Genomic DNA, 110,449 nt, shown 5'->3' with positions numbered 1-110,449 from the left:
GGCCACCGACCCGCGGGCGGCGTCGATCGTCGACCGGGTCGACGAGATGCCGCAGGAGCTGCTCGACCGGCTGCACGGCACCGTCCGCTACCTGCGTTCGGTGACCGGGGAGCCGCGGCCAGATCCGGTAGTTCCGTGGTGGGACCCGGGGGCGGACGCGTCCGTCTCGCCGGAGACCGACAGCGTGGTGGTCGCGGGCGCGCGCGTCGCGGCCGGCTCACGCGTGCGGCTCCGGCCGAACCTGCACGGCACCGACGCCCAGGACATGTTCCTCACCGGTTTGGCCGCCACCGTGCGCGCCGTGCTGTCCGATGTGGACGGATCGACGCACGTGGCCGTGACCGTGGACTCCGACCCCGCCGCGGAACTGCAGAACGCGCACGGCCGGTTCCGCTACTTCTCCCCCGACGAGCTGGAGCCGTTATGAGACCTCGCGTGCTGGTGGCCGGCATCGGCAACATCTTCCTCGGCGACGACGGGTTCGGCGTCGAGGTGATCACCCGGCTGGAGCAGGCCGAGCTGCCGGACTGGGTGCAGATCGCCGACTACGGCATCGCCGGCATGCACCTGGCCTACGACCTGCTCGGCGGCTACGACACCACGATCCTGCTCGACGCGACGCCGCACGGCCAGCCGCCCGGCACGTTGTCGCTGATCGAAGCGGACCTGGACGACCTGGCGAAGGCGCCGTCGATCGACGCGCACGGAATGCAGCCCGAGGCCGTGTTCCGGCTGCTGCGGCTGCTCGGCGGCGACGCCGGGCGAGTGCTGATCGTCGGCTGCGAGCCGGGGAACGTGGAGCCCGGCATCGGGCTCTCCGAGGAAGTACAGGCGGCCGTGCCGGCGGCGGTGCGCGCGGTGGCGGAACTGGCGTGGGGCACCGCCTCACGGCTGCCGGACGGACAGAAGACGGAGGTCTGACATGTTCAAGCGATTCCTGCTGTTGCTCGTGCTGGTGGGCGGGGCGGCCTGGTTCGCCCGGCTGGTCGAACCGGACGTCCGGCGGTACCTCGAGATGAGCCGGATGTAGCCGTGTGCCTCGGGATTCCGGGCGAGATCATCGAGATCAGCGAGGAGCGGCCGGACCTCGCGAAAGTCTCGGTCAGTGGGGTGAAGCGGACGATCAACATCGGCCTGCTCACCGACGACCCGCCGGTGCCGGGCGAGTGGATCCTCATCCACGTCGGCTTCGCACTGTCCAAAATAGACGAGGCCGAGGCCGCCGCGGCCATGGAGTTCCTCGAGAGCATCGGGAAGGCCTACGAGGACGAGATCGCCGCCTTGCTCGAATCGCGGATCGAATAGGAGCCAGCTGATGCGTTTCGTCGACGAGTTCCGGGACGCGGACAAGGCGCGCGCGCTGTCCGCGAAGATCACCGCGCTGTGCGAACCGGGGCGCGTGTACAAGTTCATGGAGGTGTGCGGCGGGCACACGCACACCATCTACAAACACGGCCTGGAGGACTACCTGCCCGAGAGCGTGCAGCTGGTGCACGGCCCGGGCTGCCCGGTGTGCGTGATCCCGATGGGCCGGATCGACGACGCCATCCACATCGCCCGCCAGCCCGGGGTGCTGATGACCTCGTTCGGCGACATGATGCGGGTGCCCGGCTCCGGCGGGAACTTCTTCGACTCCAACGCCGAGGGCACCAATATCCGGATGGTCTACTCGCCGCTGGACTCGCTGAAGATCGCGCGGCAGAACCCGGACCTGCGGGTGGTGTTCATGGCCATCGGGTTCGAGACGACCACCCCGTCCACCGCGATGACGCTGCTGCGCGCGGCCTCCGAAGGCCTGGAGAACTTCTCCGTGTTCGCCAACCACGTGACCATCATCCCGGCGATCAAGGCCATCCTCGACTCCCCCGACCTGCGGCTCGACGGCTTCATCGGCCCGGGCCACGTGTCCACGGTGATCGGCTGCCGGCCGTACGAGTTCATCGCGCGCGACTACGGCAAGCCCGTGGTGGTGGCCGGGTTCGAGCCGCTGGACATCCTGCAGTCCATCTACATGCTGATGGTGCAGCTGTCCGAAGGTCGCTCCGAAGTCGAGAACCAGTACTCGCGCGTGGTGCCCTGGGACGGGAACCTGGTGGCGCTCAAGGCGATCAACGAGGTGATGGAGCTCCGGCCGTACTTCGAATGGCGTGGACTCGGCTTCATCACGCACTCGGCGATGCGGGTGCGCGAGAAGTACGCGGCCTTCGACGCCGAGCGGATCTTCGAGGTGCCCGGCATCCGGGTCGCCGACCCCAAGGCGTGCCAGTGCGGCGAAGTGCTCAAGGGCGTGCTGAAACCGTGGGAGTGCAAGGTTTTCGGCACCGCGTGCACCCCGGAGACGCCGATCGGCACCTGCATGGTCTCGCCGGAGGGCGCCTGCGCCGCGTACTACAACTTCGGGCGGTTCAGCCGTAAGCGGGTGCGGGAGGCGAGCCAGGTATGACCACGACCGAGCGGGAACAGCAGGTGCTCGACCGGATCGAGCGTGCCCGGCGACGGCGTGCGAAGGTCCGCGAGGAGCGCATCACGTTGTCACACGGCTCCGGTGGCAAGGCGACGCACACGTTGATCGAGGCGGTGTTCCTCGACGCGTTCCGCAACCCGCTGCTGGAGCCGATGGAGGACGCCGCCGCGCTCACCATCGGCGGGGCGAAGCTGTCGCTGACCACGGATTCGTACGTGGTGTCACCGCTGTTCTTCCCCGGCGGCGACATCGGCGACCTGGCCGTGAACGGCACGGTGAACGACCTCGCCGTCTCCGGCGCGCGGCCGCTGTACCTGACGGCGGGCTTCATCCTCGAAGAGGGCTTCCCCGTCGAGGACCTGCTGAAGATCGTCGAATCGATGAGGTCGGCGGCGCTGGCGGCGGACGTGCAGATCGTCACCGGCGACACGAAGGTGGTGCAGCGCGGGAAGGCCGACGGCGTGTACATCAACACCGCCGGCGTCGGCGTGTCCATCCGGTCCGGGCTCGGCGTCGCCACGGTGAAGCCGGGCGACGCGGTGCTGGTCTCCGGCCCGATCGGCGACCACGGCGTCACCATCATGCTGGCGCGCGGTGAGCTGGACATCGACGCCGACCTGGAGTCGGACACCGCGCCGGTGCACGAACTGGTGGCCGGGCTGCTGGCGTCGGTGCCGGGCGTGCGCGCGATGCGCGACGCGACCCGTGGCGGCGTCGCGACGATCCTCAACGAGGTGGCTCGCTCGGCGGAGGTCGCGGTGGTGATCGACGAGAACGCGATCCCGGTCCGCGAGGAGGTCCGGGGCGCGTCGGAGCTGCTCGGCATCGACCCGCTGTACGTCGCGTGCGAGGGCCGGATCGTGGTCATCGTCGACGGTGCCCAGGCCTCGGACGCGTTGGCGGCGCTGCGTTCGCACCCCTTGGGCGCGGACGCGGCGGTGATCGGCCGGGTCGCCGACGACCCGCCGGGGCTGGTGCTGCTGAACACCGCGTTCGGCGGCACGCGGATCGTCGACATGCTGGTGGGCGATCCGCTGCCGAGGATCTGCTAGATGCACGAGATGTCGATCACCCAGAGCGTTGTCGACGCCGTCGTCTCGCGGCTCGGCGACGTCGCGGTGCGGAGCGTGCGGCTGGAAATCGGGCGGCTGTCCGGCGTGGTGCCGGACAGCGTCCGCTTCTGCTTCGACGTGCTCTGCACGGGAACGGCGCTGGAGGGCGCGGCACTGGAGATCGACGAGCCGCCGGGCCGCGCCGCGTGCCGGGACTGCGGCTGTGAGTTCGGCATCGACTACCCGATCCTGCTCTGCCCCTGCGGCAGCGCGAACGTCGAAGTGCTGGCCGGGCGCCAGCTGCGCATCAAGTCCGTGGAGGTGGCCTGACATGTGCGAAACCTGCGGCTGTTCGGACGACGCGGTCGTCCACCACGAGGGGCACAGCCACACCGTGGTGCTGGAACAGGATGTGCTGGCGAAGAACGACCACCTCGCCGGGCACACCCGGCAACGGCTGCGTGACCAGGACGTGTTCGCGATCAACCTGATGAGCTCACCCGGCGCCGGGAAGACCACGCTGCTGGAACACACCGTGCGCGCGCTGGGCGACGAACTTCCGTTCGCGGTGGTGGAGGGCGACCAGGAGACGCAGCTGGACGCGTCGCGGATCAAGGCGACCGGCGCGCCCGTCGTGCAGATCAACACCGGCGCCGGCTGCCACCTCGACGCGACGATGCTGGACAACGCGCTCGACACGCTCGCCGTCGTGCCCGGGTCGGTGCTGTTCGTGGAGAACGTCGGCAACCTGGTCTGCCCGGCGCTGTTCGACCTCGGCGAGGCCGCGCGGGTGGTGATCCTGTCCGTCACCGAGGGGCCGGGCAAGCCGCTGAAGTACCCGCACATGTTCGCGTCGACGGATCTGGTGCTGCTCAACAAGATCGACCTGCTGCCGTACGTGGACTTCGACGTCGCTGAGTTCAACCACGATCTGGGGCACGTCAACCCCCGCGCCCGGGTCCTGGAGCTGAGCGCTACCCGCGGTGACGGGCTGGACTCGTGGTACTCGTGGCTTCGCGCGCGGCTGCCACTGCGACCTGCCCTAAGCTGATCCCGCCGTCGTTCGCCGGCACTCGGGAGTGGGTGATCACTCGGAAACCCTTGTGGTGCAGGGAATCTATCGTTCGGTCGAGGAGCAGGGCGTTTTGGAAGACGCCGCCGGAGAGGGCTACGGTTTCGGCTGTTCGGAGTTGCTCACAGACGCGGGCGACGACGTCGGCGATGCTGTTGTGGAATCTTGCGGCGATGATCGGTCCCGGGGTTTTGTTCTGCTGGTCCTCTGCGACGGCGCGGATTATGTCTACTGTGGACACTTGGTTTCGGTCGATGCTCACGGGGTAGGTGCCGCGTTCTTCGGGGTCGGCCAGCTGCTCCAGCTCCACGGCGGCCTGGCCCTCGTAGTTCACGCAGTCGCGCACGCCGAGCAGTGCGGCGACGGCGTCGAAAAGCCTGCCTGCGCTGGAGGTCAACGGTGAGTTCAGTCCGCTGCGGGCCATTTTGACGACGTCGTCCCAGTGTTCCTCGTGCCTGGTTTTGAGGTCTTCCGCTGTGATTCCGGCGGCGTCGAGGTGGGCCGCCGCCATGCGCCACGGCTCGCGGACGGCCGCGGCGCCACCCGGCATCGGCACGGTCTGGAGGTGGCCGACGCGCTCGAACCCGGCCAGGTCCGCGAGCAGGAACTCGCCGCCCCAGATCGTGCCGTCGGTGCCGTAACCGGTGCCGTCGAAGGCGACGCCGAGGACCGGGCCGTCCTCGCCGTTGTCGGCCAGGCACGAGGCGATGTGCGCGTGGTGGTGCTGGACGCCGACGTGCTCGACGCCTTCGAGGTCGAGCGCGTACTTCGTGGACAGGTACTCGGGATGCAGGTCGTGCGCGACGACGGCCGGGGTGACGTCGAACAGCTCCCGCCAATGCCGGATGCCCTCGGTGTAGGACTTGAGCGTCTCGTAGTTCTCGAGGTCGCCGATGTGGTGCGAGACGAACGCGTGGTCGTCTTTCGCCAGGCAGAAGGTGTTCTTCAGCTCGGCGCCGCAGCCCAGCACGTGCCGCGGGACTTTCCGGTGGAGCGTGACGGGCTCGGGCGCGTACCCCCGCGAGCGGCGCTGCAGCTGCACGCGCCCGCGGACGGGGCGGACCACGGAGTCGTCGGTGCGGGTGTGGATGGCGCGGTCGTGGGTGAGGAAGGCGTCGGCGATGGTTTTGAGGCGGTTCAGAGCGTCCTCGTCGCGGTAGACGATGGGCTCGTCGGAGACGTTCGCGCTGGTCAGCACGATCGAGCCGCCGAAGTCGCCGAGCAGCAGGTGGTGCAGCGGGGTGTAGGGCAGCAGCACGCCGATTTTTCTGTTCCGAGGCGCGACGGCGGTCGCGAGGGGACCATTCGCGACGCGCGGGAGTAACACGATCGGGCTACGGCGGCTGGTCAGGAGCCGTTCGCCGATTTCGCCCGGCGCCACGACCTTCCGGGCGGCCGCGAGATCGGGGACCATGATCGCAAACGGTTTGTCCTCCCGGTGCTTCCGCCCGCGCAAGGCGGCGACGGCACTTTCGCTTTCCGCGTCTACAGCAAGGTGGTATCCGCCCAGTCCCTTGATCGCCACTACCGCGCCCGCCCGCAGCGCGTCCACTGTGGACTTAAGTGGGGTTGTCCCGTCCGGTTCTCGTCGCTCTTCGTGGAACCACAGCTTCGGCCCGCAGACGGGGCAGCACACCGGCTGTGCATGGAACCGCCGGTCGCCGGGGTCCTCGTACTCCCGTCGGCAGCCGGCGCACATCGGGAAGCCGGCCATGGTCGTGAACGGCCGGTCGTACGGCACGCCGCGCACAATCGTGAAGCGGGGCCCGCAGTTCGTGCAGTTGATGAACGGGTACCGGTACCGTCGATCGCCGGGATCGCGCAGCTCGGCGAGGCAGTCGGCGCAGGTCGCGCTGTCCGCGGAGACGAGCGTTGAGACCTGCCCGCCGGCCGGGCTGTCGACGATGCTGAAGACCGGCTGCACATCGTCGGCCACCGCCATCGGGGTCACCCGCACGTCGTCGACCACCGCCAGTGGTGGCGCCTCTTCCCGCAGCGCGAGGACGAACGCGTCGACGTCCGCCGAGGGCCCCTCCACCTCGGCGAACACCCCGGCCGCGTCGTTGCCGACGAAGCCGGACAGCCGCAGCCGCCGCGCGAGCCCGTGGGCGAAGGGCCGGAACCCCACCCCCTGCACCACCCCGCCCACCCGCACCGCGACCCGCACCCGCCGGTCCATCAGCCCAGTCTGCGCCCCGGCGGCCCAGAGGGGAAGCGGCCGGCACAAACGTGCGACACCACGGGTCCGTTCGATCGACCCTCACCGCCGAGGCGATGCGCCTTGCCCGTCTTCCGGATTCCGTGCTAATTTCGTCGCGCGCCCCGGATGGGCCTACGCATGGAGGTACCGGCTACTCAGCCACCACGGAGTCCGGATTCCCGGATTTTCCCGCAATCGTTGTCACCCCAAGGGTTTCCCGGGTTTCAGCGCGCTCTCCTCCATGTAGGGAAGAAACATATGGATCTCATCACCACTTTTCGCGAGCATCCCGAGCGGATGCCGGGCCTGGCCGTACTGACCACCACTGGCGCGAAAACGGGGCTACGCCGGGAAAGTCTGCTCGGCTATCTCGAATTCGACGGCACTGGCGTGGTCGTCGCGTCCGCTGCCGGAGCGGCGCGGAACCCGGATTGGTTCCACAACATTCGCAGCAATCCGCGTGTCACGGTCGAAACCGGCGACACCACGTACGACGCGTACGCGGGCATCCCACCGGCTCCGGAACGCGACAACCTCTTCGCGCGTGTCGTCGAGGCCGCGCCCGGGTACGCCGAATACCAGGCGAAGGCCACCCGCGTGATTCCCGTGGTCGTCCTCCACCGGCTCGACCGGGTGAAGGGCATGGGCGACTGGCTCGTCGAGGTCCACCGCTGGCTGCGTGACGAGCTGAATTCCCTGCGCGCACAGGCCATCGACGGTGCGGTGAGGCTTTCGCCACCGGACCTGCGCGCGCATTGCGCCGGCTTCTGCACCGCGCTGGCCCGCCACCACGGTGGCGAGGACGCCGCCACCTTCCCGATGCTCGCCGAGCGTTTCCCGGCCCTCGCAGCGGAACTGGCCGAGCTCACGGCGCAACACACCACCGTGGCCCGTATCCAGCGGGAGCTGCGGGCGGCCGTCGACGTCGCCGAGCTGGACCGTCTGGCCGCCGAGCTGGACGCTCACTTCGCCCACGAGGAGCGCACCGTGGTGACGGCCCTCAACGCGATCGCCGACGCCCCGCCCGGCTGACCACAGTGGACTCCCTAACGGTGGCAGGTCGCGCCGCGGATCGATTGGGGCGCGCTCTTGTAGACGCTCTGGCTGTCGGTGGCCTGCACCTCGAAGCAGTACCGGCGCAGTGGGTCGACCTGAACGGTGAGCGTGTGCAGCCGCTGGGCGAGGATCGCGCGGTTCGGCTCGCCCTCGGGCGCGACGATCACCGCGTAGTCGACGCTGTCGGAACTGCTGCTCCAGCTGAGCGTGACCTGGTTGCCGTGGTCGGCGGGCTCGGCCAGCTCCAGGGTGACCGCGGTGGGCGCGCCGGACGGCGGCGCGGGCGGCGGGGTCCGCGCCACCGTGGTGAGGTCGTCCGATCCACCACCGAGCAGCAGCACCAGCCCGGCCGCGACCACGCACACCGCGACCAGCCCGCCGACGACCACATCCCAGCGCACCCGCCGCTTCCGCTCCGCCGGCTCCGCAACCGTCGACCCCCCAGGCAAACCCGGCCCGGACGGCAACTCCGCAACAACCGAAGCCGGCAACTCAACCGGCGCCGATTCGTCAAACCCCTCCGCCACGGGTCCTTCCGGCGCGCCGAAATCGTCGAACTCGCCTTCCCACGCCCCCGGCTCACCCACAACCGACGCCCCGGCCCCGTCCGGCGCGGCCGGTTGAAGATCCGGCACCCCGGGAACCGGCGCGCTGGGGTGGTGAGGCTCCGAATAGCCACTCGCCCCGCCCGGCCCGCTCGGTGCAAGAGAACCACCGCCCCAGACCGCGGCCCCACCACCAGAGCCTGGTACTCCAGCGGGCGAGCTGCCTGCCCCAGCCCCAGCGACGGCCCCGCGAGAAGCCCCTCCCTCAGCAGCGGACGCGGTCGCGGTGTCCGGCGCAACATCGGACCCGGGCACCGCGCCCGCACCACCGTGCGGGAACGGCGCATGAACGGGCGCGGGACCAGCACCGGGCGCAGGCGCAGGACCAGCCGCGGGGGCCGCGCCAGGCGCAGGCTCCGGTACGGAACCAGGGCCAGGAACCGGACCGGCAGCAGCTCCGGACACAGGCACGGGGCCCGCGGCCGCGCCAGACTGGGTCTCGCCTACGGAACCAGGGCCAGGAACCGACACAGCACCAAAACCGGACACCGACCCGGAACCAGCGCCAGGGACCGGAGCCTCAGCAGCACCAGAACCAGAGACCGGGGCAACGCCAGGCACGGACGCCGGTACTGAACCGGCCGCAGGGACCGGACCGGCAGCAGCGCCGGGTACAGGCGCGGGACTGGCCGCAGGGACAGCGGCCTCGCCAGGATCGGCCTCCGGTACGGAACCAGCCGCAGAGATCAGGGCAGCAGCAGCACTAGAACCAGGCACGAAACCAGCCGCAGGGACCGGAGCAGCGCCAGACACAGACGCCGGCACGAAACCAGCCCCAGGCACCGGGCCAGCGCCAGGCTCGGGCTCCGGTACGGAACCAGCCGCAGGGAGCGGGGCAGAGCCAGGCGCAGACGCCGGTACCGGACCGGCCCCAGGCACCGGGGCAGAGCCAGGCTCGGGCTCCGGTACGGAACTAGCCGCAGGGACCGGGGCAGCACCAGACACAGACGCCGGTACGAAACCAGCCCCAGGCTTGGGCTCCGGTGCGGAACCGGCCGCAGGGACCGGAGCGGCAGCAACGCCGGGCCCGGGCTCCGGGGCGGAACTGGGTGCAGGGGCAGGACCAGGAGCGGGCACTGGCCCAGGAGCGGCGGCAGCCTGGGCAGGAGCTGGTGGATAAATGGGGGCAGGGCCAGGAGCGGGCGCATAAACGGGCACAGGAGCAGGCGCGAGGCCAGGCCCAGCAGCGGGAGCGGGCGCGAGGCTAAGCGGGGGTGCAGGGGCAGGCGCGGAGCCAGGCGCAGCAGCGGAAGCGGGCGCGAGGCCAGACGCGGAGCCAGGCGCAGCAGCGGAAGCAGGCGCAGAGCCAGGCGCAGGCTCGGAGCCAGACGCAGGCTCGGAGCCAGACGCAGGCTCGGAGCCAGACGCAGGCTCGGAGCCAGACGCAGGCGCATAAACAGGCGCAGGCTCGGAGCCAGACGCAGGCGCATAAACAGGCGCAGGCACGTAGCCAGGCGCAGGCTCGGAGCCAGACGCAGGCGCATAAACAGGCGCAGGCACGTAGCCAGGCGCAGGCACAGCCAACCGCGGAATCATCGCTGACAGTTGGTCCACCACCCAGGCCGCGCTGGCAGGTCGGTGGGCCGGGTCCGGGGCCAGTAGGCGTCCGACCACTGTGGACAGTTCCGTCGGCACGCCGGGTTGGTGGATGGCGGGGACGGGAGTGCGCAGGACGCGGAGCACGCGTTCACCCACTGGCTCACCGAGTTGGCCTGGCAGGGGGTGGCGGCCGGTGAGGGCGACGTGCAGGAGGGCGCCCAGGCCGTACAAATCCGTGCGCTCGTCGAGGGTTTCCGTGCGGAGTGTTTCCGGTGCTAGGTAGTCCAGCACCTGCACCGGGTCGCGGGGGAAGGCGAGGCGGAGGGCGACGCCGAAGTCCGACAGGACCGGTTGGCCCGAGGTTCGGAACAGGACGTTCGAGGGGGTCACGCCGCCGTGGACGACGCCGGCTGCGTGGGCGCCGGCGAGGGCCGTTGCCAGTGCGTGGCCCAGCACCACGGTGTCGGACGGGGTGAGCTGGCCGACGCGGGGCAGGAGCGTCGCCAGCGACTGGGCGCACAGTTCCATCCGCAGCACGTGCCGGCCGTCGGGCAACTGTTCTACGGCGTCCACCGGCAGCACCGACGGGACGCCGCGCAGGCGGGTTCGTTCGCGCTCCACCGCGGACAGCGTCACCCGGTCGAATCGGGACGGGAACACCTTCAGCGCCACCGGGACGCCGTGGTCGAGGCCCGCGTACGTGGTCGCGATCGGGCCGGGGCCGACCAGGGCCCAGTCGCCGCCGGGCAAGGTTGTCGCCACCGCGGTCACCGCCCCGTCCGCTCGCCGCACGCCGCCGAGTCGCCCCACACGCCTGACCTCCGTGTCCGCTAGCTGCCGACCCCGTTCCACCACCGGCGCCGTGCCCCCATCGTAGGAGAGGTCCGAGCCACCCGCGCTCGTCCCGGCAGGTTGCTGCCGCCGCGGCGCCCCTTGCGAAAGGAAGACCCGCATGCCCACCATCGGCCTAGTCCGGGTCACCGTGGCGGCCCCGGCCCGCCGCGTCGATCTGACCCTGCCCGAACGGTCCCCGATCGCCGAACTGCTGCCCGGCCTGCTCCAGCACGCCGGGGAACACCTGGCCGACCAAGGCGTGCCGAACGGCGGCTGGGTGCTCCGCCGCCCCGACGGCACCGTGCTCGGCGGCGCGAGCACGCTGGCCACCCACCGGGTGCTCGACGGCGAGGTGCTCAACCTCGTCCCGGCCCGCACCGAGTGGCCCGAGCTGGAGTACGACGACCTCGTCGCCGCGATCGCCGCCGGCGCCGAACGCGCCAGCAGCGCGTGGGACCCGCGGCACACCCGGCGGGCCGGGCTCGTGGCGGGCGCCGTCGGCGCGCTGCTGGCGCTGGTCGCGGTGGCGTTCGCCGGACCGCCGTGGCCCGGGCCCGCCGCGTGGGCGCTCGGCGCCGCGCTGCTGTTGCTGATCGCGGGAACGGCGCTGGCCAGGGCCATGGGAGACGCCGGCGCCGGGTCGGTGCTCGCCGCGGCAGCGCTGCCCTTCGCGTTCGCCGGCGGCGGCCTGCTGTTCGCCGGTGACCGGCCGTTGACCGGGCTCGGCGCGCCGCAGCTGATCGCGGCCGGGGCGGCGCTGCTGCTGGCCGCCGTGCTCGGCCTGCTCGGCGTCGTCGACCGGCCGGCGTTGTTCATCGCCGGCTCGACCAGCGGGCTGCTGGCCGTGCTCGGCGGCTGGCTCGCGACGATGGACACGTTCGGCACCACCGGCGCCGCGGCGGTCATCGCGGGGAGCGCGCTCGCCTTCTCGCCGCTGCTCGCGCCCCTGTCGATCCGGGCCGCGCGGATGCCGATCCCGGTGCTCCCGCGTGGCACCGCCGACCTGCTCCGCGACGAGCCGATGCCTTCGCGCGCCGCGGTGTACGCCACCGTCGTCCGCGCGGACGGCCTGCTCACCGGGCTGGTGTGCGGCGCGGTCATCGCGGCCGTGCCATCGCTGGTCCTGCTGGTCCGCGACGGCGGCACCTCCGCGCTGGTACTGGCCATCCTGCTCACCGTGGGCTTCACCCTGCGCGCGCGGCTGCACCCCGTGCTCGCCCAACGGGTCGCCTGGCTGCTCGCCGCCGGATCCGGGGCGACGGCGCTGGCACTCGGCCCCCTGCTCGCCGCCGGTCCGCTGACCGTGGCCGGTCCAGTCCTGTTCGGACTGTCCACTTTGATCGTCGTGATCGGACTGCGGCGCAGCACCCAGCCCTCGAGTCCACGCTGGGGCCGTTACGCCGAGCTGCTCGAGATGGCGCTGGTGCTGGCCGTGGTGCCCGTGGTGTGCGCGGTGCTCGGGCTGTACGGCTACCTGCGCGGGCTGGGCGGCTGACATGGCGACCTCGCGCGATCGGCTCCAAGCCCACCAATTCCTCTTGCAGCGCACGGTTTCCGCGCTGGTGACCCGGGAGACCGACCCCGAACAGCCACCCTTCCGGCTGCCCGCGGGCGCCGCCGTCGCCGGGGTCGTGCTCGCCGTCATCGGGCTCGCCGCGGCGGGGGTGTACGGCCTGCTCTCCCCCGGCGGCGACCACAGCTGGCAGGACGGCAAGTCGGTGATCGTCGAGAAGGAGACCGGCACGCGATTCGTCTACCTCAACGGGAAGCTCGACCCGGTGACGAACTACGCGTCCGCGCTGCTCGCCCTCGGCAGCCACGCGGCGACGACCTCGGTCTCGGCGAACTCCCTGATCGGCGTCCCCCGCGGGCCGCGGATCGGCATCCAGGACGCGCCGGACGCGCTGCCCGCGCCCGGCCAGGTGCTGCGCGACGGCTGGACGCTGTGCTCCCAGCCGGGCACCGACCTCACCGGCGCCACGACGTACCGCTCGGCGTTGCTGGTCGGGCACCAGGCACCCGGCGGCACCCCGCTCGGGGACCGCGCGCTGCTCGTGCAGACCCCGGAAACCGGCGACGAGTACCTGGTGGCCGGCGGCCACCGGCACAAGATCGCCGCCGCGGACGCGGTCACGGTCGAGCTGGCGCTCGGCTCGGCCCCGCGCACGCGGGTCGGGGCCGCGGTGGTCGACGTGCTGCCCGTCGGCGCCCCGCTCACCCCGATCGCGGTGCCGGACGCCGGGAAGCCGTCCCACGCGGTGCCCGGCCGCCCGGACCTGCTCGCCGGGCAGCTGCTGACCATGGAGAACCAGTACTACCTCGCCGAAACCGGGCAGCTGCGGCCGATCACCCCGCTGGAGTACGAGATCCAGCGCGCGTACCGGCCGACGACCGGTGCCTACGGCGGCGCCGAGCCGTTCCCGGTACGGCTGAGCCCGATCGAGGTGAGCGGCGCGTCGGTGGCCGCCCGCCCGGCGGCCACCGACGAAGACCCGCCCGCGGCCCGGCCGGTGTTCGCGGCCGGCTCGGACCGCGTCTGCCTGACGTTCGCCCCGGGCGCGTCCGTCCCGAGTGCGAGCGTCGGCGACGAGCTGCCGCCGCCCGCGAACACCACTCCCGGCCGGACTCCGGGCGGGGTCGCGCTGGCCGACCAGGTGCTCGTGCCGCCGGGGACGGCGGCGGTGGTCGAGGTGATGCCGAGCGACCAGGCCCCGGCCGGCACCTATGCCGTGGTCACGGACCTGGGCCGGGCGTACCCGCTGAGCAGCCCGGACCTGCTCGACTCACTCGGCTACCGCGGCATCGCGCCGGTGCGGATCCCCGCCGGGCTGATGGCCCGGGTGCCGCAGGGGCCTGGTCTGGACCACGCTTCGGCGATGCGGCAATGGTGACGCCGAATCAGTAACCCCAGCCGCAGTCGGTGCCGCTCCAGCCGCCATCACGGGCCGGAGCGGCGTCCGGCTGCGTCCCGTGCCCAAAGGTTTTCCCGCCAAGGGCAAGAAAAAGCTCGTGAGTGTTCAGGACGGTCAGAACCGTCCTGAACACTCACGAGCCATTGGGGCCGGGTCAGCGAGCCAGACGACGCGGCGGAGCGGGCGGTTCGAGCGCCGGGGCGCTCTTGTCGCCGACCACCCAGAGGTCCTCGTCGAGCAGCTCGACCGTGGTCGGGTCGTCCGCGCGGTCACGGCGGACCGTGCGGGCGAGCGGCGCGAACGCCGCCGGGTCGGTCCGGCCCGCTTTGCCGCGCAGGGAGGCGGGCAGGCCGGGCGGGGTCGTGCGACGGGGGCCCCGGCCCGGCGCGGGCCGTTGCAGGGCACCGGATCCGGGCGTGCCACCGGCGGCACCGGCGCCGGCCCCGCCGAGGCCGGACATCGGCGCCATCGGCATCCCGCTGCCGCCGCCACCGCCGTTCGACGGCGGGGCCGGCTCGGCCTCGGGGACCGTCGGCGCCTGCCCGGCAGTGGTCGGCGTGACCTGCTGAGCCACCGGGAAAGCCGCCTGCGGCAACGGTTTCGGCCCGCCGCCGCCCAGCCGGACGCCGGGCACCGCGGCCCCGCCGAAGCCGCGGCCGCCACCGCCGCCCAGACCGCCGAGCCCGCCCAGCGGCATCGAGAACCCCGCGGGCAACGACGGTGGCGGCGCGGACGGCAGCGGCGCCAGCGGGGGAAGCGTCGGCGGCGCGATCGGGGCCACGCTGCCGCCCAGCCCGGACAGCGACGGGTCGCCGCTCAGGCCCGGGTCCTGCTGCGACCCGTCGCCGCCCGCCGCCGCGTCGCCGCCGGAAGCGGATGCCGACGCCTGGTCGCCCGAAGCCGAAGACGCGGAACTCGCGCCGCTGTCACCGCCGCCGCTCGAAGCGCTCGCCGACTGCCCGCCACCGGAGGACGACCCGCCGGCGGAACCACCGCCGCCGGAGCTGCCGGTCGGCCCGCTCCACGCGTTGCCCTGGGCGCTCGAAACCGCCTGGGTGGCGGTGCCGAACTGCTGGGCGAGCTGGTCCATCAGCCCGCCGGCCTGCTGCTGCAGCATCGGCATCAGCAGCGCCGCCACCAACGGGTTGGCCTGCACCATCGCGACCAGCTGGTCGATCTGCTGGCCGGTGCTGGTGATCGCCGACGAGAGGCTGGTGAGCTGGCTGACGGTCTGGCTGATCCCGGCCGTCCACGAATCGATGTCCGCCTTGCTCTGCGCGCCGCGCTGCTGCAGTTGCGCGCCGGCCTGGTCGGTCCAGTCCGGCTCCAGCGCCTGGAGCTGGCCCTGCAGCGAGGAAGACGCGCCGCTGAGCTTGGTCCCGGCGTCCTGCCACATCTGTGCCGCCTGCGAGGCCACCTGAGCCAGCGGCTTGGTGGCGTTCATGATCTGGACCTGCTGGGGGAACTGCATCCCGGTGTAGCTCATCAGTTACCTCCCACGGACGGGAACAGCAACGACGGGTGCAACGGGGCCGAGGACTTCAGCGGAGACAGGTTCTGCGTCTTCGCGATGGTCTGCTGCCCCGACTGGTCGGCGTTCAGGTAGTCGTCGGCGGAGGCGCGGGCGATCCCGGCGTACGCGCCGAAACCCTGCTGCACCTGTTCCATGAACTGCTGGAGTTTCTGCGCGGACGCCTCTTCCGCCTGCGCGAAGGCGGTGCCTTCCTGCATGCCCCCGCCCGCCGCGGCCCCGCCCTGCCGGTTGAGCCCGCCCGAGTCCATCTGCGGGCTGAACCTCATCATCGACTCGCTGAGCCCGCTGATTCCTTCTGCCATTTTTCGCCTCCTACTGTGCTGTTAGTAGCTGGATTCCGCGGTCACTTCGCGTCACTCGCGCGGCGGCAGCCAGGCCAGCTGAAGCAGCCGGGCACCCTCACGACGGGTGATCAGCCTGCCGCGTCCTGGCGGCAGGGACTCGGGTTTGAGCCCACCGAGCAGCGGGCCCTCCTCTCGGTCGCCCGACAGCATCAGCCCGGGCGAGCCGACGTCGCGCACACGCGCGAGGAACTGTTCGAACAACGCGCGTCCGGCGCCGCCCGAGCGACGGGTCAGCACCACGTGCAGCCCGATGTCGCGGCCCTGCGCCAAGTACTCCATCAGCGGCAGGAACGGGTTCTCCATCACCGACGCGACCAGGTCGTAGTCGTCGACGAGCACGAACAGCTCCGGTCCCTGCCACCAGCTCCGCGCGCGCAGCTGCTCCGGGGTGACGTCCGGGCCCGGCAGCCGCTCGGCCATCGCCCGCGCCGCGTCGTTCATCAGCCGCGTGGTGGTGGCCAGATCCGTGCCGTAGCCGAGCAGGTGGTCCGGGCCGACTTCGCCGAGCAGCCCGCGACGGTGGTCCACCAGGAGCACGCGCGCCTGGTCCGGGGTGTAGGAGTCGGTGATCCGCCGGGCCAGCGTGCGCAGGAACGCCGTCTTGCCGGAGTCGGCGTCGCCGAGCAGCAGCAGGTGCGCGTCCGCGGAGAAATCGAGCTGAACCGGCGCCAGGTCCTTCTCCGCGATACCGATCGAAAGCCGGTGGGCGGCCGGATCGTCGCGGGGCGGAAGGGCTTCGAAGGCGAGCTTCGCCGGGAGCAGCCGGACGTTCGGCGCGGGCTCGCCCGGCCACGCCTCGGCCACCGCGGTGACCATTGTGGACACTCCGCGCGGCAGGTCGTCGACGGTCTCGAGGCCGTCGATCCGCGGCAGCGCCATCAGCAGCTGGTGCCCGGTGCTGGTGATGCCGCGCCCGGGCGAGTTCTCCGGCACGTTCAGCGCGCTCATCCGGTCGACCATGGTGTCCACCGGATCGCCGAGCCGCAGCTCGATGCGGCTGCCGAACAGGTCGCGCACGGTCGGGCGGATGTCGAACGAACGCGAGCAGGACGCCAGGATGTGCACGCCGTAGGCCAGCCCGCGGGCGGCGATCGCGCCGATCACGTCCTCCAGGTCCTCGTAGTCCTTGCGCAGCGTGGGCCAGCCGTCGACCACCAGGAACACGTCGCCGTACGGGTCGTCGTCCGGGCGCAGCTCGCGGTAGGCGGCCATCCCGTCGACCTCGTCCTCGGCGAACCGGCGCTCCCGCTCGGCGAGCACGGTGGACACCTCGGCGACCGTGCGCCGGACCGCGCCGGCGCTCTGGCGGCCCGCGACCCCGCCGACGTGCGGCAGCCCGCGCAGCGACGCGAGCCCGCCGCCGCCGAAGTCCAGGCAGTAGAACTGCACTTCACGCGGGGTGTGGGTGAGCGAAAGGGAGGTGATCACGGCCCGCAGCGCGGTGCTCTTGCCCGAGCGCGGCGCCCCGGTGATGACCAGGTGCCCGGCCGCCGCGGACAGGTCCAGCACCAGCGGGTCGCGCCGCTGGTCCAGCGGCCGGTCGACGACCCCCGCGACCGCCTTGAGGCTGCCCCGCAGGCCGGCGTCGCCCGCCTGGAGGCCGCGGACCGGGTCCACCACGGCCGGCCCGAGCAGACCGTCCACAGTGGAGGGCTCGGCCAGCGGCGGCAGCCAGATCCGGTGGGCGGGCACCCCGCGGCCGGCGAACCGGTCGACCAGGATGTCCATCAGGCTCTCGCCGATCGCCTCGTCCGGGTCGTCGGCCGGGCGGACCTGCTCGTCCTCCTCGACCGGCGGCGCGACGTACGCGGTGGAGTAGGCCTGCATGCCGGGCAGCCGGTCCGGGCCGGTGCCGCCGACGACCGCGCCCGCGGTGTGCACGCCGGAGACGTAGGCCGAGCGGAACCGGACCATCGGCTCGTCGCCGAACTTCAGGAAGCCGTGCCCGGGTGCGCGGGGCAGGGTGAACGCGTCGGTCACGCCCAGCACCACGCGGCTGTCGATCTCGGAGAACGTCCGGAGGCCGATGCGGTAGGACAGGTGCGTGTCGAGCCCGCGCAGGCGGCCCTCTTCCAGCCGTTGCGAGGCGAGCAGCAGGTGCACGCCGAGCGACCGGCCGACGCGGCCGATCTGGACGAACATGTCGATGAAGTCCGGCCGGGCCGAGAGCAGCTCGCTGAACTCGTCGCACACCACCAGCAGCGTCGGGACCTCCGGCAGCGGGGCGCCGGAGTTGCGGGCCTTTTCGTAGTCGCGCAGGGACGAGAAGTTCCCGGCCGCGCGCAGGAGCTCCTGACGCCGGATCAGCTCGCCGTTGATCGCCTCGGTCATCCGGTCGACCAGCGGCAGCTCCTCGGCGAGGTTGGTGATCACCGCGCTGGTGTGCGGCAGCTTGTCCAGCCGGGTGAACGTCGCGCCGCCCTTGAAGTCGATCAGCGCGAAGTTGAGCGTGTTCGGCGAGTGGGTGATCGCCAGCGCGAGGACCAGGGTGCGCAGCAGCTCGCTCTTGCCGGAGCCGGTGGCGCCGATCAGCAGCCCGTGCGGGCCCATCCCGTCCTGCGCGGACTCCTTGAGGTCCAGCTCGATCGGGGTGCCGTCGGGCCGGATGCCGAACTTGACGCGCAGCCGGTCGCGGCTCGGCCGCGGCAGCCAGGTGTCGGCCGGGTCGAAGGCGAACGGGTCGCCGAGGTCCAGCAGCCCGTCCAGGCCGAGTTCGGCGCTCAACGGCTGCTCACCGCGGGAAGCGGCGGTGAGCCGCAGCGGGGCCAGCTGCCGGGCCAGCGCCTCGGCCGTCGGCAACGGCAGCTGATCGGCCTGGCCCAGCTCGGTCTCTTCGAGGCCGGCGAGGTTGGTCAGCGTGCCGTCGGGCCCGACGTCCAGCACCAGCGTGGTCGGCTCCGGGGTGTTCGGCGGCACGGTGGTGAGGTCGACCATGGTGACGCCCTCGACGCCGCCGACGGTCATCAGGTGGTCCGAGCCGGCGAACGAGCCGCCGTCGAGCACCACCACCAGGTGCGGCCCGGACACCCGCGACGAGGACATCGGGTCGAACCGCGGCCGGTTCGCGAGCACGTCCTCCAGCATCACCTCGAGCGTGGTGATCGCGGTGGCGACCAGCCGCAACGGGCCGACGGCGTCGGTCCGCTCGGGGTGCAGCGCGTGCGGCAGCCACTTGACCCACTCCCAGTCGGGCAGCCGCTCCGGCGCCACGCAGACCGCGAACCGCAGGTCGTCCGGCGACTGGAGGGTGGCCAGCTGCGCGAGCATCGCCCGCACCAGTCCGACCGCCCGCTCCTGGTCACCGCCGAGGTGGACCCGGGCGAAGCCGTCGATCGCGAGCGCGAGCGGCAGCCCGTCGATGGCCGAGTAGGTGGTGATGAATCGGCGCAAAGCCAAGGCGGACAACGGTTCCAGCTGTTCCAGCGGCTTCGTGTCGGGCGCGACGAGCGGAGTGGCCAGGCTCTGCCGGCCCAGCCCGATCCGGACCGCGCCGAAATCGGGGTCGGTCCGGCGGCGCTCCCACAGCCGGTGGCTCGCCGCGACCGACCAGAGCGCGTCGGGCTCGGGGTGCAGGTACCACAGGGCGTCGCTCTGGCGCCGGGCCGTGCGGGCGACGCGCATGCGGTGCTGGGCCAGCTCGCGCAGGTACATCCGACGCGCGTAACCCATTTCCCGCTTGGACGCGCCGCCGCCGTTGAGGAACGACAGCAGCAGCATGCCGACGATCGCGACCCCGAAGAGCCCGAACACCACGTACCGCATGGTGTTGTTGCCGCCGCCGAAGCTGCCGGAGCCGCTGAACAACAGCACCATCGCGCCCATCATGGCCACCATCGGCAGCACGGTGAGCACCTGCGTCCACCCGCGCCCCGGCGCGGCCGGCAGCTCCGGCGGCGCGTCCAGCACCAGTTCGCCCGACGGCATCTCCGGGGCCGGACGCCGGGCCGGCCTGCGCACCACGACTGTCGCCACGTCTGCCTCCTGAAAAGGGTCTCCCGGCGAATCATCACCGCCGGTCCGGGCCGTCGGGCGGTGGTGGCAGGAACAGGCCTCGGCCGCCCCGGGCCCCCGGGCGCGGGCCTAGCTTCGGATCGCGGGCACCGACTGCCGGTGCACCCATTCCAGTGGGATTCAGTGGGAAAGGAGCAAGCCCCATGCCGAACGGCGACCAGCTTCACGGCGTCACAGAAAGCCTCCAGCGCGGCGCGCAGATGGCAGGCACGGTGTCCACGAACATCCAGTCGCACCAGGCCGCGCTGCGGCCGACCGTGGAAGCGCTCAAGGGCCAGTGGGAAGGCACCGCGCGCCCGGCGTTCGACGCCGCGCACGCGAACTGGGAGCAGGGCATCACCCGGCTCACCGCGGCGCTGAACCACCTCGGCGAGAACACGAAGTACTCGTCCAACACCTACGACATGGCCGACCAGGCCAGCGCGTCCGGCCTGCACGCGGCCGGCGGGATGTCCCCGTTCGGTGGCGCGCTCAACTCGGCGGGAGCCTGACATGCTGATCAAGGGCAACTTCGGCCAGCTCGACTCGCTGGCCTCGCAGATCATGGGCACGGTCGGCAAGGTGCAGCAGGAGATGGACACCTGGCGCACCGCGTCCGGCGCCACCGCCAACGACTGGCTGGACCAGGCCGGCGGCCAGTTCACCGAGGTGAACCAGGCCTGGCAGCAGGTCTCGACCGCCCAGCAGGACATGCTGACCGCGCTGCGCGGCGGCGTGGTCAAGGCCAACGGCGAGCTGCAGCAGGCACTGTCGGCGGCCAAGGCCCGCGTGGGCAGCGTGACCATCTAGTCCTTTATGGACACACGGGAAACGGGCTCCTCGCCACGGCGGGGGGCCCGCTTCCCGTGCCGGGTGGCAGGAGGGTGCCAACGGCGGGACCGGTCCCCTCGAGCGTCACGACAATGGCGCGGACAAGCTGTCGCCTCAAGGAAAACAGGTGCCCCTGATGAACCCGGTGATGATCGACTGGCTGAGCGTCGTACTCGGGCCGATCGGCTGCATTCTGCTGGTGGTCGCCCTGGTCAAGACCCGCTCGGCGACGAAGGCCGGAGCTCCGGTCCCCCCGTGGGCCAAGGTCGCGCAGGGCGTGGGCATCGCACTGGTGCTGGTGCTCGCGCTCCTGCACCTGATCGGGACCGACTGAAGGCTCAGGACGGCGGGCGCTCCACCGCGGGCGGCGGGAACAGGAACATCTGCTCCGGCGGCTCCTCCCGCGTGGCGGTGACCAGCCGCGGCGCGGACCGTCCGGCGCGCCAGCGGCGGCCGCGGCCACGGCGGGCGACCAGCGCGAAGACCAGGGCGAGCACCAGCACCAGCAGCAGCACCCCGGCGAGGAGTTCGGCCTTGGCACCGGCCCGCGCCCACCAGCTGTGCTCCCGCTCGGCGGCGAGGTCGACCACCTGCGGCGCGACGGCGGGCAGCACCGCGGGTGCCCCGGTCAGGCCCTCGGTCACGGCGCGGTACGGGTCGACGACGCCGGCACCGTATTCCTGGCTGCCCGCCCCACCACGGGCCATACTCGCGGTGGCGATCAGCCGCGCTGCCACCTGCGGCGCGGTCAAGCCCGGCCACGCGGCCCGCACCAGCGCCGCCGTGCCAGCGACGAACGGGGCCGCGAAGCTGGTGCCCTCCCAGTAGTCGTGCCCGGCGACGCGGGTCGCCGCGACCACGCTCTTGCCCGGCGCCATCAGGTCGACGTACGGGCCGATCTGCGAGCTGTCGTCCCGCGCGCCCGCGATGTCGATCGAGCCGACGCCCAGCACCCCGTCGTAGCCGGCCGGGAACGAGGCGGTCCCCGCGGCGTTCTGCTCGCGGTTGCCCACCGCCGCGACGATCAGCGCGTCCTTCGACTCCGCGTAACCGACCGCGTCACGCACCGGGGGCAGGTCGCTGTAGCCCGAGAGCGACAGGTTGATCACCTTGGCGCCCTGGTCGGCGGCGTAACGGATGCCCTTGCCGACGGCCTCGGGGTCGATCGGCTGCGGCTCGCCGCTGTCGTTGAGCGAACGGTCGGTGACCCGCACCGGCAGGATCCGCGCGCCCGGCGCGATCCCGGCGAAACCCACTCCGGCCACCGGGTCGGCCGCGATGATCGAGGCGACCGCCGTGCCGTGGGACACGCAGTCGTAGTTCCCCGGCAGGTCCCCGGCGTAGAAGAAGTCCCGGCCGGGCAGCACCTTGCCCGGCGCGCTCAGCTGCGGGTGGTCCGAGTCGACGCCGGAGTCGACGACCGCGACCAGCACCCCGGCGCCGGTGCTGTGCGGCCACACCCGTTTCGGGTCGAGCAGCTGCTGCGCCCACGGCTGCTGGACGATCACGTTGTGCGCGGGGTCGGCGTTGCTGCAGGCGCCGGCCGGTGGCGCCGCCGCCCGCGCGGGCGACGTCGTCAAGGCCAGCAGCGCCGGGACCAGCGCGAGCAGGGCGACGATTCGTTTCATAGTCCCGTGATGGTCCCCCGGCCATCACGGCGGTGGCCGCCGCTGGCCGGAAGCGGTCAAGGCGGCCTCGTCCACGCCACCGTCGGCGGCCGCGGCGACCTCTTGGACCTCGAACTGGACCGTGTCGTGACGGCCGCCGGCGGCGAATGCGTGTACCTCGACACCGACGCGATGCAGGGCCGGCTCCAGCGGATCGCCCAGGCCGGGCAGCAGCTCACGGCCGCCTGGCAGGGCAGCGGGCCGGCGATCGCGGCCGATCGGATTCCCGGTCGCCACCAACAGCTTTCGGAGGTCGGCCAGAGCTGCGCCCAGGACTACGTGCGGCGCGATGCCCAAGGCGCCGAGATAAGGGGGCGCGCTGATGCCGGTCGCCGAACCACCCGCCACCAACGGATTCTGGCCGCAGGTCAAGGCGATCTCCGGCTGGCCGGAGACGAACGAGGACGCCGTCACGCGGCTCGCCGCAGCCTGGGCCAAGGGCTTCACCGCCGCGGGACAGACCGACAGCAGCGGCGTGGCCACCGCCTGGGCCGACCCGGCCGGCGCCGCCTTCGGCGCGAAAGTCGGCAAGCTGGGCCAGGTCGGGGCCGCGCTCGGGCAGACGATGCAGCAGATGGCGACCGCCGTCACCGTGTTCGCCACCGAAGTGGCGGCCACGAAGAACAACATCGTCCAGGCGGTCACGCCGAACATCAGCGTGTACGCGTCCTTTGCGACATTGCCCCGCGGCGCAGGCCAGGTAACGGCCCAGAGCCTCGTCCAGCAGGTCGGCGCCGACGTCAAGGGCCTGATCGACCAGGCCGCCGCGCGCGTCGGGGCCACTGCCGTCGGCAAGTCGCAGGGTCCCTGGGCTCAGCCTGGCGCCGACGGTGTGGGACTGGGTCGGGCTCGGCGGTGAGTTCGCCGGCGGGTACGGCGCGGCGAAGGTGATCGGAGTCGGGGTCAAGGAAGCCGCGGGGGCGGCGGCCGCGGGCCACATCCCCTACAACGGCGGGCAAGGCGGGCTCAACCGTGGCATCGAAGCGGCCAACAAGGAGGGCGCGGCGATCGCCCCGGCCTGGGAGGAATCCGGCTCGGGCCTGGCGAACCGGCTGGACAAGAGCGAGGAGTGGGGCCAGAGCGCCGCCGCGGCCGGTCAGGGCGCTGCCGGCGTGGTGCCCCAGATCCCCACGATCATCGAGCAGACCGGGGGCAACACCTCCGACGACAGCAAGAACCTGGCCACCACCGGCAGCATCTACGACCTGTTGGGCAAGGCGCGCTGAGCCCGGCGGTCCAGCTCCGCGAGCACCGGGTCGAAGGCGAGGTCGGCGTCCTCGGTGGCCGCGCGCACCGTCTCCAAGATCTGTGCGGCCAGCGCCTCCGGGTCACGGCCGCGAAGCGCGCGCGGGTCGAGCCACAGCTCCCGCAGGCTGCGGTCGCGGCGGACGGTCGCGCTGACGAACCGGTCTTCCGACTCGGCGACGCCCTCGACTCCGGCGAGATCGTGAGCGAGTCTCCTTCGCCACCAAGGGTTTCAGGCCGGGCTGGCACGTTCCGGTCAGCCCGGCCCGTGGCGCCGGCAGAACCGCCAGACTGGTGGCAAACGACCCGGGGAGACCATTGTGGACGGACAACTGCGGTACCGCGAACTCACTTCGGCACTAAGGGAAATCCGCGACGCCCTGACCGAGGTCCGGGGCATCGCGGATTCGCCGGACGGGCTGATCAGGGCGACCACCGACGGCCACGGCCGGCTGCTGGAACTCGAGCTCGACCCGCGGATCTACCGCTCCAGCGACTCCCAGGCCCTGACCACGGCGATCGCCGACACCGTGCACGCGGCGGCCGAAGCGGCGGAGGCCGAGATCGCGCGCATCGGGGGCAAGCTGCTCACGCCGTCGACCGGCTGCTGAGGGACCCGGTCAACGACGCTGCCGCACCGTGCCGACAAACGCCTCGAAGTCCTTGATCAGCACGGGAAACCGGTCCTCGGTCGCGGTGAGCACGATCCGCAGGACCGCGCCCGGCAGGGGCCGGAAGACCTGGGACTGCACGAGCCGGTACCGTGCCCCGTCGATCTCGGCGGTCAGCCGGACCTGCTGCACCAGGCCTTCCCGGCCGTCGGGGTCTTCGAGGACGTCACGCCCGTCGGTCACCACGTCCGTCGCGGCTGCCTCCAGGTCACGCAGGACGTCGTCGGCCACGTCGGCCGGCCGGCGCCCGGCCGGCTCCTCCTCACCGCCGACGGTGATGTTCGTGGTGAAGCCCGAGCCCCGGGTGGCCGCGTCGAGCAGCACCGCCGAGCCCTCCGGCGCGCCGACCGTGTCGGCGGCCACCTGCACCCAGCCGGTCGGCACGGTGAACTCCAACGGCACAGTCGTACTCATCTCAGGGTCTCCTCTGCTAGAAGCCGCCGGCCAGGCGCTTACCGTAGTTGCCGATCGATTCCTCGGCCTGGCTTATCGACTTGCCGACCTCCGCCGGGTCCACCGCGATGTCGAAGCCGCCGCCGCCACCGGGTCCCGCGGTCAGGTTCCCACCGCCGCCGAAGTGGTACTTGCCGTCCTCGCCCTTCCCGATCCCCCACTCCGCCTTGGCGCCGATGCCGGCCGAGCCTTCGACGTAACCGCCGACGGTGACCCCGCCGTAGGAGGCCTGGCCCCGTGCGGTGACCTTGCCACCCAGCAGCACGTCGGCCTTGACCTGGGCGCCCTGGAGGCTGACATTCCCGCCGGCGCTGCCCTTGAGCCCGTAGAAGCCGTCGACCTTGCCACCGAGGGCGACCGGTCCCGCCGTCCCGGCGAGGGCGAGGTTCCCGCTGACCCCGGCCCCGGCCTCAGCCTTGGCGTACAGGCCCTTCTGGGTGTTGGCCCCGGCCGAAACCGACCCGTTGGCGCCGGTGGTCAGCTCCCACGAGCCCGTGCCGCCCAGCACCTGGCCCTGACCGGTGGCCTTCTCCAGATTGGCCTCGCCCTTGTAGCTGAACTCCTTGCCGTCCTTGGCTATCGACGGCTTCGCGGACGCGTTCAGCCCCTGGACCTTGACCTTCTGCAGCTCGCCCGCCTCCTTGTCCACCGCCGTCCGGATGGAGGAGGAGACGTTCAGGGCGAACGCGGACTTCAGCCAGTCGTAGGGCAGGGAGGCGTAGATCCCCGAGTTGGACTGGATGGTCTGGACGATCTCGTTCTTCGTGTTCATCAACGCGGTCGCGTACGTGTCCACCAGCATGCCGACCGTCTGCAGCTTGTCCGGCAGGCCGGCGACCTGCTGCGCGTGCGCGCTGATCTTGCCCGCCGCGGCGGCGCCCGCCGGGTCGGCCCACGCCGTGGTGACCGTCTGCCCGACCTGGCCGAGCGTGGTGCCCGCGGTGGCCATCTTCTCCCCGGCCTGGGCCCAGGTCAGGCCCAGCTGCCAGGCGGTCTCCTCGTTGTCCTTCGGCCAGCCGTCGTACCAGCCCTTCGCGGCGACGTACAACGGATCGGTGGGTTCGGCGACCGGCATCTGTCTCCCCCTCGACTCAGTGGTGCAGCATGGTGAACGAAGAGGCGGCCTGGTTGTCCGCGCGCACGTAGTCCGCGATGGACTCGTGGCCCGCCTGGGCGAGCTTCAGCCCGGCGGCGACCGTCTGCTGGACCGTCTGGTCGATCTGGGTGACGGCCGGGCGGTACCCGGCCATGAACGCCTGGCCGAGCGTGCCCTGCCCCAGCTGCCCGCCGAGCCCGTCGATCTGGCCGCGGGCGCCCGACCAGGCCTGCTCGACGTCGGCGTCCGCGGAGGCGAGTGAACTCATCGCCCCGGTGGTGCCGCCGCTGTCCATGTTCAAACCCTGGGTCATCTAGGCCTCCTGGCGGGTGAACCGGTCCAGCGCGGCGAACGCCGGACCGAGAAACGGGTCGGTGTCGCCGGGTGCCAGCACGGGTTCGGCAATGGCGAGGGCGCGTGCTCCGGCGGATTCGGCCGCCTCGCGCACGGCCTCGACGATGTCCTCGGCCAGCGCCGCGGCGTCCTGATTCCGGTAGACGCGCGGGTCGAGCCACAGCGACCGCAATTGCCCTTGCGCGCCAACGGTCACCGCGACCAGCCCGTCCGGGGATTCGGCGGGCTCCTCCAGCTCGGCCAGCTCGGCGCGTACCCGCCGGATCTGCTCGGCATCGGTCATGCAGTCAGTTTCGCCGCCGGAGGCCCGGTCCGGCCCCGGCTGGCCGCTAGCTGCCAGCCGGCTCGGTCACCAGGCTGCGCACCTCGAACGCGGCCCGCAGCCGGGTGCGCAGCGGCGTCCCGGCCAGGCCCTTGCGGATGGCCCGGACCGCCGACCACGCCTGGGAAACCGTGCCGTCGTCGGCGGCGCCGCCGGACCAGAGCGCGACGTCCACCTGACGGGCCAGCCATTCCAGGCCCTCCGCCACCGAGCTGTCCATTGTGGACGGCAGGAGCCCGGCCAGATCCCGGACGGTCGCTCCCCGCGGCACGGCGATCCCGTGCGCCCGCAGCAGATCTCGCGCTTCCCGCCAGGCGGCGACCACGGCGTCCGCGCCGGTCCGGCGGAGCCGCCGAGCCGTCCGGACCCGGCGCAGCACCGGGATCGCGAGCACCAGCAGCAGCACCAGCGCGGCGAGCCCGATCAGCAGCCAGAACGGCGGGACCGGCAGCCAGCCACCGGACGAACCGTCGCCGGCGTCGGCCTGGTCGCCCTTCGGCAGGTCCGGGTCCCGCAGCTGGGGAGGCGGCGGCAGCTCGGCCCGCGCCTGCGCGGTCGCCTTGGCCAGCCCGGCCTGGGACTGGGCGGAACCACCGGCCGCGCCGCCGGCCGGGTCCAACGGCACCCAGCCGACCCCCGCGACCGCCACCTCGGGCCAGGCGAACGCGTCTCCATTGTGGACGGTGGTGCTCCCGGAAACCCCGGCCGGCGTGCGGAAGCCGACCGCGAGCCGCGCCGGGATACCGGTGATCCGGGCCAGCGCCACGTACGCGGCGGCGAACTGCTCACTCGTGCCGGCCTTAGTGCTGAACAGGAAGGTCCGCAGCTGGGTCCAGCCGCTGCCGGTGGGCAGCTTCGGCCCGGTCGCGCGCTGGTAGTGCTCGGCGAGGTAGCGCTCCAGCACCAGCGCGGCGCGGAACGACGGCCGCAGCCCGCTGGTCGCGGTCCGGGCCAGCTCGGCGACCCCGGCCGGCACCTGGCCGACGCCGCCGGTCACCGCGGCCGGGTCGATCCCGGCGTCCAGGAGATCGTTCGAGGCAGTGGGTTCCCGCCAGCCGAGCTCGTAGCTGACCGGCCCGGTCCGGTCCGGCAGCAGCAGCACGCCGCTGCTCTGATCGACCAGCGGCGCCACACCGCCGACCGCGACCGGCTCGGGCTGGCTCGGCAGCCACGGCCCGTCCGTCGACGCCGGCACGGTGATCCGCACCTGGTGCGCGGCGTCACCGAGGGAGGCGCCCAGCCGGCGGTAGCCCTCATCGGAACGCCAGGTGACGCCGTCGAAATCGTCGAGCACGGCCAGCCGCCAGCGGTCGACGGGGGCGGCGCCGGTGTAGCTGAACACCGGCACGGCCGGGTGAGTGAGCCGGTCCGCGATCCCGTCGAGCGGGTCGCTGACCCGCAGCGGCGGCAGCGGCGCGGCTTCGTGCTGGATCGCCAGCGGCGGCTGCGCGCCCTGGTCGATCGCCGTGACGCCGACCGAGACGGCCACCGCCAGCACCGCGGTCGGGACGAGGAACACCGCCCGGGCACCGTGGCGGCGGGTCAGCATCAGCAGCGCCCCGGCGACCACGGCGTACGCGAGCCCTGCCGCCGTCGCGGCCGGCCCGGTCAACGGGACGTACGCCTGGCTCAGCCCGGCGACCACCAGGCCGGGGATCAGCGCGACAGCCGGGCGGCGCAGCAGTTCCACGCTCAGCATCGCGGCGACCAGCACGGCGAGCGGGACGAACAGGAGCAGCTCGGGGTCCGGCCGGGCCGGCCAGGTCGACTGGAGGGTCAGCTGCCAGGACTGGGTGAAGCCGTTGAGCAGGCCGCGCAGCATCTCCGCGTCCGGCAGCCCGGGCCCGAACTCGAGCTCCCCCAAGGCCAGGAGCCCCACGAGGAGCATGAGCAACGGCCGCCACGGCGTCAGCGCGGCCACCCGGGTGCACAACTCGGTGACCCCGAAGGAAACCGCCACCACCACGACGATCGGCAGCGCCAGCGCCGCGATCCCGAACACCGGCGCGAACAACATCCCCGCCAGCCCGGTGGCCAGCAGCACCAGCGCTGTCGCCCCGCTGCGCGCGGTGAACGCCCCCTTCACCGCGTCGGACACCGGTAAGGACTCCTTCACCGCTTCGTGCGCGGGCATGGACTCCTTCACGGCGGGGGCCGGGCGCAGCCGGTCGGCCAGGCTGACCGTCCACTGTAGACTCATCGGGCGATCGCATTCCAGCGGCGGGCGGCGTCGGCGGCACTGGCCACCGGCAGCACCGTGGTGTCCGGGAGGCCGCGCAGCGAACCGGCGTCGCCGAGGACGAACACGACCACGGTGGAGTACCGGCCCCGCAGGGCGGCCAGCGCGGCGCGGTCCGCGGCCGTGCCGCCGGCGGTGACCACGGCCAGCCCGCCGACCCCGGAGCGGACCAGGTCTTCGGGCACCAGCGCGGAATCCCCGGACGGCGTCAGCACCGTCAGCGCGTCCAGCAGCCGCCGCAGCGCCGGGGCGCCCCCGCCGGTGTCGATGTCGAGGCCGCCCGCGGTGACCAGCCGGGCCGGCTGGTCCGCCCGCGCGGCCGCCGCGACCAGCGACGCCGCCAGGTCCACCGCCTCCTCCAGCAACGGGCCCTGGACGCGGGTGTCGAGCAGCGCCGTGAACCGCGGCTGGTCGGGGTCGACGTAATCGCGGACCATCAGCTGCCCGGTCCGCGCGGTCGCCTTCCAGTGCAGGTGGCGGACCTCGTCGCCGGGCACGTATTCACGCACCTCGCGCAGGTCGAACGAGCCGCGCAGCCGTTCGTCGACCGCCGCGCCCTCGTGGTGGTGCCGCGGGCGGCCGCCGGCGGGTGCGCGCATCACGTGGATCCTCGGGTGCACCCACAGGGTCGCGGTCTCGCCGGTGGTCAGCCGCCGCCGGCCGAGGCCGAGCGGGTCGCCGCGGTCGAGGGTGAGCGGGCCGACCTGGTGTTTGCCCCGGCGTTCCGTGGGCAGGTCGTAGTGGTGGACGGCCTCGGCGCCGGCGGCCAGCGCGCGCACGCTGACGCTGTGGAACCCGGTGCCGACCCGGTCGCCCGCGCTGAACGCGCCCTGACGCCGTCCGGTCGGGTTGTGCACGCGCAGCTTGGCGAACGCCGGACGGCCGCGTTCGACCCGATCGGGGTAAACCTCGCGGCTGACCGACACCCGCGGCCGCCGTCCCGTCACCGCGGCCGCCGCGACCAGCGCCCCGGCCCCGGCGCCCGCGATCGCGAGGAACAGCGGATAACCGGCCAGCTGACCGAAGGCGAAGAGGACCACCGTGGCCGCCAGGACGCCGAGGCCGCGCCGCGTTACTAATCCGACCGGAAGTAGGCGGACACGGGCTGCAGCCGATCCGCTCGTAGGGACCCGTTTCCGCCGTGGCTGTAGTCGGATTAGTAACGAACGGCACAGCAGCCTGAGCATCAGGCCCTCGCTGCCGTGCCGGCCGGGGCCGGGGTCGTGGCTAGCACCTCGTCGACGACGTCGGCGGGACGGCGGTTGTTCAGCTCCGCGTCGGTGGTCAGGATCAGCCGGTGCGCCAGTACCGGCTGCGCGATCTCCTTGACGTCGTCGGGAGTCACGAAGCCGCGGCCGTAGGTGGCCGCGAGTCCTTGCGCCGCGCGGATGAGCGCGATGCTGCCGCGCGGGCTGGCGCCGTAACGCAGCGCGGCGTGGGTGCGGGTGGCCGCGGCGAGCCGGGCGGCGTACTCGCAAACCGCACCGTCCACATGGGCCGCGCGGACCTGTGCGATGGCCTGCTGCAGGGTCGGGATGTCGACCACCGGCGACAGCTCGTCCGGGCCGATCCCGGCGCAGTCGCCCATGATCACCTTGACCTCGGACGCGAGATCCGGGTAACCGACCTCCAGCCGCATCAGGAACCGGTCCAGCTGCGCCTCGGGCAGCCGGTAGGTGCCCGCCATCTCGATCGGGTTCTGGGTGGCCACCACGAGGAACGGCCGCGGCACCTCGTGCCGGACCGCGTCCACCGTGACCGTCCGCTCGCCCATCACCTCCAGCAGCGCCGACTGGGTTTTCGGCGTGCCGCGGTTGATCTCGTCGGCGACCACCACGTTCGCGAAGATCCCGCCGGGGTGGAACTCGAACCGCTCGGCGCGCTGGTGGTACACCGGCACGCCGGTGATGTCGCCGGGCAGCAGGTCGGGCGTGAACTGGATGCGGTTCCACGAGCCGCCGACGCTGCGGGCCAGGCAGCGGGCCAGCGTCGTCTTGCCGACCCCCGGCACGTCCTCGACCAGCAGGTGCCCCTCGGCGAACACCGCGGCGATCGCCAGGCGGACCAGCTGCGGCTTTCCCCGCAGTACACTGTGGACATTCGCCGCGATGCGCTCGTAAACGGCGCCGGGCGCGATTTCTGGAGTCATCGGTTCATTTCCAGGTGATCGAGTTGGACTTCACGATAGTGCCGTCGGGCGCGATGACCTGAACATAGATCGTCTCGCCCGCCACGTCGTAGTCGAGTTGGTTGTAGTTCGCCGAGCCGCTCGCGTTGGTGGTGGTGGATTCGGTCTGGACGTTGTTGTTGCTGGATGAGCTGAGCTGGATGTCGTACTTCGTGTTCGCTTCGAAGCCCGTCATCGAGACATTCACCTGATAACAATCTTTGCTGCAGTTGGACGAGCTGGTTTTGGCTCCCCGGCTGATGCTGACCGACTGCGCCGGAACCGTGATCGACTTCGACGCCGTCGCCCCGTTGCGGGTCTCGCCGTCCGGAGTCTTGGTCACCGCCCGCACCGTGAAGGTGTAGGACTTCCCCGCGGCCAGCCCGGAATACGTCGCCGTGGTGCCGGAAACGGTCTGTTGCGCCTGTCCGGTGCCGGTCACCAGGTAGTTCACCAGCTGGCCGCCGCCGAGGTCCGGCTGCGTCCACGAAAGGGACGCGCCGCCGTTGCGATAGGTCGCCGTGAGCCCGGGCGCGGACGCCGACGCGGCCGGAGTGGCCGAGGCCGACGCGCCCGGTCCGGTGCCCGCCTTGTTCACCGCGACCACGGTGAAGGTGTAGCGGGTTCCGTTGCTCAGCCCCGGAATACTGGCCTGACGGGTGCCGCCACCGACGGTTTTCGACCCGCCGGACCAGCTGATCTGATAGGACGTCACGGTCGCGCGGTTCGCCGCCGCGGCGCCCCAGCTGACCGTCGCCGAGCCGGCGCCGCCGGTGGCCGACACCGAAGGCGGCGCTCCCGGTGGGCTGGCCGGCACCGCGGGCGGCGCCGGGGGCTTGGCCGGTTTGGCCGGCTTCTCCGGGGTACGGGCGGGGCCGGGTTTGTTACCCGCGTTGACATCCGGCTTCGGGGCGGCATCGCCCGTCCCCCGCTGCTCGACCGGGGGCAGGGTGCCCGGCTGCGGCGGCGCGGGCTGGCCCGGGGCCGGCTGGTCGGGCTTGTTGACCGGCGGCGGCACGACCGGGACGTCGGTGACCTTGCCGTCCTTGCCGACGACCAGCACGTGGGTGCCCTGGCCGCCCTCGACGTAGACCTGGGAGTCCTCACCGCGGTCCAGCCGCGAAGTGCCCGCGCCCGGCGGGATCGGCTTGGCGTCGGCCTGCTTGCCGGTGCCGTCGAAGGTGAGCAGGGTGCCCGACGAGCGGTCCACCAGCGCGACGACCGAGCCGCCGGCCACCGGTCCGTCGTACTGCCCGGCGGGGAGCTGGACGGCCACCGGCTTCTGCGGCTTCGGCGCGGGATCGACGAGGTAGAGCCGGTTCGTCTGCTGGTCGAGCAGCGGCACGCGGCCGGACACGTCGTTCGCCGCCGGACGCAGGTTGGCCGAGGGGGCCAGGCCCATCGACACCGCGTCGCCGAGCCCGCCGGTGCCGACGGCGCGCAGGGTGGCGTCGGTGGTGTCCACGAAGTGCGGCTGGTCCCCGACGACGGTCAGCGAGCCGGTGTGCCCGGCCGGCAGCACGACCGGGCAGGACGTGACGCGGTCCGCGCCCTGGTCCAGCCGGCAGATGAGGCCGGAGCCGGCGCGCAGCAGCCAGACCGTGCCGTCGGCGGTGGCGACCGCGTCGCTGATCGGGCCGCCCGCCGACATCGTGGCGGACGGGTCGCCGAGCCGGACGACCTGCCCGGCCTGGCGGTAGACGAGGTACGGGCCGCCGGCCGTCTCGAGGCCCAGCGGGACCTCCTTCGACGGCGGCGCGACCGCCGGGCCCGCCGTCAGGTCCGACTTGCCGAACCGGCTGATGCGCGAATCGCCCACGACGTAGCCGTTGGTGTCGCCCTGCACCACCTGGCTGCCCTGATCACCCGGCACCGCCGCCTGCGCGTCGATCCCCGCGGTGCCGCCGTCGAGGTGGAAAGCGGCCTGCAGCACGGAGTTGTAGACCCAGTGCCCGCCGGGCACCACCCGCATCCCCGGCAGCGGTTTCGCCGCGCCGGTCACGGCCGCGGTCACCGCGGCGGCCGCGACCACCACAACGGCGATCACGGGCAGCCGGGTCCGCCAAGACACGGTCTTTCTTGACGAGTTGCGCCGAGTGTTCTCGCTCACGGACGGCAGGTTAGCCGGGAGTGCGGGGAGGGGTCCCGGCTATGGCCGGAAAGGGCCACTCTCCGCCGCGATCCGGTTACACCCGAGCGCCCCAGTGCCACATTCGTCGCGCCCCAGGTCAGGCGCGCGGGCTGGCCACGGGCAGCACGAGCTCGAAGATCGCGCCGCCCTCGTCGGCGTTGTACACCGCGAGCGAGCCGCCGTGGGCCTGGGCGACCCAGCGGACGATCGACAGGCCGAGGCCGGTCGAGCCGCTGCCGCTGGTGAACCGGTCGAGGGTGCCGTCGGCGACGGCGTCCTCGACGCCGGGCCCGTGGTCGGCGACCGTGACCCGCCCGCCGGCGACGGTGATGTGCACGATCGCGGGCTGATCGGGCTGACGGCCGTAGCGCAGCGCGTTGTCCAGCAGGTTCCCGATCGCCCGCTGCACCAGCCCGGGGTCGACCTGGACCAGCGACGGGGCGGCGGTCACGGTGACGCTGGCGCCGCCGGCCGGGGTGTCCTCGACCAGCCCGGTGACCAGCTGGTCCAGCCAGACGGGCTGGATCGCCAGGTCGTCGACGCCCGCCGCGAGCCGCGCGCGGACGAGCAGGCTGTCGATGATCCCGCCCATCCGCGACGCGAGCTGGACGGTGCGCGGCAGCAGCTCCCGGGTCTGGTCGGGGTGGCGCAGCGAGGTCTCGGCGAGCGCACGCAGGGCCGCGACCGGCGTGCGCAGGTCGTGCGCGGTCTCGGCGAGCAGGATCTCCTGCTGTTCCAGCGCGGCCGCCGCCGGACGGATCGCGCGGCCCGCGAAGAAGTGGCCGGCCAGCGCCAGCCCGCCGATGAGCACCAGGCAGCCGCCGAACACGAAAAGCGTGTAGCGGATGTGATCGTCGTACGTGGCCTGCCCGTCGGTGACCGCGACGACGGCGCCGATGTACTGGCCCGACGTGCTGCGCACCGGTTCGGCCCGCATCCGCAGCCGCCGGTCGCCCGCGCCGCGGATCTGCCCGTACTCGATCTTCCCGCTGCGGGCCGCCTCGTCGGCGAATCCGCCGAGCAGCGGCAGGTCGACCTGCACGCACTGCTGCGCGCTGGTGTAAGCCGGGAAGTCCCCGGACGCGCCGGGCAGGACGGCGAACTGCGGGCATTCGTCGTTGAGCTGATCACGCGCGACGAACCCGGTGGTCAGGGTGCCGTTCGTGGCGTCGAACTGGAGCAGCCGGGCGACCACGGCGGTGACCCGCTCCAGCTGGGCGTCCAGCTGCTGGTCGCCCTGCCGGTCGTCGTTGCTGACCAGCAGCCAGGCGAACACGATCAGCCCGATCGCGTTGATCCCGGTGAAGACCAGGGTGAGCAGCCGGCGCAGGCCGCGCAGCCGGTCGGCCGCGGACCGGCTCACGACGCCGGGTCCGCGAAGCCGAACCGGTACCCGCGGCCGCGCACGGTGTGGATCAGGCTCGGCTCACGCAGCTTGCGCCGCAGCCGTTTCACCACGGCGTCGACCACATTGGACATCGGGTCCGCGCTTTCGTCCCAGCAGTGGTCGATCAGGTCGCTGCGCGAAACCGCCTGCTCGTGGTGTACGGCCAGGTACTCCAGCACCGCGAACTCGCGCCCGGAGAGCGTGAGCAACGCGCCCGCGCGCCGGGTCTCCCGCCGCGCGCAGTCGATCTCGAGGTCGGCGAAGCGCAGCACCGGCGGGCGGCTGCCGCCCGGGCGGGCCAGCGACCGCACCCGCGCGGTCAGCTCGGCCACCGAGAACGGCTTGACCACGTAGTCGTCACCCCCGTGCGTGAACCCGTCGATCCGGTCGGACGCGCGGTCGCGCGCCGTCATGAACAGCACCCGCGCGTCCCACCCCTCGAGCCGGCGCCGGCGCACGTAGTCCAGCGCGTCGCCGTCCGGGAGCATCCGGTCCAGCACCACGCAGGCGAACCCGTCGGCCCGCAGCTCGGCGTCGGCTCCGGCCAGGTCAGCGGCCACAACGACGTCGAACCCGGCCGCGCCCAGTTCGGCGCGCACCGCGGCCCGCAGGTTCTCGTCGTCCTCGACGAGCAGTACTCGCACCGGCTGCCTCATGTCATCGAAACCTCATGTAGCGGGTGATCGTATTCCGCCCAACGCGAGTCCAGCACGGTGACGAGGAGGTGGCTCGATGATCTTCCCCGGATCGGACCAGGCGGTGTGCTCGTACGCTAGCGTGCCCGCCCGCCCGGATCACCCGAAGACGGCAAGGTGGCCACAAGCGGCCACTCCCGCTCGGGGGGTGCACTGTGGACGGTCGTGAGCAGGTCGGCGCGCTGGCCCGGCCTTCGGCGGACGCGAGCGGCGCGACGCGGGCGGCGGGCACTCCGGTGCTGGTCGTCTCGGCGGCGGCGACCGCGGCCCCGGCATACGCCCGGACTCCCGCCCCGCCGCGTACGTACGCCCCCGCCGCGCCCCGAGTGCTGGCCCCGCCCCCGATGCTGCCACCACCACCCCCGGCCCCGGCGCCGTCCGCGCCGGTCCGGACGGCGGCCCCGAAAGCCAAGACCACCCGTCCGGCCACGCGGATCGAGCCGGCCCAGGTGGTCTGCTGGCAGGTTTCCGTGGTCGCCGTGCTGGCCTGCCTCGACCGGCCGTGGCCGGTGCTGACCGCGGTCTCCGTCGGCGCGGCCATGGTGCTCGCGCTGACCGCGATCCGCGTCGACGGCCGCTGGCTGTACCAGCTCGCGGGCCTCGCCTCCCGGTTCACCCTGCGGGGCCGGCGGCACGATCTGCCGGACTCGCCCGCCAAGGCCGAGGCCCTGATCTCGCTGCTGCTGCCCGGTTCGACCATCGGCACGCTGGACACGGCGCAGGGCGCGACCCCGGCGATCAGCCACGCGCACGGCCTGACCGCCATGGTCTGCCCGGAGAAGGCCGTCGACCCCCGCGCCTTCCCCGGCCCGGCCGCCCTGCTGCCGCCCGCGACCGAAGACGACCCGGAGTTCGTGGTGCAGGCCGCGTTCCACGCCGGGACCCGGCCGGACGCGCCGCCGCGGCTCTGGCTGGGCGTGCACGCCGTCCGCACCGCCGACGTGCCGGGCGACCCCGAGCTGGAACTGGCGCTGCGCAACGCGGTCCGCCGGATCCGGCGGGCGCTGAACCGGGCCGGCATCACCGCCGGGCCGCCGTCGGAAGAGGCCGCGTTCGCCGCCCTCACCGCGCTCGCGCACGTCACCGGCGGCCGCAACGAACTGCGTGAGGACTGGCGGTTCTGGCGGACCGGCCCGGTCTCCCAAGCCTGTTTCACGCTCGACGGCTGGGCCGGGCTCGCCGACCCGGTGGCCACCGCGCTCACCGTCCGGCTGCTCGCCCCGGTCTCCGGGGTCGCGGTGACGCTCACCCTCGCCGCGCGGACCGGGGGCCGCCGCTCCGCCGTGCTGCGGCTCGCGGCCACCACCGAGGCGGCGCTCGACGTGACCTCGGCCCGGCTCACCCAGCTCCTCACCCCGGCCGGCATCCGGCTGTCCCGCCTCGACGGCGCCCACTTCTCCGCGGTGGCCGCGTCGCTCCCGATCGGAGGTTTCCCGCGATGACCCTCGCATTCGACCAGCCCCGCCCGCTCTCCGGCGCGCCCGGCAACGGAATCCAGGACCTGCTCGCGCAGGCGTCGTTCGAAGTACTGGTGATGAGCACCCGTTCGGTCGCCGGGCCGGACCCGATCGGCCTGGTCCGCCCCGGCGACCTGGACAACCTGCGGCGCGGCGTGCGTTACCGCGTGCTCGCGCCCGACACCGCCCGCACCGCGCCGCGGCTGTCCACCCGGCTCGCCGAGCTGACCCTGGCCGGCGCGGCGACCCGCACCGTGCCCCGGGTTCCGCTGGACGCGCTGGTCATCGACGGCACCGTGGTCGTGCTGCCGGCCGGCCGCACCGGGGCCGCGGCGTTCCACCTGCCCGGAGTGGTGACCTCGGCGGTCGAGCTGTTCGAACGGCTGTGGCCGACCGCCGTCCCGCTGTCGGCGAACTGCCTGCCCGGCGACGCCGAAAGCGATCAGCGGGAACGGGAGCTGCTGAAGCTGCTCGCGGCGGGCCACACCGACGCGGCCGCCGCCGCGCAGCTGGGTATCTCGGTGCGCACCGTCCGCCGGACCGTCGCCGACCTGATGAACCGGCTGGGCGCGCGCAGCCGCTTCCAGGCCGGGGCCAAGGCCGCCGACCGCGGCTGGCTCGCCGAGCGGGCGAGCTGATGACCGCGGCGACGAGCCGGACCCTGCTCGTCGCGCCCGGGCAACAGGGCGCGTACGCGACGATCGGCGACGCCGTCCGCGCCGCCCCCGACGACGCCACCATCTCAGTGGCCGGCGGCAGCTACGAGGAGACGTTCGAACTCGTCGAGCGCCGGTTGACGATGCGGGCCGCGGCGGGCGCGACGGTCCGCCTCGACGGCACCGGCGCGAGCTGGGCCACGCTCAAGGTCCGCGGTGGTTTCCTTACGCTGCAAGGGATCGAGGTGGCCGCGGAGGTCACCGCGGTCCAGGCCGAGGACGTCGAGCTGACGCTGGAGCGGTGCACGGTGTCCGCGCGCGGCGGTCCGGCGGTGAGCGTGCGGGGCTGCCGCAAGTTCACCCTCGGCCGGTGCACGATCAGCGGCGCCGAGCAGGGCGTGGTGGTGGAAAGCTCGTCCGGGCGGATCGAAAACTGCGACATCCGCGACGTCACCGGCGACGGCCTGGTGATCGGGCTCGGCGCGGACCCCGAGGTCGTCGGGTGCACGATCGCCGGCTGCGGGCACCGCGGCATGTACCTCTACCAGTACGCCCGCCCGGTGGTCGAAGGCTGCGACGTCTCGCGGACGACCGGGGCGGGGATCGCCGTCGCGCACCGCAGTGTGCCGACGATCCGGCGGACGAAGGTGCACGACGTGGCCGGCGCCGGGATGTCGTTCGGCCCGGACTGCGGCGGGCAGGTGGAGGCCTGCCCGCTCGAGAACACCGCCGAACCCGCGCTGGACCTCGCCGAGGGCGCGACGCCAACGGTCGTCGCCCCGTCCGCGGCGGCGAGCGCGGCGGAAGGCCTGGACGGACTGCTCAGCCGGCTCGACGAGATGGTCGGCCTGCGGGCGGTGAAGGCCGAGGTGCGCGCGGTCGTCGACGAGATCCAGGTCGACGAGTGGCGGCGCAACGCCGGGCTGGCCGTCGGCACCGTGAGCCACCACCTGATCTTCACCGGCGCCCCCGGCACCGGTAAGACGACGGTCGCCCGCACCTACGGCAGCCTGCTGCGCGAGCTGGGCGTGCTCGAAGGCGGGCAGTTCCGCGAGGTGTCCCGCCGCGACCTGGTCGGCCAGTACATCGGCCACACCGCGGAGAAGACGTCGGTCGTGTTCGAGGAATGCCTCGGCGGCGTGCTGTTCATCGATGAGGCGTACACCCTCTCGCGCCCGACCGGCGGTGGCGGCGACTTCGGGCAGGAGGCGATCGACACCCTGGTGAAGCTGATGGAGGACCACCGCGACCAGGTGGCGGTGATCGTCGCGGGCTACACCGGGGAGATGGCCGGGTTCCTGGCCGCGAACCCGGGGCTGGCTTCGAGGTTCGCGAAGACCATCGAGTTCGAGGACTACACCCCGCCCGACCTGCTCGAGATCGTCCAGCGGATGGCCGCCGAAGGCGACTACCTGCTCGAAGCGGACACGAAACCGTTGCTGCTGAGCCATTTCGACCGGATCACGGGCTCGCCCGGCTTCGGCAACGCCCGCGACGCGCGGCGCTCGTTCGAAGGCGCCCGCAAGGCCCAGTCGCAACGCCTGCGCGGCCTCGGCCGGATGCCGGAGACCTCGGAGCTGCGGACGTTGACGGCCGCGGACGTCCAGGCTGCCACCAGCTGATCCGGAGGCACTACGCTCGGTGGTCGTGCGGGTACTTCTGACCGAGGACGACGGCGACCTGCGGCTCGCGGTCAGCACGTCGCTGCGGGGCGTGGGCCTGGCCGTCGACACCGCGGCCGACCTGACGGACGCGGACCTGGCGATCTCGGTCAACGCCTACGACTGCGCGGTGTTCGACCGAATGCTGCCCGCCGGCGACGCCCTGCCGTACGTGGGCCACCGGCGGCGCCAGGGCTGGGGCGTGCCGGTCCTGTTCCTGACCGCCCGCGACACCCCGGCCGACATCCTGGCCGGCCTCGGCGTCGGCGACGACTACCTGGTCAAGCCGTTCGAGATGGCCGAACTGGTCGGCCGGGTGCTGAGCCTGTGCCGCCGCTCTCCGGCGCCGTCAGCCCCGGCCGTGCTCCGCTGCGGGGATCTGGAGCTGGACGCGGGCCGCCACGAGGTCCGCCGCGCGGGCATCCTGCTCACGGTGACCCGCACGGAGTTCGCGGTGCTGGAACTGCTGCTGACAAGACACCCCGAACCAGTCCCCCGCCGCGACCTGATCCGCCACGGCTGGGACGACCTGGTCAACCCCGCGTCCAACGTGCTCGAGGTACTGATCCGCCAGCTCCGCCGCAAACTCCACGAGCCTCCGATGATCCAGACGGTCCGCGGCGTCGGCTACCGCCTCATTCCGGCGTCGTGATCTTTCGCTGCAGCTCGCGATGGGATTGCTCGAAGAGCTTTCGCTGATACCCCATCGGATCCGGGTGACTCTCGTCGTAGTCGCCGATCAATTCGGCGACGCCCCGGAACCAGGCCCCTACCCGTTCGGCCAGGTCCGCCTGGATGCGGCCGTGCTTGACGGCGTGGTCCATCAGCAGCGCGAAGTCCTGGCCCAGGATCTCGGGCTTCGGGCGAACCGGGTTGAACCAGTCGTCGGTGAGAACCGGGCGGAGCAGCTCGGCGTGGTCGTTCCAGTGCAGCGTGATGGCCAGGTCCGAGGTGAACCCGCCGGGCAGCGCCTCCGGCCACAACCCGCGTACGGCCGCCCGCTGCCCGGACCACGGCGTGGATCCGACCTTGGGCAGCATCTCGGGGAACAGCAATCCGGCGAGTGGCGCGAAAAACCCGTTCAGCCAGTGGTCGGGGTAAATCGGCCGCCAGTAGAGATTGGCGATGGTCGCGTCCGCGATCCCCTGGAAGATCGGCCCGGCGAGCAATTCGACCAATGGAACTTCGCCGTAGTACTCGAGATCGGCGTCCATCAGGCAGACGACATCGCCCTTCGCCGCGTCGACCCCTTGCCGGATCGCTGCCCCTTTACCCCGCTCCGCGACGACCACCGCCGCCCCCGCCGCCCGCGCGACTTCCGCGGTGCCGTCGGTGCAACCACTGGCGCTGACCAGCACTTCCCCGTCGACTTCGAGCCCGGCCAGCCCCTGCTCTGCCGCTTGGACGGCCTGCGCGATGGTGCCTTCCTCGTTGTATGCGGGAATCACCACGGACAGCGTCTTCAGCCCCTCGGCCGCAACCGTGCGTCGCCGAGGCTTGTCGAGAACCATTGGCCTCCCCTTTCGCGAGGCCAGCGTTCCACAAGCCAGGAATCAGCGGGAGACGGCCGCGAAGGAAGTCAGGCGAGCACCTGTCTCGCCGAGGATCCGGGCGTTGCGCTCGTCGCGCCAGGCGCGACATCGAGGCCGGCCCACTCCTGCGAGCGCTCGATTTCAGTGTGGTCACGGCCGATGGCTTCGGCGTTCTCCGCGAGGATCTTGTTCTTCCTCGACAGGGTTTCAAGGTTGTCGAAGTAGTGCCAGATGTCGGCGTACCGGGCGACCAGCGGCAGGGTCTTCTTCTCGTCGCGTCGCGCGCGACGGTCGTCGAACCGCGCTACAGCGAGGGGCCGTTGGCCGACGCGCTGGACGCTGGCGGCGGCCGGCCGCGAGGTCGGCGCGGTCGGGCTCGGCTGCATGGGCATGAGCTGGGCCTACACCGAGTCACTCCGTGACGACGAGGCCTCGGTCGCGGTGCTCCGGGCGGCGCTGGACCTCGGCGTGACGTTCATCGACACCGCCGACGTCTACGGCGACGGGCACAACGAGACCCTCGTCGGGAGAGCCCTCGCCGGCCGTCGCGACGAGGCGTTCCTCGCGACCAAGGCGGGGCTGGTGGTGGACGACCTGGCGACGAAGTCGATGCACCGCGACGGTTCGCCCGCGCACCTGCGCCGCGCCGTAGAGGCCAGCCTGCGTCGTGCCCGGCGGCGAGACCGGCCAAGGCAGCGGCGGTGGCGGCCTCGAAGTCGATCCGGTGCAGGTAGCAGAGATCGACGCGCTCGACGTCGAGACATCTCCGCGCGGACCTCGTTCGAGGACGGCGACATGCGGTCCCGGCCAGTTTCATTGCGCCCCATCAAGGTCTGCGAGTTGTTTTCGGATGCCGTCGGCACGGGTGTCTCGGTGTTGTTCCTGGTGCAAACCGAGTGCCTCTTGCCAAGCCGCGCGTGCCTGTTGGTGTTCGCCGAGGGCGGTGTGGGGGTGGCCGAGTCCTTCGAGACAGTCGGCGACACGGTAGGTGTCGCCGAGGTCACGGTACCGGGCGCACGCTTGCTGGTAATGGTGGATGGCCTGGCGATGATGCCCGATGTGGTGGTCGAGGTAACCCAAGCTGACCAGGACACTCGCCTCGCAACGTGTGTCGTGTTCGTTTCTGGCTAATTCGAGAGCATCGTTGCAGTGAGTACGCGCAGTATCGTATTGACCCAGTTGAGCCGCATACCAGCCCATGTCATTGAGGATCTCGGCAATTATCGCTGAATAGTTGAATGTGCGCCAGAGTTCCAGTGCGCGGGTGGCGTGCTCCAGTGCTTGGCGGTGCTCTCCTCGTTGCGCCCAGGCCCACGCGAGCACCCGGTGAGTGCGGGCCTGCTGATCGGCGTCGTGGTTTTCCTCGGCAACCATAAGCGCCTGGTGCAGGTGTCCCATCGCTTCTTCGTAACAGCCCAAATCAGTGTAGGCGTCCCCAAGGAGCCGATGGGCGAGTACACCGGCAGTGGGGTCGGGCAGGTGCGCAGCGGCGTTCAGCGCGACCTGTAATACCGCGAGTCGATCATGACGATATCCCCGGGATACGTGAAAGGTCTGCAGAGCCCAGGCCAGCTGCCACGCGGTGGAGTGCCAGGCATGGCGAGTCGCGGTGTGTAACGCGGCGATAAGGGCGGGGTGTTCGCTGTCAAACCATTCGAGCGCCGCAGGAATGTCGGGCAGCGCGTGAAGGTGCACGCCGGACACGGGTGGGTCGAGCTGAATCGGCAGGCGGTGGGGATGCAGGAGACGGTCGGCGTGATAGGCGGTGTGCAGGTAGAAGTCGATGACCCGACGCAGCCCGGCTTCTCGTAGGTCTTGGTCGAGTTGCTGGTGGGCGGCGTAGCGGCGGATGAGGTCGTGCATGCGGTACCGCCCCGGCCGGGGCTGCTGGAGGAGGTGGGCGTCTTCCAGAGTGCGCAGCAATGTTCGGGCACGGGTCGTGGACAGTGCGGCGAGACTGGCCGCTGCGGGTGTGCTGATGTCAGGGCCGGGCACGAGGCCCACCAACCCGAACAGTCTGGCCGTGTCGGGATCGAGGATCCGATAGGAGCTGGAGAACACCGCGTCCAGGTTGATGGCCACCTCGTCGGCATCCGCCATCGAAGAAGACAGTTTCCGGGCGTCGCGCAGTTCGGCGGCCAATGCGCTGAGCGGAAATCCGGGATGCGTGTTGGCGCGGGCAGCGACGATGCCGATGGCCAGCGGCAGTCCCACACACGTCAGTACCAGGTCGGTGACGGCCGCAGTTTCGACGGCGACACGTGCGCTGCCGACGAATTGAGCCAGCAGGTCGCGGGCGTCGGTGTCGGCGAGCACGTCGAGGTCGAGTTGGTGTGCGCCGCTGGCAACCAGATCGGTGAGTCGTTGGCGGCTGGTGATGAGCACGGTACAAGTGGGGCTGCCCGGCAGCAGTGGTTTGACCTGCGCGGAATCGCGGACATTGTCCAGAAGAATCAGCAAACGCTTGCCGGCCACCAAGCTGCGATACTGGGCGGCCAGGGCCGCCAGATCGGTCGGAATCGACTGGAGGTCGGCGCCAAGGGCGGCGAGGAAACCCCGTAGGGCCTCCTCAGGGCGGACTGACGACGCGTTCGGGGTAAACCCGCAGAGGTCGACATACAGCTGGCCGTCGGGGAATCCTCGGCGTGGCGGTGCGCCCAGCGCACGGCCAGCGCGGTTTTGCCGACGCCTCCCATCCCTCCGATCGTCACGATCGACATCGTCGCGGAGCCTGCCTGATGGTCTTCTTCCGCTTGATCGTTGACCGAATTCGACAGGTGGGCGAGTTCGCGATTTCGGCCGACAAATGTCCGGGGCGGCACTGGTAATTGACGGGGAAGGACGGCTGCGTGAAGCGGGGCGGTCGCCGAGGTCGTTCTAATAGATAAGGTGAGACTGGAGTCCGCGGTGAGGATCTGTTGGTGAAGGTGTTGCAGCGGCGGACTGGGGTCAGTACCCAACTGTTCGACAAACCGATGGCGCAACTTTTGATAGTGGTCCAGGGCGTCGACGCGGCGGCCGCTGCGATACAGGGCGAGCATAAGTTGTCCGGCGACGCGCTCATCCCATGGATACGCGTTACTCAGGTCGGTCAGGCCGGTCACCGCTACCGCGTGCTGGCCTTGGCGGAGTCGCGTGTCGATCAGATCAAGTTGGGCGGCGTGATGCTCACGTTCGAACGCCGCGCGTTGTGCGACCAACCATGGGGTGTCCAGGGACGCGAACGGCTCTCCGTACCGCAACTCACATGCCCGATGCAGCAGCTCCGCTCTGCCCTCGTCATTCCGGGCGCTGCGGGCTTCCTGCACAAGACGGTGGAATAGGTGCAAATCCACCTTGCCGGTATCGACGGCAAGTCGGTATCCGGCCGGCTGCCAGGTGATCGTCACACCGTCCGCGGGAGTCAACGCACGGCGCAGCAGCGTGATTTGTGAACGTAGTGCCGCTCTCGGACGAGATGGCCATCGATGCGTCCCCCACGCCCGCTCCAGCAACTGGTCGTTGGTGACCGGACGGTTGGCTTCGATGAGCAGCACCGCGAGGATGCCCTGTTGGCGAGCACCCCGGATCCGGATCTGACGCTCGCCTTCGCACAGCTCGATCTCCCCCAAAACCCGAAGTTCGATCACCGTTCTCCCCCGTGTATCGATCTTCCCGACCTGCCGCCCACGCACGGTCTTACTGCATCTGACCAGCTACTTCAACGCCTATTCAACTCCCGGCATGCAACCGGGCGGAACAGTTGATCGCGGTGGCCCGATCGAGTGGCGGCCACTACCGCCTTTCGGTCATCGAAAACCATTAAAGGTGAGGTAATGATGCTCAGCCGACTTGTCACTGTCGCGGTCGCCGCGATCGGAATCCTGGCCGCCCCGGCTGGGATGGCTGCCGCGGCGCCGGCTGCTCCGCACGTCAACAACTGCGGCGACGGTTCGCGACCGCTGCTGAAAGAGGGTTCGCGAGGCGATGCCGTCGAACGGGCGCAGTGCCTGCTCGACACCGACTGGGGCGGTGGCCTCAACCGGGACGGCATCTTCGGGCCGGAGACCCGGGCCTGGGTCGTACAGTTCCAGGAGCACTGCGGCAATCTCCAGGTGGACGGCGAAATCGGCCCTCAGACCTGGACTCGACTGTACTACTGGGCCGCGCAGCCGTACCCCTGTCACTCGCTCTGACAGTCGTTGATCGCGCCGTTTTTGAGCGGCAGTCCCCATAGTCACCGGAATTCCATCGAAATGAGGTTGTGATATGCGAAAAATGGCCATGGTTGCTGCAGCGATGGCGACGGCAGTGCTGCCGCTGGCACTGTCCACACCCGCGTGGGCGGCGACCACGACATCGGCCACGGTCGTCCAGCCCGCCGACGGGCTGTGCACGGTCACGGCCAACTCCGTCCGCTACCGCACCGGCCCCGGCACTGGATACACGGCGCTGGGATTGGTGTACGCGGGGACACTGTTCTTCCCTGACCACACGGCACCCGCCGACCGGCCCAAGGACGGCACCACCTGGGTCAACGGCAGCATCGTGCAGGGGGCGTCCAACGTGTGGATCCGTCAGGACTACCTGTCCTGCCAATAGGAGTCGGCGCCCTTCGAGCTCGCCGATGCACCGGCACATCAGGGGGAAGCATGAACAAACGACGTTTCGGCGCCGCCATGGCCGTCACCGTGACGGCCGTCCTCCTCAGCGCCTGCGGTGGTCAGCAGCCGAGCGAGCCGCGGCAGACGACCGTGTCGGCGGCCGACGAGAACACGCTGGACCTGGCGGAGCAACTGCTGATCCGGGACTGCATGGGCAAAGCGGGCTTCGAGTATTTCGTCGTGCCGGAGAACGCGGTGCCGGACAACAAGGAATTCCCCTATGTGCTGACCGACGTGGCCTGGGCGCGCAAGCACGGCTACGGCAACGATGTCCAGCACCAGTTGCGGGCCGCCGATCGCAACCGGTCGTACTTCGCCACCTTGCCGGCCGCGCGGCAGCAGGCCGCCAACGTGGCGGAGTACGGAGCGAGTCCGACCGGCGTGACCGCCAAGATGCCCGACGGCCCGGTGTACACGCACAGCCAGCAGGGTTGCCAGGCCAGCGCGGAACGGACCCTCTACGGCGACCTGCAAAGCTGGTTCCAGGCCAAGATGTTCGCCCTCGACCTGACCGAGATGAAGGTCGACAAGGTGAAGGCGGATTCCCGCTACACCGCCGCGACCGCCGCCTGGGCCACGTGCATGAAGGCCGCGGGCCATCCCTTCGACAACCCGGACAAGCTGCGTGTCTCGCTGCCGGACACCGACGAGATGAAGCCGGCCGCGTCGGAGGTCCAGCTCGCGGTCACCGAGGCGACCTGCGCCAACAGCACCGTGCTGGCCACGGTGGCCGCGACGCTGGACGCGGAGTACACCACCCGGCTCGACCAGACCTATGCGTCCGATGTGGACAAACACCGATGGCTGCAGCTGTCGGCGCTGCCGGCCGCCCGGACGATGGTCGCCGCCGCCCATCTGCCCGCCTGATCCCCACTGCAACAACAGCTATTGGGAAAGGTAAGTAATGAAACTGTTCAAGACCCTGACCGTCGCTGTGGCGGCGACCGCGCTCGCCATCGTCGCGCCGGTCGCCGCGCAGGCGGCCCCGGCCGCACCGGCCACTCCCGCGTCGCCCGCCGCCCCGGCACCCGACGGCCTGCTGCACGTCTACTACGGGTTCACCTACTTGAACCAGTGCAACGCCTGGAGCGGGGACGTGCCCGACTGGGGCGCGTGCCGCAACAGAGCAGCCTCGCTGTGGAACAACGGCTACTCCGAGGACGTGTACGTGTACTACTCGCTCAACTACGCGAACGCCCGCCGTGGCATCTGCAAGGGCGTCGGGCTCGGAAACCTGATGGAATGGCCGTTCGAGCAGGGCGAGGGTCCCGGCTCGGGCCAGCAGCTCTTCGCTAACATCGCGTCCAGCCGCTGGCAGTACATCGCGGGCTGCCACTGATGCGCGGTCTCGGCAAAGCCCTGATCGTCGCCGCGGCGCTGTTCGGCATGCTGGGCAGCGCCGCGCCGGCGCTCGCCGCGCCCGCCACGGCGCCGGCCCCGGTCCCGCTCACCTCGTCCTCGTGCCCGACCGACATCAAGCAGGGCGAGAGCGACGGGTGCGTCACCCAGCTCCAGTTGCTGCTCAACGACAACGGTTTCGGCCTGACCGTGGACGGCGTCTTCGGCGGCGAAACCTTCACCGCGGTCAAGACCTACCAGCAGGACCACAGCCTGTCCGCGGACGGCATCGTCGGGCCGCTGACCAAGACCGCCATCGACAGCACGCCGACCTCGGCCCCCGGCCCGATCGCGATCAACTCGTCGCGCTGCCCGGCCGATATCAAGGAGGGCGAGAAGGACGGCTGTGTCACTCAGCTGCAACAGCTGCTCAACAACAACGGCGCCAAGCTGACCGTGGACGGCGACTTCGGCGGCGGCACGGTGACCGCCGTCGAGAACTTCCAGCGGGCCCACGGTCTGAGCGCGGACGGCATCGTCGGCCCGGACACCAAGTCCGCGCTGCTGGGCAGCAACGCGCCGGGGGCGATCGCGCTGACCTCGTCCTCGTGCCCGACCGATATCGCCGAGGGCGAGGTCGACGGCTGCGTGACGGAGCTGCAGATCCTGCTCAACCAGCACGGCGCCGGCCTGGCCGTGGACGGGCACTTCGGCGGCGACACGCTGGCGGCGGTGAAGAGCTACCAGGGCAGTCATGGCCTGGCCCAGGACGGCATCGTCGGTCCGGACACCAAGGCGTCGCTGGGCGGCGCCGGCGGCTCGGGGCCGTCGCCGATCACGCTGACCTCCTCGGCCTGCCCCACCGACATCAAGGAGGGGGAGAAGGACGGCTGCGTGACCGAGCTGCAGGATCTGCTCAACACCCACGGCGCCGGCCTGACCGTCGACGGCAACTTCGGCGCCGACACCCTCGCCGCCGTGAAGAACTACCAGGGCAGTCACGGCCTGAGCCAGGACGGCATCGTCGGCCCGGACACCAAGGCCTCGCTCTACGGCACCGGCGGCTCGGGCGGCACGCCGCCACCGCCGCCGAGCGGCGACGTGCTGTCGAAGATCGTCAGCTACGCGCAGGACGTCGAGAACGGCGACGCGGAGGCGGGCTGGGGCGGCGGCAAGATCTGGTACATCTGGGGCGGCGGCCACGGCCGGTCGCCGGGACCGTCCAAGGGCACCTGCGTCGGCGACCCGCAGTCGTGGGCGTGCGACCCCAGTGCCCACCCGCAGGACCCCAGCGCCATCGGCCTGGACTGCTCCGGTTTCGCCCGCTGGGTGTACTCGCTGGCCTACGGTCAGGATGTGCTGGGCTCGGGCGGCACCAGCACCCAGATCAGGGAGATGACCAAGGTCAGCTCACCGGTGCCTGGTGACCTGGTGTTCTTCGGGGCCAGCGCCTCCGACACCGACCACGTGGGCATCTACATCGGCAACGGCCAGATGATCAACGCCTTGGAGACCGGTTACCAGGTGCGGACCGACAACGTCACCGCCGGCGGCCACCTGATCGGGTATTACCAGTACTAGCAAGGGAAAGTAACGGGACGGGGTCTGGCCGGAGCGCTCCGGTGGGGCCCCGTCACCGCCCCGCAGTCACGGCGAGCACAGCGTCCCCCGCAGCCGTACGGCGTCCAACATCCGTTGCTGCGCCTGGTAGAACTCGATGGCCTCGGTTCAGACGGCCCGAGCGTCAGCGTGCCAGTTCCAGCGCCCGAGTCCCGATAGTGGTCGCTACCGAAAGGCGAAACCCGACGCCCAGTCCGACGCCGGCGGTCGCGCCCAGCCGATCAGAGCGGACACTGCGTACCGGCACACGACGCCACCGATCGCTACGGCCACGGCGACACCAGCGCGCACCAGCCGTGCCCTCGTGCCACCCGGCGTAGCGAGGACAGCGACCATGGGGACCGTCGTTATCGTCGCCGCCGAGGCGAACACCACCAACACCGCCGGGAAGTTCACCGGCTGGACCGACGTGCCGCTGACGCCACAAGGAGTGCGGGAGGCACGCCACGCCGGCGACCTTGTCCGCGATGCCGGTGCGCTGCCGGACCTGATGCATACCCACACACCCGGCGAACGCTCACGCCGCGTACCTCAGCCACGCGGTTGTCGCTGCCTGGCATCCCTATCTGACCTGGTCACCCCTACACCGCTGGAGATCAGCCGAACGCAGAACAGGCCCAGTGCCTCTCAAAAGAGGTACTGGGCCTGTGTACTGCTGTCTCAACCAGACGTGCGCCCGAAGGGATTCGAACCCCTGACCTTCTGATCCGTAGTCAGATGCTCTATCCAGCTGAGCTACGGGCGCGTGTTCAGTTGTAATCTAGCACCTGCCGAAACAGGCACCAGCGGAGGCTCCGGGATTTGAACCCGGGAGGGGGGGTTACCCCCAACCGCATTAGCAGTGCGGCGCCATAGACCAGACTAGGCGAAGCCTCCTGGGCCGAAACGACCACTGCCCAGATAGGTTACACACCCCCCGTAACCCCTGCGTAGGCACCCCCCGCACGCGGTGGATCATCGGCGCAGCAGGTGCCGCAGCCAGGGCGAACGGCCGCCGAGGCCTTCGGCTTCGAAGGTGGCGATGCCGACCCGCGGGAGTTCCCGGACGCCCGGGTACACCAGGTAACGCGGGACCCAGCGCGGCTGGAACTTGGCGTTGAACCGGTACAGGCTTTCGATCTGGATCCAGCGCGAGAAGAAATGCAGGACCTTCGCCGAGATGCGCGCGACCGGGCCGGCGCCGATGCGCTGGCCCTGCTCCATCAGCGAGCGGAAGGCGGCGAAGTTCAGCGACACCTGCGTGATGCCGTGCTCACGCGAGTACAGCAGCAGTTCGGAGATCATCAGCTCGTTCACGCCGTTGTCGGCGGTCCGGTCGCGGCGCATGACGTCCAGCGAGAGACCCCGCGCGCCCCACGGCACGAACTGCAGCACCCCGCGCACGCGCCCGCCCTGCTCGGCCGTCACGATCACCGAGCCGGGGTCGCCCATGCGGCCCAGCGCCATCGAAAAGCCGCGCTCGGTCTCCGTGCCGCGCCAGTTCGCGGCCAGCAGCACCAGCTCGTCCAGCTCGCCGGGGCGCAGGTCCTCGGTCCGGCGCACCAGCACCTTGTAGCCGGCGCGCTTGGTCCGCGACGCCGCCTGCCGGACGCCGCGCATGATCCGGCCGTCCAGGGTGAAGTCCGCGGCGTCGACCACGGCCTCGTCGCCGATCTCCAGCACCTCCAGGCCATAGCGCGCCCAGACCGTCGCGCCCAGTTCGGACGCGCCCATCGCGGCCGGCACCCAGGCGTTGCGCTTGCAGATCTCCAGGTACTCCTCGATCGCGCCCGGCCAGGCCTCGTGATCGCCCAGCGGGTCGGCCGAGGTCAGCGCGACGCCCGCGATCACGCGGTAGGTCACGGCCGCCTTGCCCGACTTCGAGAACACCGCGAACTTGTCCCGCCGCAACGCGAAGTAGCCCAGCGAGTCGCGCTCACCGTGCTCCAGCAGCAACGCCTGCAGCCGCGCCAGCTCGTCGTCGGACAGGCGCGGCGCCGGCTCCGCGGAGCGCAGCAGGAAGTACGCCGAAACCAGCACCGCCGCGATGCTGAACAACAGCCCGACGGCCGCCGAGAGGTCCTCCAGCCACAGCCCGTGGAACACCCCGGGCCCGCTCACGCCCACCAGCGCCAGCCCGGACTGCGCGAGCCGGTCCGGGAAGCTCAGCGGGTCGAGCATCTTCCCCGACGCCACCGAAAGCAGCAGGACGTTGATCACGAACCCGGCCAGCAGCAGCTGCACGAACACCCGCGCGGCACGCCAGCGGCCCGTGGTCGGGTCCGGCTCCGCGACGAAGTAGCGGCGCGTGGCGATCAGCCCGACGAGCAGGACCACCGAAACCACACCCGCGCCGAAAACGTGCTTGAGCCCCAGATGCGAGAGGGTCAGCAGCACCGCGAAGCCCACGGCCAGCTGCCACGCCCGGCGCTTGCGCCGCCGCAGGCCCGCGGCGAGCAGGATCAGCAGCACCCCCGTGACGATCGCGACGGTCGCCGCCGCCACCGTCGCCTCCTGCGGCAGCTCCAGCCATTCGGCCAGGTGCCCGCGCAGGTTACGGCCGGACGGCACCACCACGGAGAGGATCGTCAGCAGGCCCGTCAGCCTGGTCACCCACGTGATCGCGACGACGGACGTGACCCCGGCCACCTGCCAGGTGTGCTGCGCGCGTGTCCCCGTCACCACGCTTGCAACACGTACGGCCGAACCATGCTTCCCCCGTCTTCGTCACTCCCCGCAGAGTAACTTCTTCACCGGTACCTCACACTTTCTTATCGTTCAACGTACGGGGAACCGGGGCCGCCACGGCGGTCCGATCAGGTACATGTCACAGAAGCGCGTTCACCGGGTACAGGTCTCAGCGCAGGTGGGCGTCGAACCAGTCGAGGGTGCGCTGCCAGGCCTCTTCCGCCGCGCCGGGGTCGGCGTCGAAGCGGTGGTTGGCGCCCGCGTACCGGACGACGTTGGTGGCCACCTTCGCCGACGCGGCGGCATCGCGCAGCTGCTCGACCTCGGCGCCGCCCGCTTCGTCACCGGCGTCGCCGTACATGCCCAGCCACGGGCTCGTGACGTGACCGGCGATCTCCAGCAGCCGCGGCAGCTCCGCGACGCGCTGGCCGCCGACGCTCACCGCCGCCCCCAACCGCCGGTGCGAAGCGACGAGCAACGCCGCCGTCCCGCCGAGGTCGAAACCGACGACACCGCGGAGGTCCGCCTCGACACCGCGTTCGAGCAGCCATTCGAGTGTGATGTCCGTCGCGTCGAGAAGATCCTGCTGTGTCAGCCCTTCGCCGCCGTCGATGTGCGGCGTGACGGTGAGCCAACCTTCACCGGCGAGGCTCGCGACGAGCAGTACCACGCCATCGGTGACGCCGTTGCCTTCGTGCAGGACAACCAGGCCGCCGCGCAAGGCGCCCTCGGGCTCCGCGAACGTCAGGCGCAGCGTGCGGCCGTCGGTACGCTGGTAATCCACGGTGCTCGTCGACGTCATCACCTCACTCAATCACCTCCGGGTGAACATTGGGAACCTTTCTGGATCGGCCGCGGCGAGATACGGTGGCGGAGTTGTCCGCCAGAACCGAGGAGAACCGACGATGCCGTCCCTCGCCCCCCGCCCGGATCTCGAATCGTTGCCGAAGTACGTCCCCGGCCGGACGATCCTCGGCGCGATCAAGCTGGCGAGCAACGAGGTGCCCGGCGGCCCGCTGCCCAGCGTGCGGGCCGCGATCACCGACGCGATGGGCGACGTCAACCGGTATCCGGACAGCGGTTCGCAGGCCCTGCGCGAGCGGCTCGCGGCGGATCTGGACGTGCCGATCGACCGGCTCGCCGTCGGCTGCGGCTCGGTTTCCCTGTGCCAGCAGCTGATCCAGGCCGTGTGCGGGCCCGGCGACGAGGCGATGTTCGCGTGGCGCTCCTTCGAGGCGTACCCGATCGTCACGCAGGTGGCGCACGCGGTCGGCGTGAAAATCCCGCTGACCGACGGATACGGCCTCGACCTCGACGCCATGCTGGCCGCCATCACAGACCGGACGAAGCTGATCTTCGTCTGCAACCCCAACAATCCCACCGGCACCGTGCTGCACCGCGACGAGATCGAGCGCTTCATCGAGGCCGTCCCGGAGCACGTGCTGGTGGTGCTGGACGAGGCGTACAAAGAGTTCGTGACGGACTCCGAGGTGCCGGACGGCGTCGAGTTCACCCGCACGCACAACAACGTGGCGGTGCTGCGGACCTTCTCGAAGGCGTACGGACTCGCCGGCCTTCGCATCGGTTACGCCGTGGCGTCCGCCCCGATCGCCGAAGCGCTGCGACAGGTCTACGTCGCCTTCTCGGTGAACGCCATCGCGCAGGTGGCGGCCATCGCGTCCCTCGATGCCGCCGACGAGCTGCTCGAGCGCTGCCAGGAGATCATCACCGAGCGCGAGCGCGTGCGGAACTCGTTGGTGGACATGGGTTACGACATTCCGCCCACGCAGGCCAACTTCGTGTGGTTCCCGCTCGGCGAGCGGACGGTCGCCTTCTCCGAGCACATGCTCGACCGCAAGCTGATCGTCCGCCCCTTCCCCGGCGACGGCGCCCGCGTCACGATCGGCACTCCCGAGGAGAACGACCTGTTCCTGGCCGCGGCCCGCGAATTCCTTTCCTGACCGGGGTTCCTACTTCAGCAGGAGCTGCACCACCGCGGCGATCCCGATCACCACGATCACCCCGCGCAGCACCGTCGGCGAAAGGCGGCGGCCGATCTTCGCGCCCAGCTGACCGCCGATGGTCGACCCGACGGCGAGCAGCCCGATCACCGGCCAGCTCACCGGGGCGACGATCGCGTAGATCAGCCCGGCCACCACGTTGATGACGGCCGAGAGCGAGTTCTTGACCCCGTTCAGGCGCTGCATCGGCTCGGTCAGCAGCATCCCCATCACGGCCATCATCATCACGCCCTGCGCGGCGGTGAAGTACCCGCCGTAAATGCCGATCAGGAACAACAGCCCCATCAGCAACGGGCCGCCCCGGTGCGCGGCACCGGCGACCGCGTCGACGTTGGCCTCGCGGCGTTTCTGAACCCACTTGGAAATCCGGGGCTGCACGATGACCAGCACGACGGCGAGCCCGACCAGCACCGGCACGATCGTCTCGAACGCGTCTTTCGGCAGGGTCAGCAGGAGCACCGTGCCGCCGATCGCGCCGAAGAACGACGCCACCGCGAAGCGGATCACCTGAGGCCAGTAACCCGTGAGCTCATGGCGGTAGCCATACGCGCCACTGATCGTGCCGGGCGCCAACCCGACCGCGTTCGACGTCGTCGCCGTCAGCGGCGAGTACCCAAGCGCGACGAGCACCGGAAACGTCACCAGCGTGCCGGACCCCACCACCGCATTGATGCTGCCCGCCCACACCCCCGCGACGAAAATGATCACCGCGTGCCACCACGTCATAAAGCGCTCACCCAGGGACGATAAGCACCCCACCCCACCACCGCGACGCAGATGTGTCTGGACGAACACACCCAATCCCACTCACCGACGAGCCTCGAACACCGCCGAGCCATTCCCTTCACGGCTCCAGCACGCTCGATCGCCGGCGCTGGCAGACGCTCGGCCCCGGCAGCTCACCCAGCCGGAGCCAGCGACCCCAGCAGCCTGCGGAAGCCACTGACTTCACCAACCCGAGCCACCCCCTCCGACGGCTGGACCTGACCGAACCACTGGCCCCGACGGCTCGACCTGGCCGAAGGGGGTCACTCCCGCAGCCCGACCCAACCCGACCGCAACCGCTCGCCCCAACAGCTCGACCCGACCCAAGCTGCTCACCCCGCGACTCGGCCCGGCCCAGCCCCGTCGCAGCCACTCACCCGACGGCTCCACTCGACCGAAACGGTCACTCCCCCGGCCCGACCCAACCCACCACAAGCACTCGCCCCGACGACCCGGCCCGACCCAAGGCCCTCACCACCCAACCCGGCCCCGTCGCAGCCACTCGCCCGACGGCTCCACTCGCCCGAAACGGTCACTCCCGCGGCCCGACCCAGCCCGCCGCAACCACGCCCGACGACTCGGCCCGACACGAGCCCTTCACCCCGCAACGCGGCCCGACCAAAGCCAGCCACTTCACCAGCCCCGAGCCGCTCACCCCCACCTCCTGCACCGCGGAAGCCACTCGCCTCACCAGCCCGAGCCAGCCGAAGCCGCTCACACCGGACGCTCGATCCGACCGAAGTCGCTCGCCCCGAAGGCTCGCCCCGACCTAAGTCACTCACCCCGGAGACTCGACCGGACCGAAGCGGATCACTCCCTGCGGTCCGACCCAGCACCACCGAAGCCACTCGCCCGACAACTCGACCCGACCGAAGACGCTCACCTCGAAGGCACGATCGGACCGAAGCGGATCACTCCCACGGCCCGACCCAGCACCACCGAAGCCACTCACCCCGAAGGCTCAACACAGCCGAAGCCCCTCACCCAACCAGCCGCTCCAACCGAAGCCACCAGCTCAACTGGCCGCCAGAGCCGAAGCCGCCAGCCACCCCAGCCGAAGCCACTCACCAAGGCAGCCCAACCCAGTCAAACCCCCTCACTCCCGCGGTTCGAACACGCAGAACTCATTCCCTTCCGGGTCAGCGAGCACGTGCCATTCGATGTCACCGCCCTTGGCGCGGATCAGAGTTGCGCCGGCGGCCACGAGTTCGTCCGGGTTGCCCCAGACGTCGAGGTGCATGCGGTTCTTGACAGTCTTCGACTCCGGGACCGGGCAGACCCAGAACAGTGGCGCCGAGCCCGTGGGGTCGACGATCGGCACCGGCCAGTCCGGTGGGCGCTCGTCGCCGGTCAGTGAGTCGCGGCGGACGTAGCCGAACGCCGTGCACCACCAGTCGGCGAGTGCCTGGTGGTCGCGTGCGTCGATCACCATGTCCTTGAACTTCGCGGTCATCGGGTCCCTCCCCAATCTTCTCGACGAGATCATCGTGACACGCACCACCGACATTTTCGGCACCACGCGCACACAACCCCGGCCTGACAGGATGGACGGGTGGCCCACGAATCCGAACAGGTCTGGAGCGCCACCGTCGACCATCTGCGCACAATGATCGACACCGGTGAGCTCGCGCCCGGCTCCCGCCTGCCCGCCGAACGCGCCCTGTGCGAGCAGCTCGGCATCAGCCGTGGGTCGCTCCGGCAGGCGTTGCGGGTGCTGGATTCCATCGGCTACGTGCAGATCCGCGCGGGTTCGGGCACCTACGTCCGCGAACAGAAGAGCTCCGACGGGCCGTTGAGCAGCTGGTTCTCCGAGCACGAGCAGCTGGTGGAGAAGCTGTTCGACCTGCGCGCGACCGTCGAGCCGACGCTGGCCGAGCGGCTCGCGCAGAACCATTCGCCGCGGATCGTGCAGCGGCTGGCCGACAACGTGGCCGAGATGGAGGCCGCCGCCGCGGCCGGCGACATGCTCCGGGTGATCGCCACCGACGCCGAGTTCCACCGCGTGATCGCCGGCAACGCGGGCAACGACGACGTCGCCGACCTGCTGCGCTCCGTGCTCGCTCTGGTCGGCGAGGAGCGCCGCGCGGCGCTGCGGCTGCCGGGCCAGATCCGCAAGGCCGTCGCCGAGCACCGCGCGATCCTGGAGGCCGTCCGCCGCTCGGACGCGGCCGCGGCGCGCGAAATCACGCTGAAGCACCTGCTGGACGCGAAAACCTACGCGCACGACTACGCCGCCACTTCCTGACCGGAGTACAGTTTTCAGAAGTTTGTGAAAACTGTGATCCCTGGGGGGTAGCCGTGCCACAAGTCCACTTCACCGAAGAAAAAGCCACCATGCTGGCCACGCTCTACGGCCGCGCGCTCGACGCCCGCCGCGACCGGCCCGTGCTCGGCGACACCGCGGCCGACGACGCGGTCCGCCGGATCGACTACGACTTCACGAAGCTGGGCGTCACCCGGGATTCCTCGGTCTCGGTGGCGATTCGCGCGAAGGCGATCGACGACCTGGCCGCCGAGTACCTGCACGCGCACCCGGACGCGATCGTGCTCCACCTCGGCTGCGGCATGGACACCCGCGCGGACCGGCTGGACCCGCCGCCGGCCGTCTCCTGGTTCGACGTCGACTACCCCGAGGTGGTCGCGCTGCGCCGCGAGATCTACCCGCCGCACGAAAACCGCACCGCGATCGGCTCTTCGGTGACGGACTTCGCCTGGCTGGACCGGGTTCCGTCGGACCGGCCGGTGCTGGTCGTCGCCGAAGGGCTCACGATGTACCTGACCCCGGCCGACGGCGCGGAGCTGGTGCGGCGGATCGTCGGGAAGTTCCCCGAGGGACAGCTCGTCTTCGACATCTTCAGCACCCTGGGCATCAAGGCGCAGAAGCTGAACCCGGTGGTGCGCCGCGCGAAAGCCACACTGCACTGGGGCATCGACGATCCACACGAACTGGAGTGCCACGGCGTCCGCCTGGTGTCCTCTTTGGACGCCACCGAGTGGGTCTCCGACGAGGCCTTCGCGCGGCTGCCCGCGGCGTCCAAGCTGGCGCTGCGGGTGACCGGCCTGATCCCGGCGGTACGGCGGATGGGCCGCATCGCGCGCTGGGAGTTCTAGCGCGATTCGAGCACCCGCGCCACGAACCGGTGCACCTTGTCCTCCAGCCGCGCGATCCGCTCCTCCAACGACAGCGACTCGTGCGGCTGCGGGATGTCGGGCCGGATCTCCCCGCGCAGGTAACGGCTGCAGGCGAGGTTCGAGCAGGCGTACGTGCCGAGCGTGTTGCCCTCCCGGCCGAGCTTGCCCGCGCGGCGGCCGGAGAAGAGCGTGATGTCGGAGACGGAGTGGGTGGTGGAACAGAAGGCGCACATGTTGCTGCGCACCCGCGACCGCGCGGGCGGCGCGGCGCGCAGGGCCAGGCCGACGACCTCGCCTTCGTACGGCAGCACGAGGTAGGCGCGCGCTGGCGCCTTCGGGTCGCGCCAGCCGAGGAAGTCGCGGTCGGCCCACGGCACGTCGCCGGGGACCGTCACGGACTTGGCTTCGCCGCGGGAACAGTTGACGAATGAGGCACGGATCTCGTCCGGGTCGAGCGGCTGCATACCGCCACGGTAACCAGCAGTGACGCCGCGGACCACGCCTTTTCTCGCCGCCGCGGCGGCGAACCCATACGATCGGCGGCGTGCGCAGGAAGACGGCGGGTCGGTTCCGGCTGGTTCTGCGCACCAGCCTGGGCTTCGCCGCGCTGGGCCTCGGGTCCAGCGTCGCCGGGTCCGCCGTAGTGGCGTTGCTGCTCGTCCTGCAGGGCCTGCCGGGCGACGCCGGGGACCGCGGCTGGGTCTTCGGGCTGACGGCGGCCGGGATCGTCGCCGTGAGCCTCGTCGCCGGCACCGTCTGGACCGCCTACCTGCAGCGTCGCACGGTCGTGTGGTTCACGATCGGCCGGCCGCCGACGGAGGCCGAGGCCCAGCGGGCGCTGCGGCTGCCCGTGGACATGGCCGTGGTCAGCGGCACGCTGTGGCTGATCGGGACGCTCGTCCTCGGCGGGCTGGCCGGCTGGCTCGGCTCGTTCGCGGACGCGTCCGGCATGGCGCTGACGATCGGGCTCGGCGGGCTGACCACCGTCGGCCTCACCTACCTCGCCGCGGAATGGGTGGCCCGGCCGGTGATGACGATGGCGCTCGACGTCACGCCGCCGCAGGGCTCACTGCCGGTGACCGTGCTGACCAGGCTGATCGTCACCTGGGCACTGGCCAGCGGCGTCCCGCTGGTCGGCGTGCTGCTGGTCGCGACGCCGCCCGATCTCGGCCACGCGAACCCGACGGCGAGCCTGATCATGCTGTCCGTGATCGGCCTGGTCACCGGCGCGATCGGCACGGCGCTGCTGGCCCGCGCCGTCGCGGCGCCGCTGCACCGGCTGCGCGTCGCGCTGGACCGGATCGCGCGCGGCTCCACCGACGTCACTGTGGACGTCGACGACTCCAGCGAGATCGGCATGCTCCAGACATCGGTGAACGACCTCGCGGCCGGCCTGCGCGAGCAGGAGCGGATGCGGGACCTGTTCGGCCGTCACGTGGGCACGGACGTGGCGCGGCACGCGCTGGAGTACGGCGCTTCCCTGTCCGGGGACGTGCGCGAGGTGACGGCCCTGTTCGTCGACGTCGTCGATTCCACCGCGCTGGCCCAGCGCACGCCGCCGCAGGAGCTCGTGGCCAAGCTGAACCGGTTCTTCGCCAGCGTGGTGTCCGCTGTGGACGCTCGTGGCGGGCTGGTCAACAAGTTCCAGGGTGACGCCGCGCTGTGCGTCTTCGGCGCGCCGACACGGCTGTCCGACGGGCCCACCATGGCGCTCGCCGCCGCGCGCGCGATCCGCGACGCCGTGCTCTCGGACGGCGAGCTGGACCTGGGCATCGGCGTCGCGTCCGGGCCGGTGTTCGCGGGGCAGTTGGGCACGTCGAGCCGGCTGGAGTACACCGTGATCGGCGACGCCGTGAACGAGGCCGCGCGGCTGACCGAGCACGCGAAGTCCACGCCCTCACGCATTCTCGCGAGCGAGGCGACGATCAAGGCGGCCCTCGGCGGGGAGCGGGAGCACTGGTCCGTGCACGGCGAGCTGCTGCTGCGCGGCCGCGAGCAGGCCACCGTCACGTGGACGGACCCGGGCTAGAGGACGTCCGGCCAGGTCAGCAGGGTCGAGCCCCAGGTGAGGCCGGCGCCGAACGCGGTCAGGACGACCCGGTGGCCGGGCACGATCGTGGCGTCGGCGGCGGCGTCCGCGAGGGCCAGCGGGATCGACGCGGCGCTGGTGTTGCCGACCCGGTCGATGTTGGCGACGACCGCGTCGGCGGGCAGGCCGAGGTGCTTGGCCGCGACCTGGAGGATGCGGATGTTGGCCTGGTGCCCGACGAACCGGTCCACGTCCCCGACCATCCAGCCGGCCTGGTCCAGCACCGCGCGGGAGGACTCGGCCATGCGCGCGCAGGCGTGCCGGAAAACGGCCGTGCCCTGCATCCGGAGGTAGTGGTCGCGCGGGTCGTCGGAGAACCGGTGGCGCGAGCCGCCGGCCTCGACCCACAGCAGGTCGGCCAGCTCGCCCTCGCTGTGCAGGTCGAACGGGCCGAGCGCGCCGGGCTCGTCGGCGTCGCCGCCGCGCAGCACGACCGCCCCCGCGCCGTCGCCGAAGATCGGCACCGTGGTGCGGTCCTCGGGGTCGAGCAGCGAGGTGAAGACGTCGGCGCCGATCACGAGCACCCGCTTCGCGATGCCGCCCGCGATGAGGCCCTGCGCGGTGGCGAGGGCGTAGATGAAGCCGCTGCACACGGCGTTCACGTCGAACGCCGCGGCGGTGCCGAGCCCGAGCCGCGCGGCCACCTGGGGCGCGCTCGCGGGGCAGAGCTGGTCGGCGGTCGAGGTCGCGAGCACCACGGCGTCGGCCCCCGCACCGGTCCCGGCCAGCGCCTGGCGGCCCGCGGCGACGGCGAGATCCACAGTGGACTCGCCCGGCGCGGCGATCCGGCGCTCGCGGATGCCGGTGCGGGTGCGGATCCACTCGTCCGAGGTGTCCAGCCGGCCGGCCAGCTCGTGGTTGTCCACCACCCGATCGGGCAAGGCCGCGCCCAGCCCCGTCAGCACGGCGGCACGACCGGGCGGAAACCCTTGCACACTCACGACGGAACCCTCCCAGCCGACGGTCGGCGGTTGCCGCCGGCTGCGTCCACTTGTATGGGCTACCCCTGGGTAGACCGGTCAGTTGTGTTCCAGGTCACTGGAAAACCTCTTCCAGGTTCGCTCAATAGGAGGTATTGGCCACAGTCGCCCCAGGCCGGCGGCTGAGCATCGGTAAAGGCGAGGCGTCTTGTCGGTGCCCCCGGTTAGCCTGGGGCGTGCTCACTCCCGACCTCGACCGGCTGGACCTCGCCATCCTCGCCTGCCTGCAGGCCGACTCGCGCACGATCGCCGAGGTCATCGGCGCGAAAGTCGGCCTCTCCGCCGCCGCCGTGCAGCGCCGCATCAAGCGGCTGCGCGAGTCGGGGGTGATCGAGAAGGAGGTCGCCGTGCTGTCCCCGCGGGCGCTCGGGCTGTCCATGACGTTTCTGGTCATGGTCGAGATGGAGCGCGAGAACCTGACGGTGCTCGACGTCTTCCGCCGCCAGGTGCAGGCCGACGACTACGTGCAGCAGTGTTACTACGTCACCGGCCAGGCCGACTTCGTGCTCGTGGTCACCTGCCCCGACATGACCGCCTTCGAGGCCTTCACCCGCCGGATGTTCTTCGACAACCCGAACGTCCGGCACTTCACCACGAGCGTGGCCATGGACCGGGTGAAGGTCGGGCTGACCCTGCCGCTGGCCTGACCGATCCACTTCGGACGGTCGGTTCGCCTGCGCAAAAGTCCCCCCGCGGTTGCCCTTCCGCACCAAAGAACGTGACCCAAGGTTGTCGGCTGAACGCAAGGGGTATGTGTCCCGTGTTACGCCTAGGGGAGCGGATGCAGCCGATCGCGTGAACGTCGAGGTTCTGGCGTCACGAGCGACCCGGTTGATCATCTCCTTGCCGACAGTTCGCAAGGCGCGAACCACCGGAGGAACACACCAGGAGCAGCCGTGCACACCGACGCCGTACACCAGACCCAGTTCGTGTTGCTGAACGAGAGCACCACGCCGGTGCTGTCCCGCCTGTCCTACCACGCCGCCGAGCCCTTCGCGGTCACCGTGGCCTTCCGGACCGAGCGCGGCCGGTGGATCGAGTGGACGTTCGCACGTGACCTCCTCGTGACCGGGCTCGGCGAGCCCGCCGGCCTCGGTGACGTCCGCGTCCGCCCGGACCTGTCCGAGGACGAGGCGATGTTGACCCTCGAGATCGAGTCGCCCGACGGGTACGCGTCGTTCGAGCTCGAGCGCGAGGACATCCAGACGTTCCTCGATTCCTCCTACGAACTCGTCCCGCTCGGCGAGGAGAGCGAAAGCTTCGACGTCGACGCGCTGATCGAAGAGATCAGCAACGTGTGAGACCTGCCGATCCCGCGGCACAGTGGGAGAAGGGCGGTTTGAGTGCTCTGGAGGCACTCAAACCGCCCTTCTCTGTTTCACCGAGCCGTGATCATCGAGCAGGTCAGCCGCGGACCAGGGTGGTGCCGGTCGCGGACAGCGCGGTGGTCACCGGGAAGAAGTAGGTGTTCACGGTGTCACCGCCGGAAAGCAGGCCCTGCGCCTGGTTGCCGCTGATGAACGAGCCGCCGGAGTCGCCGGAGTCGGAGTGGGCGTTGGTCAGGGTCATGCCCGTGACGGTGCCCTCGGCGTAGCGCACGGTCTGGTTCTTCGCGCGGATGGTGCCGCAGGTCCAGCCGGTGGTGGAGCCGGACTTGCAGACCGACGCGCCCACGGCGGCGGCCGTCGAGCCGGACACGCGGGTGCCGTTGTTGATCTGGCCGACCGGCGTCCAGTTGCTGTTGACCCGCGCGAACGCGTAGTCGCTGCCCGGGAACCGGTAGCTGGAGAACGAGCCCATGGCCACGCGGTTGTACCCGCTCAGCGCGCCGCCGCCGGTGAGCGCGGCGCAGTGGCCGGCGGTCAGGAAGCCGCCGTTCACGGAGAAGCCGATCGAACAGCGGGCCGAGCTGCCGATGTAGTACGCGTCGCCGCCGAGCACGTTGTAGTGCAGCTTCGGCGTCTGGGCGGTCTCGACGTACCGCACCGAAGCAGCGTCCACACCGGACGAGTTCACAAAGGACTCAGCCGCAGCCTTCTGTCCGTTGAGGACAGTCACCGTGACGCGGTTGCTCGCCGGGTCGACGCCCCAGCTGGTGACCGCCTTCGCCGCCGTCTTCTCGCCGGCGTTCAGCTTGGTGATGGCGGAGTCGAGCTGATGGGTGCTGTAGCGGACCACCTGGGCCTCCGCGCCGGCCGCGCGAACCCGCTCCACCAGCGCCGGGCTGGTGACGCCCACCCGGGCCTTGCCGGTCGCGGCGTCGTAGCTCAGCCCGCCGAAGCCGTCGCCGAGCGCGGCTTCCAGCGACTGGCCGACCTTCGTCGCGGCGTCCTCGCTGGCCAGCCGCGCGAGCGCCTGGTCGTGGGTCAGCCCCAGGTCGCGCTGCATCGCCGGCACCATGTCGGGGTTCAACAACGTGGTGGCGCCCGCCGCCGGGGTGGTGACCCCGGCCAGCGTGCCCGCCGTCGCGGCGGCGGCCGCGGCGATACCGAGGAATCTGATGATCTTCATGGGTCTCCTCGTGATTACGCGCGGCACCGGATCGGCCACGCGGCGCTCCTCCCCGAGGTGAGAGCCTGCTTCGCGCCCCAGGCCGCTGCAATAGGGGTGCAGTGCGGATAGGTATACGCATTCCCACTGGGCCAATCCCCTGCTCCGGACGTCCCAGCCGGGCCCGGGGACCGTCCTTAAGTAGGGATTCCGGCAACTACTTTCGGTAGCCGTGGCGAAGCCGGAAAAGTGGTAACCGCCCCGGAACCGGGCGAACGGCCGAAGTTTCGCACTCATGGTTATTTCCGGCCGGACATTCACCCGCCAACCGGTGACCGAATGTAGGCAGATGTGTGAGCGGTGTGCGCGCCCGCAGCTCGACGGCCGGTTTACGGACCCGGGCCCGCTGCTTACGCTCCCGACGAACTCCCGACGAAACGGACACCGGCCGAGGAGGTCGTGATGTGGCAAGCCGTCTCACGCCCCACGTCGGTCTCGGTGCGCACCGGACCCACCCGCTTCACCGGCCGGGACCGCGAACTCGCCGCGATGGTCCAGGTGCTCACCCACCGCCCCGCCACAGTCCTGATCGAGGGCGAGCCGGGCATGGGCCGCACCCGGCTACTGGCCGAACTCGCCCGTCGGCCCGAATTCGCGGACGGCCGCGTGCTGATCGGCCGATGCCAGCAGCTGCGCGAACCCTTCCCGTACGGACCGGTGCTGGAAGCCCTCCGCTCGGTGGGCGGACGGTTCGACGCGGTTGGCTCGGGCAGCGCGGACGACCCCGGTGACCGGCTCAGACCGGTTGGTCCGACCAGCGCCGCCACCTCGCTCGGCCAGCCCGGCCCGATCGGCCCGCTCAGACCGAACGGCCGCCAAACCCCGAGCCCACCCACGAACGACCACCAGCTCGGCCCGCTCAGCCCGGTCGCCGGAGCGTTGCGGCCCTTGCTCCCGGAGCTGACCGACCGTCTGCCCCCGACCCCCGAACCTCCGGCGGAGCCCGGGGCGCGGCGGCATCGGGTGTTCCGCGCGTTCCGGGAGTTGCTCGCTGCCTGCGGGCCGACGTTGCTGCTCATCGACGACCTGCAGTGGGCCGACGAGGACACCCTCGACCTGGTGCGGTTCCTGGCCGCGGATCTGCCGCCGCAGCTCGCTGTCGTGCTGGCCTACCGTTCGGGGTGGCCGGGGCCGCTGGTGCGCACGGCGCCGACCGTCCACACGGCACGCGTCGCGCTCGGGCCGTTGGACGTGGCGGCGGTGCGGGTGATGGCCGCCGATCTGCTCGGGCTGCCGCGCGTCACCGACGAGTTCGCCGTGAAACTGCACGAGTGCACGGCCGGGATTCCTTTTGTGGCCGAGGAAACCCTGCGCGCGCTGCGGGACGCGGGCGAGGTGCTGTCCGACCGGCTCCTGGAGAACCTCGAGGTCCCGGCGGCGCTGCGCGAGTCCGTCACCGAGCGGCTGGACGCGTTGCCGGAAGCGGCGGCGCAACTCGCCCGGGCCGCGGCAGTGCTGGACTTCGCCGCGGAGCCGTCGATGCTCGGCGGCGTCGCGGGGCTGGGCGAGGAGTCGCTGCGAACGGCGCTGCTCGGCGCGCTGGCCGGTGGGCTGCTGGCCGAGGTGGGCGAAAACCGTTACGGCTTCCGGCATCCGCTCGCGCGCAAGGCGGTCTACGACACGGTGAGCGGGCCCGAGCGAACCTTGCTGCACACCGAGGCGATCCGCGTGCTGGGCACCGCCGAAACCCCGCCGCTCCCCCTCCTCGCGGATCACGCGCGGGCAGCCGGGCGGATGGAGAAATGGCGCCACTACGCGGAAGCGGCGGCCGACGAGGCGATCGTCCTCGGCGAGACCTCCCGCGCGATCAACGTGCTGCAATCAGTGCTCGCGACGGCGGGCGCCGACGACGTCGGACGGCTGGCGACGAAGCTGAGCCAAGTCGCGTTGCGCGGCTTCCGGCCCGACGTGATCGAGACGCTGGAGCGCGTGCTCGAAGACCGGCCGCTGCCGCCGACGGTCCGCGGGACGATCCGGCTCTCCCTCGGCATGCTGCTGGTCCGCACGATCGGCCGGCTCGAACGCGGGCGCGCCGAGGTGGAGAAGGCCGTCGGCGAGCTGGCCGACGCACCGGAGCCGGCCGCGCGCGGGATCAACCTGCTGGCCCAGCCGATCGACGGGCTGACGCCGTTGTCCTGGCACGAGGTCTGGATGCGGCGCGCTCGGGACGTCCACGCGGAGCTGACCGACCCGGAGCTGCGGCTGGCGCTCACGGTGGACCGCATCACCAACGCGTCGCACATCGGCGACGGCTCGGCGTGGGCGGAATTCGAGGCGCTGCCGGAGACCGCGGCGAGCGTCGCGGAACGGGTTCAGCTGGCGAGGCTCTGGTGCAACCTGGCGGACGCGCAGTCGTGGTCCGGGCATCTCGACCGCGCGGAACGCCTGGTCAAGGAGGGCGCGCGCCGCGCGACGGAGACCGGCGCGCTGTACGCGACGGGCCTGATCCGCGGCACGCAGGCGCGGCTCGCGTGGTTCCGCGGTTCGTGGGACGGCCTGGCCGAGACGGCGCAGGACGTGCGCGCCGGTTACCCCGAGCTGGGCCCGATCGTGATGGAGACGTCGCTGGTACTCGGCGGCCTCGCCGCGGTACGGGGTGAATTCGTTGCCGCGCAACGGTTCCTGGCCGCCGCCTCGGTGCACTCGCCCGCCGACGGGCCGATCCCGGTGGTGCTCTCGGCGGCTTCGGTGCTGATCGACGTGCAGCTGGCGACCGACGACGTCGAGGCCGCGTGTTCGACCGCCGACGTCGCCGCGGATGCCGCACGGCGTAAGGGAGTCTGGGTTTGGGCGGCGTCGCTGGTGCCGGCCGCCGCGGAGGCATACGCGCGGGCGGGCCGCTGGCCGGACGCCGACGTGCTGGTCGAGGAGTTCGCGCGGGGCACGGTGGGCCGGGACGCGCCCGTCGCGGCCGCCGCGCTGCACGCCGGCCACGCCGTGCTGACGGGCGCGCGCGGCAAGCACCTCGCCGCGGCCGCGCTGTTCGACGCGGCGGCCGAGGCGTACGCGCGCCTGCCGATGCCGTACCTGGCGACGTCGATGCACGAGCGCGCCGCCATGCTGCGGCTGGCCGCGGGGCAGCGCGCGGCCGTCGAGTCGCTGTCCGCCGCCGCCACGGCGTACGAGAGCTTGGGCGCGACGCGGGACGCCGGCCGATGCCGCCACCACCTGCGCGAACACGGCGCGTGGGCCCCTTCGCAGCGCGGACGCCGCGGTTACGGGCAGGAGCTGTCGCCGCGTGAACACGAGGTCGCCCGGATGCTCGCGGAGGGCCGCACGAACCGCGAGATCGCCGACGGCCTGTTCCTCTCCCCGCGGACGGTCGAGCAGCACGTGGCGAAAGTCCTGCGCAAGCTGGGCGCCCGGTCGCGGACGGACGTGGCCCGCAAGCTGCCCGCCTGACCGCGGGTGGAAAACGCCCCGACACTCCGGATTCCGCGCCGAAGGCAGGCACCGGACCGCGTCGCGCCCTACCGTGAGCTGGTGACTTCACCGGATCCACAGGACAAAGACCCGAAGCTGCCGGCCTGGCGACGCAGCACCGCGGGCGAGACGCGGTGGCCGGCGACCGGCGTGGTGGTGGTGACGCTCGCGTTGCAGCTCGTGTTGCCGCACGAGGTGGTGCTGGCTCCGTGGTGGCTGCTGCCCGGACTGTCAGTGCTGCTGATCATCGCGCTGCTGCTGATCAACCCCGGGCGGATGGGCGAGTTCAGCACCGTCGAGCGGATCGTTTCGCTCGCCGTGGTGGCGGTGGTGAGCGTCGCGAACGGCGGCTCGGCCGTGCAGCTGGTGCTGGGCATTGCGGACAGCTCGTTCCGCGGGCACGCGGTCCAGGTGCTGGTCAGCGGCGGCATCGTCTACTGGACGAACATCGTCGTGTTCTCGCTCTGGTACTGGGAATTCGACCGCGGCGGCCCGGCACGGCGAGCCGACGGGCAAGCCCAGTACGCCGACCTGCAATTCCCCCAGATGGACAGCCCCGAACTGACCCACGACGACTGGGAGCCCCGCTACCTCGACTACCTGTACCTGGCCTTCACCAATGCCACCGCGTTCAGCCCCACGGACGTGATGCCGTTGAAGATCTGGGCGAAGATGACCATGATGCTGCAGGCGATCATCTCGCTGCTGGTCGCCGTGATGGTCATCGCCTGGGCGATCGGGGCACTGCAGAACTGAAGCGGGGGACGCCCTCGGTCAGGAAGGCGTCCCCCGTCAGCAAGCTTGGATCAGTGCTCCGTCATCGTGAAGCTCTGGCCGTCCGAGCCGATCGCGCCGGGGCTGTAGGTCTTGCTGCCGCCGTCGTCGGCGTCGAGGCCCTGGGGGCTGGTGTCCCCGAGGTTCTTGCCGTCGAACTTCACGCCGCTGAACGAGATGCCGCCGTTGATCGAGGGGTACGAGTCGGTAGGGGACTCGATGATGGCCTCGGCCGTGGAGTGCTGCGCGTTCAGCGACTGGGTGGTCGTCTTCGACCAGCCCGCGGTGGTGTCGCTGATGTCCAGCTTGTAGGAGTTGCCCGAGCGCGTCACGGTCGCGGTGAAGCTGTCGCCGGCCTTGACCGGTGCCTCCGACTCCGAGTAGTACACCGGCGCGGCCGGGTACATCTCGTACCAGGCCTGGTAGACCGCGCTGCCGCTCGAGCAGTCGGTGGCCACGCCCGTCTGCTCCACAGTGGACGATCCGTCGCCGTCGATGCCCACCCACGGGGCGAACAGGTCGTTGCTGGAGTTGCAGGTGACCGAAGGCTCCTTCCAGCTGGCCGTCGCGGTGGTGAAGCTGCCCGTGCTGACGTAACCGCCCCAGTTACCGCCCGAGAAGGCTTGCCCGTGGAAGTGCGCGCCGAACATCGGCGTCGCGCTCGCCGAGCCGGCCGCGGCCGTGAGGCTCGCAGCAGCGACGGCAGCGATCGCCAACGCCCGGACGGACCGTGAGGAGAGGGGGGAGTTCATGCGCTTCCAATCTGATCACCGATGGGGACTCGGGGAGTTACAAACGGTGTGCACCGGCAACCAGTGTTGAATTCACGCGGGCAGATAGGTAGCTACTTTCGAAGGGTTTTCATATCCCGGGAACAATTCACCAAATGTCCTGATTCTCCTTTGTGCGCCCAGAAGTCCGAGGTGGACTACTGTGCCGAACGCGCGTGCGCGGCGTCCACGAACTGGGTGGTGTAGGTCTTCGAAAGATCGATCTGGTCCTTCTTCGGCTTGACGTTGCTCGAAGACGAGCCCAGCACGTTCAGCACGTTCTTCGCGCCCGCCGGGTCCATCCGGCCGTCCTTGGTGAACATCGGCAGGCTGTCCTTGAGCGACTTGACGTACAGCGCCTTGTCCCCGCCCGCGAACGACGGCGGCATGATGTCCGCGACCTGCTCCGGCGTGTGCTTCGAAAGCCACTGCAGCGACTCGACGTACGCGTTCGCCAGCTTCTGCACGATGTCCGGGTAGCGCTGCACGATCTCGCAGCTCATGTACAGCGAGCTGGCCGGGTACAGCCCGCCGAGCGCGGCCTGCGTGCCCTCGACCGTCCGCATGTCGTACAGCACCTTGGCCTGGCCGGTGTTCGTCAGCTGCGCGATGGTCGGGTCGGTGGTCATGCCGGCGTCGATCGAGCCCTGCTGCAGCGCCGAGATGAACGTCTGCCCGGCGCCGACCTTGACCGGCGTGTAGTCCTTGCCGGTCACGCCGCCGCGGCTGGCCAGCGCCTTGGTCAGGAAGTCCGTGGACGAGCCCAGCGAGGTGACGCCGAGGTTCTTGCCGCGGAAGTCCTTGCCGGACCGGATCTCGCCCGCCTTCGCGGTGGCCACCATCTCCGCCTCGCCCGGCACGTTCGAGAACTGGACGACGCTGGTGATGCACTGCTCCTTGGCCTGCAGGTCGATGGTGTGGTCGTAGAACCCGACCACCCCCTGCACCTCGCCGGCCAGCAGCGAGGTCTCGGCGTTGGCGCCCGACGGCTGGTCGAACAGCTCGACGTCCAGACCCTGCCGCTCGTACGCGCCGATCTGCTGCGCGAGCTGGCCGGGCAGGTAGATGACCTTCGACAGGCCGCCGATCATGATCTTGATGTGCGGTTTGCCGCCGCTGCCGAGGTCGATCTGGCGGGAGTCGCGGCACGCCGTGACCCCGGCCACGGTGACCAGCAGCGCGGCCGCGACCGCGACTGTCCTTTTCAGACGCATCTCAGATCCCCTGGCTCGCCTGGGCGTTCATCTGCGGGCGCCAGCGCAGCAGCCGCGACTCCGCGGTGCCGATGCCCCACTCCGCCAGGATCGCGACGACGGTGATGATCAGCATTCCCGCGTACACCCCGGCGGTGTCGAAGGTGCCCTGCGCGTTGGAGATCAGGAAGCCCATGCCCGCCTTGGCGCCGGTGTACTCGCCGACGACCGCGCCGATCAGCGCGAAGCCGAACGCCACGTGCAGCGACGAGAGGATCCACGACGTCGCGCTCGGCAGCACGATCGACTTCAGCACGGCCCACCTCGAAGCGCCGAGGATGCGCGCGTTGTCGATCAGGTTGCGGTCCACCTCGCGGGCGCCGGTGAAGGCGTTGAAGAACACCGCGAAGAACACCAGCACGACCACCGTCGCGACCTTCGAAGACATGCCGAGGCCGAACCAGATCACGAACAGCGCGGCGAGCACGATGCGTGGAAGGGCGTTGGCGGCCTTGATGAACGGCGACAGCACGTCCGCCAGGTACTGGCTGCGGCCGAGCACCACCCCGAGCACCACGCCCAGGATCGCGCCGAGCACGAACCCGATCACGGCCTCCTCGACGGTCACCAGGATCTGGTACCAGATGGAGCCGAAGTCCGTGCCGGTGCTGAACCACTCGACCAGCCGTTCCCAGATCTTCGACGGCATCGAGTAGAAGAACGGGTCGATCCAGTACCGGCCGGCCAGCTCCCAGCTGCCCAGCCACACCACGACGATGGCCAGCCGCAGCAGCCAGATGTTGCGTCGGCGCGCGTTGGTCTTCAGCTTCTGGCGGGCGATGATGCTCGCTTCGTCCTCGATGCGGGGGTTGGGATTGGACGGCGGAACGATCAGATCAAGCGACACTGGTCGCTCCCTTCTGGCGGGCCTTGTCGACCTCGCCGCGCAGCGATTCCCAGATGTCGGAGTAGATCTTGCGGAATTCCTCGGTCAGCCGCAGGTCCTCGACCTTGCGCGGGCGTTCCAGCGGGACCTCGAAGACGTCCTTCACGGTGGCCGGGCTGGTGGTCAGCACCACGACCTTGTCGGCGAGCGCGATGGCCTCGTCGAGGTCGTGCGTCACGAAGATGACGGCCGCGCCGGACCCGGACCACAGGCGCAGCAGCTCGTCCTGCATCAGGGCGCGGGTCTGCACGTCGAGCGCGGAGAACGGTTCGTCCATCAGCAGGATCTTCGGGTCGGTGACCAGCGTCTGGGCCAGCGCGACGCGCTTGCGCATGCCGCCGGAGAGCTGGTGCGGGTAGTACTTCTCGAACCCGGCGAGGCCGACCCGGCCGATCCAGTCGGCCGCCTTCGCGCGAGCGTCTGCTTTGGACTCACCACGGAACCGCGGCCCGGAGGCGACGTTGTCGAGCACCGAGCGCCACGGCATCACGGCGTCGGTCTGGAACATGTAACCGACGCCGTCCGGGATGGCCGTGACCTCGTCGCCGTTCACCCGCACCTGGCCCGCAGAGGCGGGCTGCAGGCCGGAGACCAGCGACAACGTGGTCGACTTGCCACAGCCGGTCGGCCCGACGACGGCGACGAACTCCCCCGGGTCCACCGTCATGGACAGTTCGCGGACCGCGGTGTGCACGGAACCGGATCCACTGGGGAACCTTTTGGTGGCTCCGATGAGTTCGATGAGTGGTGGGGCCATCGAGGTGACTCCTTCGTCACGGCGGGGAGGTGGGGCGCGTCACAGCTGTCTGGCAGGTTAAGAGCGTGTTTCACCGCCGGGAAGCTTGTCGACGTTCTGCGTGCGCTCTGCGCGTTCTCCACGTTTTGCTCGTTTAGCGCACGGCCCTGAGCTGGGGGTATGTTCCCTGGCATGCCAAAGTCGGCGCTCTTTCCGCGCATGCGGTTCACCCGCCAGGTCCTGCTGCTGCAGATCGGCGTGGTGGCGCTCGTGGTGGGCCTCGGCGTCGGCCTGTTCAGCGGGCTGCTGCGGAGCGCGCTGGCCAATCAGTACGGCGAACGGGCGCTGGCGGTCGCCAAGTCGGTGGCCACGGACCCGGTGGTGATCGAAGGCGCGGCCGCGCGACAACAAGGCGGGGCGCTGCAACAGCGCTCGCAAGCGGTGCAGCTCAGAACCGACGCGCTGTTCGTGGTGATCACCGACGATGAAGGCATCCGGCTCGCGCATCCCACGCCCGACGCGATCGGCCAGCCGGTGAGCACTTCGCCCGCGGAAGCGCTGGCGGGCAACGACGTGACCACCCAGTACGACGACGGCACGCTCGGGCCGTCGGTGCGGAGCAAAACGCCCATCCGGCAAGGAGATCGGGTGGTCGGCGAGGTCAGCGTCGGCTACAAGATCGGTGAGCTGACGGGCGATTTCAACCGCCTGCTGATCCTCACCCTGGCTTTCGGGGGTGGCGCTCTGCTACTCGGCGTCGGCGCATCCGCCCTGCTCAACCGCCGCCTGCGGCGGGTCACCCACGGCCTCGAACCGCACGAGCTGACCGAGCTGCTCTACGAGCGCGAGGCCGTGCTGCACGGCATCGGCGAGGGCGTGCTGGCGCTGGACGGGCAGCAGCGGGTTTCCGTGCGCAACGACGAGGCCGAGCGGCTGCTGGACACCGAGCTGCCGGTCGGCGCCCCGATGGCCGAACTCGAGCTGTCGCCGCGGGTGCACAAGGCGGTCGCGGAAGGGGTGCCGGTGGACAACCTGCTGGCGGTGGCCGGAAATCGGGTGCTGGTGGTCAATTCGCGTGCCGTCCACCGCGACGACCGGCCGCTCGGCACCGTGCTGACCTTCCGCGACCGCACGGACCTCGACACGCTCACCCGCGAGCTGGACGGCATCCGGTCCCTTTCGGACGGTCTGCGGGCGCAGCGGCACGAGTTCGCGAACCGGTTGCACACGCTGTCCGGGCTGCTGCAGCTCGGCCACCACGCCGAGGCGGAGGAGTACCTGCAGACGCTCACCGAGACGACCGCCGGACGGCCGCACGCGCTCGGCGACAGCGTCGCGGACCCTTACCTGCAGGCCCTGCTCGTGGCGAAAACCGAGCAGGCGCAAGAAAAAGGCATGGAACTGAAGCTGGCCGACGACTCCTGGGTGCCCACCACGGTGACCGACCCGATCGCGGCGGGCACGGTGATCGGCAACCTGGTGGACAACGCCCTGCACGCGGCGCGGATGAGCCCGCGACGTCCGGCGTCGGTGGAAGTCGCGCTGCTGGCCGATGGCACGACGCTGCATGTGTCCGTTGTGGACAGTGGCTCCGGCGTGGCCGAGGAACTGCGGGGGACGCTGTTCGACGAGGGCGTGTCGTCCAAGATCGCGCCCGGCCATGGCCTCGGCCTCGCCCTGGCGCGCCAGGCCGCCCGGGCCCGCGGCGGCGACGTGTGGCTGGCCGATCCCGGCGGGCCGTCGTCCGGGGCCCTGTTCGTCGCGAAACTGCCGGAACTGCTCGTGGAGGCCGCCGAATGATCCGCACCCTCATCGTGGACGACGACTTCCGCGTGGCCGGTGTGCACGCGGGCTTCGTGACGGAGGTGCCGGGCTTCGCGGTCGCGGGCATCGCCCACACCGCCGCGGAGGCGCGCGCCCGCGTCCGCGAGCTGTCTCCGGACCTGGTGCTGCTGGACGTCTACCTGCCGGACGAGCCCGGCCTGTCCGTGCTGCCGGACCTGCAGACCGACACCATCGTCCTGTCGGCGGCCACGGACCCGCGCTCGATCGGCGCCGCGATCCGCGCGGGCGCGCTGAACTACCTGATCAAGCCCTTCACCACCCGCCAGCTCGCCGAGCGGCTCACCTCGTACGCCCGGTACCGGGGCCAGCTGGCCAACGACCGCGCGCTGACGCAGGACGACGTCGACCGCGCCTACCGGGCACTGCACGACCAGGATCGGGCCGCCGCCCCGAAAGGCCAGTCCAGCGCGACTTCCCGGCTGGTGTCCGAGCAACTGCGCAACTCCCCGGTGCCCCTCTCGGCCGCCGAGATCGCCGGGGAGCTGGGCATGGCGCGGGCCACGGCCCAGCGCTACCTCACCGCGCTGGCCGAATCAGGCGCGGTCGAAATGCGGCTGCGCTACGGCGCCACCGGACGCCCGGAGCACGAGTACCTCTGGGCCGGTTGAGGTTCAGCGACCGCCGGACATGCGGTTGGCCAGTTCGGCCCACTGGTCCACGTACTCCTGGAACGCGTTCGCCGGAGCAGGGGTGGTCGACGACGGGGCCGGCTTCGTGTCGGCGCGCGCGGTGTCCTGGTTGTCGGGCGCGGACGAGGCGCGTGACGTCGGCGGCTTCACCGGGTTGTGCTTGACCGGCTTCGACGGGGACGGCACCGGGACGTACACCGTCACCGGCGCGGCCGCCGGGGCGGGAGCCGGCGGGACCACGGGCGCCGGCGCGGGCGCGGGCTGCAGCTGGGCCACCGAGGCGCGCTGGTCGGACTGCGCGACGGCGTCGTCGGTCGAGCCGGCCAGCAGGCCACCGCCGAAGAGGCCGCCGCCGAGCCAGCCGAGGGCGACCAGTGCCAGCGCCGCGCCGCCGCCGACCCACGCGCGCTTGCGGCGCCGGACCACGACGGCGCGCGGCCGCGAGTCGATCAGGGCCGCGCCGGCCAGCGCGGCACCGGCGGCACCCGGGGCCGCCGCGCCGGGGCCGGGGCGCATCGTCACGCCGCCGGGCACCACCGGGATCGGCTGGGTGTCTTCGATGTCGGGGTCCTCGGGACTGCGCCGCCCGCGGGGCAGGCTGGCCGCGATGATGCCGGTCCGGTCGAGCAGGTCCGCGGCGGCGCGGTCGGCGATCGGGGTCGCACGGCGGTCAGCGGTGCGGAGCATCGGGGAACCTCCGGGGGGACGGCGCGCAGATCAACGTCAGGATTCTGGTGCATTTCCGGCGAGTTGTCAGAAACTCAACTCCATTGGGTGAAGGGGTTTTCCCCAGTGTCTCCGGCCCGGTTCTCCGCTTCCGCACGTCGGCCCGGAAATCCGCCGTTTCAGTTCATCCCGGAGCGCTTGAGGCCGAGCCGCGTCAACGTCGCGAGGGGACGCTGGTAGGCCGAGCCGAGCACCCGCGGGATCGCGTCCAGCACGTATGCGTCCGGGCCGATGAGAATCCGGCCGGCGCGCCGTTCGACCCCGCGCAGGATCGTCCGCGCGGCCTTCTCCGGTGTGGTCATGGCTATTTTCTCGAAACCGGCCGCGGCGGCTTCCTTGTCCTCGTCGCCTCCGCCGCGCGAGTGCCGCACGATGTTCGTCTTGATCCCGCCCGGGTGCACGCAGCTGACGCCCACCGGATGCCGGGCCGCCAGCATTTCTTCGCGCAACGCCTCGGTGAATCCGCGAACGGCGAACTTCGCCGCGTTGTAAGCGCTCTGGGTCGGCACTCCGATGAATCCGAAGACGCTCGAGACATTCACCAGGTGCCCGTCGCCGGAAGCGATGAGATGCGGCAGGAACGCCTTTGTGCCGTTCACCACACCACCCAGATTGACGCCCATCAGCCAGTCGAAGTCCTTGAAGCTCATCTCCTCGACGGTGGCGCCCAACGCGACGCCGGCGTTGTTCACCACGAGGTTCACCTGGCCGAAGTCCGCGACGACCGCCTCGGCGTGCGCGAGCACGGCCTCGCGGTCCGCGACGTCCAGCGGGTACCCGCGGGCCTCCGCACCACGCTCGTTCGCCGAGGCCACGGTCTCGGCGAGCGCCTTTGAGTCCACATCGGACAGTGCCAGCCGGGCGCCGCGCAGGGCCAGCTCGAGGGCCAGCGCCCGGCCGATGCCCGAGCCCGCCCCGGTGATCACCGCGACCTTGTGCGCGAAGTTCTTCATCGCCACTCCCCACCTCGGGTCCAAGACTTTGGATACTAGTGACGTCACGATCATCCGGGAGGGCGGAAATGCGACGCGCACGTGTGGTGGTCACGGTCGGCGCCGTGGTGTTGCTGAGCGTGACCGGGACGGTCGTCGCCGGCGCCGGTCATGGGCTCTCACCTGCGGATTCGTCGTCCGCGAAGCCGTTGCCGCCGGAGCAGCCGGCCGCCGCCGTCGGCGCGCTGTTCCTCGACGGCACCCACTACTGCACCGCCAGCGTCGTGCACAGCGACCACGGCGACGAGCTGCTGACGGCCGCGCACTGCCTGCACGACGGCGAGGGCGGCGACTACCTCACCGGCGTCACCTTCGCGCCCGGCTACCACGACGGCGTCGCGCCGCTCGGCTTCTGGGACGTCGGCGACGAGCTGGTGGCGCCGGGCTGGACGGACGCCTCCGACCCCGATCTCGACTTCGGCTTCGCCACCGCCCACCAGACCGGCTCGACCCGCCCGCTCGAGGCCATCACGGGCTCGAACCGGCTCGGCACGGGCGGCCCGTTCGCGCGGCCCGTGAACGTGACCGGCTACCCGGAGTCCGACGAGGCGCCCGCCGTCTGCAGCACGACTTCGAGCCAGCAGGACGAGCACCAGCTGCGGGTGGACTGCCCCGGCTTCGCCACCGGCACCAGCGGCGGGCCGTGGGTCGCGGACGCGGACCCGGCGACGAAGCTCGGCACGGTCGTCGGCGTGGTCGGCGGTTACGAGTACGGCGGCGACACCGACGACGTCTCCTACTCCAGCTACTTCGGCGACGAGATCGCCGCGCTCTACCGGCAAGCCACCTCGCGGCCGTGAGCGCCGATGGCGGATGATCGGCGGATGAGCGAGCCCGTGCGCGACGTGCCCATCACCGGTGAGCCGATCCGGCTCGGCCAGTTCCTGAAGCTGGCCGGCCTCGCCGAGGACGGCTCCCACGCCAAAGACCTGCTCGACGCCGAGGAGGTCACGGTCAACGGCGAGCTGGAAACCCGCCGCGGCCGCCAGCTCTCCGACGGCGACGTGGTGGCGGTCGGGCACGAGCGCGGCCGGGTCACCCTCGTGAGCTGAGCCCGCCGCGCGTCACTCCACGCTGGTCAGCGGCGGCAGTCCCAGCCCGGCGGCCAGTGAGTCCAGCTCACGGCGCACCGGGGCACTGAGCGGGACGCCCAGCGCGCGGCACTGTTCGAGGTACTGCGCCTCGCGCCAGCCCGGGTAGCGGATCGGCGCGCCGCCCTCCCAGCCGAGCATGCTGCCGAACAGCGCGCTGGCCGTCCGGTAGAAGCCGTCGGCGCTGCGCAGGGTGGTCGGCGCGATCGCCAGCACCAGCAGGCCCATGTCGTGGTCGTGGTCGGCGACGCCGGAGAGCACCCCGGCCAGCACGTCCACCATCAAGGCGAAGCCGGCGAACGCGGGGTTGCGCGCGGCGTCGGCGATGTCGACGTCCAGCACGAACTCCGGGTACGCCCCGGCCGGCGCGGCCATGCCGAGCGGGTGCGCGGGGTGCTCGTCCGCCCCGCCCGCGGCCAGCACCAGGCCGATCATCCCGTGCGGCAGCGCCCGCGCGGCGTGGTGCCCGACGCGGCCGAACGGCCCGACCCCGCGCAGCGAAACCAGCCCGACGCCGAACCGCCCGGCCCGCACGATGGCGCGGTCCATCGCGTCGCCCACGGCCCACAGCCCGGGCGCGCGGCGGTAATCGAGCAAGGCGGCGGCCCCGCGGTCGGCGATCATCAACGGCTCGGCGCGCGGGCGCACGTAACCGCTTTCGACCGCGGCCAGGTGGACGGTGGTGAGTTCGGCGACGCCGGTGTCCGACGAGCCGGTGAGGTCCCCGTGGCACAGCGCCTCGGCGGCCATGCGGGCCCGATACTCGGGAAAGTCGTGCGCCATCAGGACAAGCGAGACGAGCGTGACCAGTTCGTCGGCCGGAACGCGCTGCCAGACCTGCTCGGGAATCGGGGTGTCTTCAGGGGTTTCGGCGGCGGCGGGGCGGGCTTGACGCAACGAACGTGGTCTGAGGGGCACTTCATCGAGACTGCCCAAGCCCGTCTCGCGGCGTCAACGAGGTTGGCCCGTCTGTGTGATGAGGCCTCGAGACGTCCGGAGAGTCCTACCCTGAGGCGCATGTGCCGAAACATCACCACGTTGCGCGGACTCGATCCCGCTGCGACCACGGAGGAGATCGAAGCGGCGGCGCGCCAGTACGTCCGCAAGGTGACCGGCGTGCAGTCGGTTTCGGACGCCACGCGCGCCCCGTTCGAGTCAGCGGTCGCCGAGATCGCGGCCATCACCACCCGGCTGCTGGCCGAGCTGCCGGAGCGCCGCCAGCCACCGCCGACCGTCCCGCCCCTGCGCCGCCCGGAAGTCCGCGCCCGAATGGCGTTGAAGAACCTCAAAACCCCCTAACCAACGGCATGGCGACCGCCGGTGCCAACGCGACCACCGCGGGGGTCCGGGGGCTTGCCCTCCGGGCGGGCCTGGGGTTGCACCCCAGAAGACATGGCGAGAGGCCAACGGTCCGTGCCCTCCGCGGACACACCGCGCCCCGGACTCGAGCGGAAGCGGAGGGATTTGAACCCCCGGTAGGTTTCCCTACGGACGCTTTCAAGGCGTCTGCATTCGGCCGCTCTGCCACGCTTCCCTGCTGGGAAGGGTATCGCGCCCGTTGTCCGGGTCGTGCAGGTGTTCGAGGACTCGGGTGAAGACCGTGCCGACCACCGATTGCTCCTCGGGTGTCAGCAGGTCGATGAGGTGTTCGCGGGCGCCGCGGACGTGGGTGGGGGCCGCCGCGTCGAGGAGGGCCTGGCCGGCGGTGGTCAGCTGGGTCAAGACGCCGCGCTTGTCGTCCGGGTCCGGGGCTCGGCGGACCAGGCCGGCGGCCTCGAGCTTGCTGATCTGGTGCGAGAGCCGGCTCTTGGTCGACCCGAGCTGGTCGGCCAGGTCCGACATCCGCGCCTTCCCGTCGGGCGCGATGTTCAGGCAGACGAACACCTCGTAGTCGGCGAGCGACACCGCGTGACTCTCGGTCAGCTCGCGGTGCAAGCGCTGGCGCAGCCGGAGCGTCGCGACGATGTACGCCTGCCAAGCCTTCTGCTCGACGCCGTTCAGCCAGCGCACGCCCTGGTCGTCGGTCATGCAGGAAGGGTAGAAGGCCGGTTCCGAACACGCTCGGCGCACGCTCCTTTACGGCGTTCAGTGAAAAGTCCGCGGCAGAATCGCCCGAAGGAGGATCACGAAACGGTTGAGACTCGCGCCGAAGAAGCGCATTCTGCTTGCAGCGGATGGGTTGATCAGGTATCGAGGCGAGCCGCCAGTGACGCGCCGGAGCCGGTTTCCCACCCGGGAGAGGCCAGGTGGTGGCGTGGCAGGTGATTTCCGCGGTTGACCGCCCGCTGTATCCCGCGATCGGCACGGCACCGTTCCGGTTCGGTCGCGATGGTGAACAGCAGGACTGGGCTTCCTACGGTGCGCCGGTTTCTTCCTCGCGCATCCGACGTCGCCAGTGGCGTTGTTTCTCCTCGCGGCCTCGGCACCGCGAAGGCAGCGCCGGACGCCGGCCCGGCCGGTGGCCAACCGCCCGGTAACTGAAAATCTCGTGATGACCTGGGTGCGGCCCGCAGCGCAAAGGGCCGCACCCAGTCTTGTGTCGGTCCTGCCCGTTACGCTTCCCCCGTGCGATTCGACGACAACGCGGGGCTGGACACCTCCGAGGTCCAGGACATGCGGGGCAGCGGTGGCGGCGGCGGCGGGATCGGCGGCCGGGTGGCGATCGGCGGCGGCGGGCTCGGCCTGGTCGGCCTCGTCATCTACTTCCTGATGTCCCAGTTCGGCGGGGTGAGCCTCGGCCCGAGCGCCGCGGGCGGGCTGGGGCTGGGCAACCTCGGGTCCGGGCAGCAGGTGGACAGCACCACGCTGGCGCAGAAGTGCCACACCGGCGCGGACGCCAACCGCGACCACGACTGCGCGATCGTCGCCGTGGTCAACTCCGTGCAGGACTACTGGGCGCAGGAGTTCGCGCGCTCCGGCCGGACGTACAAGAAGGCGCCGACCCGTTTCTTCAGCGGCGGCGTCCGCACCGGCTGCGGCAGCGCGACGTCGGACACCGGGCCGTTCTACTGCCCCGCCGATTCGGACGTCTACATCGACCTTTCCTTCTTCGACGAACTCAAGACCCGCTTCGGCGCGCAGGGCGGGCTGTTCACGGAGTCGTACGTGCTCGCGCACGAGTACGGCCACCACGTGCAGAACCTGAACGGCACCTCGAAGAAGGGCACCGGCACCGGCCCGAAGTCGGGCTCCGTCCGGCTGGAGCTGCAGGCCGACTGCTACGCCGGCGTCTGGGCCAACCACGCGTCGACGACCCCGACCGAAAGCGGGCAGCCGCTGGTCCAGGACATCACGCAGGACGACATCTCCCGCGCGCTGGACACCGCCTCCCGGATCGGCGACGACTACATCCAAACCAAGCTCGGCAGCGGGCAGGCCGACCCGTCCAGCTTCACCCACGGCACTTCCGCCCAGCGGGAGAAGTGGTTCACCACGGGGTTCCAGACCGGTCAGCCCGCCCGCTGCGACACCTTCGGGACCAACAACCTCGGGTGACCTACGCGGCGGGAGCCGTCGAGGCGGTGGCGGTGAGCCGATGAACGGCGGCCCGCTGCTTCTTGGCCTTCCCCGGGGCGACGCCGTTCACGCTCTCCGTGCTGGTCGCGTAGACGCCCAGGGCCCAGGCCACTCCGTCGGCGTTGCGCTCCAGCGCGACGCGGTCGATGTTGCCGAGGTTGTCGCACGCCTGGTGGTAACAGGGGTCGAACGCGAGGCCTGCCGTGCCGCCCCACTTGGCGGCCTGCGCGGGGGTCTTCAGCACCTCCGCGCCGGTGTCCAGGCCACCGGCCGGGATGCCGACGGCGATGAACTCGCCGTAGTCCGAGCGGCCGGTGAAGTCCGTGCCCTCCGCCGAAACGCCGCGTGAGGCGAGGTAGTCGACGAAGGTCTGCTCGATCTGGCCCGAGCCGTACGGGCCGGGACCGGAGCCGACGCCGTCCGAGTCGTCGCCGTCGTAGGCGAAGTAGCCGGCGTTGGGTGAGCCGATCATGTCGAAGTTCAGGTACAGCGCGAGGTCCAGCTGCTGCTCGAAGCTCAGCGAGTCCACGTAGTACGTCGAGCCCACCAGGCCGAACTCCTCGGCGCTCCAGAACCCGAAGCGCACGGCGTTGTTCACTTTCGGCTTTCCGCCCAGCTGCAGCGCGGTCTCCAGCAGCGCCGCGGAGCCCGTGCCGTTGTCGTTGATGCCCGGGCCGGCCGGGACGCTGTCGAGGTGCGAACCGAGCATCACGACGTTGTCCTTGCGCCCGGTCTTCGTCTCGGCGATCACGTTGTAGCTGGTGCGCGCCTCCTGGAAGGTCCGCAGCTCCAACGTCACGGTCGCGCCGTCCTTAGCCGCGAGCGCCTGCCCGTCAGCCTGGGAGACGCCGCCGGTGGGGATGCGCGCGCCCGCCGGGTCGCCGAGCGTGCCGTTGAGGGGGCCGGGCTCGTTGTTGGCGACGATCACGCCGATCGCGCCCGCGTCGGCGGCCGCCTGCTGCTTCTGCGCGAACGGGCAGGAACCACGTGACACCAAGGCGATCTTGCCGGTGACGTCGCCGTAGTCGGCGGCCTCGCAGCCCGGGGTGTCGTCGGCGGGGACCACCGCGAGCGGCGCCGTGATGCCGCCGACCGGCGTCGACGGGCTGTACTCCATCGCGGTCACGGGCACGCCGGCGCCGGCCACGACGAGCTTCTCGGCCAGGGTTTCGTTGTAGGTGAACGGAAATTCCTGCCGCGTGACGGTGTAGCCGGCGGCCTCCAGCTTGCCCGCGATGTACTCCGCGGACTTCTTGTGCCCCTCGGTGCTCGCCGCGCGCGTGCCGCCGTTGGTGTCGGCGAACCGCTGCAACGCGACGAGGTGCCGGTTCACGCCGTCCAGCCCGACCTTCTTGGTCAGCTGCTTCGCGAGCGCGAGGTCGTCGCCCTTCGCCGCCGTGGCGGGGGCCGCGCCGAGCGCGAGGGTCACGCACGCGGCCAGCACCACCGGCGGAATGAGTCTCTTTCGGCTTAATAACATGGTTGCTCACCTTTGTTCGCCGTGTCCGTTCCGTCAATGCGGCATTCGGCGGACGGCCTGGCCCGAGGGATACAGTCGGCGCCATGTACGCGATCACGATCCGTGAGCCAGGTGGGCCCGACGTACTCGAATGGACCGAGGTCCCCGACCCCCGGCCCGGACCCGGGGAAGTCCTCATCGACGTCGCCGCGAGCGCGGTCAACCGCGCCGACCTCCTGCAGCGCCAAGGCTTCTACCCGCCGCCGCGCGGGGCGAGCGAAGTGCTCGGCCTCGAATGCTCCGGCGTGATCGCCGAACTGGGCGAGGGCGTCGAAGGCTGGAACGTCGGCGACGAGGTCTGCGCGCTGCTCGCGGGCGGCGGTTACGCGGAGAAGGTCGCCGTCCCGGCCGGCCAGGTCCTCCCGGTCCCGGCCGAGGTGGAAACGCTCGCCGCGGCCGGGCTGCCCGAGGTCGCCTGCACCGTGTGGGCGAACGTCGTGATGCACGCCGGCCTGCACGAGGGCCAGGTGCTGCTGGTGCACGGCGGCGCGGGCGGCATCGGCACGCACGCGATCCAGGTCGGCAAGGCGCTGGGCGCCACCGTCGCCGTGACCGCGGGCTCGGCCGAGCGGCTGGAGAGCTGCCGCCAGCTCGGCGCCGACATCACCATCAACTACAAGGAGCAGGACTTCGCCGAGGTGCTGGCGAAGGAGACCGGCGGCGCGAACGTCATCCTCGACAACATGGGCGCGAAGTACCTCGAGCGCAACGTCGACACCCTGGCCATGGACGGCCGCCTGATCGTGATCGGCATGCAGGGCGGGGTCCAGGGCGAGCTGAACCTCGGCAAGCTGATGGGCAAGCGCGCCAGCGTGTTCGGCGCCGGCCTGCGCGCGCGGCCGCTGGACCAGAAGGCCGCGATCGTCGGCGACGTCCGCGAGCGGCTGTGGCCGTTGGTGGAGCAGGGCTCGGTGGCGCCGATCGTCGGCCAGGTCGTGCCGATGGCCGAGGCCGCGTCCGCGCACCGGATGCTCGAAGACGGCACCGTGTTCGGGAAAGTGCTGCTGGCCGCCAAGTCGTGAGCCGCGGGGGTCAGCGGAGTTCTTCGAGCACCCGCACCAGCTGGTTGATCTCGAAGACGTTGGAGTAGTGCGCGAGCCCGATGCGCACTGCTCCGCCCACCTCGCCGACGCCCAGCGACGCGAAGACGCCGCTGGAGCCGTCGTCCGCGAAGGCGCACAGCCCCTGCGAAGCGAGGTACTCCGCGACTTCCGGCGACTTCTTGCCGGCGACGGCGAAGGCGAGCGCGGGGATCCGGCGCATCGCGTCGCCGATCACCATGATGTGCCGCAGCGAGCGCAGTTCCGTGGACAGCTGGGCCAGCAGCCCGGCGTGGTACGACTTGGCCGAGCCCAGCGACGTCACGAGCCGCTCGCGCCGGGAGCCGGTGGCCGCGTCGTCGAGGCCGGCGAGGTAGTCGATCGACGCGACGAGGCCGGCGAGCAGCGGGTGCGCGTGCGGCCCCAGCTCCAGCCGGGCCGGCCCGCGCGCGCCCGGGTCGAGCGAGACCGACGAGATCCGTTCCAGCATCTCGGGGTCGCGGAACACCAGCGCGCCCACCGACGGCCCACCCCACGCCTGCGCGGACACGACCATCACGTCGGCGCCCAGCTCGGCGAGGTCGAGCGGCACGAACGGCGCCGCGTACGTCGCGTCCACCACCACCAGCGCGCCGACGCGCTTGGCGAACTCGATCACCGTCGGCACGTCCGGCCGGGTCCCGACGGACCCCGAAGCCAGCGTGACGGCGACGGCCTTCGTCCGCGCGGACACCAGGTTCTCGTACTGCCAGGCGGGCAGCTCGCACGTCTCGATGTCGATCTCGCCCCAGCGCACCACGGCGCCCACGCGCTTCGCGGCGCGCTGCCACGGCGCCAGGTTCGCCTGCTCGTCCAGGCGGGAGACCACGACCTCGTCGCCGATCGTCCAGCGCTCGGCGAGTGCGTCGACGAGCCGGCGCAGCATCACGGGCGCGCTCGGGCCGAGCACGACCGAAGCCGGCTCCGCCCCGACCAGATCGGCCACGGCGCGCCGGGCCGCGGTGACAATGCTTTCCGCCCGCTGAGAGGCCGGAAACGCTCCGCCCGGGCCGGAAACCGGGGCACGCATCGCCGTCGACACGGCCGAAGCGACCTGTTCCGGGACGAGCATTCCGGCGGCGCCGTCGAAGTGAATCCAGCCGTCACCCAGAGCGGGGAACAACCCACGGATGCGCGCGACGTCAAACGCCATGGTGGACACCGTACGGACGTGCGGTTTCGCGGTTTCCTCGGGGTTGGGTGGGAGCCGACCTCCACGCCGGATAACCGCTACCCTCGGTCGTGCACCACGAGTCAGCAAACGGGGATGGAGCACATGAGCGAGCCGAACTACCGGGAATCGGGCACAGCCGGTAACGCGGGAGCCGATTCTTCACCCCACGTGATGGTCGTCGGGCCGGACGGGGTCCCGGTCGGCGCTGCCCAGCTGCCGCTCGAGGGCGAAGAGGTCGAGGGCATGGGCGACCTGGTCGAAGAGCCGGCCAAGGTGATGCGCATCGGCACCATGATCAAGCAGCTGCTGGAAGAGGTCCGCGCCGCGCCGCTGGACGACGCCAGCCGCAACCGCGTCCGCGAGATCCACCAGACCTCGGTCCGCGAGCTGCAACAGGCGCTGGCCCCGGAGCTGAAGGACGAGCTGGAACGCCTCGTCCACCCGTTCAACGAGGAGTCGACGCCTTCGGACGCCGAGCTGCGGATCGCGCAGGCCCAGCTGGTCGGCTGGCTGGAGGGCCTGTTCCACGGCATCCAGACCGCGTTGTTCGCCCAGCAGATGGCCGCGCGGGTGCAGCTGGAGCAGATGCGCCGCGGCCTCCCGGCCGGTTCCTCGCCGGCGATGCCGGGCCGGCCTGGTGCCGAGGGGCACGGCCCCGGGATCTCCGGGACCGGCCAGTACCTCTGACGGGCTGTCACAAGGCGCCGAAGAACGTCCGCAGGTCGGCGATCAGGAAGTCGGGCTGTTCCAGCGCCGGGAAGTGGCCGCCGCGGTCGAATTCGGACCAGTGCACGATCTTGTCCGTGCGCTCGGCGAGATGGCGCAGCGGCAGGCCGATGTCGTCGGGGAACACGGCGACGCCGGTCGGCACGGTGCCGGCCGGCACCGGCGCGCCCCACGCGCCTTCGAGGTCGGCGTAGATCCGGGCGGACGAGCCGGCGGTGCCGGTGAACCAGTAGATCGAGACGTCGGCGAGCAGGTCGTCGCGATCGATCACGTCGTGCTCGGCGTTCGAGAACGAGCGGAACTTCTCCGCGATCCACGCCAGCTGGCCGGCGGGCGAGTCGGTGAGGCCGTACGCAAGCGTTTGCGGCTTGGTGGACTGGATCATCGCGTACCCCGTGCCGGTGTATTGGAACGCGCGCGACTTCTCCAGCGACCGCTCCGCCTTGGCCAGTTCGACGGCCGAGAGTCCCTCCAGGTCGGCCTCGCCGCGCGCGACGGCCGTCGGCAGCATCGTCACGTGCGCACCGAGCACCCGCTCCGGGAACTGGACGGCGAGCGCGCGTGAGATCAGCGCACCCCAGTCACCGCCGTGCGTGCCGAACCGCTCGTACCCGAGGCGCGTCATCAGCTCCGCCCACGCCCGCGCACCCCGCGACGGCCCCCAGCCCCGGTCCTTCGTCGGCCCCGAGAACGCGAACCCGGGGATCGACGGCGCCACCACGTGGAACGCGTCCGCGGGGTCCCCGCCGTACGCGCGCGGGTCCGTGAGCGGCCCGATGACGTCCAGGAACTCGACGATCGAGCCGGGCCACCCGTGCGTCAGCATCAGCGGTGTGGCGCCGGGCTCGGGCGAGCGGACGTGCAGGAAGTGGATGTTCGCGCCGTCGATGGTGGTGGTGAACTGGGGAAACGCGTTGATCCGCGCCTCCTGCGCCCGCCAGTCGAAGCCCAGCCGCCAGTACTCGGCCAGCTCCCGCACCGCGTCGACGGGGATGCCCAGCTCCCAGCCGGTGCCCTCGACCTGGTCGGGCCATCGGGTGCTCGCGAGCCGCCGCCCGAGGTCGTCGAGGTCGGCCTGCGGGACGGCGATCCGGAAGGGCGTGAGGTCTTGGGTCATGCGGACCACGCTAGAAGCGATCGAGGACGGAGACGGTCCTCTATCCCCGGAGGTTCAGCCGCGCGGCGACGGCGTCCAGCACCCGATCCGCACCCAGACCGTCCACAGTAGACGAAGCGGCCTTGGCGAGACGGCCGCGCAGCGCGGCGTCCGAAAGCAGCTCTCGCAACGCCGTGGTCACCGAGTGCTCGTCCAGGGTGGACGCGGTGCCGAGGCCCACGGTGAGGCCCAGGTCGAGCGCGGCGCGGTAGCCCGGGGCCTGGTTGTCCACGAGTTGCAGCGCGGCGGTCGGGACGCCGAGGCAGCACAGCTCCAGGAAGGTGACGCCCGCGGCGGTGACCGCGACGTCCGTCGTTGCGAGCAGGTCGAGCAGGCCCGGATGCGGGGCGGCGACGCGGATCGACTGGCCGTCCACCAAGGACGGCAGCACGGGCTCGCCGCGGACGAGCGCGTCGGCGGTGAAGGGCAGCGAAGTGTCGCGAAGGGCGCGTAGCAGCGAGGACACCGTGGACGCCCACTCGGCGCCTCCGCCCAGTACAACGGTGACGTGCGGGGGCGAGCCAGCTGTCCGCGAAGCACGCAGGGCGCGCGTACGCAGGACGACGTCGCGAAGCGCCGTGAACTCGACGCCGCGCAGCAGAACGCCCGAACCGTCCGAAGGCCGCGGCGATGGCGTGAAACCACTGTCGACGACCACGTCCGCGGGCCGTCGGCCGAAGGTGTCGTCCTCGATGGACACCAGCACGGCGCCGGCGGCGTTGACCTCGGCCCGCACGTCGCCCAGGCCGTAGTGGTCGACGAGGACCGCGTCGAATCCGGAGGCCAGCGAAGACACAGGAGCCACCGGCAGCCGCGTCACCGACAGCTCGGAGAAGCGCGAAGCCAGCCACTCCGCGTTGTCCGTGTCTCCGGCGAAGGCAACCTCCCAGCCGCGAGACACTGCGCGCTCCGCGTACGCGACAACCCGCGAGATGTGGCCCGCGCCGATCGTCGGTGAGGCGTCGGCGCGAAGCAACAGCCTCACTGGCCGACCTTCTTCTGTTCGACGTGCGCGTTCAGCGCCACCAAGTCCGGCCGCGAACGCAGCAGCGACACCACGGAACGCCACTCCCCCGGCCGGTCGCCCAGCTCCGCGACGACGGCCGAGATCAGCTCCCAGTCCTCGGCCGTGTCCAGGGTCACCCGCAGGTCTTCGGCCGGCGGGCCGACCACCACCCCGGTGCACGAGTACGGCGAGGGCTGCCGGTAGATCGCGGACGTCACGTGCTCGCGGTCCGGCCCCGAAGCGGACTCGACCTGCTCGGTCAGCACCTCCGCGCGCACCAGCTCCGCGTCGAAGCCGCGCGGCAGGGTCCGGACCAGCGTGGTGCTGACGTAGTCGAGCGAGGGCTCCGCGCGCCACACCGTGGCCAGCCGGCCGATCAGCGCCGGGTCCACCAGCGGGCAGTCGGCGGTGAGCCTGATCACGGCGTCCGCCGGGTGCTGGGCCAGGGCCACGCCGAAGCGCGCGACCACGTCGTCGAGCGGCCCGCGCGACACCAGCGCCCCGCACCGCTCGGCCTCGGATGCCACGGCGTCGTCGTCCGAGGCGTCCGAAGTGGCCACCACGACCTGGTCGACGCCGGGTGCCGACGCCGCCGCGCGCACCACCCAGCCGAGCACGCTGCGCCCGGCGAGCGGCCGCAGCACCTTGCCCGGCAGCCGCGTCGAGGAGGACCGGGCCTGGATCACGGCGTTGACGCCGAGGCCATCACGCATGGGTGACATGATGGCCTGCGGCGACAGCGCCGTTACCTTGAACCCCGAAACGCGGAGGTCACCGATGTCCGAGCTGGATGGCTCCAGCATCCTGCTCACCGGCGGGACCGGCTCCTTCGGCAAGGCGTTCATCGCCCATGCCCTGGCCGAACTCAACCCCAGCCGGCTGGTCGTGCTCTCCCGCGACGAGCTCAAGCAGTACGAGGCGCGCCAGCTGTTCAACGACGACCCGCGGCTGCGCTGGTTCATCGGCGACGTGCGCGACCGCCGCCGCCTCGAGCGCGCCATGCACGGCGTCGACTACGTCGTGCACGCCGCCGCGCTCAAGCAGGTGGACACCGGCGAGTACAACCCGTTCGAATTCGTGCAGACCAACGTGATGGGCTCGCAGAACGTCATCGAGGCCGCGATCGACACCGGGGTCAAGAAGGTCGTCGCGCTCTCGACCGACAAGGCCTCCAGCCCGATCAACCTCTACGGCGCCACGAAGCTGTGCGCCGACCGCATGTTCATCAGCGGCAACCACTACGCGGCCGCGCACGTCACCCGGTTTTCCGTGGTGCGCTACGGCAACGTGATGGGCTCGCGCGGCAGCGTGATCCCGTTCTTCCGCAAGCTCGCCGAGCAGGGCGAGTCGCTGCCGATCACGCACAAGGACATGACGCGGTTCTGGATCACGCTGCCGCAGGCCGTGCGGTTCGTGGTCGACTCGTTCGACCAGATGCACGGCGGCGAGCTGTACGTGCCGCGCATCCCGAGCATGCGGCTGGTCGACCTGGCCCAGGCCATCGCGCCGGGCTCGCCGATGCACGAGGTCGGCGTGCGGCCGGGCGAGAAGCTGCACGAAGAGATGATCGCCCCCGACGACGCGCGCCGGACGGTGCAGCTGCCCGACCGTTACGTGGTCCAGCCGCACCTCGCGGGCTGGGGTTACGAGCCGCCGTCCGACGGACAGCCGATGCCCGAGGGCTTCGCCTACCGCTCGGACAGCAACGACCTGTGGCTCGAGGCCGACGAGCTGCGTGAACTGGTCGAGCAATATGCCTGACGGCAACGCTTTCCTGCCCTATGGCCGCCAGTCCGTCACCGACGAGGACATCGCCGCCGTCACCGAGGTGCTGCGCGGCGACTGGTTGACCACCGGGCCCGCCGTGACCCGGTTCGAGGCCGATCTGGCCGAGCACACCGGCGGCGTGCCGGCCGTCGTGGTCACCTCCGGCACGGCGGCGCTGCACGTCGCGTACGCCGCGGCCGCGATCAAGCCAGGCGACGAGGTGGTGGCGTCGCCGATGACGTTCGTCGCCACCGCGGCCACCGCCGCGCTGCACGGCGCGAAGGTGGTCTTCGCCGACGTCGAGCCGGACACCGGCAACCTCGCGGTGGACGCGGCCGCGGCCGCCGTGACCGAGCGGACGAAGGTCGTCGCCGCCGTCGACTACGCCGGGCACCCCGCCGAGCTGGACGCGCTGGCCGACGTCGCGCACAGCGCGGGCGCGCTGCTGCTGGAGGACGCCGCGCACTCCATCGGCGGCACGTGGCTGGGCCGTCCGGTCGGCTCGATCGCCGACCTGACCACGTTCTCCTTCTTCCCCACCAAGAACCTCACCACGGCCGAAGGCGGCGCGGTCGTCACCGCTTCGCCGGAGCTGCTGGCGCGGGCCCAGGGTTTCCGCAACCACGGACTGGTCCGCGACAAGGCCCGGCAGCGCACCCCGGACGAGGGCGGCTGGCACCAGGAGGTGCACGAGTTCGGGCTGAACTACCGGCTGCCGGACGTGTTGTGCGCGCTCGGCAGCAGCCAGCTCAAGCGCCTGGCGGAGTTCAAGAAGCGCCGCGCCGAGATCCACGCGCGCTACAACGCCGCGCTGGCCGGCGTCGACGGTGTCCTGACCCCGCCGTCCCGGGAAGGCGCGGACCCCGCGTGGCACCTGTACCCGCTGCGGGTGCTGGAAGGCCGCCGACGAGCGCTGTTCGACCACCTGCGGGGCCTCGGCATCGGCGTGCAGGTCAATTACATCCCCGCGTACTGGCACCCGGTGTTCGAGGACCTCGGCTATCGGCGCGGTCTGTGCCCGAACGCCGAGGCGTACTACGAGCAGGAGCTTTCGCTGCCGCTGTTCCCAGCGCTGACGGACATCGACGTCGACCGGGTCCTGGACGGGGTGCGCGGCTTCTTCGGCGCCTGAGCTCTAGATCAGGTCCCAGGTCAGCGCCGTGCCCCGCGCCGCGTCGACGCGGAAGGTGCGGCCCAGGACCGTGGTGATCTCCGCCGGGGCGAGGCCTCCGGCGGGGCGGATGGACCGAACGTTCTCGGTCGTCACCAGGTCACCGGCGCGGACGTCGGCCACGACGTACAGCGAGCGGCGCAGGCGCAGGCCTTCCTTTTCGCTCTCACGCGGGCCGATCACGGCGCGGCCGAGCGCTTCCCACGCGCGGTGGCTCTCCACCACCAGCGACGCCAGCTCGGTCGGCTCCAGGGAGAACTCCGAATCGACGCCGCCGTCCGCGCGGGCCAGCGTCACGTGCTTCTCGATCGCGACCGCGCCCATCGCGACGGCGGCCAGCGGCGCCCCGATGCCCGGTGTGTGGTCCGAAAGGCCGACGAGGGTCCCCGTCACGCCCGCCAGCACGGGCAGTCCGCGCAGGTTGCTCTCCGACGGCGAGGCCGGGTAGCTCGCCGTGCAGCCGAGCACGATCAGCTGGTCGTTGCCCGCGTCACGGGCGGTGCGCACGGCCGCGTCGATCTCCGCGACGCTCGCCATCCCGGTCGAGATGACCAGCGGCTTCCCGGTGCGCGCGCACAGGTCGATCAGCGGCAGGTCGACGATCTCCGAGGAGGCGATCTTGTACGCGGGCGCGTCCAGCGACTCCAGCAGCTCCACCGCCGTCGGGTCGAACGGGCTGGAGAACGCCTCAAGGCCACGCGCGCGGGCGCGGGCGAAGATCGGCTCGTGCCACTCCCACGGGGTATGCGCCTTCTCGTACAGCTTGTAGAGGTTTTCCCCGCCCCACAGGGAATGCGAGTCGCCGATCCGGAACGCCGGGCCGTCGACGTCGATGGTGATCGTGTCCGGCCGGTAGGTCTGGAGCTTGACCGCCTGCGCGCCGGCGTCGGCGATCGCGTCCACGATCGCCAGCGCGCGGTCGAGGTCGCCGTTGTGGTTGCCGGACATCTCGGCGATCACGAACGGCGGGCGGTCCGGGCCGATGAGGTGGGCGCCGATGCGGACTTCGGACATGGGTGACGTCCTCCCGGTGGAACGCGTGCTGGTCACGGTTGAGTCTTACGCAGCCACCGGAAGCCGTCCGCGGCGGGCGCCGACTCCCGGTAGCCCGCGCGCTCGAACAACGCCGCCGAAGCCGCGTTGTCCTGGTGCACCGCGGCCAGGATCGCCCGCACGTCCTGACGTTCGGCCAGCACCCGCTCACCTTCGGTAAGCACGGCGCGCGCCAGGCCACGGCCGCGGCTCGCGGGCGCCAGCGTGATGCTGACTTCCCACTCGCCTGCCGGTTCCCGGTCGAATCGCACGGTGCCGACGGCCTCACCGGCCGCCTCGACCACCAGCAGCAGCCGGTCCGGCGACGCCAGCACCCCGCGCAGCCAGCGCACGTGGTCGTCCAGCGCGATCACGTCCGACGTGCGCGAAGCCGACCGCGTGCGCGGGTCGTTGCGCCAGGCCAGCAACTGCTCCGCGTCCGCCTCCGTGGCGTCGCGCGCGACCAGGCCGGGCGTCACTGAGGCGACGGCGCCAGGTGGTCTTCTTCGAGGCGGCGCAACCGGTCCTCGTACCGGGCGATCCCGGCGAGCCGGATGCGGATCTGCGCGTGCTGGCGCTGGATCTCTTCGATCAGCGAACGCGCTTCGGCCGTCTCGGCGGAATCCGCGCGCGGCACCAGCACCAGCGACTCCCGCAGCGTCTCCAGCTGCGCCTCCTGCGCGGCGATGTGCGGGATGATCCGGTCGAGCTCGGCGCGCGTCCAGCGCAGGTCGCCCTGTGCGTCGCCGAGGCCCTTCTCGGCCCCGTCGAGCCGGCGCCGGTGGTCGGCGGTCGCGTGCTCGAGGTCGTTGACGCGGTGGTTCAGCTCACGGATGACGTCGCGCGTCCGCTCGTCGATGCGGAAGTCGATGAGCCGGGCGAACCGGCCGATCAGGCCGGAGCGGATCTTCTGAACTGCCATGGGGAACGGTTCCTTAGGGGTGTGCCTGAGGGGTTGGCTGCGCTCAGCGCAGGAGAACGGTGTTTCCGGTCTTCGTCCACGAGTCCAGCAGCCTGCCCTCCGCGGCGATCTGGTGTTCGGGGCCGACGATGCAGGAGTCGCCCGCCGCGTGCTCCCAAGCGGTCTGCTCCGGGTTGTCGATGAACGAGAACCCGGTGAGGACCAGCTGCGCGTCGGGGAACGAGGTCCGCGCGATCCAGGCGGCCAGCGTGCCGGTGGTCGACCAGGTCGGCTCCGTGCGCGACGGCAGGCCCAGCTCGTCGGACAGCGGCAGCACCACGTCGCGGTTCGACACCGGCACCGGGCCGAGGTCGGCGGGCCACCAGCCCGGGACCGCTTCGGGCTCCCAGTGCAGCCGCCCCGGCTCGACCAGCAGGTACAGCCGCCGGCGGTAGTCGCGGAAGACGTGGGGGGTGGCTCGCAGCGCGCGGTTGAAGACCACCACGTGCACCTTGCGGCCCGTGGTCTCGGGCCCGTCCGGTTCGTCGACGATGAAGCCGTTCACCCGAATCACGAGGTCACAGTCGTCCACGGCCTTGGCGCGCGCCGGGTCCGGCGGCAGCGGCTGGTTGCCCACCACTGCCACCGACTGTGGGTCGGACCGGTCGGCATACGCCGCGAGGAGATCGACCATCAAGCTCGCCGCACTGAGAGCAGCAGTCATAAGGCAAGAAAGTACCAGGACACCCCTGGTGCCCAGTGCCGTATCGCCCGGTTCGCGCAACGGCTGGGCCGGGGCGGACCGAAGGCGCCGCATCCCATCGGTACCCTCGTCCTCGTGCATGCGACCAGCACGGTTCACGTAGCCGAAGCCGAGGTTCCGACGCCGGTACCGCCTGCGTCGGACCGCAAGACGTTCTCCAAGGCGATCACCGACATCAGGGAGGGTCTCGCCGCCCGCGAGCTGTGGACCCACCTGGGGTGGCAGGACATCAAGCAGCGCTATCGCCGCTCGGTGATCGGGCCGTTCTGGATCACCATCAGCCAGGGCGTCATCGCGCTGGGCCTCGGCCTGCTGTACTCACAGCTGTTCAACACGCCGATCCAGGTGTTCCTGCCCTACCTCTCCACCGGCTTCATCATCTGGGGCTTCATCCAGGGCTGCCTGAGCGAGGGCATGGAGACGTTCATCGCGAACGAGGGGATGATCAAGCAGCTCCCCGCGCCGCTGAGCGTTTACGTGCTGCGCACGGTCTGGCGCCAGATCCTGCTCCTGGCCCACAACCTGATCGTCTACGTCGTGCTGATGGTGATCTTCTTCAGCGCGCTGGACAAGCCGTACTCGCTGGGCAGCAAGGACGGCTTCCCGCCCGCGTCCTGCGCGCCGGGCCTGTTCTGCCACCCGGGGCTGAGCTGGAACATCCTGCTCGCCATCCCGGGCTTCATCCTGCTGGCGCTGACCGCCTGCTGGGCCGCGCTGCTGCTGGGCATCATCTCGACCCGCTTCCGCGACATCCCGCAGGTCATCAACTCGCTGATCCAGCTGATGTTCTACGGCACCCCGATCGTCTGGCCGGTCGACCAGCTGATGACCGGCGGCTCACGCCAGAAGCTCGACTGGATCCTCCCGGTCATCAAGGCCAACCCGCTCTACCACTACATGCAGGTGACCCGCGCTCCGCTGATCGGCCAGGCCGTCAGCTGGACCAGCTGGGCCATCGTCGGCGGGCTCACGATCGTCGGCTGGGCACTGGCGCTCGTCGCCATGCGCAACTACCGCTCCCGCGTCTCGTATTGGGTGTGACACATGGTCAGCATTGACGTCCACAACGCGTACGTCGACTTCCCGATCTTCGACGCCAAGACGCGGTCGATGAAGAAGCGGGTGCTCGGCAAGGTCGGCGGCAAGATCGGCACCGACCAGAAGGTGCCGATCATCGAGGCGCTGCACGACGTGTCGATCTCGCTCAAGGACGGCGACCGCGTCGGCCTGGTCGGCCACAACGGCGCGGGCAAGTCCACGCTGCTGCGGCTGCTCGCCGGGATCTACGAGCCCACGCGCGGCTCGTCCCGGATCACCGGCCGGATCGCGCCGGTGTTCGACCTCGGCATCGGCATGGACCCGGAGATCTCCGGCATCGAGAACATCCTGATCCGCGGCCTGTTCCTCGGCATGAGCGCCAAGGAGATGGAGAAGCGGGTCGACGACATCGCGGAGTTCACCGAGCTCGGCGACTACCTGCAGATGCCGCTGCGCACGTACTCCACCGGCATGCGCGTGCGGCTGGCACTGGGTGTGGTCACCTCGATCGACCCCGAGATCCTGATCCTCGACGAGGGCATCGGCGCGGTCGACGCGGCGTTCCTGAACAAGGCCCGCGACCGGCTCAAGGACCTGGTCAAGCGCTCCGGCATCCTGGTGTTCGCCAACCACTCCGACGAGTTCCTGATGGAGCTGTGCGACACCGCCATTTGGATGGACGAGGGCCACGTGAAGCAGCAGGGCTCGCTCCGTGAGGTGCTGACCGCGTACAAGGGCCGGGACCCGTTCGAGAACATGAGCCAGGAAGGCCTGGAGCGGCTCGGCATCGAGCCCGCGGCGGTCAAGAACGGCGGCGTGTGATGACCGGCGAGACGCAGCAACTGCCCGAAGGCGCCGTCGTCGGTGTCGTGGTCACCCGCCATCGGCGGGAGCTGCTCGCGGACTCGCTGAAGATCATCGCGGCCCAGACCCGCCCGGTCGACCACCTCGTCGTGGTCGACAACGGGCCGGACCAGCCGGCCCGCGACGTCGTCGAGTCGTACCCGCTGCCGTGCACGTACCTGCCTTCGCACCGGAACCTCGGTGGCGCCGGCGGGTTCGCGCTGGGCATGCTGCACGCGTTGTCGATGGGCGCGGAGTGGGTCTGGCTCGCCGACGACGACGGCCGCCCCGCCGACGAGAACGTGCTCGCGATCCTGTTGGAGGAAGCCGAAAAGCGCGGCCTGGCCGAGGTTTCGCCCGTGGTGGCGAACATCGACGCGCCGGCCCAGCTGGCCTTCCCGCTGCGCCGCGGCCTGACCTGGAAGCGGTCCTCGGCCGAGCTGGGCACGGACTTCCTGCCCGGCATCGCGTCGCTGATGAACGGCGCGCTGTTCCGTGCGTCCACTTTGGACGTCACCGGCGTGCCCGACCTGCGCCTGTTCTTCCGCGGCGACGAGGTGGAGCTGCACCGCAGGCTGGTCCGCTCGGGCCTGCCGTTCGGCACCTCGCTGCGCACCACCTACCTGCACCCGGACGGCTCGGACGAGTTCAAGCCGATGCTGGGCGGCAAGTTCCACGCGCAGGACCCGGAGAACGAGGTCAAGCGCTACTACACCTACCGCAACCGCGGCTACCTGCTGTCCCAGCCCGGGATGCGCAAGATCGGCGCGCTCGAGGTGCTGCGGTTCGGGCTGTACTTCGTGGGCGTGAAGCGGGACCCGAAGGCGTTCCTGCAGTGGCTCAAGCTGGTGCGGCAGGGCCGCGCGGAGAAGTTCTACCGCTACTGACGCGCTTGCAGCGAGGCCCCGTCGTTCCGGAACGACGGGGCCTTCCACGTCCGGCAGTTACTCGCCGATGACCGGCGGCGCGCTGCGCAGACCGGAGCCGAAGAGGTCGTCCGGGTCGCTCTCCTCGAGGAACGCCGAACCGTCCCGATCGTCGTCGCCCTCGCTGCGCCAGTCCGCCGCGCCCATGCCGCCGGGACGGCCGGGGGCGCCGCCCATGCCACGGCCCGCGGCCGCTTCGGCGGCACCCATGCCGCCCGGCCGGGCCGCGCCGCCCGAGCCGGCGCCCGGATTGGTCTCCGAGACGCCCTGGCCGGGGCCGAAGGAGCCGCCGCCGCGGCCGACCTTGGTCTCGTGCTCCGACTCGCCGCCGAAGCCACCGCCGCCGCCCATGCCGCCCATCGGCATCGCGCCCATGCCGGCGGCCGAGGACCCGCCCTGGTTGCCGCCCTGCTGCTGGCCGGCCGCGGGGGCGGCGCTGGCCGTGGTGGTGCCGTCCGCGACCGGCAGGTGGCCGGAGCCCGTCATCTGGCCGGGCCCGCTGGCCGTCGCGGCGGCGTGGCCGGCGGCCGCACCGCCGCCCGGGATGCTCACGCTGCTGCCCGTGTCGCCGCCGGTGCCGTGGTGCTGGTCGACCGAAACGTTGCCCGACGGCAGGACGACGTCGGGCTTCGCGGAGCCGCTGACGCCGAACTTCGGCGGCTCGGCGAACACCGGCTGCTTGGACGCCGCCGCGTAAAGCGACTTGTCGTAGCCGGACATCGTCTCGGCGGCCTGCTCGTGCGCGGACCGGCTGTCCTGCTGCTTCTGCAGCGACTTGTCGATGGTGTCGCCCATGGTGAGCGGGTTCGCCGTGGCCCAGGAGTCGAACTCCTCGTCCCAGTTGAACGGGACGGGCTCGGTCATCGCGTTCTTGGCGTTCTGCGCCGCCGTGCCCTGGTCGCCGATGGTCTCCGACGCGAGCTTCGCGTTCTGCGAGTTGACGTCGGCCCACTTGCCGAGGCTGCCGAAGTAGGCCTGCGCGTTCGTCGCCGCCTCGCCCTCCCAGGAGCCCTTCGACTTGGCGACGGCCTCGTTCATTTGCGTGGCGAAGTCCTCGAAGGCCTTGTGCAGGTCGAGGTACGCGGTGGAGACGTCGGCGACCTGACGGGCGTCGAGGTTCGTCTCGACGAAGCTCTTCAGCTGCTCGTGGTCGTGGCCGAGGTAGTCGGCCTCGGAGGGGTTCAGCCCGTGGACGTACTCGAGGTCGCGGTGGGCGGCGGTCGAGTGCACGCTCCCGGCGCCGGTGTTCGTGGTCATGCGGATTCCCTCCGGGCAGCTTCGGTGTCAGGCGGCTTCGGCATCCGTCAGTGCCGGGTCTTCGAGGCGTCGAAGGCCTGGCCCTCGTTGTCGGTGTAGACGCCGGCGGCGCGGGCGAGCGCCTCGTCGGCGTCCTTGAGCACCTGGCCGAACTGCTCCAGCACCACGGTGGCCGAGCCGGTGGCGTCGGCGCCGCCCTTCTGGTCGTGCGCGGCGACTGTGTGGCCGTACGGGTGGCTGCCCAGCTGCGGCGCCGAGGCGAGGATCTGCGTCTCCGCCTTCATGTGGTCCAGCCGGGTGGCCATGTCGGTCAGCGCCTTGCGCAGGTCGCCGAGCGCCTCGCCCGAGATGGTGAACCCGCCGGACTTCGCGGCGTCCACCAGTTTCGTGGTCTCGGCCGTGACGGCCGTGATCGTCTGCGAGTTCAACCCGCCGGCCGCGAGTGCGTTGGTCGCCTGTCCAGGGTCCGCCACAGAGCTCATGACCGGCAGTCTACTGACCTTCGCCGCCCGGGTCAGCCGTTTCAGGAATAGCCCTCGAGCTGCGTATACAGCTGCTGGGCGAGGCGCGCGTTGTCGGCCGGGGCGTAGGTGAGCCAGCGCTGGCCGTCGTCGGCGTTGCGGGTGCTGAGCAGGTAGCGGCCGGCCTCGGTGTCGAACCAGGCGAGCGACGGGAGGGTCGTTTCCCGGCCGTTGCCGCCCCGGACGTGCACGGTGAACTCGCCGACGCTCGTACGCGGCTTCTCGAAGATCCGCTCGACGGCGCGTAGCTGCGGGTTGTGCGCGCGCGGCGCTTCGACGCCCGCGAACGGGTTGTATCCCTCGCTGCGACGAGCCTGCTTCACGGGCCGCGAGATGGTCACGGACTGGCCGGGCGCGGCGGGCGTCAGCGGGAGCAGGTCGACGATCGCGGGGACGATGCCCGTCGGACGGGTCTCTTCGAAGACGAGCAGGTTGCCGTCTCGCTTGACGAGCACCGCGTACGCGCCGTTTGTCGCCACGCGGGCGAAGAGCTGCTCATCGTCCAGCTTGGCTGCCGCGGTCACGGCGAGGTCGGAGCGGGCGAACGTCGCCAGCGCCAGCTCGACGTCGTCGTCCAGGCGGCCGCGGCGGATCAGGCCCCGGCTGTCGAGGTCGCGGTGCACGGCCTCGCGGACCTGCTGCCGCTGCTCGGTGGTGGTGCCCACGTGCGGGACCACGAACGGCACCGGCGCCCGGCCGAGCGAAAGCTGTTCGAGCAGGAGGTCCACCGCCGCCAGCGACAGCGAGAACGAATACGGCATCGCCCATCCCTTGCCCTCGGTCCGATTGCGAGGGGAACCGTATCCGACGCCCGCTCCATGCTGCAGGCCGACGGTCAACTGCTCTGCCCTCAGCGAACCCGCTTGCCGCCGTGATCACACGCTGGTGCCATGGGGGGTATGGCAGATCCCAAGTCCGCGCTCGTCCTCCACCTCGCCGCCGGCGGCGAGCCGCTGCTGTTCCCGCTGGCGGCCGAGGAATCCGTTGCCGTGCAAGAAAAGATCCCCGACCTGCTCAAGCACGGCGGCGTCCACTCTGTACAGACGAAGGACGGCAACACGGTGTCGGTGAACTTCGCCCACGTCGCCGCCGCGTACATCGACGACCTCAGCCGCAAGAGCCGGTTCGGCCTGACCGGGTGACGCGTCGCTACCGGAGCGTGAGCCCGATCAGCTCCGCCCGGATGTCCGGACGGGTGGCGGCCACCAGCACGAACGTCGCTTCCCGGACGAGGCGGGCGGCGTGGGATCCGCCGAGGATGGCGCGGCTGCCGGTGGCGGCGGCCAGCGCGCCGGCACTGCGGTAGGCCAGGTCGCTCGCCGCGGCGCGGGCGGCCGGGAGGGCCGGCGGGTCGGTGAGGGCGGCGTCGAGGCGAGTGCGGACCAGCTGCTGCTCGGCGCGCAACGCCTCCGCGGCCTGGTCCTCGCCCGCGTCCACGAGCAGGCGGGCGCAGCGTTCGGCCAGGCCCAGGGCCACGCAGCCGCTGAGGCGCGAGGCGAAGGTCTTGCTCCCGACGAACTCGGCGTACGGCTGTTCGGCGAACACGCGGTCCGCGGGGACGAAGTAGCCGTCCAGGTCGAGCCGGACCGTCGCCGTGCCCTGGGCGGCCGTCAGGTCCAGCGGGTGCGCGGTCACGCTCGGGTCGGGCACCGGCTCCACCACGACGCTGACCACCGTGTCGCCGTCACGGCCGGAGAGCTGCAACAGGTCGATGCCGCCCCAGCCGCTGACGAAGGGCGCTTCGCCGTCGAAGCGATAGCCGCCGTCGACGGGCTCGGCGCGGACGCGCGGCGGCGTCGGGATCACCCCGGTGTAGGCGACGCCCGCGCGCAGGTCGCCCGAGATCAGGGCGGGCAGGTACTTCGCGCGCAGCCCCGCGTTCGAGGTCCCGGCCAGGCCGACGACGAGGGCGTGGTGCTGGATCCAGGTGAACGTCGTGCTCAGGCAGCCACTGGCGAGCGCCTCGATCACCGCGACCAGCTCGGCCAGCGAAAGACCGGGGCCACCGGCCGCGGCGGGAGCGGCCACACCGTAGAGGCCCGCCGCGGCGAGCGCGTCGAAATGCGAGCGCGGCACGACGCCCGTCCGGTCCACCTCGGCCGCGGCCGGGAACAGCAGGTCGTCGGCGAGGGCGCGGGCTTCGGCCACCAGATCCGTCACAGGAATCAAGCTACCGAAAGTCTCGTGAACCCGGCCGGAACGCACTGAAGGCCACCCACGAGCGGCGGGTGTCCTTCAGCGACGGGCTTGGTTACAGCTCGTAGAGCCGCTTCCAGTTGTCCCGCGAGGTCAGCTCGGGCATGGCGCGCTTGTACTGCTCCTGCACGCCCGCGCCTTCCTTGCGCAGCCGCTGGATCGTCTTCGCGCCGCGCTTGGCGAGTTCGAACATCTTCACCTTGTCGTACGTGCGCACACGCACGCCCTCCTGCGAAGCGTCCGTGACCACGGCCGTGTCGAACAGCGCGATGTGCCACCAGTGCGCCTCGTCGATCGGCACCGCGCCGAGGCCGAAGCGGCTGCGGCCGAGCACGCGGTCGAGCACGCGCTTGATCAGCACGAGCCGCTGCATGCTGGGCCGCGGCGCGCTGTTGATGATGCCGATGTCGTTGGACGCGATGCCCGGGACGTCGGTCGCCTTGTGCCGCTTGGTCTCCGGGTACTGCTCGCGGATCCGGCGGATCTCCTTCATCGCCGCGACGCCGCCGTCACGCAGGACCTCCGGCCCCTCGAGGAAGTCCTCGACGGCCTTGATCAGCGTGGCCGAAAGGCCGTACTGCATGCCCAGCAGGTAGCGGACCAGCTGCGCGAGCAGCACGCGCGAGAGCAGGTTCAGGTTGAACGGCGAGTGCAGCGCGGCGGTGATGATCGAGTTGCGCAGGTTGAAGTACCGGTGCCACTCGTCCCAGTCCTTCCAGTGGAAGTCCGCGTGCCACACGCCGGCGCCCGGCAGCGTGACGGTCGGGAAGCCGTACTCGCGGGCCCGGTAGGAGTACTCGGCGTCGTCCCACTGGAAGAAGAACGGCAGCGGGTAGCCGATGGCCTTGACCACCTCGTACGGGATCAGGCACGACCACCAGCCGTTGTACCCGGCGTCGAGGCGGCGCTCCTGGCGGTTGGGCTTGAGGCTGTCCTCGTCGACGCCCAGCAGGTCCGCCGTGGACAGCGAGTGCTGCACCGGCTGGCCCGGCTCCAGCGTGTTCAGCCGGGCGTACTCCGCGCCGACGTGCAGCTGGTTCGGGTGCAGCAGGTTCAGCATCTGGCCGCCGACGATGACCGGGTTGGCCGCGCGGTTGGAGAACGCGGTCATCCGCACGACCAGGTCCGGCTCCAGCAGCACGTCGTCGTCCATGAACAGGACGTTCGCGTGCTCGGTGGCGGTGTGGCCGGCCACCTCGAACAGGCCGCGGGTGAAGCCGCCGGCACCGCCGAGGTTCGGCTGCTTGATGTAGTGCAGCTTGTCGCCGAGGTCCTTCGCGACCTGCGCGAAGCCGTCCCGCGACTCGACCAGGTCGGTGCCCTGGTCGGCGACGTAGATGGCGTCGAGCGTGTCCAGCGACGACACGTCCGCGGCGAGCGCCTGCAGGTTCTTCAGGCAGTCGTCGGCGCGGTTCATGGTGCAGATGGTGACGGCGGTCGGGCGGATCTTCTCCGGGGCATCGACCGTCCAGCGGACCTGCTCGACGCGCAGCGTCTGGCCGCCCTCGGTCTCCAGGTCGAGCCACAGGGCGCCGCCGTCGTGGAACTTGTCCAGCTTCGCGCTCAGCGTCACCTTCTTGGCCTTGGCGCCGGTGACGACCTCGGCGTTCGCCACCCGGGCGTCACCCTCGAGGTCGGACGCGCCGACGGTCAGCAGCCCGTCGCCGGTCACCAGCGCCTCGACGGAGACCTCGGTCACCGACGTCCAGCGCTGCCAGTAGCTGGCCGGGAAGCGGCCGAAGTAGGTGTTCCCGGAGACCTTGGACGACGGTTCGACGGTGATCCCCGCGCGGTCCCGCACCGCGGAGCCCCACTCGAGCTCGGCGTAGAGGTCCTTGCTGACGATCGGCGCGGGACCGGCGTACAGGCCGCGCTGGGCCGTCAGCCGGCCTTCGGGTGCGTGCTCCGCGAACCGGGTCTCGCCTGCGGGGGCCGCCTCGGCGACCGGGGCTGCTTTACCGGGCATAGAACTCAGTTCTCCTTTACCGGCCGCTCACGAAACACGACCCACTTGAGCATGACGAAATTGATCACGGTCGCCGTCGCCTGTGACACGACCCAGCCGAGCGTGGCCTTCCACGCCGACTCCGGAAGCAGGTGCAGCATCCACTGGTTCATCCCCACGGCGACGAAGAACGTCACCGCGTACAGCAGCACGAAGCTGCCGACCTGCGTGCCGCCCTCGCGGCGGCCGCCGGAGAAGGTGAACCGGCGGTTGAGGAAGAACGCCGTGGTCGTGCCCACGATGAAGCTGATCGCGCGGGCGACGGTGACCCAGGGGACGGCGTCCATGCCGATGGCTCTGAGCAGCGAGTACGTGCCCAGGTCCAGGAGGGCGCAGAAGCCGCCGATCAGGCCGAAGCGGATGAGCTGCCCGAGCAGACCGGGGCCCGACGGTGCCGGCACCGTCGTCTCGCTCTGCGGTTCTGTAGCCACCACTGGAATACCTCGTCGGCTTGGTGCGTCGTTGTCTTTGGATGTCCAAGTCCGTGTCGACTTTGACGCTCGGACGCTTGTGCCTTGATTCGCAAAGTGTAGAAGCGGCCACTTGCACGCCACGTTCCGGGCGTCATTCGGCGTGCCTATACCCTGGCTGAGTGACCCATTCACCCGAGACACAGCGTCGCACGCTCACCGGTTGGGGCCGCACCGCCGGGACCGTCGCCGACGTCCTGACCACGCGCGACGTCGACGCCATCGCCAAGGCGGTCGCCTCGGCCGGCCCCCGCGGGGTCATCGCGCGCGGCCTCGGCCGCTCGTACGGCGACCCCGCGCAGAACGCCGGCGGCCTGGTCGTCGACATGACCGCGCTGGACCGCATCCACTCGATCGACCCCGACTCCGGGCTGGTCGACCTCGACGCCGGCGTCAGCCTCGACAAGCTGATGCGCGAGGCGCTGCCGCACGGGCTGTGGGTCCCGGTCCTGCCGGGCACGCGCCAGGTGACCATCGGCGGCGCGATCGCCAACGACATCCACGGCAAGAACCACCACTCCGCGGGCAGCTTCGGCAACCACGTCGTGTCGATGGACCTGCTGACCGCCGACGGCACGGTGCGCACGCTGACCCCGGAGGGCCCCGAGGCCGAGCTGTTCTGGGCGACCGTGGCGGGCATCGGCCTGACCGGCATCATCACCCGCGCCACCGTGCGGATGAAGAAGACCGAGAGCGCGTACTTCCTGGTGGACGCCGACCGCACGGCGAACCTGGACGAGACGATCGCGCTGTTCACCGACGGCTCGGACCTGAACTACGACTACTCGATGTCGGTGCCGGACCTGATCTCCTCGGACGGCCGCCTCGGCCGGGCCACCTTCTCCCGCGGCTCGCTCGCCAAGGTGGACGAGCTGCCGCCGAAGCTGCGCAGCCAGCCGTTGAAGTTCGACGCGCCGCAGCTGCTCACGCTGCCAGACCTGTTCCCGAGCGGGCTGGTCAACAAGCTGACCTCGACCATGATGAACAACCTGTGGCAGCAGACCGTGCCCAAGCAGGGCGCGCGGGGCAAGATCCAGAACCTGACGCAGTTCTACCACCCGCTGGACATGCTCAGCGAGTGGAACCGCGGCTACGGCGCCAAGGGCTTCCTGCAGTACCAGTTCTCGGTGCCGTTCGGCGCGGAAGACCAGTTCAAGGCCATCTGCCGGATGATCTCGCGGTCCGGGCACTACTCGTTCCTCAACGTGTTCAAGCGCATGGGCGACGCCAACCCGGCCCCCATGTCGTGGCCCACGCCGGGCTGGATGCTCAGCGTGGACTTCCCGATCAGGGGCGACCTGAGCCGGTTCTGCCTCGAGCTGGACGAAGCCGTGCTCGCCGCGGGCGGCCGTCTCTACACCGCGAAGGACTCGCGGACCTCGGCGGAGACCTTCGCGAAGATGTATCCGCGGCTCGAACAGTGGCGCAAGACCCGCGCCGCCGTTGACCCCGAAGGCGTTTTCGCCTCTGACATGAGCCGGAGGCTCGCACTGTGATCGACGCCGTTGGCAACCCCCAGTCCCTGCTGCTGCTCGGCGGCACGTCCGACATCGCGTTGGCGATCGCGGAGAAGTACCTCGCGGAGAAGCCGCTGCGGGTCGTGCTGGCCGCTCGGCCCTCGCCGCGGCTCGACGCGGCCGCCCAGCGGCTCAAGGACCGCGGCGCCGAGGTGTCGACCGTCGAGTTCGACGCCAAGGACACCGCCTCGCACCCCGACGTGCTGGAGAAGGCTTTCGCCGGCGGCGACATCGACGTGGCCGTGGTCGCGTTCGGCCTGCTCGGCGACCCCGAGGAGCTCTGGCAGGACCACGCCAAGGCCGTCGAAGCGGCCACGGTGAACTACGCCGCCGCCGTCTCGGTCGGCGTGGCGCTGGCGGCGAAGCTGAAGGCGCAGGGCCACGGCACGATCGTGGCGCTGTCCTCGGTGGCCGGTGAGCGCGTCCGCCGCTCGAACTTCGTCTACGGCTCCACCAAGGCCGGTTTCGACGGGTTCTACCTGGGCCTCGGCGAGGCGCTCGCGCCGCACGGCGTGCAGGTCACCGTGGTCCGGCCGGGCCACGTGAAGACCAAGATGACGGCCGGGCTGAAGGACGCCCCCCTGGCGCAGACCGCCGAGCAGGTGGCCGACATCGCCGTGGACGCCGCCCGCCGCGGCAAGGACCTGGTCTGGGCCCCCGCGCAGTTCCGGCTCGTGATGTCGGCGCTGCGGCACGTGCCGCGCCCGATCTTCCGGAAGCTGCCGATCTAAGACGACTGCCGCCAAGGGGACCTTCGCCGCCGCAAGGTGTGCGCGAAGGTCCCCTTGGTCGTCTCCGGGGTCCACCGATCGGTGGATGCCGGTTGACCGGGCTGCGGATGGTTCCGGGGCGCCGTCGATCGAAGACTGGGCGCATGGGCAAGGACTTCCGGGCTTCACTGTTCGCACTGCTCGTCGACGTCGGGGCGCCGGTCGGCGGGTACTACCTGCTGCGGGCGTTCGGCGTGCCGTCCGTCTGGGCGCTGGTGCTGAGCGGCCTGCCGCCCGCGCTGCGGGTGCTGTACACCGCCGTCGTGCGCCGGAAGGTGGACGGCATGGGGCTGTTCGTGCTGGCGATCGTCGCCGTCGGGCTGGTCACCACGCTGATGACCGGCGACGCCCGGCTGCTGCTGGTGCGCAACGCGTGGTTCAGCTCGCTGGCCGGCGTGTGGCTGCTGGCGAGCCTGTTCGTCGGCCGCCGCCCGGTGACGTACGAGATGGCCCGCGCGCTGCTGCCCGGCCGGGGCGAGCGGCTCGACGAGGCGTGGGATTCGCGGCCGTCGTTCCGCCGCGCGTGGCGGGTGCTCGCCGTGGTCTGGGGCGTCGGCGGGCTGGTGCACAGCGGCATCAGCGTCACCATGGCGTACTCGCTGCCGGTGGACGACGTGCCGGCCCTGGACACCGTGCTGGGGATCGTTTTCTTCGTGCTGCTGCAGGTCGTGACGCAGGTCGTGCTGTTCCGCGAGGGCACGCTCCCCCGGATCACCCGGCCCGCGTCAGCTCGCCGGTGAGGCGGGGACCAGGTAGAGCCGCTGGGTGCCGACCCACGGCGAGTCGATCGTCCAGCTCGCCAGCGCCGACGGCGGCGGCGCCTGGCGGGTGGTGGCCAGCACGAGGTCGGGGCTGATCGGCGCGACGCTGTGGTCGAAGTTGTGGAAGTTGGCCTCGAGCAGGGCGCGGCCCAGCTCACCGCTGCGGCGCTTGGTCTCGGTGATCGCCGGGTCGACGGCGCCGCGGTCGGAGAACTGGTCGACCAGGCGGCAGCCGCACGCGTAGGCGAGCGCGCCGACCTCCCCCGGGCTCTCCACGGAGCGGCCCTTGACCAGGCTCGCGAGCTGGCTGCCGATCCGGCGGTACTCGTCGGACGCCGCGTGGTTGCTGGTGATCGGCGCGAACCGGCGCGGCAGGCCGGGCTGCACGTACACCGCGACGGCGGCGGCGAAGACCAGCCCCGCGACCGCACCGGCGCCGAGGCGGACTCGCTGCGGAACCACACACGCGCAGGCCGCCAGGAAGATCGTCGCGCTGATGATGCTCGGCGCGTAATACCAGTGGTAGGGCGGGACGCCGAGCCAGGAGTACGCCGCGTAGTGCAACGCGCCCGCCACGGCCAGCGCGGCGAACGGGGCGATCTTCTTCGCGGCCGGGGAACCGCGGCGGAAGTGGACTGTCCACACGAGACCCGCGGCGGCGGCGAGCAGCAGTGGCAGGAAGGAAATCACTGTGGCAGCGGGAAAGTTGCGCCAGTAGAGCAGTGGGCCGTTGGCGAAGGAGAACGGCCCCCACGGGCTTTGCGTCACCTTGATGACCAGCGTGTCCGGCAGCGCCGAGCCCAGCGCGTACCAGCTGAACGCGAACCACGGCAGCGTCACGGCGAGCGCGGCGAAGGCGGTGCGCCAGATGCCGTCCCAGAACTGCCGGCGCGCGGCGAACACCACCAGCGCCACGAGCAGCAGGTCGATCCGCACGAGCGTGAGCAGCCCGGCGGCGAGGCCGAACGCGACCGGACGGCGTTCGGCCGCGTAGAGCATCACCCACACCGACCCGGCCGCGCCCAGCACCACCTCGAGCCCGACGGACGAGATCAGCAGCGGGTTCACCAGCAGCAGCGCGAAGGCGAGCGGCGCGAAGGCGGCGGGCAGCCCGGCTTGCGCGGCCAGCCGTCGCAGGCCGAGCACCAGCACCACCTGCGCGGCCACGAAGACCACTCCGGCTGCCGCGACGGGGTCCCGCAGGAGAACCGTGACGGCCGCGAGCGCGAGCACGTTCAGCGGCGACGTCGCGGTGTTCGCCGTGCCCTGCTCGATCAGCCCCCAGTGACCGTGGAAGGCGAGGTTCTTCGCGTAGGAGAGGGTGATGTACGTGTCGTCGATCAGATGGCTGCTGGCCAGCGAAAACACCAGCGCCGACGCCACGGCGGCCGCCACCGGCACCGCCCACGGACGGACACGGTCGAGCACCACCGGCAGCGCACCGGTGGTCAGCGGAAGTTCTGCGGAGGCGCCTCGCATCACGGACACCGTACACAACGTCCGTAATCTTCCCGTGACCTACTCGGCCACCTCCGCGACCGGCGCCTTCAGTCCGGTCACCAGCTCCCCGGCGTCGATGTCGAGCCCGGCGGCGAACTTGAGCAGGTTGTGCAGGTTCACATTGCGCAGCCCGCGCTCCACCTGACTGACGAACGTCCAGTGCACCCCAGCCGCGTCGGCGAGCTTCTCCTGGCTGACCCCCAGCTCCTGCCGCCGCGACCGAACGCGCGCGCCGAGCTGCCGCGTCGCGTCGGAAAGGGGGTCTTTCGCCATGGTGGATTGATTAAAGGTGTCCAGGTTATTCAACGCCAGAGAATGAATGTCTAGATGATTTGCGTCTATAGCTTTTGTGTCTAGTTACGGGCATTTCTTGCGAATGGTCACGCGGAGCGTGACCGATCAGCTACCGTGCTAACTGTCGGCCGTTGTGAACGCCAAGGGGAGAACGGGTTACATGGGCCTTTGGGACACCATTTCGTTCACGGTCATGGACTCGGGCCCACCCCCTTCGGGCGGCTTCGCCCTCCAACGCGACGAGGCGACACAGCTGGTCGCGCGGCTGCAGGACGTGTTGGACCAGCTCAACGACATGCATCGCGAAGCCTTCTTGCTGTGCCACATCACGCCACCGTCGCAAGACCCCGGCACGATGATCTACCAGCAGGCGCTCACCATGAATGCCGCCGGACAACCCGCCGCTCTCTCCTACGGCGGCGGGCATATCGATCTCCAGCTGGCTTATGTGAAAGAATTGATTGCCCGCCTGCGAACCGCCTTGGGGATGACCGAGGCGAGTGACGAAACGCAAGCCGGGGCGATTGGCGAGGTCAGCAAGGAATCCGAGGGGCGAATCTGATGGACCACAGAACTGTCGTCACGGCTGTCGCCGCCGCCGCGATTCTCCTGGCGGCAGGCTGCACGGATCAGAAGGCCGGCGGCACTCCTTCGCCGGCGCCACAGCCGTCAGCAAGCCCCTCGGTACCGGCCACCCAGAAACCTCCGTTCGCAGGTGCGCCGAAGGTCACCAATCCGCTGCCCAGCTCGGTCCTCTCCGGTAGCCCTTGTGAGGCGCTGACCCCACAACAGGTCCAGGTCAACATCGGGGTGAGCGTGGCGGGCAAGCCTGACAATCTGCCAGGCATCGGGCCGCAGTGCACCTGGACGAACAAGCAGACGAGCGCCCAAATGGGCGTGTCCTTCACCACCGAACCGGGCGACGGGCTCAGCGGGGACTACGCCAACACCCGGCCGAAGATGCCGGTCTGGAAGGAACTTCCACCCATCCAGGGCCTGCCCGCCGTGGTCTACTCCGACAACAGCAAACCCAACCCCGACTTCTGCGCGGTGGCCATCGGCATCACCGACGCTCTCTCCGTCGACGTGACGGTCGCGCTCAGTCTGCAGAAGTCCGGCAAGGTTGATGCCTGCACGGTCGTGCCGTTGACCGCCAATGACGTGGTCACGACGTTGAAGCAGAAGGCCGGCTCGTGAGCTTCGAGCAGATCGACGCGGTGCTCAAGCAGGGGCAGCAGCTCGTGCCCGTGCCGGATGTCGTGAGTGCCGTGCTCGCCGGGAACTCGGGGAGCTGGCACGTCGGCGTCGGGGCGGCGAACAAGATCGCCGCTGATCAGGATGCTGTGGGGCAGGATCTGACGCAGATCCTCGGGCGGCTCGAGTCTGCCTGGACCGGGGCGGGGGCGGACGGGGCGGCCGCGCGGATCCAGCGGATCCGGACGTCCGCGATCGCCGCGAATCAGACGTTTGTGCACAACGGCAACGAAATCGGCAACGCCGCCTCGCTGTACGAGGGCATGAAGAACCAGCTCACGCCCATGCCGTCGCGGCCGAACCTCGCGCCCGGGCAGAGCGCGGCCTGGTGGGACCAGGACATGGAGTCCTCGGTCACGGCGTACAACGACACCGCGAAGCGCAACCTCGACATCTACAACGGCTACGTCGGCCAGACCCAGGCCAACACCAGCCGGCTCCAGTACGACTACGGCCAGATCAGCACCTACGACGGCGGCGACGTCAGCCTGACGCCCACCTCGGACGCCGGAAAGCCCGCCGGGCCACCGTCGGGGAGTCCGCACGGTCCCGCTTCCGTGGACGCTGGGGCGCAGCCGAACAACAGGCCCGCAGTCGGCGGGCCCGGCACGAACGGTCCCCTCGCGCCCGGTGCTGGTGCTGGTGCTGGTGCTGGTGCTGGTGCTGGTGCTGGTGAAGACGGAACCACGACGGCGGGCGCGACTCCGCCGCCGCTGGGCTCGCTGCCGTCGTCGGGGGCGGGCGGGGCAGGCGCGGGAAACGCGGGCGCCAAGCCCGGGACCGGCGGTGGCATCTTCGGCGGTCCGGGCGGCATCGGGAACGGCGCGGGTGGGCTCGACGAGACCGGCCCGTACGGCACCCCGTACGGCGGCGGCCGATTCGGCGACCCCGGTGGTGACGGCCGATTCGGCAACCCCGGCGGTGAGGGTGGGCGTGCGGGCGGCGTCGGACGTCCGGGCAGCGGCGCGGGAGCCGGCGGCGCGGCCGAGGGGCGCGGATCCGTTGGTGCGCCGGGAAAGCAGACCGGCGGGGCGCCTGGACCGGGCCGTTCCGCGGGCGCGCTCACCGAGGCGGAACGGACGGCCGCCGCGCGGGGCACCGGCGGGCCGGGCGGGATGGCGCCGGGCGGACGCGGCAAAAAAGAGGACGACGAGGAGCACCAGCGCAAGTTCGTGCTCGACACCGACACCCTGTTCGGCGAGGAAGGCCGGACCGTCGATCCCGTGACGGGGCTGCCGGTCGTGCCGCCGACCATCGGCGGGTGAGCGTGCTCGACCGCGCGGTCGTGCTCCCGAAGCTGGCGTTCACCACGGCGTGGGCGATGCTCGACCTGGGTGATCCGCACCCGGTCCTCGGCACGGACGTCCACCACTGGATGAGCGACGAAATCCGCCGCAAGCTGCACGAAGAGACGATCTCGCTGCTCGCCGAGCACGGTCTGGCGCGGCACGACCGGCTCAATCCGCTGTGGCGCGCCACGCTGCGTGTGCTCAGTGCCCCGGACCGCGAGTTCTACGCCTGGTCCGGCCTGCGCGACGGGACCCAACGCGCGTCGCTGATCGCGCTCCGTGGTGACGAGGGCGTCTGCCTGCTTTCCCGCGACGCGACGGTCGAGGTGCGGCCGGTGCGCGTGAAGTGGCCGGCGACCAGCCTGTACGACACGCTGCCGAACGTCGCGGGCGCGCCGATCCGGACGGTCACCGTCCCCCACACCCCCGACGACGAGCCCCCGGACCCGCTGACCGAGCCGTCGAACGCCCGCGACTACCTGGCCGACGTCCTGTCCCGTCCTCAGGAAGCGGTGCACCAGCTGTACACCGCCCGCCGCGACGAGTCCGGCCGACGTTCGCGCAGCCTCCCCATCACGGCCCTCGACCTGACGAACGAGGGCCGCGTCCTGACCTACCTGACCGAGGACGACCGCATCACCCTGACGTCCGGCACCCCGCGCACCGTGGTCAGAACCCTGAACGACACCCACGCCGGCTTGCTCTGACGGGCCCCGCCCCCCAATCGCCGGAAACCCTTGCGCCCCAAGGGTTTTTGTGTTGCCGACAACAGTGGTGCCGCGGGTGCCGATGGTGCTCAGATGCCGTCGCCGGTGCCGTTGGTGCCGAAGCCGGTGGTGCCGTTCTGACTGTTGGTGCCGTTCTGGCTGTTGGGGGCGTTCTGGCCGTTCTGGCCCTGGTTGCCGAAACCTTGGCCGTTCGGGGCCTGGCCGCCGAAGCCCTGGCCGCCGCGGAATTGGTGGTAGCCGCCGGAGCCGCCGCCGCGGACGCGGGACATGCCGGGCCTCGTGTTGTGGCCGGTGGCGGCCATGACCCCGCCGACGACACCACCGCCGATCACCAGCCCGAGGACACCCACCGCGACCAGTTGCGTCGCCCGGTGGCCGACGAACCTGCGGAAACCACCCGGCTGCCGGGCACCCACCGGCTGCGCCGCACCCCACGGCACGGCTCCCGGCTGCTGACCCTGCGGCGGCACCGCACCCGGAACCGCCTGGCCCTGCGGGGGAACCGCACCCGCTCCGCCCGCACCTTGCGGCGGCACCGCACCCGGAACCGCCTGGCCTTGCGGGGGCACTGCACCCGGAACGGGCTGGCCTTGCGGGGGCACTGCACCCGGAACGGGCTGACCCTGCGGCGGCACCGCACCCGGAACGGGCTGCGGCGGCACGGCGCCAACTCCAGCCGCACCCGGCGGAGGTACCGCACCCGGGACGGGCTGCGGAGGTACCACGCCTTGCTGCTGATTCTGTGCCGTGACCTGCGGCTGCTCACCCGCACTCGGGACGACGCCCGGGTGCTCGGCGGCGCTCGCCGGCTGCCCGGTCCCGGTCTGCGGCGAGAGGCCGGGACCGGCCAGTTCCGTGGTCTCGGCGGCACCCGTCGGCTCGACCGGGTTCGGGGTGGTCGGCTGGTCGCCAGGGGCCGGTCGGCCGTCGTCGGGTGACGCGGCGGGGTGGGGATCCTGGTCGGTCATCTTCGGGCTCCTCTGAAGCGCTGAGTGGGAACGGGCGCGCTGCCCGCCCCCACCGTCGAGGATGACCGTCGAATCTGTGCTGCGCCTGAAGGCCAGCTGTTTAAATCCGCGCGCTTTTCACAGGTAGAACGACAGGAACAGGGTCACGACCCAGGACGCGCCGAGGACCTGGAGGACCCGGTCGTTCAGGGCGATCTCCTCCGGCTCGCCGGCCTTGCCGCCGTCGACGTCGACCGCGTAGCGCAGCACGGCGACCACGAACGGGACCATCGAGACGACCGCCCACACCGAGTCGTGCTCGACCTGGCGGATCTCGAACGCCCAGAGGCAGTACGACATGATCAGGATCGCCGCGGACGTCGCCCAGACGAAGCGCAGGTAGCTCGCCGAGTACTTCTTCAGCGACGAGCGGATCTTCGCGCCCGTCCGCTCGAACAGCATGATCTCCGCGTAGCGCTTGCCCGACACCATGAACAGCGAGCCGAACGCCGTGACCAGCAGGAACCACTGCGACATCGCGATGCCGCCCGCCACACCACCGGCGACCGAGCGCATCAGGAAGCCCGAGCCGACGATCGCGAGGTCCACCACCGGCTGGTGCTTGAGCCCGAGGCAGTAAGCGAGCTGCACGGCCTCGTACACCGCCAGCACCACGGCCAGCTGCCAGCTCGCCGCGAACGACACGGCCAAGCCCGCCAGGAAGAACACCACCGCCGCGCCGTAAGCCACCGGCACCGGCACGATCCCGGCCGCGATGGGCCGGTTGCGCTTGGTCGGGTGGGCGCGGTCGGCCTCGACGTCGATGGCGTCGTTGATGAGGTAGACCGACGAGGCCGTGAGCGAGAAGGCCACGAACGCGATCAGCGCGTCGATGACCAGCTCGGTGCGGTTCGTCGCCTTCGAGAAGGCGAAGAACGGCGCCGCGAACACCAGGACGTTCTTCACCCACTGCCGCGGCCGGGCCGTCTTGATGACGCCGCCGAGCAGGCCCAGCGAGCCCTTCTTCGGCGCCGCGGGCTCGGCAACGGCCTCGGCCACCGCCGGGGCGGCCGAGGCGTCGGCAGCGGTCTCGGCCGGTTTGGCGGCCACGGGCTCGGACTCGCCGGAGTCCGGGGTCCGCTCGTCGGTCGTTTCGCTCATCGTCTCTTCAGCTTCCGTCGGATCAGACCACCGACGAGGCCTCCCAGGGCCGCACCGGCCAGTACG

General features: G+C 71.1%; 113 protein-coding genes, 3 tRNA genes and 3 pseudogenes (2 of these 119 cut by a window edge). 58 read left to right on the top strand and 61 right to left on the bottom strand.

Translation table 11 applies throughout. The features are described from left to right. The 8 genes in view from BMY97_RS27595 to hypB are tightly spaced (at most 10 nt apart) and all read left to right on the top strand, a layout consistent with a single transcriptional unit that may run on beyond the window. On the top strand, positions 1-427 hold the 3' portion of the coding sequence (locus BMY97_RS27595; protein ID WP_091621778.1) for a hypothetical protein. Its footprint begins 890 nt before the window's first position; the window shows 427 of its 1,317 coding nt (coding positions 891-1,317); the start codon falls outside the window, past its left edge; its stop codon occupies positions 425-427. Further along, a complete protein-coding gene (locus tag BMY97_RS27590) occupies positions 424-921 on the top strand; it encodes a hydrogenase maturation protease (RefSeq protein ID WP_091621775.1) in 498 nt (165 codons plus the stop codon). The genes BMY97_RS27595 and BMY97_RS27590 overlap by 4 nt, the downstream gene beginning before the upstream one ends. A 1-nt stretch (position 922) precedes the next feature. Next, positions 923-1,030: a DUF6893 family small protein gene (locus tag BMY97_RS49645; protein ID WP_425425336.1), complete on the top strand. Its 108-nt coding sequence runs from the start codon at positions 923-925 to the stop codon at positions 1,028-1,030. Between the two features lie 2 nt (positions 1,031-1,032). Next, complete coding sequence (locus tag BMY97_RS27585) at positions 1,033-1,305, top strand: HypC/HybG/HupF family hydrogenase formation chaperone (RefSeq protein ID WP_091621771.1); 273 nt, start codon at positions 1,033-1,035, stop codon at positions 1,303-1,305. Between the two features lie 10 nt (positions 1,306-1,315). After that, positions 1,316-2,443: a hydrogenase formation protein HypD gene (gene hypD / locus BMY97_RS27580; protein WP_091621766.1), complete on the top strand. Its 1,128-nt coding sequence runs from the start codon at positions 1,316-1,318 to the stop codon at positions 2,441-2,443. Beyond that, positions 2,440-3,516, top strand: a complete 1,077-nt coding sequence (gene hypE / locus BMY97_RS27575) for a hydrogenase expression/formation protein HypE (protein WP_091621761.1) — start codon at positions 2,440-2,442, stop codon at positions 3,514-3,516. The genes hypD and hypE overlap by 4 nt, the downstream gene beginning before the upstream one ends. Next, positions 3,517-3,846 (top strand): hydrogenase maturation nickel metallochaperone HypA/HybF, encoded by a 330-nt coding sequence (locus BMY97_RS27570; RefSeq protein WP_091621756.1) that lies wholly within the window; start codon positions 3,517-3,519, stop codon positions 3,844-3,846. 1 nt (position 3,847) lies between these two features. Beyond that, complete coding sequence (gene hypB, locus BMY97_RS27565) at positions 3,848-4,567, top strand: hydrogenase nickel incorporation protein HypB (RefSeq protein ID WP_091621751.1); 720 nt, start codon at positions 3,848-3,850, stop codon at positions 4,565-4,567. Here hypB and hypF read toward each other — a convergent pair. After that, the gene (gene hypF, locus BMY97_RS27560) at positions 4,491-6,767 is read right to left on the bottom strand and encodes a carbamoyltransferase HypF (RefSeq protein ID WP_091621747.1); all 2,277 of its coding nucleotides are present in this window, start codon (positions 6,765-6,767) and stop codon (positions 4,491-4,493) included. The genes hypB and hypF overlap by 77 nt on opposite strands. A 279-nt stretch (positions 6,768-7,046) precedes the next feature. Here hypF and BMY97_RS27555 point away from each other — a divergent pair, with 279 nt between their 5' ends. After that, a complete protein-coding gene (locus tag BMY97_RS27555; protein WP_177231579.1) occupies positions 7,047-7,820 on the top strand; it encodes a nitroreductase/quinone reductase family protein in 774 nt (257 codons plus the stop codon). Between the two features lie 14 nt (positions 7,821-7,834). Here the strand turns inward: BMY97_RS27555 and BMY97_RS48655 are convergent, their stop codons facing one another. After that, positions 7,835-8,245 carry a hypothetical protein gene (locus tag BMY97_RS48655; protein ID WP_245787520.1) on the bottom strand — a complete coding sequence of 137 codons (411 nt, stop codon included), beginning with the start codon at positions 8,243-8,245 and terminating at the stop codon, positions 7,835-7,837. A gap of 1,782 nt (positions 8,246-10,027) precedes the next feature. Continuing rightward, positions 10,028-10,942 (bottom strand): annotated as a pseudogene (locus BMY97_RS49640) (protein kinase domain-containing protein); the annotation flags it as partial. Here BMY97_RS49640 and eccD point away from each other — a divergent pair. Further along, a complete protein-coding gene (eccD, locus tag BMY97_RS27545; RefSeq protein ID WP_091621738.1) occupies positions 10,941-12,317 on the top strand; it encodes a type VII secretion integral membrane protein EccD in 1,377 nt (458 codons plus the stop codon). The pseudogene BMY97_RS49640 and the gene eccD overlap by 2 nt on opposite strands. A gap of 1 nt (position 12,318) precedes the next feature. After that, the gene (gene eccB, locus BMY97_RS27540) at positions 12,319-13,713 is read left to right on the top strand and encodes a type VII secretion protein EccB (protein ID WP_091621735.1); all 1,395 of its coding nucleotides are present in this window, start codon (positions 12,319-12,321) and stop codon (positions 13,711-13,713) included. Between the two features lie 175 nt (positions 13,714-13,888). Here eccB and BMY97_RS27535 read toward each other — a convergent pair whose 3' ends face one another. The 3 genes from BMY97_RS27535 to eccCa are packed head-to-tail and all read right to left on the bottom strand — an operon-like array spanning position 13,889 to position 19,584. Beyond that, a complete protein-coding gene (locus BMY97_RS27535; protein ID WP_091621732.1) occupies positions 13,889-15,220 on the bottom strand; it encodes a hypothetical protein in 1,332 nt (443 codons plus the stop codon). Next, positions 15,220-15,570, bottom strand: coding sequence for a hypothetical protein (locus tag BMY97_RS27530; RefSeq protein ID WP_143086309.1), 351 nt, complete (start codon positions 15,568-15,570; stop codon positions 15,220-15,222). Before BMY97_RS27530 ends, BMY97_RS27535 begins: the two co-directional genes overlap by 1 nt. A gap of 51 nt (positions 15,571-15,621) precedes the next feature. Then, the gene (gene eccCa, locus BMY97_RS27525; protein ID WP_091621726.1) at positions 15,622-19,584 is read right to left on the bottom strand and encodes a type VII secretion protein EccCa; all 3,963 of its coding nucleotides are present in this window, start codon (positions 19,582-19,584) and stop codon (positions 15,622-15,624) included. Between the two features lie 182 nt (positions 19,585-19,766). On the opposite strand from eccCa, the gene BMY97_RS27520 reads away from it, so the two are divergent. The 3 genes from BMY97_RS27520 (at position 19,767) to BMY97_RS27510 (ending at position 20,767) form a co-directional block, all read left to right on the top strand. Beyond that, the gene (locus tag BMY97_RS27520) at positions 19,767-20,114 is read left to right on the top strand and encodes a WXG100 family type VII secretion target (RefSeq protein WP_091621723.1); all 348 of its coding nucleotides are present in this window, start codon (positions 19,767-19,769) and stop codon (positions 20,112-20,114) included. 1 nt (position 20,115) lies between these two features. Next, a complete protein-coding gene (locus tag BMY97_RS27515) occupies positions 20,116-20,412 on the top strand; it encodes a WXG100 family type VII secretion target (RefSeq protein WP_091621721.1) in 297 nt (98 codons plus the stop codon). A 148-nt stretch (positions 20,413-20,560) separates the two neighbouring features. Continuing rightward, positions 20,561-20,767: a hypothetical protein gene (locus BMY97_RS27510; RefSeq protein WP_143086308.1), complete on the top strand. Its 207-nt coding sequence runs from the start codon at positions 20,561-20,563 to the stop codon at positions 20,765-20,767. A 4-nt stretch (positions 20,768-20,771) separates the two neighbouring features. On the opposite strand, the gene mycP is transcribed toward BMY97_RS27510, so the two are convergent. Continuing rightward, positions 20,772-22,061 (bottom strand): type VII secretion-associated serine protease mycosin, encoded by a 1,290-nt coding sequence (gene mycP, locus BMY97_RS27505; protein WP_091621715.1) that lies wholly within the window; start codon positions 22,059-22,061, stop codon positions 20,772-20,774. 24 nt (positions 22,062-22,085) lie between these two features. Next, positions 22,086-22,397 (bottom strand): hypothetical protein, encoded by a 312-nt coding sequence (locus BMY97_RS27500; protein WP_091621713.1) that lies wholly within the window; start codon positions 22,395-22,397, stop codon positions 22,086-22,088. A 25-nt stretch (positions 22,398-22,422) separates the two neighbouring features. On the opposite strand from BMY97_RS27500, the gene BMY97_RS27495 reads away from it, so the two are divergent. Together BMY97_RS27495 and BMY97_RS27490 are read left to right on the top strand one after the other, a co-directional pair. Next, positions 22,423-22,959 carry a WXG100-like domain-containing protein gene (locus tag BMY97_RS27495; RefSeq protein ID WP_091621711.1) on the top strand — a complete coding sequence of 179 codons (537 nt, stop codon included), beginning with the start codon at positions 22,423-22,425 and terminating at the stop codon, positions 22,957-22,959. Continuing rightward, positions 22,931-23,326 carry a hypothetical protein gene (locus BMY97_RS27490; RefSeq protein ID WP_091621708.1) on the top strand — a complete coding sequence of 132 codons (396 nt, stop codon included), beginning with the start codon at positions 22,931-22,933 and terminating at the stop codon, positions 23,324-23,326. The genes BMY97_RS27495 and BMY97_RS27490 overlap by 29 nt, the downstream gene beginning before the upstream one ends. Here the strand turns inward: BMY97_RS27490 and BMY97_RS27485 are convergent. Next, positions 23,299-23,544: pseudogene (locus BMY97_RS27485) on the bottom strand (YbaB/EbfC family nucleoid-associated protein); the annotation flags it as partial. The gene BMY97_RS27490 and the pseudogene BMY97_RS27485 sit on opposite strands and share 28 nt — an antisense overlap. 121 nt (positions 23,545-23,665) lie before the next feature. Between BMY97_RS27485 and BMY97_RS27480 the strand changes: the two are divergent. Next, positions 23,666-23,956, top strand: coding sequence for a YbaB/EbfC family nucleoid-associated protein (locus BMY97_RS27480; RefSeq protein WP_245787519.1), 291 nt, complete (start codon positions 23,666-23,668; stop codon positions 23,954-23,956). 9 nt (positions 23,957-23,965) lie between these two features. On the opposite strand, the gene BMY97_RS27475 is transcribed toward BMY97_RS27480, so the two are convergent. The 10 genes from BMY97_RS27475 to BMY97_RS27430 all read right to left on the bottom strand — a co-directional run bounded on the left by BMY97_RS27475 (position 23,966) and on the right by BMY97_RS27430 (position 34,821). Then, positions 23,966-24,430, bottom strand: a complete 465-nt coding sequence (locus BMY97_RS27475; protein ID WP_143086307.1) for a hypothetical protein — start codon at positions 24,428-24,430, stop codon at positions 23,966-23,968. 16 nt (positions 24,431-24,446) lie between these two features. Then, entirely contained in the window at positions 24,447-25,544 is a 1,098-nt protein-coding gene (locus BMY97_RS47245) for a WXG100-like domain-containing protein (RefSeq protein WP_091621704.1), read from the bottom strand. 16 nt (positions 25,545-25,560) lie between these two features. Further along, positions 25,561-25,878 (bottom strand): hypothetical protein, encoded by a 318-nt coding sequence (locus BMY97_RS27465; RefSeq protein ID WP_091621701.1) that lies wholly within the window; start codon positions 25,876-25,878, stop codon positions 25,561-25,563. Beyond that, positions 25,879-26,202 carry a YbaB/EbfC family nucleoid-associated protein gene (locus tag BMY97_RS27460; protein WP_091621699.1) on the bottom strand — a complete coding sequence of 108 codons (324 nt, stop codon included), beginning with the start codon at positions 26,200-26,202 and terminating at the stop codon, positions 25,879-25,881. Positions 26,203-26,248: 46 nt separating this feature from the next. After that, a complete protein-coding gene (locus BMY97_RS27455; protein WP_245787518.1) occupies positions 26,249-28,441 on the bottom strand; it encodes a transglutaminase TgpA family protein in 2,193 nt (730 codons plus the stop codon). Continuing rightward, positions 28,438-29,520 (bottom strand): DUF58 domain-containing protein, encoded by a 1,083-nt coding sequence (locus BMY97_RS27450; protein ID WP_245787517.1) that lies wholly within the window; start codon positions 29,518-29,520, stop codon positions 28,438-28,440. Before BMY97_RS27450 ends, BMY97_RS27455 begins: the two co-directional genes overlap by 4 nt. A gap of 146 nt (positions 29,521-29,666) precedes the next feature. Then, the gene (locus BMY97_RS27445; RefSeq protein ID WP_091621693.1) at positions 29,667-30,629 is read right to left on the bottom strand and encodes an AAA family ATPase; all 963 of its coding nucleotides are present in this window, start codon (positions 30,627-30,629) and stop codon (positions 29,667-29,669) included. A 4-nt stretch (positions 30,630-30,633) separates the two neighbouring features. Next, positions 30,634-32,757 (bottom strand): fibronectin type III domain-containing protein, encoded by a 2,124-nt coding sequence (locus tag BMY97_RS27440; RefSeq protein ID WP_143086306.1) that lies wholly within the window; start codon positions 32,755-32,757, stop codon positions 30,634-30,636. 118 nt (positions 32,758-32,875) lie between these two features. Then, positions 32,876-34,141, bottom strand: coding sequence for a sensor histidine kinase (locus BMY97_RS27435; protein WP_091621688.1), 1,266 nt, complete (start codon positions 34,139-34,141; stop codon positions 32,876-32,878). Then, positions 34,138-34,821: a response regulator transcription factor gene (locus BMY97_RS27430; protein ID WP_177231577.1), complete on the bottom strand. Its 684-nt coding sequence runs from the start codon at positions 34,819-34,821 to the stop codon at positions 34,138-34,140. Before BMY97_RS27430 ends, BMY97_RS27435 begins: the two co-directional genes overlap by 4 nt. Before the next feature lie 194 nt (positions 34,822-35,015). Between BMY97_RS27430 and BMY97_RS27425 the strand changes: the two genes are divergently transcribed. Genes BMY97_RS27425 through BMY97_RS27410 form a run of 4 tightly spaced genes read left to right on the top strand, consistent with a single transcriptional unit; the run spans position 35,016 to position 39,286 of the window. Further along, on the top strand, positions 35,016-36,302 hold the full coding sequence (locus BMY97_RS27425) for a hypothetical protein (protein WP_091621685.1): 1,287 nt from the start codon (positions 35,016-35,018) through the stop codon (positions 36,300-36,302). Continuing rightward, positions 36,299-36,955: a helix-turn-helix transcriptional regulator gene (locus BMY97_RS27420; protein WP_091621684.1), complete on the top strand. Its 657-nt coding sequence runs from the start codon at positions 36,299-36,301 to the stop codon at positions 36,953-36,955. Before BMY97_RS27425 ends, BMY97_RS27420 begins: the two co-directional genes overlap by 4 nt. Next, the gene (locus tag BMY97_RS27415; protein ID WP_091621682.1) at positions 36,955-38,595 is read left to right on the top strand and encodes a right-handed parallel beta-helix repeat-containing protein; all 1,641 of its coding nucleotides are present in this window, start codon (positions 36,955-36,957) and stop codon (positions 38,593-38,595) included. The genes BMY97_RS27420 and BMY97_RS27415 overlap by 1 nt, the downstream gene beginning before the upstream one ends. 25 nt (positions 38,596-38,620) lie before the next feature. Further along, positions 38,621-39,286 carry a winged helix-turn-helix domain-containing protein gene (locus tag BMY97_RS27410; RefSeq protein ID WP_091621949.1) on the top strand — a complete coding sequence of 222 codons (666 nt, stop codon included), beginning with the start codon at positions 38,621-38,623 and terminating at the stop codon, positions 39,284-39,286. Here the strand turns inward: BMY97_RS27410 and BMY97_RS27405 are convergent. Continuing rightward, positions 39,270-40,145 carry a glycosyltransferase family 2 protein gene (locus tag BMY97_RS27405; RefSeq protein WP_091621680.1) on the bottom strand — a complete coding sequence of 292 codons (876 nt, stop codon included), beginning with the start codon at positions 40,143-40,145 and terminating at the stop codon, positions 39,270-39,272. The two genes, BMY97_RS27410 and BMY97_RS27405, sit on opposite strands and share 17 nt — an antisense overlap. Before the next feature lie 68 nt (positions 40,146-40,213). Beyond that, entirely contained in the window at positions 40,214-40,558 is a 345-nt protein-coding gene (locus BMY97_RS48650; protein ID WP_177231576.1) for a hypothetical protein, read from the bottom strand. Here BMY97_RS48650 and BMY97_RS48645 point away from each other — a divergent pair. Next, a pseudogene (locus BMY97_RS48645) lies at positions 40,551-40,781 on the top strand (aldo/keto reductase); the annotation flags it as partial. The gene BMY97_RS48650 and the pseudogene BMY97_RS48645 overlap by 8 nt on opposite strands. Before the next feature lie 198 nt (positions 40,782-40,979). Here the strand turns inward: BMY97_RS48645 and BMY97_RS47860 are convergent. Continuing rightward, complete coding sequence (locus BMY97_RS47860) at positions 40,980-42,641, bottom strand: tetratricopeptide repeat protein (RefSeq protein WP_218156896.1); 1,662 nt, start codon at positions 42,639-42,641, stop codon at positions 40,980-40,982. Further along, complete coding sequence (locus BMY97_RS47855; protein ID WP_218156895.1) at positions 42,620-43,795, bottom strand: AfsR/SARP family transcriptional regulator; 1,176 nt, start codon at positions 43,793-43,795, stop codon at positions 42,620-42,622. The genes BMY97_RS47860 and BMY97_RS47855 overlap by 22 nt, the downstream gene beginning before the upstream one ends. Before the next feature lie 189 nt (positions 43,796-43,984). Here BMY97_RS47855 and BMY97_RS27385 point away from each other — a divergent pair, with 189 nt between their 5' ends. The 6 genes from BMY97_RS27385 (at position 43,985) to BMY97_RS46205 (ending at position 48,473) form a co-directional block, all read left to right on the top strand. Continuing rightward, complete coding sequence (locus BMY97_RS27385) at positions 43,985-44,341, top strand: peptidoglycan-binding domain-containing protein (protein WP_177231575.1); 357 nt, start codon at positions 43,985-43,987, stop codon at positions 44,339-44,341. A gap of 103 nt (positions 44,342-44,444) precedes the next feature. After that, positions 44,445-44,747 carry a hypothetical protein gene (locus BMY97_RS27380; RefSeq protein ID WP_091621673.1) on the top strand — a complete coding sequence of 101 codons (303 nt, stop codon included), beginning with the start codon at positions 44,445-44,447 and terminating at the stop codon, positions 44,745-44,747. A gap of 50 nt (positions 44,748-44,797) precedes the next feature. Beyond that, a complete protein-coding gene (locus tag BMY97_RS27375; RefSeq protein WP_091621670.1) occupies positions 44,798-45,676 on the top strand; it encodes a hypothetical protein in 879 nt (292 codons plus the stop codon). A gap of 37 nt (positions 45,677-45,713) precedes the next feature. Continuing rightward, positions 45,714-46,148, top strand: a complete 435-nt coding sequence (locus BMY97_RS27370) for a hypothetical protein (RefSeq protein WP_091621667.1) — start codon at positions 45,714-45,716, stop codon at positions 46,146-46,148. Next, a complete protein-coding gene (locus BMY97_RS27365; RefSeq protein WP_091621665.1) occupies positions 46,148-47,728 on the top strand; it encodes a C40 family peptidase in 1,581 nt (526 codons plus the stop codon). Before BMY97_RS27370 ends, BMY97_RS27365 begins: the two co-directional genes overlap by 1 nt. 373 nt (positions 47,729-48,101) lie before the next feature. Continuing rightward, positions 48,102-48,473: a histidine phosphatase family protein gene (locus BMY97_RS46205; protein ID WP_143086305.1), complete on the top strand. Its 372-nt coding sequence runs from the start codon at positions 48,102-48,104 to the stop codon at positions 48,471-48,473. Here BMY97_RS46205 and BMY97_RS27355 read toward each other — a convergent pair. The 4 genes from BMY97_RS27355 to BMY97_RS27340 form a co-directional block, all read right to left on the bottom strand. Next, positions 48,439-48,512: transfer RNA gene (locus BMY97_RS27355), tRNA-Arg, on the bottom strand. The two genes, BMY97_RS46205 and BMY97_RS27355, sit on opposite strands and share 35 nt — an antisense overlap. Positions 48,513-48,553: 41 nt before the next feature. Continuing rightward, positions 48,554-48,643 (bottom strand) — tRNA-Ser (locus BMY97_RS27350). A 78-nt stretch (positions 48,644-48,721) separates the two neighbouring features. Continuing rightward, positions 48,722-50,431 (bottom strand): phosphatidylglycerol lysyltransferase domain-containing protein, encoded by a 1,710-nt coding sequence (locus BMY97_RS27345; RefSeq protein WP_091621660.1) that lies wholly within the window; start codon positions 50,429-50,431, stop codon positions 48,722-48,724. 172 nt (positions 50,432-50,603) lie between these two features. Further along, positions 50,604-51,236, bottom strand: a complete 633-nt coding sequence (locus BMY97_RS27340) for a dienelactone hydrolase family protein (RefSeq protein WP_091621659.1) — start codon at positions 51,234-51,236, stop codon at positions 50,604-50,606. Between the two features lie 103 nt (positions 51,237-51,339). Between BMY97_RS27340 and hisC the strand changes: the two genes are divergently transcribed. Then, complete coding sequence (gene hisC / locus BMY97_RS27335) at positions 51,340-52,395, top strand: histidinol-phosphate transaminase (protein WP_091621656.1); 1,056 nt, start codon at positions 51,340-51,342, stop codon at positions 52,393-52,395. A gap of 9 nt (positions 52,396-52,404) precedes the next feature. Here the strand turns inward: hisC and BMY97_RS27330 are convergent, their stop codons facing one another. Next, positions 52,405-53,181 carry a sulfite exporter TauE/SafE family protein gene (locus BMY97_RS27330; RefSeq protein ID WP_091621654.1) on the bottom strand — a complete coding sequence of 259 codons (777 nt, stop codon included), beginning with the start codon at positions 53,179-53,181 and terminating at the stop codon, positions 52,405-52,407. Between the two features lie 1,135 nt (positions 53,182-54,316). Continuing rightward, positions 54,317-54,673 (bottom strand): VOC family protein, encoded by a 357-nt coding sequence (locus BMY97_RS27320; protein ID WP_091621648.1) that lies wholly within the window; start codon positions 54,671-54,673, stop codon positions 54,317-54,319. Between the two features lie 99 nt (positions 54,674-54,772). On the opposite strand from BMY97_RS27320, the gene BMY97_RS27315 reads away from it, so the two are divergent. Together BMY97_RS27315 and BMY97_RS27310 are read left to right on the top strand one after the other, a co-directional pair. Beyond that, complete coding sequence (locus BMY97_RS27315; RefSeq protein ID WP_091621645.1) at positions 54,773-55,465, top strand: FadR/GntR family transcriptional regulator; 693 nt, start codon at positions 54,773-54,775, stop codon at positions 55,463-55,465. Positions 55,466-55,518: 53 nt separating this feature from the next. After that, on the top strand, positions 55,519-56,331 hold the full coding sequence (locus tag BMY97_RS27310; RefSeq protein WP_091621642.1) for a class I SAM-dependent methyltransferase: 813 nt from the start codon (positions 55,519-55,521) through the stop codon (positions 56,329-56,331). On the opposite strand, the gene BMY97_RS27305 is transcribed toward BMY97_RS27310, so the two are convergent. Continuing rightward, complete coding sequence (locus tag BMY97_RS27305) at positions 56,328-56,816, bottom strand: FBP domain-containing protein (protein ID WP_091621639.1); 489 nt, start codon at positions 56,814-56,816, stop codon at positions 56,328-56,330. The two genes, BMY97_RS27310 and BMY97_RS27305, sit on opposite strands and share 4 nt — an antisense overlap. 80 nt (positions 56,817-56,896) lie before the next feature. On the opposite strand from BMY97_RS27305, the gene BMY97_RS27300 reads away from it, so the two are divergent. Next, the gene (locus tag BMY97_RS27300) at positions 56,897-58,381 is read left to right on the top strand and encodes an adenylate/guanylate cyclase domain-containing protein (RefSeq protein ID WP_091621636.1); all 1,485 of its coding nucleotides are present in this window, start codon (positions 56,897-56,899) and stop codon (positions 58,379-58,381) included. On the opposite strand, the gene BMY97_RS27295 is transcribed toward BMY97_RS27300, so the two are convergent. Further along, entirely contained in the window at positions 58,378-59,382 is a 1,005-nt protein-coding gene (locus tag BMY97_RS27295) for a beta-ketoacyl-ACP synthase III (RefSeq protein ID WP_483860483.1), read from the bottom strand. The two genes, BMY97_RS27300 and BMY97_RS27295, sit on opposite strands and share 4 nt — an antisense overlap. A 215-nt stretch (positions 59,383-59,597) precedes the next feature. On the opposite strand from BMY97_RS27295, the gene BMY97_RS27290 reads away from it, so the two are divergent. Continuing rightward, positions 59,598-60,068 carry an Lrp/AsnC family transcriptional regulator gene (locus BMY97_RS27290; protein ID WP_091621633.1) on the top strand — a complete coding sequence of 157 codons (471 nt, stop codon included), beginning with the start codon at positions 59,598-59,600 and terminating at the stop codon, positions 60,066-60,068. 249 nt (positions 60,069-60,317) lie between these two features. Then, positions 60,318-60,722, top strand: coding sequence for an SsgA family sporulation/cell division regulator (locus BMY97_RS27285; protein ID WP_091621630.1), 405 nt, complete (start codon positions 60,318-60,320; stop codon positions 60,720-60,722). A 103-nt stretch (positions 60,723-60,825) separates the two neighbouring features. Here the strand turns inward: BMY97_RS27285 and BMY97_RS27280 are convergent, their stop codons facing one another. Beyond that, positions 60,826-61,932 (bottom strand): S1 family peptidase, encoded by a 1,107-nt coding sequence (locus BMY97_RS27280; protein ID WP_091621628.1) that lies wholly within the window; start codon positions 61,930-61,932, stop codon positions 60,826-60,828. A 441-nt stretch (positions 61,933-62,373) separates the two neighbouring features. On the opposite strand from BMY97_RS27280, the gene BMY97_RS27275 reads away from it, so the two are divergent. Next, on the top strand, positions 62,374-65,373 hold the full coding sequence (locus BMY97_RS27275; RefSeq protein WP_218156894.1) for an ATP-binding protein: 3,000 nt from the start codon (positions 62,374-62,376) through the stop codon (positions 65,371-65,373). Between the two features lie 81 nt (positions 65,374-65,454). Beyond that, positions 65,455-66,150, top strand: coding sequence for a hypothetical protein (locus BMY97_RS27270; RefSeq protein WP_425425335.1), 696 nt, complete (start codon positions 65,455-65,457; stop codon positions 66,148-66,150). Between the two features lie 50 nt (positions 66,151-66,200). On the opposite strand, the gene BMY97_RS27265 is transcribed toward BMY97_RS27270, so the two are convergent. The 4 genes from BMY97_RS27265 to BMY97_RS27250 form a co-directional block, all read right to left on the bottom strand. Then, positions 66,201-66,920 (bottom strand): G1 family glutamic endopeptidase, encoded by a 720-nt coding sequence (locus BMY97_RS27265; protein WP_091621625.1) that lies wholly within the window; start codon positions 66,918-66,920, stop codon positions 66,201-66,203. A gap of 176 nt (positions 66,921-67,096) precedes the next feature. Next, complete coding sequence (locus BMY97_RS27260; protein ID WP_091621622.1) at positions 67,097-68,152, bottom strand: ABC transporter substrate-binding protein; 1,056 nt, start codon at positions 68,150-68,152, stop codon at positions 67,097-67,099. 1 nt (position 68,153) lies between these two features. After that, complete coding sequence (locus BMY97_RS27255) at positions 68,154-68,975, bottom strand: ABC transporter permease (protein WP_425425338.1); 822 nt, start codon at positions 68,973-68,975, stop codon at positions 68,154-68,156. A 52-nt stretch (positions 68,976-69,027) separates the two neighbouring features. After that, positions 69,028-69,834: an ABC transporter ATP-binding protein gene (locus BMY97_RS27250; RefSeq protein ID WP_091621614.1), complete on the bottom strand. Its 807-nt coding sequence runs from the start codon at positions 69,832-69,834 to the stop codon at positions 69,028-69,030. A gap of 198 nt (positions 69,835-70,032) precedes the next feature. Between BMY97_RS27250 and BMY97_RS27245 the strand changes: the two genes are divergently transcribed. Further along, a complete protein-coding gene (locus BMY97_RS27245) occupies positions 70,033-71,613 on the top strand; it encodes a sensor histidine kinase (protein WP_091621939.1) in 1,581 nt (526 codons plus the stop codon). Further along, positions 71,610-72,266 carry a response regulator gene (locus BMY97_RS27240; RefSeq protein WP_091621612.1) on the top strand — a complete coding sequence of 219 codons (657 nt, stop codon included), beginning with the start codon at positions 71,610-71,612 and terminating at the stop codon, positions 72,264-72,266. Before BMY97_RS27245 ends, BMY97_RS27240 begins: the two co-directional genes overlap by 4 nt. Before the next feature lie 3 nt (positions 72,267-72,269). Here BMY97_RS27240 and BMY97_RS27235 read toward each other — a convergent pair whose 3' ends face one another. After that, entirely contained in the window at positions 72,270-72,974 is a 705-nt protein-coding gene (locus BMY97_RS27235; protein WP_091621609.1) for a hypothetical protein, read from the bottom strand. 158 nt (positions 72,975-73,132) lie between these two features. After that, positions 73,133-73,966, bottom strand: a complete 834-nt coding sequence (locus BMY97_RS27230) for an SDR family NAD(P)-dependent oxidoreductase (RefSeq protein WP_091621606.1) — start codon at positions 73,964-73,966, stop codon at positions 73,133-73,135. A 68-nt stretch (positions 73,967-74,034) separates the two neighbouring features. Between BMY97_RS27230 and BMY97_RS27225 the strand changes: the two genes are divergently transcribed. Further along, positions 74,035-74,805, top strand: a complete 771-nt coding sequence (locus BMY97_RS27225) for a trypsin-like serine peptidase (protein ID WP_091621603.1) — start codon at positions 74,035-74,037, stop codon at positions 74,803-74,805. 24 nt (positions 74,806-74,829) lie between these two features. Beyond that, positions 74,830-75,057: an RNA-binding S4 domain-containing protein gene (locus BMY97_RS27220; protein WP_091621601.1), complete on the top strand. Its 228-nt coding sequence runs from the start codon at positions 74,830-74,832 to the stop codon at positions 75,055-75,057. Positions 75,058-75,069: 12 nt separating this feature from the next. Here the strand turns inward: BMY97_RS27220 and BMY97_RS27215 are convergent, their stop codons facing one another. Next, positions 75,070-76,014, bottom strand: coding sequence for an Ldh family oxidoreductase (locus tag BMY97_RS27215; protein ID WP_177231574.1), 945 nt, complete (start codon positions 76,012-76,014; stop codon positions 75,070-75,072). Between the two features lie 99 nt (positions 76,015-76,113). Here BMY97_RS27215 and BMY97_RS27210 point away from each other — a divergent pair, with 99 nt between their 5' ends. Then, positions 76,114-76,395 carry a DUF2277 domain-containing protein gene (locus BMY97_RS27210; RefSeq protein ID WP_091621595.1) on the top strand — a complete coding sequence of 94 codons (282 nt, stop codon included), beginning with the start codon at positions 76,114-76,116 and terminating at the stop codon, positions 76,393-76,395. A 150-nt stretch (positions 76,396-76,545) separates the two neighbouring features. On the opposite strand, the gene BMY97_RS27205 is transcribed toward BMY97_RS27210, so the two are convergent. Both BMY97_RS27205 and BMY97_RS27200 read right to left on the bottom strand, forming a co-directional pair. Then, positions 76,546-76,630 (bottom strand) — tRNA-Ser (locus BMY97_RS27205). After that, positions 76,594-77,124, bottom strand: a complete 531-nt coding sequence (locus BMY97_RS27200) for a MarR family winged helix-turn-helix transcriptional regulator (protein WP_091621593.1) — start codon at positions 77,122-77,124, stop codon at positions 76,594-76,596. Before BMY97_RS27200 ends, BMY97_RS27205 begins: the two co-directional genes overlap by 37 nt. A 537-nt stretch (positions 77,125-77,661) precedes the next feature. Between BMY97_RS27200 and ypfJ the strand changes: the two genes are divergently transcribed. After that, positions 77,662-78,591, top strand: coding sequence for a KPN_02809 family neutral zinc metallopeptidase (gene ypfJ, locus BMY97_RS27195; RefSeq protein ID WP_091621590.1), 930 nt, complete (start codon positions 77,662-77,664; stop codon positions 78,589-78,591). A 1-nt stretch (position 78,592) separates the two neighbouring features. Here ypfJ and BMY97_RS27190 read toward each other — a convergent pair whose 3' ends face one another. After that, positions 78,593-80,092, bottom strand: a complete 1,500-nt coding sequence (locus tag BMY97_RS27190) for a M28 family metallopeptidase (protein WP_091621587.1) — start codon at positions 80,090-80,092, stop codon at positions 78,593-78,595. 83 nt (positions 80,093-80,175) lie between these two features. On the opposite strand from BMY97_RS27190, the gene BMY97_RS27185 reads away from it, so the two are divergent. After that, positions 80,176-81,153, top strand: coding sequence for an NAD(P)H-quinone oxidoreductase (locus tag BMY97_RS27185; protein ID WP_091621585.1), 978 nt, complete (start codon positions 80,176-80,178; stop codon positions 81,151-81,153). Positions 81,154-81,163: 10 nt separating this feature from the next. Here the strand turns inward: BMY97_RS27185 and BMY97_RS27180 are convergent, their stop codons facing one another. Continuing rightward, the gene (locus BMY97_RS27180; protein ID WP_091621582.1) at positions 81,164-82,363 is read right to left on the bottom strand and encodes a cysteine desulfurase-like protein; all 1,200 of its coding nucleotides are present in this window, start codon (positions 82,361-82,363) and stop codon (positions 81,164-81,166) included. A 114-nt stretch (positions 82,364-82,477) separates the two neighbouring features. Between BMY97_RS27180 and BMY97_RS27175 the strand changes: the two genes are divergently transcribed. Then, positions 82,478-83,071, top strand: a complete 594-nt coding sequence (locus BMY97_RS27175; protein WP_091621579.1) for a bacterial proteasome activator family protein — start codon at positions 82,478-82,480, stop codon at positions 83,069-83,071. A 7-nt stretch (positions 83,072-83,078) separates the two neighbouring features. Here the strand turns inward: BMY97_RS27175 and BMY97_RS27170 are convergent, their stop codons facing one another. Genes BMY97_RS27170 through BMY97_RS27160 form a run of 3 tightly spaced genes read right to left on the bottom strand, consistent with a single transcriptional unit; the run spans position 83,079 to position 85,985 of the window. Then, positions 83,079-84,227 (bottom strand): epoxide hydrolase family protein, encoded by a 1,149-nt coding sequence (locus BMY97_RS27170; RefSeq protein WP_091621576.1) that lies wholly within the window; start codon positions 84,225-84,227, stop codon positions 83,079-83,081. 40 nt (positions 84,228-84,267) lie between these two features. Next, positions 84,268-85,251 carry a PseG/SpsG family protein gene (locus tag BMY97_RS27165; protein WP_091621574.1) on the bottom strand — a complete coding sequence of 328 codons (984 nt, stop codon included), beginning with the start codon at positions 85,249-85,251 and terminating at the stop codon, positions 84,268-84,270. Continuing rightward, positions 85,248-85,985, bottom strand: a complete 738-nt coding sequence (locus BMY97_RS27160) for a cytidylyltransferase domain-containing protein (protein WP_091621571.1) — start codon at positions 85,983-85,985, stop codon at positions 85,248-85,250. The genes BMY97_RS27165 and BMY97_RS27160 overlap by 4 nt, the downstream gene beginning before the upstream one ends. A gap of 64 nt (positions 85,986-86,049) precedes the next feature. Between BMY97_RS27160 and pseB the strand changes: the two genes are divergently transcribed. Together pseB and BMY97_RS27150 are read left to right on the top strand one after the other, a co-directional pair. After that, positions 86,050-87,033 carry a UDP-N-acetylglucosamine 4,6-dehydratase (inverting) gene (pseB, locus tag BMY97_RS27155; RefSeq protein ID WP_091621568.1) on the top strand — a complete coding sequence of 328 codons (984 nt, stop codon included), beginning with the start codon at positions 86,050-86,052 and terminating at the stop codon, positions 87,031-87,033. After that, a complete protein-coding gene (locus BMY97_RS27150; RefSeq protein ID WP_091621565.1) occupies positions 87,026-88,171 on the top strand; it encodes a DegT/DnrJ/EryC1/StrS family aminotransferase in 1,146 nt (381 codons plus the stop codon). The genes pseB and BMY97_RS27150 overlap by 8 nt, the downstream gene beginning before the upstream one ends. Before the next feature lie 3 nt (positions 88,172-88,174). On the opposite strand, the gene pseI is transcribed toward BMY97_RS27150, so the two are convergent. From pseI to BMY97_RS27130, 4 genes are read right to left on the bottom strand one after another with little or no spacing between them, the layout of a single operon-like run. Beyond that, complete coding sequence (gene pseI / locus BMY97_RS27145; RefSeq protein ID WP_091621563.1) at positions 88,175-89,224, bottom strand: pseudaminic acid synthase; 1,050 nt, start codon at positions 89,222-89,224, stop codon at positions 88,175-88,177. A 32-nt stretch (positions 89,225-89,256) separates the two neighbouring features. Next, entirely contained in the window at positions 89,257-89,721 is a 465-nt protein-coding gene (locus BMY97_RS27140; protein ID WP_245787516.1) for a GNAT family N-acetyltransferase, read from the bottom strand. After that, the gene (locus BMY97_RS27135) at positions 89,718-90,164 is read right to left on the bottom strand and encodes a hypothetical protein (RefSeq protein ID WP_091621560.1); all 447 of its coding nucleotides are present in this window, start codon (positions 90,162-90,164) and stop codon (positions 89,718-89,720) included. The genes BMY97_RS27140 and BMY97_RS27135 overlap by 4 nt, the downstream gene beginning before the upstream one ends. A gap of 43 nt (positions 90,165-90,207) precedes the next feature. Continuing rightward, positions 90,208-90,837, bottom strand: coding sequence for a hypothetical protein (locus tag BMY97_RS27130; RefSeq protein ID WP_091621557.1), 630 nt, complete (start codon positions 90,835-90,837; stop codon positions 90,208-90,210). A 144-nt stretch (positions 90,838-90,981) separates the two neighbouring features. Here BMY97_RS27130 and wzm point away from each other — a divergent pair, with 144 nt between their 5' ends. Genes wzm through glfT1 form a run of 3 tightly spaced genes read left to right on the top strand, consistent with a single transcriptional unit; the run spans position 90,982 to position 93,674 of the window. After that, entirely contained in the window at positions 90,982-91,947 is a 966-nt protein-coding gene (gene wzm, locus BMY97_RS27125) for a galactan export ABC transporter permease subunit Wzm/RfbD (protein ID WP_091621555.1), read from the top strand. Between the two features lie 3 nt (positions 91,948-91,950). Next, positions 91,951-92,766, top strand: a complete 816-nt coding sequence (gene wzt / locus BMY97_RS27120; RefSeq protein ID WP_091621552.1) for a galactan export ABC transporter ATP-binding subunit Wzt/RfbE — start codon at positions 91,951-91,953, stop codon at positions 92,764-92,766. Then, on the top strand, positions 92,766-93,674 hold the full coding sequence (glfT1, locus tag BMY97_RS27115) for a galactofuranosyltransferase GlfT1 (RefSeq protein WP_091621550.1): 909 nt from the start codon (positions 92,766-92,768) through the stop codon (positions 93,672-93,674). The genes wzt and glfT1 overlap by 1 nt, the downstream gene beginning before the upstream one ends. A gap of 57 nt (positions 93,675-93,731) precedes the next feature. Here the strand turns inward: glfT1 and BMY97_RS27110 are convergent, their stop codons facing one another. The 3 genes from BMY97_RS27110 to BMY97_RS27100 are packed head-to-tail and all read right to left on the bottom strand — an operon-like array spanning position 93,732 to position 96,252. Continuing rightward, a complete protein-coding gene (locus tag BMY97_RS27110; RefSeq protein ID WP_245787515.1) occupies positions 93,732-94,970 on the bottom strand; it encodes a hypothetical protein in 1,239 nt (412 codons plus the stop codon). A gap of 47 nt (positions 94,971-95,017) precedes the next feature. After that, entirely contained in the window at positions 95,018-95,452 is a 435-nt protein-coding gene (locus tag BMY97_RS27105) for a hypothetical protein (RefSeq protein ID WP_091621547.1), read from the bottom strand. A 41-nt stretch (positions 95,453-95,493) separates the two neighbouring features. Then, positions 95,494-96,252 (bottom strand): ESX secretion-associated protein EspG, encoded by a 759-nt coding sequence (locus BMY97_RS27100; protein WP_091621545.1) that lies wholly within the window; start codon positions 96,250-96,252, stop codon positions 95,494-95,496. Between the two features lie 138 nt (positions 96,253-96,390). Here BMY97_RS27100 and BMY97_RS27095 point away from each other — a divergent pair, with 138 nt between their 5' ends. After that, on the top strand, positions 96,391-96,633 hold the full coding sequence (locus BMY97_RS27095) for a hypothetical protein (RefSeq protein ID WP_091621542.1): 243 nt from the start codon (positions 96,391-96,393) through the stop codon (positions 96,631-96,633). A 7-nt stretch (positions 96,634-96,640) separates the two neighbouring features. On the opposite strand, the gene BMY97_RS27090 is transcribed toward BMY97_RS27095, so the two are convergent. The 3 genes from BMY97_RS27090 to BMY97_RS27080 all read right to left on the bottom strand — a co-directional run bounded on the left by BMY97_RS27090 (position 96,641) and on the right by BMY97_RS27080 (position 100,126). Beyond that, positions 96,641-97,651 (bottom strand): acyl-CoA dehydrogenase family protein, encoded by a 1,011-nt coding sequence (locus BMY97_RS27090; protein WP_091621539.1) that lies wholly within the window; start codon positions 97,649-97,651, stop codon positions 96,641-96,643. A gap of 91 nt (positions 97,652-97,742) precedes the next feature. Then, positions 97,743-99,653, bottom strand: a complete 1,911-nt coding sequence (locus tag BMY97_RS27085; RefSeq protein ID WP_091621536.1) for a glycosyltransferase — start codon at positions 99,651-99,653, stop codon at positions 97,743-97,745. Positions 99,654-99,658: 5 nt separating this feature from the next. Continuing rightward, positions 99,659-100,126 carry a GtrA family protein gene (locus BMY97_RS27080; protein ID WP_091621533.1) on the bottom strand — a complete coding sequence of 156 codons (468 nt, stop codon included), beginning with the start codon at positions 100,124-100,126 and terminating at the stop codon, positions 99,659-99,661. Positions 100,127-100,284: 158 nt separating this feature from the next. Here BMY97_RS27080 and dprE1 point away from each other — a divergent pair, with 158 nt between their 5' ends. The 3 genes from dprE1 to BMY97_RS27065 all read left to right on the top strand — a co-directional run bounded on the left by dprE1 (position 100,285) and on the right by BMY97_RS27065 (position 103,189). Next, a complete protein-coding gene (gene dprE1, locus BMY97_RS27075) occupies positions 100,285-101,658 on the top strand; it encodes a decaprenylphosphoryl-beta-D-ribose oxidase (protein WP_091621530.1) in 1,374 nt (457 codons plus the stop codon). After that, positions 101,655-102,410: a decaprenylphospho-beta-D-erythro-pentofuranosid-2-ulose 2-reductase gene (gene dprE2, locus BMY97_RS27070; RefSeq protein ID WP_091621527.1), complete on the top strand. Its 756-nt coding sequence runs from the start codon at positions 101,655-101,657 to the stop codon at positions 102,408-102,410. The genes dprE1 and dprE2 overlap by 4 nt, the downstream gene beginning before the upstream one ends. Positions 102,411-102,553: 143 nt before the next feature. Further along, a complete protein-coding gene (locus BMY97_RS27065) occupies positions 102,554-103,189 on the top strand; it encodes a VC0807 family protein (protein ID WP_091621525.1) in 636 nt (211 codons plus the stop codon). On the opposite strand, the gene BMY97_RS27060 is transcribed toward BMY97_RS27065, so the two are convergent. Both BMY97_RS27060 and BMY97_RS27055 read right to left on the bottom strand, forming a co-directional pair. After that, positions 103,175-104,689: a hypothetical protein gene (locus BMY97_RS27060; protein WP_091621522.1), complete on the bottom strand. Its 1,515-nt coding sequence runs from the start codon at positions 104,687-104,689 to the stop codon at positions 103,175-103,177. The genes BMY97_RS27065 and BMY97_RS27060 overlap by 15 nt on opposite strands. A gap of 39 nt (positions 104,690-104,728) precedes the next feature. Beyond that, positions 104,729-104,983 carry a helix-turn-helix domain-containing protein gene (locus tag BMY97_RS27055; protein WP_091621520.1) on the bottom strand — a complete coding sequence of 85 codons (255 nt, stop codon included), beginning with the start codon at positions 104,981-104,983 and terminating at the stop codon, positions 104,729-104,731. Positions 104,984-105,164: 181 nt separating this feature from the next. Here BMY97_RS27055 and BMY97_RS27050 point away from each other — a divergent pair, with 181 nt between their 5' ends. The 4 genes from BMY97_RS27050 to BMY97_RS27035 are packed head-to-tail and all read left to right on the top strand — an operon-like array spanning position 105,165 to position 108,254. Continuing rightward, complete coding sequence (locus BMY97_RS27050) at positions 105,165-105,566, top strand: hypothetical protein (protein ID WP_091621517.1); 402 nt, start codon at positions 105,165-105,167, stop codon at positions 105,564-105,566. Continuing rightward, positions 105,566-106,201, top strand: a complete 636-nt coding sequence (locus BMY97_RS27045; RefSeq protein ID WP_091621514.1) for a DUF3558 domain-containing protein — start codon at positions 105,566-105,568, stop codon at positions 106,199-106,201. Before BMY97_RS27050 ends, BMY97_RS27045 begins: the two co-directional genes overlap by 1 nt. Then, positions 106,198-107,523 (top strand): hypothetical protein, encoded by a 1,326-nt coding sequence (locus BMY97_RS27040; RefSeq protein WP_091621512.1) that lies wholly within the window; start codon positions 106,198-106,200, stop codon positions 107,521-107,523. Before BMY97_RS27045 ends, BMY97_RS27040 begins: the two co-directional genes overlap by 4 nt. Then, positions 107,520-108,254 carry an ESX secretion-associated protein EspG gene (locus tag BMY97_RS27035; protein ID WP_091621509.1) on the top strand — a complete coding sequence of 245 codons (735 nt, stop codon included), beginning with the start codon at positions 107,520-107,522 and terminating at the stop codon, positions 108,252-108,254. Before BMY97_RS27040 ends, BMY97_RS27035 begins: the two co-directional genes overlap by 4 nt. An 89-nt stretch (positions 108,255-108,343) precedes the next feature. Here the strand turns inward: BMY97_RS27035 and BMY97_RS47235 are convergent, their stop codons facing one another. Continuing rightward, a complete protein-coding gene (locus BMY97_RS47235) occupies positions 108,344-108,625 on the bottom strand; it encodes a hypothetical protein (RefSeq protein WP_177231573.1) in 282 nt (93 codons plus the stop codon). Between the two features lie 21 nt (positions 108,626-108,646). On the opposite strand from BMY97_RS47235, the gene BMY97_RS27025 reads away from it, so the two are divergent. After that, the gene (locus tag BMY97_RS27025; protein WP_091621507.1) at positions 108,647-109,213 is read left to right on the top strand and encodes a hypothetical protein; all 567 of its coding nucleotides are present in this window, start codon (positions 108,647-108,649) and stop codon (positions 109,211-109,213) included. 147 nt (positions 109,214-109,360) lie between these two features. Here BMY97_RS27025 and BMY97_RS27020 read toward each other — a convergent pair whose 3' ends face one another. Next, positions 109,361-110,383, bottom strand: a complete 1,023-nt coding sequence (locus BMY97_RS27020) for a decaprenyl-phosphate phosphoribosyltransferase (RefSeq protein ID WP_245787514.1) — start codon at positions 110,381-110,383, stop codon at positions 109,361-109,363. Next, positions 110,380-110,449 carry the 3' end of a phosphatase PAP2 family protein gene (locus tag BMY97_RS27015; RefSeq protein ID WP_245787513.1) on the bottom strand. 503 nt of this gene lie beyond the right edge of the window, so 70 of the gene's 573 nt are visible here — the last part of the coding sequence; its start codon lies off the right edge, out of view — the gene reads right to left on this strand; it ends in the stop codon at positions 110,380-110,382. Before BMY97_RS27015 ends, BMY97_RS27020 begins: the two co-directional genes overlap by 4 nt.

Source organism: Amycolatopsis saalfeldensis, assembly GCF_900110575.1.
Classification (GTDB): Bacteria; Actinomycetota; Actinomycetes; order Mycobacteriales; family Pseudonocardiaceae; genus Amycolatopsis; species Amycolatopsis saalfeldensis.
This window is presented reverse-complemented; position numbering and strand designations above follow the sequence as displayed.

What these genes read in the sequence shown, in the direction of transcription:
- BMY97_RS27225 (WP_091621603.1), top strand. Translation starts at nt 74,035, where the DNA reads ATGCGACGCGCACGTGTGGTGGTCACGGTCGGCGCCGTGGTGTTGCTG.
- hypF (WP_091621747.1), bottom strand. Translation starts at nt 6,767, where the DNA reads ATGGACCGGCGGGTGCGGGTCGCGGTGCGGGTGGGCGGGGTGGTGCAG.
- BMY97_RS27095 (WP_091621542.1), top strand. Translation starts at nt 96,391, where the DNA reads ATGGCAGATCCCAAGTCCGCGCTCGTCCTCCACCTCGCCGCCGGCGGC.
- BMY97_RS27240 (WP_091621612.1), top strand. Translation starts at nt 71,610, where the DNA reads ATGATCCGCACCCTCATCGTGGACGACGACTTCCGCGTGGCCGGTGTG.
- BMY97_RS47245 (WP_091621704.1), bottom strand. Translation starts at nt 25,544, where the DNA reads ATGCCGGTCGCCGAACCCACCGATCCGTTGTACGTCGCCGCGAAGGGC.
- hypE (WP_091621761.1), top strand. Translation starts at nt 2,440, where the DNA reads ATGACCACGACCGAGCGGGAACAGCAGGTGCTCGACCGGATCGAGCGT.
- wzt (WP_091621552.1), top strand. Translation starts at nt 91,951, where the DNA reads ATGGTCAGCATTGACGTCCACAACGCGTACGTCGACTTCCCGATCTTC.
- BMY97_RS27370 (WP_091621667.1), top strand. Translation starts at nt 45,714, where the DNA reads ATGAAACTGTTCAAGACCCTGACCGTCGCTGTGGCGGCGACCGCGCTC.
- BMY97_RS27250 (WP_091621614.1), bottom strand. Translation starts at nt 69,834, where the DNA reads ATGGCCCCACCACTCATCGAACTCATCGGAGCCACCAAAAGGTTCCCC.
- BMY97_RS27365 (WP_091621665.1), top strand. Translation starts at nt 46,148, where the DNA reads ATGCGCGGTCTCGGCAAAGCCCTGATCGTCGCCGCGGCGCTGTTCGGC.
- BMY97_RS27220 (WP_091621601.1), top strand. Translation starts at nt 74,830, where the DNA reads ATGAGCGAGCCCGTGCGCGACGTGCCCATCACCGGTGAGCCGATCCGG.
- BMY97_RS27060 (WP_091621522.1), bottom strand. Translation starts at nt 104,689, where the DNA reads ATGCGAGGCGCCTCCGCAGAACTTCCGCTGACCACCGGTGCGCTGCCG.
- BMY97_RS27320 (WP_091621648.1), bottom strand. Translation starts at nt 54,673, where the DNA reads ATGACCGCGAAGTTCAAGGACATGGTGATCGACGCACGCGACCACCAG.
- BMY97_RS27530 (WP_143086309.1), bottom strand. Translation starts at nt 15,570, where the DNA reads ATGGCAGAAGGAATCAGCGGGCTCAGCGAGTCGATGATGAGGTTCAGC.
- BMY97_RS27590 (WP_091621775.1), top strand. Translation starts at nt 424, where the DNA reads ATGAGACCTCGCGTGCTGGTGGCCGGCATCGGCAACATCTTCCTCGGC.
- BMY97_RS27460 (WP_091621699.1), bottom strand. Translation starts at nt 26,202, where the DNA reads ATGACCGATGCCGAGCAGATCCGGCGGGTACGCGCCGAGCTGGCCGAG.
- BMY97_RS27520 (WP_091621723.1), top strand. Translation starts at nt 19,767, where the DNA reads ATGCCGAACGGCGACCAGCTTCACGGCGTCACAGAAAGCCTCCAGCGC.
- eccD (WP_091621738.1), top strand. Translation starts at nt 10,941, where the DNA reads ATGCCCACCATCGGCCTAGTCCGGGTCACCGTGGCGGCCCCGGCCCGC.
- glfT1 (WP_091621550.1), top strand. Translation starts at nt 92,766, where the DNA reads ATGACCGGCGAGACGCAGCAACTGCCCGAAGGCGCCGTCGTCGGTGTC.
- BMY97_RS27065 (WP_091621525.1), top strand. Translation starts at nt 102,554, where the DNA reads ATGGGCAAGGACTTCCGGGCTTCACTGTTCGCACTGCTCGTCGACGTC.
- BMY97_RS27185 (WP_091621585.1), top strand. Translation starts at nt 80,176, where the DNA reads ATGTACGCGATCACGATCCGTGAGCCAGGTGGGCCCGACGTACTCGAA.
- BMY97_RS48650 (WP_177231576.1), bottom strand. Translation starts at nt 40,558, where the DNA reads ATGCCCATGCAGCCGAGCCCGACCGCGCCGACCTCGCGGCCGGCCGCC.
- BMY97_RS27245 (WP_091621939.1), top strand. Translation starts at nt 70,033, where the DNA reads ATGCGGTTCACCCGCCAGGTCCTGCTGCTGCAGATCGGCGTGGTGGCG.
- BMY97_RS27380 (WP_091621673.1), top strand. Translation starts at nt 44,445, where the DNA reads ATGGCGACGGCAGTGCTGCCGCTGGCACTGTCCACACCCGCGTGGGCG.
- BMY97_RS27535 (WP_091621732.1), bottom strand. Translation starts at nt 15,220, where the DNA reads ATGAGCTACACCGGGATGCAGTTCCCCCAGCAGGTCCAGATCATGAAC.
- BMY97_RS27170 (WP_091621576.1), bottom strand. Translation starts at nt 84,227, where the DNA reads ATGACCCAAGACCTCACGCCCTTCCGGATCGCCGTCCCGCAGGCCGAC.
- BMY97_RS27475 (WP_143086307.1), bottom strand. Translation starts at nt 24,430, where the DNA reads ATGAGTACGACTGTGCCGTTGGAGTTCACCGTGCCGACCGGCTGGGTG.
- BMY97_RS27175 (WP_091621579.1), top strand. Translation starts at nt 82,478, where the DNA reads ATGGAGCACATGAGCGAGCCGAACTACCGGGAATCGGGCACAGCCGGT.
- BMY97_RS27235 (WP_091621609.1), bottom strand. Translation starts at nt 72,974, where the DNA reads ATGCTCCGCACCGCTGACCGCCGTGCGACCCCGATCGCCGACCGCGCC.
- BMY97_RS27430 (WP_177231577.1), bottom strand. Translation starts at nt 34,821, where the DNA reads ATGAGGCAGCCGGTGCGAGTACTGCTCGTCGAGGACGACGAGAACCTG.
- BMY97_RS27265 (WP_091621625.1), bottom strand. Translation starts at nt 66,920, where the DNA reads ATGAACTCCCCCCTCTCCTCACGGTCCGTCCGGGCGTTGGCGATCGCT.
- BMY97_RS27495 (WP_091621711.1), top strand. Translation starts at nt 22,423, where the DNA reads ATGCCGGTCGCCGAACCACCCGCCACCAACGGATTCTGGCCGCAGGTC.
- BMY97_RS27130 (WP_091621557.1), bottom strand. Translation starts at nt 90,837, where the DNA reads ATGGTCGATCTCCTCGCGGCGTATGCCGACCGGTCCGACCCACAGTCG.
- pseB (WP_091621568.1), top strand. Translation starts at nt 86,050, where the DNA reads ATGTCCGAGCTGGATGGCTCCAGCATCCTGCTCACCGGCGGGACCGGC.
- BMY97_RS27420 (WP_091621684.1), top strand. Translation starts at nt 36,299, where the DNA reads ATGACCCTCGCATTCGACCAGCCCCGCCCGCTCTCCGGCGCGCCCGGC.
- BMY97_RS27330 (WP_091621654.1), bottom strand. Translation starts at nt 53,181, where the DNA reads ATGACGTGGTGGCACGCGGTGATCATTTTCGTCGCGGGGGTGTGGGCG.
- eccB (WP_091621735.1), top strand. Translation starts at nt 12,319, where the DNA reads ATGGCGACCTCGCGCGATCGGCTCCAAGCCCACCAATTCCTCTTGCAG.
- BMY97_RS27180 (WP_091621582.1), bottom strand. Translation starts at nt 82,363, where the DNA reads ATGGCGTTTGACGTCGCGCGCATCCGTGGGTTGTTCCCCGCTCTGGGT.
- BMY97_RS27085 (WP_091621536.1), bottom strand. Translation starts at nt 99,653, where the DNA reads ATGCCCGGTAAAGCAGCCCCGGTCGCCGAGGCGGCCCCCGCAGGCGAG.
- BMY97_RS27415 (WP_091621682.1), top strand. Translation starts at nt 36,955, where the DNA reads ATGACCGCGGCGACGAGCCGGACCCTGCTCGTCGCGCCCGGGCAACAG.
- BMY97_RS27100 (WP_091621545.1), bottom strand. Translation starts at nt 96,252, where the DNA reads ATGCCGTATTCGTTCTCGCTGTCGCTGGCGGCGGTGGACCTCCTGCTC.
- BMY97_RS27260 (WP_091621622.1), bottom strand. Translation starts at nt 68,152, where the DNA reads ATGCGTCTGAAAAGGACAGTCGCGGTCGCGGCCGCGCTGCTGGTCACC.
- BMY97_RS27105 (WP_091621547.1), bottom strand. Translation starts at nt 95,452, where the DNA reads ATGAGCTCTGTGGCGGACCCTGGACAGGCGACCAACGCACTCGCGGCC.
- BMY97_RS27230 (WP_091621606.1), bottom strand. Translation starts at nt 73,966, where the DNA reads ATGAAGAACTTCGCGCACAAGGTCGCGGTGATCACCGGGGCGGGCTCG.
- BMY97_RS27200 (WP_091621593.1), bottom strand. Translation starts at nt 77,124, where the DNA reads ATGACCGACGACCAGGGCGTGCGCTGGCTGAACGGCGTCGAGCAGAAG.
- BMY97_RS27190 (WP_091621587.1), bottom strand. Translation starts at nt 80,092, where the DNA reads ATGTTATTAAGCCGAAAGAGACTCATTCCGCCGGTGGTGCTGGCCGCG.
- BMY97_RS27110 (WP_245787515.1), bottom strand. Translation starts at nt 94,970, where the DNA reads ATGACCACGAACACCGGCGCCGGGAGCGTGCACTCGACCGCCGCCCAC.
- BMY97_RS27455 (WP_245787518.1), bottom strand. Translation starts at nt 28,441, where the DNA reads ATGAGTCTACAGTGGACGGTCAGCCTGGCCGACCGGCTGCGCCCGGCC.
- BMY97_RS27280 (WP_091621628.1), bottom strand. Translation starts at nt 61,932, where the DNA reads ATGAAGATCATCAGATTCCTCGGTATCGCCGCGGCCGCCGCCGCGACG.
- BMY97_RS27045 (WP_091621514.1), top strand. Translation starts at nt 105,566, where the DNA reads ATGGACCACAGAACTGTCGTCACGGCTGTCGCCGCCGCCGCGATTCTC.
- BMY97_RS27135 (WP_091621560.1), bottom strand. Translation starts at nt 90,164, where the DNA reads ATGGCAGTTCAGAAGATCCGCTCCGGCCTGATCGGCCGGTTCGCCCGG.
- hypD (WP_091621766.1), top strand. Translation starts at nt 1,316, where the DNA reads ATGCGTTTCGTCGACGAGTTCCGGGACGCGGACAAGGCGCGCGCGCTG.
- BMY97_RS27305 (WP_091621639.1), bottom strand. Translation starts at nt 56,816, where the DNA reads ATGCAGCCGCTCGACCCGGACGAGATCCGTGCCTCATTCGTCAACTGT.
- hypB (WP_091621751.1), top strand. Translation starts at nt 3,848, where the DNA reads ATGTGCGAAACCTGCGGCTGTTCGGACGACGCGGTCGTCCACCACGAG.
- BMY97_RS27515 (WP_091621721.1), top strand. Translation starts at nt 20,116, where the DNA reads ATGCTGATCAAGGGCAACTTCGGCCAGCTCGACTCGCTGGCCTCGCAG.
- BMY97_RS27340 (WP_091621659.1), bottom strand. Translation starts at nt 51,236, where the DNA reads ATGACGTCGACGAGCACCGTGGATTACCAGCGTACCGACGGCCGCACG.
- BMY97_RS49645 (WP_425425336.1), top strand. Translation starts at nt 923, where the DNA reads ATGTTCAAGCGATTCCTGCTGTTGCTCGTGCTGGTGGGCGGGGCGGCC.
- BMY97_RS46205 (WP_143086305.1), top strand. Translation starts at nt 48,102, where the DNA reads ATGGGGACCGTCGTTATCGTCGCCGCCGAGGCGAACACCACCAACACC.
- BMY97_RS27150 (WP_091621565.1), top strand. Translation starts at nt 87,026, where the DNA reads ATGCCTGACGGCAACGCTTTCCTGCCCTATGGCCGCCAGTCCGTCACC.
- pseI (WP_091621563.1), bottom strand. Translation starts at nt 89,224, where the DNA reads ATGTCCGAAGTCCGCATCGGCGCCCACCTCATCGGCCCGGACCGCCCG.
- BMY97_RS27465 (WP_091621701.1), bottom strand. Translation starts at nt 25,878, where the DNA reads ATGACCCAGGGTTTGAACATGGACAGCGGCGGCACCACCGGGGCGATG.
- mycP (WP_091621715.1), bottom strand. Translation starts at nt 22,061, where the DNA reads ATGAAACGAATCGTCGCCCTGCTCGCGCTGGTCCCGGCGCTGCTGGCC.
- BMY97_RS27275 (WP_218156894.1), top strand. Translation starts at nt 62,374, where the DNA reads ATGTGGCAAGCCGTCTCACGCCCCACGTCGGTCTCGGTGCGCACCGGA.
- BMY97_RS27385 (WP_177231575.1), top strand. Translation starts at nt 43,985, where the DNA reads ATGCTCAGCCGACTTGTCACTGTCGCGGTCGCCGCGATCGGAATCCTG.
- BMY97_RS27405 (WP_091621680.1), bottom strand. Translation starts at nt 40,145, where the DNA reads ATGGTTCTCGACAAGCCTCGGCGACGCACGGTTGCGGCCGAGGGGCTG.
- BMY97_RS27055 (WP_091621520.1), bottom strand. Translation starts at nt 104,983, where the DNA reads ATGGCGAAAGACCCCCTTTCCGACGCGACGCGGCAGCTCGGCGCGCGC.
- BMY97_RS27445 (WP_091621693.1), bottom strand. Translation starts at nt 30,629, where the DNA reads ATGACTCCAGAAATCGCGCCCGGCGCCGTTTACGAGCGCATCGCGGCG.
- BMY97_RS27160 (WP_091621571.1), bottom strand. Translation starts at nt 85,985, where the DNA reads ATGCGTGATGGCCTCGGCGTCAACGCCGTGATCCAGGCCCGGTCCTCC.
- BMY97_RS27050 (WP_091621517.1), top strand. Translation starts at nt 105,165, where the DNA reads ATGGGCCTTTGGGACACCATTTCGTTCACGGTCATGGACTCGGGCCCA.
- BMY97_RS27210 (WP_091621595.1), top strand. Translation starts at nt 76,114, where the DNA reads ATGTGCCGAAACATCACCACGTTGCGCGGACTCGATCCCGCTGCGACC.
- BMY97_RS27555 (WP_177231579.1), top strand. Translation starts at nt 7,047, where the DNA reads ATGGATCTCATCACCACTTTTCGCGAGCATCCCGAGCGGATGCCGGGC.
- hisC (WP_091621656.1), top strand. Translation starts at nt 51,340, where the DNA reads ATGCCGTCCCTCGCCCCCCGCCCGGATCTCGAATCGTTGCCGAAGTAC.
- BMY97_RS27375 (WP_091621670.1), top strand. Translation starts at nt 44,798, where the DNA reads ATGAACAAACGACGTTTCGGCGCCGCCATGGCCGTCACCGTGACGGCC.
- BMY97_RS27570 (WP_091621756.1), top strand. Translation starts at nt 3,517, where the DNA reads ATGCACGAGATGTCGATCACCCAGAGCGTTGTCGACGCCGTCGTCTCG.
- BMY97_RS27020 (WP_245787514.1), bottom strand. Translation starts at nt 110,383, where the DNA reads ATGAGCGAAACGACCGACGAGCGGACCCCGGACTCCGGCGAGTCCGAG.